The sequence below is a fragment of the Mucilaginibacter inviolabilis genome (assembly GCF_011089895.1).
Taxonomy (GTDB): Bacteria; Bacteroidota; Bacteroidia; order Sphingobacteriales; family Sphingobacteriaceae; genus Mucilaginibacter; species Mucilaginibacter inviolabilis.
Genome location: NZ_JAANAT010000001.1, coordinates 1,440,486 through 1,555,828 on the forward strand (window position 1 = coordinate 1,440,486; position 115,343 = coordinate 1,555,828).

At 44.6% G+C, this 115,343-nt stretch carries 101 protein-coding genes (2 of these 101 cut by a window edge); 36 read left to right on the forward strand and 65 right to left on the reverse strand.

Features of this window, described 5'->3' with window-relative positions; all coding sequences use genetic code 11:
• From G7092_RS05740 to G7092_RS05765, 6 genes are all read right to left on the reverse strand, one after another.
• Positions 1 to 881: the 5' portion of a RagB/SusD family nutrient uptake outer membrane protein gene (locus G7092_RS05740; protein WP_166087091.1), read on the reverse strand. 517 nt of this gene lie to the left of the window's left edge; the window shows 881 of its 1,398 coding nt (coding positions 1–881); its start codon is at positions 879 to 881; its stop codon lies off the left edge, out of view.
• A gap of 14 nt (positions 882 to 895) precedes the next feature.
• Positions 896 to 4,438, reverse strand: a complete 3,543-nt coding sequence (locus tag G7092_RS05745) for a SusC/RagA family TonB-linked outer membrane protein (protein WP_166087093.1) — start codon at positions 4,436 to 4,438, stop codon at positions 896 to 898.
• 162 nt (positions 4,439 to 4,600) lie between these two features.
• Positions 4,601 to 5,647: a FecR family protein gene (locus G7092_RS05750; protein ID WP_166087095.1), complete on the reverse strand. Its 1,047-nt coding sequence runs from the start codon at positions 5,645 to 5,647 to the stop codon at positions 4,601 to 4,603.
• A 97-nt stretch (positions 5,648 to 5,744) separates the two neighbouring features.
• Positions 5,745 to 6,353 (reverse strand): alpha-ketoglutarate-dependent dioxygenase AlkB family protein, encoded by a 609-nt coding sequence (locus G7092_RS05755; protein WP_166087097.1) that lies wholly within the window; start codon positions 6,351 to 6,353, stop codon positions 5,745 to 5,747.
• A 3-nt stretch (positions 6,354 to 6,356) separates the two neighbouring features.
• Positions 6,357 to 6,848 carry a helix-hairpin-helix domain-containing protein gene (locus G7092_RS05760; protein WP_235953784.1) on the reverse strand — a complete coding sequence of 164 codons (492 nt, stop codon included), beginning with the start codon at positions 6,846 to 6,848 and terminating at the stop codon, positions 6,357 to 6,359.
• On the reverse strand, positions 6,845 to 7,156 hold the full coding sequence (locus G7092_RS05765; protein ID WP_166087098.1) for a hypothetical protein: 312 nt from the start codon (positions 7,154 to 7,156) through the stop codon (positions 6,845 to 6,847). The genes G7092_RS05760 and G7092_RS05765 overlap by 4 nt, the downstream gene beginning before the upstream one ends.
• A gap of 44 nt (positions 7,157 to 7,200) precedes the next feature.
• Here G7092_RS05765 and G7092_RS05770 point away from each other — a divergent pair, with 44 nt between their 5' ends.
• The 7 genes from G7092_RS05770 (at position 7,201) to G7092_RS05800 (ending at position 20,568) form a co-directional block, all read left to right on the forward strand.
• Positions 7,201 to 7,923 (forward strand): ImuA family protein, encoded by a 723-nt coding sequence (locus G7092_RS05770; protein WP_166087100.1) that lies wholly within the window; start codon positions 7,201 to 7,203, stop codon positions 7,921 to 7,923.
• Positions 7,924 to 7,926: 3 nt separating this feature from the next.
• Positions 7,927 to 9,423, forward strand: a complete 1,497-nt coding sequence (locus G7092_RS05775) for a Y-family DNA polymerase (protein ID WP_166087101.1) — start codon at positions 7,927 to 7,929, stop codon at positions 9,421 to 9,423.
• An 11-nt stretch (positions 9,424 to 9,434) separates the two neighbouring features.
• Positions 9,435 to 12,641, forward strand: a complete 3,207-nt coding sequence (locus tag G7092_RS05780) for an error-prone DNA polymerase (RefSeq protein ID WP_166087103.1) — start codon at positions 9,435 to 9,437, stop codon at positions 12,639 to 12,641.
• Between the two features lie 189 nt (positions 12,642 to 12,830).
• Complete coding sequence (locus G7092_RS05785; RefSeq protein ID WP_166087105.1) at positions 12,831 to 17,582, forward strand: hypothetical protein; 4,752 nt, start codon at positions 12,831 to 12,833, stop codon at positions 17,580 to 17,582.
• Positions 17,572 to 18,927, forward strand: coding sequence for a 5'-methylthioadenosine/S-adenosylhomocysteine nucleosidase family protein (locus tag G7092_RS05790; RefSeq protein ID WP_166087107.1), 1,356 nt, complete (start codon positions 17,572 to 17,574; stop codon positions 18,925 to 18,927). Before G7092_RS05785 ends, G7092_RS05790 begins: the two co-directional genes overlap by 11 nt.
• Before the next feature lie 121 nt (positions 18,928 to 19,048).
• On the forward strand, positions 19,049 to 19,834 hold the full coding sequence (locus G7092_RS05795) for a hypothetical protein (RefSeq protein WP_166087109.1): 786 nt from the start codon (positions 19,049 to 19,051) through the stop codon (positions 19,832 to 19,834).
• Positions 19,835 to 19,836: 2 nt separating this feature from the next.
• The gene (locus G7092_RS05800; protein WP_166087111.1) at positions 19,837 to 20,568 is read left to right on the forward strand and encodes a caspase family protein; all 732 of its coding nucleotides are present in this window, start codon (positions 19,837 to 19,839) and stop codon (positions 20,566 to 20,568) included.
• A 107-nt stretch (positions 20,569 to 20,675) separates the two neighbouring features.
• Here G7092_RS05800 and G7092_RS05805 read toward each other — a convergent pair whose 3' ends face one another.
• Complete coding sequence (locus G7092_RS05805; protein ID WP_166087113.1) at positions 20,676 to 21,275, reverse strand: RNA polymerase sigma factor; 600 nt, start codon at positions 21,273 to 21,275, stop codon at positions 20,676 to 20,678.
• A gap of 444 nt (positions 21,276 to 21,719) precedes the next feature.
• On the opposite strand from G7092_RS05805, the gene G7092_RS05810 reads away from it, so the two are divergent.
• From G7092_RS05810 to G7092_RS05825, 4 genes are all read left to right on the forward strand, one after another.
• Positions 21,720 to 21,926, forward strand: coding sequence for a helix-turn-helix transcriptional regulator (locus tag G7092_RS05810; RefSeq protein WP_166087115.1), 207 nt, complete (start codon positions 21,720 to 21,722; stop codon positions 21,924 to 21,926).
• A 225-nt stretch (positions 21,927 to 22,151) separates the two neighbouring features.
• Positions 22,152 to 22,721, forward strand: coding sequence for a hypothetical protein (locus G7092_RS05815; RefSeq protein ID WP_166087117.1), 570 nt, complete (start codon positions 22,152 to 22,154; stop codon positions 22,719 to 22,721).
• A gap of 63 nt (positions 22,722 to 22,784) precedes the next feature.
• Positions 22,785 to 23,012 (forward strand): hypothetical protein, encoded by a 228-nt coding sequence (locus tag G7092_RS05820; RefSeq protein ID WP_166087119.1) that lies wholly within the window; start codon positions 22,785 to 22,787, stop codon positions 23,010 to 23,012.
• A 149-nt stretch (positions 23,013 to 23,161) separates the two neighbouring features.
• Positions 23,162 to 24,430 (forward strand): Hsp70 family protein, encoded by a 1,269-nt coding sequence (locus tag G7092_RS05825; protein ID WP_166087121.1) that lies wholly within the window; start codon positions 23,162 to 23,164, stop codon positions 24,428 to 24,430.
• A 119-nt stretch (positions 24,431 to 24,549) separates the two neighbouring features.
• Here the strand turns inward: G7092_RS05825 and G7092_RS05830 are convergent, their stop codons facing one another.
• Positions 24,550 to 27,438, reverse strand: coding sequence for a restriction endonuclease (locus G7092_RS05830; protein WP_166087124.1), 2,889 nt, complete (start codon positions 27,436 to 27,438; stop codon positions 24,550 to 24,552).
• Positions 27,439 to 27,717: 279 nt separating this feature from the next.
• Between G7092_RS05830 and G7092_RS05835 the strand changes: the two genes are divergently transcribed.
• Complete coding sequence (locus tag G7092_RS05835; protein WP_166087126.1) at positions 27,718 to 30,768, forward strand: lantibiotic dehydratase; 3,051 nt, start codon at positions 27,718 to 27,720, stop codon at positions 30,766 to 30,768.
• On the opposite strand, the gene G7092_RS05840 is transcribed toward G7092_RS05835, so the two are convergent.
• The gene (locus G7092_RS05840) at positions 30,765 to 31,496 is read right to left on the reverse strand and encodes a LytR/AlgR family response regulator transcription factor (RefSeq protein WP_166087128.1); all 732 of its coding nucleotides are present in this window, start codon (positions 31,494 to 31,496) and stop codon (positions 30,765 to 30,767) included. The genes G7092_RS05835 and G7092_RS05840 overlap by 4 nt on opposite strands.
• On the reverse strand, positions 31,493 to 32,590 hold the full coding sequence (locus tag G7092_RS05845) for a sensor histidine kinase (RefSeq protein ID WP_166087130.1): 1,098 nt from the start codon (positions 32,588 to 32,590) through the stop codon (positions 31,493 to 31,495). Before G7092_RS05845 ends, G7092_RS05840 begins: the two co-directional genes overlap by 4 nt.
• 92 nt (positions 32,591 to 32,682) lie before the next feature.
• Here G7092_RS05845 and G7092_RS05850 point away from each other — a divergent pair, with 92 nt between their 5' ends.
• From G7092_RS05850 to G7092_RS05860, 3 genes are all read left to right on the forward strand, one after another.
• Complete coding sequence (locus tag G7092_RS05850) at positions 32,683 to 32,874, forward strand: hypothetical protein (protein ID WP_166087132.1); 192 nt, start codon at positions 32,683 to 32,685, stop codon at positions 32,872 to 32,874.
• Positions 32,875 to 32,886: 12 nt separating this feature from the next.
• Positions 32,887 to 34,041 carry a hypothetical protein gene (locus G7092_RS05855; RefSeq protein ID WP_166087134.1) on the forward strand — a complete coding sequence of 385 codons (1,155 nt, stop codon included), beginning with the start codon at positions 32,887 to 32,889 and terminating at the stop codon, positions 34,039 to 34,041.
• Positions 34,042 to 34,221: 180 nt separating this feature from the next.
• Positions 34,222 to 35,403: a hypothetical protein gene (locus G7092_RS05860; RefSeq protein ID WP_166087136.1), complete on the forward strand. Its 1,182-nt coding sequence runs from the start codon at positions 34,222 to 34,224 to the stop codon at positions 35,401 to 35,403.
• Between the two features lie 7 nt (positions 35,404 to 35,410).
• Here the strand turns inward: G7092_RS05860 and G7092_RS05865 are convergent, their stop codons facing one another.
• On the reverse strand, positions 35,411 to 35,638 hold the full coding sequence (locus G7092_RS05865) for a hypothetical protein (protein ID WP_166087138.1): 228 nt from the start codon (positions 35,636 to 35,638) through the stop codon (positions 35,411 to 35,413).
• 296 nt (positions 35,639 to 35,934) lie between these two features.
• On the opposite strand from G7092_RS05865, the gene G7092_RS05870 reads away from it, so the two are divergent.
• The 3 genes from G7092_RS05870 (at position 35,935) to G7092_RS05880 (ending at position 41,616) form a co-directional block, all read left to right on the forward strand.
• The gene (locus G7092_RS05870; protein WP_166087140.1) at positions 35,935 to 37,275 is read left to right on the forward strand and encodes a toll/interleukin-1 receptor domain-containing protein; all 1,341 of its coding nucleotides are present in this window, start codon (positions 35,935 to 35,937) and stop codon (positions 37,273 to 37,275) included.
• Between the two features lie 35 nt (positions 37,276 to 37,310).
• Positions 37,311 to 38,981 (forward strand): hypothetical protein, encoded by a 1,671-nt coding sequence (locus G7092_RS05875; protein WP_166087142.1) that lies wholly within the window; start codon positions 37,311 to 37,313, stop codon positions 38,979 to 38,981.
• Positions 38,982 to 39,048: 67 nt separating this feature from the next.
• Positions 39,049 to 41,616: a KAP family P-loop NTPase fold protein gene (locus tag G7092_RS05880; protein WP_166087144.1), complete on the forward strand. Its 2,568-nt coding sequence runs from the start codon at positions 39,049 to 39,051 to the stop codon at positions 41,614 to 41,616.
• A gap of 198 nt (positions 41,617 to 41,814) precedes the next feature.
• On the opposite strand, the gene G7092_RS05885 is transcribed toward G7092_RS05880, so the two are convergent.
• The 9 genes from G7092_RS05885 to G7092_RS05925 all read right to left on the reverse strand — a co-directional run bounded on the left by G7092_RS05885 (position 41,815) and on the right by G7092_RS05925 (position 47,509).
• Complete coding sequence (locus G7092_RS05885) at positions 41,815 to 41,997, reverse strand: hypothetical protein (RefSeq protein ID WP_166087146.1); 183 nt, start codon at positions 41,995 to 41,997, stop codon at positions 41,815 to 41,817.
• 11 nt (positions 41,998 to 42,008) lie between these two features.
• Complete coding sequence (locus G7092_RS05890; RefSeq protein ID WP_166087148.1) at positions 42,009 to 42,812, reverse strand: PRTRC system ThiF family protein; 804 nt, start codon at positions 42,810 to 42,812, stop codon at positions 42,009 to 42,011.
• Positions 42,809 to 43,525 (reverse strand): PRTRC system protein B, encoded by a 717-nt coding sequence (locus G7092_RS05895; RefSeq protein ID WP_166087151.1) that lies wholly within the window; start codon positions 43,523 to 43,525, stop codon positions 42,809 to 42,811. The genes G7092_RS05890 and G7092_RS05895 overlap by 4 nt, the downstream gene beginning before the upstream one ends.
• Positions 43,522 to 44,604, reverse strand: a complete 1,083-nt coding sequence (locus G7092_RS05900) for a hypothetical protein (RefSeq protein ID WP_166087153.1) — start codon at positions 44,602 to 44,604, stop codon at positions 43,522 to 43,524. The genes G7092_RS05895 and G7092_RS05900 overlap by 4 nt, the downstream gene beginning before the upstream one ends.
• Before the next feature lie 55 nt (positions 44,605 to 44,659).
• Positions 44,660 to 44,875: a PRTRC system protein C gene (locus G7092_RS05905; RefSeq protein WP_166087155.1), complete on the reverse strand. Its 216-nt coding sequence runs from the start codon at positions 44,873 to 44,875 to the stop codon at positions 44,660 to 44,662.
• 18 nt (positions 44,876 to 44,893) lie between these two features.
• Positions 44,894 to 45,460 carry a PRTRC system protein E gene (locus G7092_RS05910; protein ID WP_166087157.1) on the reverse strand — a complete coding sequence of 189 codons (567 nt, stop codon included), beginning with the start codon at positions 45,458 to 45,460 and terminating at the stop codon, positions 44,894 to 44,896.
• A gap of 117 nt (positions 45,461 to 45,577) precedes the next feature.
• Entirely contained in the window at positions 45,578 to 45,955 is a 378-nt protein-coding gene (locus tag G7092_RS05915; RefSeq protein WP_166087159.1) for a hypothetical protein, read from the reverse strand.
• 49 nt (positions 45,956 to 46,004) lie between these two features.
• The gene (locus G7092_RS05920) at positions 46,005 to 47,075 is read right to left on the reverse strand and encodes a DUF932 domain-containing protein (protein WP_166087161.1); all 1,071 of its coding nucleotides are present in this window, start codon (positions 47,073 to 47,075) and stop codon (positions 46,005 to 46,007) included.
• A gap of 38 nt (positions 47,076 to 47,113) precedes the next feature.
• Entirely contained in the window at positions 47,114 to 47,509 is a 396-nt protein-coding gene (locus tag G7092_RS05925) for a single-stranded DNA-binding protein (RefSeq protein WP_166087163.1), read from the reverse strand.
• A gap of 656 nt (positions 47,510 to 48,165) precedes the next feature.
• Between G7092_RS05925 and G7092_RS05930 the strand changes: the two genes are divergently transcribed.
• A complete protein-coding gene (locus tag G7092_RS05930) occupies positions 48,166 to 49,269 on the forward strand; it encodes a S1/P1 nuclease (protein WP_166087165.1) in 1,104 nt (367 codons plus the stop codon).
• A 180-nt stretch (positions 49,270 to 49,449) separates the two neighbouring features.
• Positions 49,450 to 49,692, forward strand: coding sequence for a hypothetical protein (locus G7092_RS05935; protein WP_166087167.1), 243 nt, complete (start codon positions 49,450 to 49,452; stop codon positions 49,690 to 49,692).
• Positions 49,693 to 49,928: 236 nt separating this feature from the next.
• Here G7092_RS05935 and G7092_RS05940 read toward each other — a convergent pair whose 3' ends face one another.
• The 3 genes from G7092_RS05940 to G7092_RS05950 form a co-directional block, all read right to left on the reverse strand.
• Positions 49,929 to 50,687: a hypothetical protein gene (locus G7092_RS05940; protein ID WP_166087169.1), complete on the reverse strand. Its 759-nt coding sequence runs from the start codon at positions 50,685 to 50,687 to the stop codon at positions 49,929 to 49,931.
• A 150-nt stretch (positions 50,688 to 50,837) separates the two neighbouring features.
• A complete protein-coding gene (locus G7092_RS05945) occupies positions 50,838 to 52,088 on the reverse strand; it encodes a sensor histidine kinase (RefSeq protein WP_166087171.1) in 1,251 nt (416 codons plus the stop codon).
• Positions 52,088 to 52,762 carry a response regulator transcription factor gene (locus tag G7092_RS05950; RefSeq protein ID WP_166087173.1) on the reverse strand — a complete coding sequence of 225 codons (675 nt, stop codon included), beginning with the start codon at positions 52,760 to 52,762 and terminating at the stop codon, positions 52,088 to 52,090. The genes G7092_RS05945 and G7092_RS05950 overlap by 1 nt, the downstream gene beginning before the upstream one ends.
• A 206-nt stretch (positions 52,763 to 52,968) precedes the next feature.
• On the opposite strand from G7092_RS05950, the gene G7092_RS05955 reads away from it, so the two are divergent.
• Positions 52,969 to 53,643 (forward strand): cytochrome b/b6 domain-containing protein, encoded by a 675-nt coding sequence (locus tag G7092_RS05955; protein WP_166087175.1) that lies wholly within the window; start codon positions 52,969 to 52,971, stop codon positions 53,641 to 53,643.
• Positions 53,644 to 53,679: 36 nt separating this feature from the next.
• On the opposite strand, the gene G7092_RS05960 is transcribed toward G7092_RS05955, so the two are convergent.
• The 6 genes from G7092_RS05960 to G7092_RS05985 all read right to left on the reverse strand — a co-directional run bounded on the left by G7092_RS05960 (position 53,680) and on the right by G7092_RS05985 (position 59,994).
• A complete protein-coding gene (locus tag G7092_RS05960) occupies positions 53,680 to 56,148 on the reverse strand; it encodes a TonB-dependent receptor (protein WP_166087177.1) in 2,469 nt (822 codons plus the stop codon).
• Positions 56,149 to 56,228: 80 nt separating this feature from the next.
• Positions 56,229 to 57,047, reverse strand: coding sequence for a helix-turn-helix domain-containing protein (locus tag G7092_RS05965; RefSeq protein WP_166087179.1), 819 nt, complete (start codon positions 57,045 to 57,047; stop codon positions 56,229 to 56,231).
• Positions 57,048 to 57,143: 96 nt separating this feature from the next.
• Positions 57,144 to 58,367: a DUF3570 domain-containing protein gene (locus G7092_RS05970; protein WP_166087181.1), complete on the reverse strand. Its 1,224-nt coding sequence runs from the start codon at positions 58,365 to 58,367 to the stop codon at positions 57,144 to 57,146.
• Positions 58,368 to 58,382: 15 nt separating this feature from the next.
• Positions 58,383 to 58,610, reverse strand: a complete 228-nt coding sequence (locus tag G7092_RS05975) for a DUF4266 domain-containing protein (RefSeq protein WP_090471276.1) — start codon at positions 58,608 to 58,610, stop codon at positions 58,383 to 58,385.
• Between the two features lie 3 nt (positions 58,611 to 58,613).
• Positions 58,614 to 59,570 carry an FAD:protein FMN transferase gene (locus tag G7092_RS05980; RefSeq protein WP_166087183.1) on the reverse strand — a complete coding sequence of 319 codons (957 nt, stop codon included), beginning with the start codon at positions 59,568 to 59,570 and terminating at the stop codon, positions 58,614 to 58,616.
• Positions 59,557 to 59,994, reverse strand: a complete 438-nt coding sequence (locus G7092_RS05985) for a thioredoxin family protein (RefSeq protein ID WP_166087185.1) — start codon at positions 59,992 to 59,994, stop codon at positions 59,557 to 59,559. The genes G7092_RS05980 and G7092_RS05985 overlap by 14 nt, the downstream gene beginning before the upstream one ends.
• A gap of 340 nt (positions 59,995 to 60,334) precedes the next feature.
• On the opposite strand from G7092_RS05985, the gene G7092_RS05990 reads away from it, so the two are divergent.
• The gene (locus tag G7092_RS05990) at positions 60,335 to 60,607 is read left to right on the forward strand and encodes a hypothetical protein (protein WP_166087189.1); all 273 of its coding nucleotides are present in this window, start codon (positions 60,335 to 60,337) and stop codon (positions 60,605 to 60,607) included.
• Positions 60,608 to 60,637: 30 nt separating this feature from the next.
• On the opposite strand, the gene G7092_RS05995 is transcribed toward G7092_RS05990, so the two are convergent.
• The 9 genes from G7092_RS05995 to G7092_RS06035 all read right to left on the reverse strand — a co-directional run bounded on the left by G7092_RS05995 (position 60,638) and on the right by G7092_RS06035 (position 72,746).
• Positions 60,638 to 62,014 carry a L,D-transpeptidase scaffold domain-containing protein gene (locus G7092_RS05995; protein ID WP_166087191.1) on the reverse strand — a complete coding sequence of 459 codons (1,377 nt, stop codon included), beginning with the start codon at positions 62,012 to 62,014 and terminating at the stop codon, positions 60,638 to 60,640.
• Positions 62,015 to 62,277: 263 nt separating this feature from the next.
• Complete coding sequence (locus tag G7092_RS06000) at positions 62,278 to 62,712, reverse strand: response regulator (protein ID WP_166087193.1); 435 nt, start codon at positions 62,710 to 62,712, stop codon at positions 62,278 to 62,280.
• Positions 62,709 to 63,818: a sensor histidine kinase gene (locus G7092_RS06005; protein ID WP_166087195.1), complete on the reverse strand. Its 1,110-nt coding sequence runs from the start codon at positions 63,816 to 63,818 to the stop codon at positions 62,709 to 62,711. The genes G7092_RS06000 and G7092_RS06005 overlap by 4 nt, the downstream gene beginning before the upstream one ends.
• A gap of 143 nt (positions 63,819 to 63,961) precedes the next feature.
• The gene (locus tag G7092_RS06010) at positions 63,962 to 64,762 is read right to left on the reverse strand and encodes a sensor histidine kinase (protein WP_166087196.1); all 801 of its coding nucleotides are present in this window, start codon (positions 64,760 to 64,762) and stop codon (positions 63,962 to 63,964) included.
• 156 nt (positions 64,763 to 64,918) lie between these two features.
• Positions 64,919 to 65,638, reverse strand: a complete 720-nt coding sequence (locus tag G7092_RS06015; protein WP_166087198.1) for an LOG family protein — start codon at positions 65,636 to 65,638, stop codon at positions 64,919 to 64,921.
• A gap of 11 nt (positions 65,639 to 65,649) precedes the next feature.
• Complete coding sequence (mgtA, locus tag G7092_RS06020; protein WP_166087200.1) at positions 65,650 to 68,211, reverse strand: magnesium-translocating P-type ATPase; 2,562 nt, start codon at positions 68,209 to 68,211, stop codon at positions 65,650 to 65,652.
• A 7-nt stretch (positions 68,212 to 68,218) separates the two neighbouring features.
• On the reverse strand, positions 68,219 to 69,055 hold the full coding sequence (locus G7092_RS06025; protein WP_166087202.1) for a hypothetical protein: 837 nt from the start codon (positions 69,053 to 69,055) through the stop codon (positions 68,219 to 68,221).
• 127 nt (positions 69,056 to 69,182) lie between these two features.
• A complete protein-coding gene (locus tag G7092_RS06030) occupies positions 69,183 to 71,543 on the reverse strand; it encodes a phosphoketolase family protein (RefSeq protein ID WP_166087204.1) in 2,361 nt (786 codons plus the stop codon).
• Between the two features lie 18 nt (positions 71,544 to 71,561).
• A complete protein-coding gene (locus G7092_RS06035; protein ID WP_166087206.1) occupies positions 71,562 to 72,746 on the reverse strand; it encodes an acetate/propionate family kinase in 1,185 nt (394 codons plus the stop codon).
• Between the two features lie 241 nt (positions 72,747 to 72,987).
• On the opposite strand from G7092_RS06035, the gene G7092_RS06040 reads away from it, so the two are divergent.
• The 4 genes from G7092_RS06040 (at position 72,988) to hemN (ending at position 77,711) form a co-directional block, all read left to right on the forward strand.
• The gene (locus G7092_RS06040; protein ID WP_166087208.1) at positions 72,988 to 74,175 is read left to right on the forward strand and encodes a PAS domain-containing sensor histidine kinase; all 1,188 of its coding nucleotides are present in this window, start codon (positions 72,988 to 72,990) and stop codon (positions 74,173 to 74,175) included.
• Entirely contained in the window at positions 74,172 to 75,224 is a 1,053-nt protein-coding gene (locus G7092_RS06045; RefSeq protein ID WP_166087210.1) for a response regulator, read from the forward strand. Before G7092_RS06040 ends, G7092_RS06045 begins: the two co-directional genes overlap by 4 nt.
• Before the next feature lie 81 nt (positions 75,225 to 75,305).
• A complete protein-coding gene (locus G7092_RS06050) occupies positions 75,306 to 76,337 on the forward strand; it encodes a 2-hydroxyacid dehydrogenase (RefSeq protein WP_166087213.1) in 1,032 nt (343 codons plus the stop codon).
• Positions 76,338 to 76,340: 3 nt separating this feature from the next.
• On the forward strand, positions 76,341 to 77,711 hold the full coding sequence (hemN, locus tag G7092_RS06055) for an oxygen-independent coproporphyrinogen III oxidase (RefSeq protein WP_166087215.1): 1,371 nt from the start codon (positions 76,341 to 76,343) through the stop codon (positions 77,709 to 77,711).
• On the opposite strand, the gene hemH is transcribed toward hemN, so the two are convergent.
• From hemH to G7092_RS06115, 12 genes are all read right to left on the reverse strand, one after another.
• Entirely contained in the window at positions 77,708 to 78,742 is a 1,035-nt protein-coding gene (hemH, locus tag G7092_RS06060; protein WP_166087217.1) for a ferrochelatase, read from the reverse strand. The two genes, hemN and hemH, sit on opposite strands and share 4 nt — an antisense overlap.
• Before the next feature lie 20 nt (positions 78,743 to 78,762).
• Entirely contained in the window at positions 78,763 to 79,821 is a 1,059-nt protein-coding gene (gene adhP / locus G7092_RS06065; RefSeq protein ID WP_235953785.1) for an alcohol dehydrogenase AdhP, read from the reverse strand.
• A 3-nt stretch (positions 79,822 to 79,824) separates the two neighbouring features.
• Complete coding sequence (locus G7092_RS06070) at positions 79,825 to 80,169, reverse strand: hypothetical protein (RefSeq protein ID WP_166087219.1); 345 nt, start codon at positions 80,167 to 80,169, stop codon at positions 79,825 to 79,827.
• A gap of 209 nt (positions 80,170 to 80,378) precedes the next feature.
• Entirely contained in the window at positions 80,379 to 80,564 is a 186-nt protein-coding gene (locus tag G7092_RS06075; protein ID WP_166087221.1) for a hypothetical protein, read from the reverse strand.
• Positions 80,565 to 80,623: 59 nt separating this feature from the next.
• Positions 80,624 to 81,313, reverse strand: coding sequence for a sulfite exporter TauE/SafE family protein (locus tag G7092_RS06080; RefSeq protein ID WP_166087223.1), 690 nt, complete (start codon positions 81,311 to 81,313; stop codon positions 80,624 to 80,626).
• Positions 81,310 to 81,732 carry a FixH family protein gene (locus G7092_RS06085; RefSeq protein ID WP_166087225.1) on the reverse strand — a complete coding sequence of 141 codons (423 nt, stop codon included), beginning with the start codon at positions 81,730 to 81,732 and terminating at the stop codon, positions 81,310 to 81,312. The genes G7092_RS06080 and G7092_RS06085 overlap by 4 nt, the downstream gene beginning before the upstream one ends.
• Positions 81,733 to 81,736: 4 nt before the next feature.
• Complete coding sequence (ccoG, locus tag G7092_RS06090) at positions 81,737 to 83,116, reverse strand: cytochrome c oxidase accessory protein CcoG (protein WP_317169986.1); 1,380 nt, start codon at positions 83,114 to 83,116, stop codon at positions 81,737 to 81,739.
• Positions 83,117 to 84,025: a cbb3-type cytochrome c oxidase N-terminal domain-containing protein gene (locus G7092_RS06095; protein WP_166087227.1), complete on the reverse strand. Its 909-nt coding sequence runs from the start codon at positions 84,023 to 84,025 to the stop codon at positions 83,117 to 83,119.
• The gene (locus G7092_RS06100) at positions 84,022 to 84,213 is read right to left on the reverse strand and encodes a hypothetical protein (protein ID WP_166087229.1); all 192 of its coding nucleotides are present in this window, start codon (positions 84,211 to 84,213) and stop codon (positions 84,022 to 84,024) included. The genes G7092_RS06095 and G7092_RS06100 overlap by 4 nt, the downstream gene beginning before the upstream one ends.
• Before the next feature lie 11 nt (positions 84,214 to 84,224).
• Positions 84,225 to 86,354 carry a cytochrome-c oxidase, cbb3-type subunit I gene (gene ccoN, locus G7092_RS06105; protein ID WP_166087232.1) on the reverse strand — a complete coding sequence of 710 codons (2,130 nt, stop codon included), beginning with the start codon at positions 86,352 to 86,354 and terminating at the stop codon, positions 84,225 to 84,227.
• Positions 86,355 to 86,439: 85 nt separating this feature from the next.
• Positions 86,440 to 86,601, reverse strand: coding sequence for a cbb3-type cytochrome oxidase assembly protein CcoS (gene ccoS / locus G7092_RS06110; protein ID WP_166087235.1), 162 nt, complete (start codon positions 86,599 to 86,601; stop codon positions 86,440 to 86,442).
• Positions 86,598 to 88,988, reverse strand: coding sequence for a heavy metal translocating P-type ATPase (locus tag G7092_RS06115; RefSeq protein WP_166087237.1), 2,391 nt, complete (start codon positions 88,986 to 88,988; stop codon positions 86,598 to 86,600). Before G7092_RS06115 ends, ccoS begins: the two co-directional genes overlap by 4 nt.
• 344 nt (positions 88,989 to 89,332) lie before the next feature.
• On the opposite strand from G7092_RS06115, the gene G7092_RS06120 reads away from it, so the two are divergent.
• Both G7092_RS06120 and G7092_RS06125 read left to right on the forward strand, forming a co-directional pair.
• The gene (locus tag G7092_RS06120) at positions 89,333 to 90,292 is read left to right on the forward strand and encodes a DUF542 domain-containing protein (RefSeq protein WP_166087239.1); all 960 of its coding nucleotides are present in this window, start codon (positions 89,333 to 89,335) and stop codon (positions 90,290 to 90,292) included.
• 56 nt (positions 90,293 to 90,348) lie between these two features.
• Complete coding sequence (locus tag G7092_RS06125) at positions 90,349 to 92,130, forward strand: hypothetical protein (protein ID WP_166087241.1); 1,782 nt, start codon at positions 90,349 to 90,351, stop codon at positions 92,128 to 92,130.
• Between the two features lie 63 nt (positions 92,131 to 92,193).
• Here the strand turns inward: G7092_RS06125 and G7092_RS06130 are convergent, their stop codons facing one another.
• The 10 genes from G7092_RS06130 to G7092_RS06175 all read right to left on the reverse strand — a co-directional run bounded on the left by G7092_RS06130 (position 92,194) and on the right by G7092_RS06175 (position 101,209).
• Positions 92,194 to 93,042 (reverse strand): universal stress protein, encoded by an 849-nt coding sequence (locus G7092_RS06130; protein ID WP_166087244.1) that lies wholly within the window; start codon positions 93,040 to 93,042, stop codon positions 92,194 to 92,196.
• Between the two features lie 17 nt (positions 93,043 to 93,059).
• A complete protein-coding gene (locus tag G7092_RS06135) occupies positions 93,060 to 93,491 on the reverse strand; it encodes a hypothetical protein (RefSeq protein ID WP_166087246.1) in 432 nt (143 codons plus the stop codon).
• 19 nt (positions 93,492 to 93,510) lie between these two features.
• Positions 93,511 to 94,380, reverse strand: a complete 870-nt coding sequence (locus G7092_RS06140) for a universal stress protein (RefSeq protein ID WP_166087248.1) — start codon at positions 94,378 to 94,380, stop codon at positions 93,511 to 93,513.
• Between the two features lie 238 nt (positions 94,381 to 94,618).
• The gene (locus G7092_RS06145; protein ID WP_166087250.1) at positions 94,619 to 95,740 is read right to left on the reverse strand and encodes an ABC transporter permease; all 1,122 of its coding nucleotides are present in this window, start codon (positions 95,738 to 95,740) and stop codon (positions 94,619 to 94,621) included.
• Positions 95,737 to 96,843: an ABC transporter permease gene (locus G7092_RS06150; protein WP_166087253.1), complete on the reverse strand. Its 1,107-nt coding sequence runs from the start codon at positions 96,841 to 96,843 to the stop codon at positions 95,737 to 95,739. Before G7092_RS06150 ends, G7092_RS06145 begins: the two co-directional genes overlap by 4 nt.
• 10 nt (positions 96,844 to 96,853) lie before the next feature.
• A complete protein-coding gene (locus G7092_RS06155) occupies positions 96,854 to 97,603 on the reverse strand; it encodes an ABC transporter ATP-binding protein (protein WP_235953786.1) in 750 nt (249 codons plus the stop codon).
• The gene (locus G7092_RS06160; RefSeq protein ID WP_166087255.1) at positions 97,600 to 98,523 is read right to left on the reverse strand and encodes an ABC transporter ATP-binding protein; all 924 of its coding nucleotides are present in this window, start codon (positions 98,521 to 98,523) and stop codon (positions 97,600 to 97,602) included. Before G7092_RS06160 ends, G7092_RS06155 begins: the two co-directional genes overlap by 4 nt.
• Positions 98,524 to 98,526: 3 nt before the next feature.
• A complete protein-coding gene (locus G7092_RS06165; RefSeq protein ID WP_166087258.1) occupies positions 98,527 to 99,468 on the reverse strand; it encodes an HlyD family secretion protein in 942 nt (313 codons plus the stop codon).
• A complete protein-coding gene (locus G7092_RS06170; protein ID WP_166087260.1) occupies positions 99,468 to 100,799 on the reverse strand; it encodes a TolC family protein in 1,332 nt (443 codons plus the stop codon). Before G7092_RS06170 ends, G7092_RS06165 begins: the two co-directional genes overlap by 1 nt.
• A 194-nt stretch (positions 100,800 to 100,993) precedes the next feature.
• Positions 100,994 to 101,209, reverse strand: coding sequence for a hypothetical protein (locus tag G7092_RS06175; RefSeq protein ID WP_166087262.1), 216 nt, complete (start codon positions 101,207 to 101,209; stop codon positions 100,994 to 100,996).
• 12 nt (positions 101,210 to 101,221) lie between these two features.
• Here G7092_RS06175 and glgP point away from each other — a divergent pair, with 12 nt between their 5' ends.
• On the forward strand, positions 101,222 to 102,880 hold the full coding sequence (glgP, locus tag G7092_RS06180) for an alpha-glucan family phosphorylase (RefSeq protein WP_166087264.1): 1,659 nt from the start codon (positions 101,222 to 101,224) through the stop codon (positions 102,878 to 102,880).
• A gap of 75 nt (positions 102,881 to 102,955) precedes the next feature.
• Here glgP and G7092_RS06185 read toward each other — a convergent pair whose 3' ends face one another.
• The 3 genes from G7092_RS06185 to G7092_RS06195 form a co-directional block, all read right to left on the reverse strand.
• Positions 102,956 to 103,966, reverse strand: a complete 1,011-nt coding sequence (locus G7092_RS06185) for a lysylphosphatidylglycerol synthase transmembrane domain-containing protein (protein WP_166087267.1) — start codon at positions 103,964 to 103,966, stop codon at positions 102,956 to 102,958.
• 69 nt (positions 103,967 to 104,035) lie between these two features.
• Entirely contained in the window at positions 104,036 to 104,500 is a 465-nt protein-coding gene (locus G7092_RS06190) for a pyridoxamine 5'-phosphate oxidase family protein (RefSeq protein ID WP_235953787.1), read from the reverse strand.
• 15 nt (positions 104,501 to 104,515) lie between these two features.
• Positions 104,516 to 104,659 (reverse strand): hypothetical protein, encoded by a 144-nt coding sequence (locus G7092_RS06195; protein ID WP_166087269.1) that lies wholly within the window; start codon positions 104,657 to 104,659, stop codon positions 104,516 to 104,518.
• A gap of 171 nt (positions 104,660 to 104,830) precedes the next feature.
• Between G7092_RS06195 and G7092_RS06200 the strand changes: the two genes are divergently transcribed.
• On the forward strand, positions 104,831 to 105,592 hold the full coding sequence (locus G7092_RS06200) for a CHAD domain-containing protein (protein WP_166087271.1): 762 nt from the start codon (positions 104,831 to 104,833) through the stop codon (positions 105,590 to 105,592).
• A gap of 99 nt (positions 105,593 to 105,691) precedes the next feature.
• Here the strand turns inward: G7092_RS06200 and G7092_RS06205 are convergent, their stop codons facing one another.
• Positions 105,692 to 107,119, reverse strand: a complete 1,428-nt coding sequence (locus G7092_RS06205; protein ID WP_166087273.1) for an MBL fold metallo-hydrolase RNA specificity domain-containing protein — start codon at positions 107,117 to 107,119, stop codon at positions 105,692 to 105,694.
• 157 nt (positions 107,120 to 107,276) lie between these two features.
• On the opposite strand from G7092_RS06205, the gene G7092_RS06210 reads away from it, so the two are divergent.
• Both G7092_RS06210 and G7092_RS06215 read left to right on the forward strand, forming a co-directional pair.
• Positions 107,277 to 107,708: an Hsp20/alpha crystallin family protein gene (locus G7092_RS06210; protein WP_235953788.1), complete on the forward strand. Its 432-nt coding sequence runs from the start codon at positions 107,277 to 107,279 to the stop codon at positions 107,706 to 107,708.
• Between the two features lie 50 nt (positions 107,709 to 107,758).
• Positions 107,759 to 108,262 carry a hypothetical protein gene (locus tag G7092_RS06215; RefSeq protein ID WP_166087276.1) on the forward strand — a complete coding sequence of 168 codons (504 nt, stop codon included), beginning with the start codon at positions 107,759 to 107,761 and terminating at the stop codon, positions 108,260 to 108,262.
• Here the strand turns inward: G7092_RS06215 and G7092_RS06220 are convergent.
• Positions 108,246 to 108,902 (reverse strand): BON domain-containing protein, encoded by a 657-nt coding sequence (locus tag G7092_RS06220; RefSeq protein WP_166087278.1) that lies wholly within the window; start codon positions 108,900 to 108,902, stop codon positions 108,246 to 108,248. The two genes, G7092_RS06215 and G7092_RS06220, sit on opposite strands and share 17 nt — an antisense overlap.
• A gap of 228 nt (positions 108,903 to 109,130) precedes the next feature.
• On the opposite strand from G7092_RS06220, the gene G7092_RS06225 reads away from it, so the two are divergent.
• From G7092_RS06225 to G7092_RS06240, 4 genes are all read left to right on the forward strand, one after another.
• Positions 109,131 to 110,015: a universal stress protein gene (locus G7092_RS06225; protein ID WP_166087280.1), complete on the forward strand. Its 885-nt coding sequence runs from the start codon at positions 109,131 to 109,133 to the stop codon at positions 110,013 to 110,015.
• A 47-nt stretch (positions 110,016 to 110,062) separates the two neighbouring features.
• On the forward strand, positions 110,063 to 111,070 hold the full coding sequence (locus G7092_RS06230) for a zinc-dependent alcohol dehydrogenase family protein (RefSeq protein ID WP_202985223.1): 1,008 nt from the start codon (positions 110,063 to 110,065) through the stop codon (positions 111,068 to 111,070).
• 90 nt (positions 111,071 to 111,160) lie between these two features.
• Entirely contained in the window at positions 111,161 to 113,695 is a 2,535-nt protein-coding gene (locus G7092_RS06235) for a cation-translocating P-type ATPase (RefSeq protein WP_235953789.1), read from the forward strand.
• 421 nt (positions 113,696 to 114,116) lie between these two features.
• A protein-coding gene (locus tag G7092_RS06240; RefSeq protein ID WP_166087282.1) for a L,D-transpeptidase scaffold domain-containing protein crosses the window boundary here: on the forward strand, positions 114,117 to 115,343 show its 5' portion. Its footprint extends 255 nt past the window's final position; 1,227 of the gene's 1,482 nt are visible here — the first part of the coding sequence; its start codon is at positions 114,117 to 114,119; the stop codon falls past the right edge of the window.

Sequence of the window (115,343 nt, forward strand, 5' to 3'; positions counted from 1 at the left end):
CTATTATTGAAGGCGGAATAGCTTCCCAGTTGATGGTGATAGATGACCTCTGCGCTAAATCGGGGAATCGGGCTGTTGTTACTGGTTGCCAACTGGTTAAAATCCAATAATTTACTACTGAGCTGAAGGGATGAATCGGCGTATAATAACGCCTCGTTGTAATTTCTTTGGGATAAATACACCCTGCTTAACAGGCCATAAACCGCCGCTTTACAGGGCCTAGTGGGATACAAAGGAGAAACAGGCAGTAATGGCTTTCCCAGGTTCAAATCACTTAAAATCTGATCGTAAGTCGCCTGTATGGTCGCCCTAACAGATTTGACAGTGATATCCGCATTTGTCCTCAAAGGGATTCCCGGGTCCGTCTTGGCTGTAGCCGAATCATACGCTTTTGCAAACTCTTCAACCAGGCCTAAAAAGTCATAGGCCCGATAAAATAAGGCAGTGCCTTTTACATTATTCCAACTTGTCTTACTTGATGAATTGTAAGGTACTTTAGCAATTCCATCTAAAACGATGTCTTCGTTTAATATTCTTTGATAACCGTCAGTCCAGTCATAACTTTTCTGACCGGCAAATAAATCAGGGCTCCATATATAAGCATTTCTTTCCTGTGGTGTGCTCAATCCCTGCCAGGAGGTGTATGACAGGTAAAAGTCACCGGCACCCACTTCGTTTAAACTTGGCTGATTAAAGTTAAAGAGCGTACTTGCTGTATTGTTATCTAAAAGAGCCTGGTAATCCGTAATTGTGCTTGGCACAACCAAAGCTAAATTCGGTTTTGCATCCAGAAAGTCCTTTTTACATGAAAATTGAATTAAAATAATCGCTAAAAAAATAGCTTCTATGATCTTTTTTAAAGATTTGTTTGTTGATTTCATCGTGGAAGTTTTAATTAGAGATTGGCTTTTATACCTAATGAAATAGATCTGGGTGTAGGATACCCTGTTGGATAATCAGGATCGAGGTTTAGCTTGTTTGCCCTCCAGAGTATGCTGATATTATTGGCGTAAAGGTATACCTGGACATTAAAGGGAAGGTTTCGATATGTCCTCTTATCGAAGGTATAATTCAGGCTAATATCTTGCAGCCTGATATTATCTCCTTTTACAACCGTAGCATCTGAATATTGGTAGAAAACATCTCTGCTTGAAATTGCAGGATACACCATAGATGGTACATTGGTAACTTTTTCATCACCCGGCTTTTGCCATCGCTGTGTATATTCCTTGTTCCCTCCTAACCAGTTATTAAACAGATTGGTATAGCTGAGTGCGCTTCTTCTGAAAAAGTAGTCGAATTTATAACTGATATTAAAATTTAAAGAGAGGTTTTTATATACAAATCTATTGTTGATACTGCCAAAATACTGCGGACGGGCAGGTCCATTATATACCAAATCATTTTTTAAGGCCGGTTGGATCAGCCTGCCATAATCTTTACTTATTGTACCGTTGATATAGCCTTGCGGATCACCGTTAACAGGATCTAAACCTGCCCAACGGTAGCTCCAGACGCCATATACAGGATAACCAACAACGGGATAAATATTTCCGCTTGCACCATCAGCCGTAACTAATGAGGAAGCAATGCTTGGTGCATTATAAGTTGTCACTTTATCCCGGGCATGGCTGAACAATAGCGTAGTAAACCATTTGAAATTTCCATCAATATTCTTTGAAGTCACCTGAATATCAAAACCATTCCCCTTCATATTGGCAAAATTGCCTTGGATGGTCGTTAAACCGACACTTGGCGCAACGGATTCATTACCAATAATATCTTTGCCGTTCTTTACAAAATATTCCAGACTGCCGGAAAGCCAGTTGTCTTTAAGCCCAAAATCCAATCCAAAATTTGCTATTCCCGCTTTTTCCCATCTTAATTGTGGATCGCCAACATTCGCTATATAAGCTTGCGGCAAATGCGTTAACGAACTGTTTATCGGATAATATTGGAAGGTGGTAACCCCGGTTATATTCTGATTTAAATTACCGTTATAACCATAGGTAGCGCGTAGATGTAAGACTGGAAGCCATTCCGAATGATAAAATTGCTCTTTATCCACGTCCCATTTCCCTCCTACAGACCATAATGGAACGGATTTCAAGTTTGTTGAGACACCAAAATAATTAGAACCGTCAATTCTGGCGCTCGCCGAAAATGTATATTTCTTGGCGTAGGTATACGCAGCGTTGCCAAAATACGAACGTAAGCGGGTAAGGGATCCTGAAATTCCACCACCATTTGGTATTGGACTATAACTTAATCCTCCCGGATTTAAAGGAAAATAATCTACAAGGTCTACCGCGGTGCTGTTACCCGTTTTGGGATCGTATCCGTATACACTGGCGCTTGTATTGCCATCCGTTTTGGTTTGACTTTGTTCAATCCCCACAATCGCATTTACTTCGCTGTTGTTCCAGCTTCCGGAGTAATTTAGCTGGCCTCTTGCGTTGTAGGCAGTAACGGTCGTTAAGGATTGGGACAGCACCCCACCCAACGGGACATAATTATAATTAACAATACCTTTTGCATCTACACTTGCAAATTGATTGATAAAATTTCTTGTGGTATAGGTTTCCTGACTTTCGAAATCCCTAAAATTGCTGGTATACTGCTCATATTGGTATTTTATATCCAGACTAAGTCCTTTGATCACCGTATATTTTAAACTTGGGGATAAGCGGATATCTCCATATTTCGTAGTATTGTCGCTAAGGCCGAGATCGGTAAGCGGGGCATACGACCAATCCAGATACCCCATTGAAGGAGCTACTTTGACAAATGCAGGATTCAAATTTTTAGTAATCGTTAACGGATTCCCTGCGGCATCAGCCAATTGCGCATATTGATAGATATTACCCTGGAGTACATTGGAAATCGTATTATCGGTTTTAGTATTGGATTGAATATAGTTTAAGCCTACAGCTAATTGTAAATTTTTTATGGGGTTAAACGCAATATTACAATTTACGGTCAGCCTATTAAATTTGTTGTCTTTTTGTGTGGGAAGATTATTATCATAGCCCGCCGAAAAATAATAACTTGTTTTTTCATCACCACCCTTTATATTAACGGAGTACTGCTGATTTACGGCATGCTGATACAGGTATTTTGACATATCATTTAACAGATCATTCTTACCCAAGTCGCTGATCTGTGATGATGCTATCCCTGGAGAAATGGCTCCTCCCCTTTGCTGTGCTAAGATTTCGACAACTGGCGATATAAATGGATAGCTGGTCGTATTGGAGAGATCAGCGTCATATTTACCATTTTGGAAGAGGAATTTTTCCACGCCGATGTAATCGGCTGAACTCATGTATTGCGGGTTGTACTGAAGGTTTGGTTTCTGAAAAATGGTAACATTTGAATTAAAGGCCAGGTTAAGTGGTTGGTTGAGCTTCCCTTTTTTCGTTGTAATTACAATTACCCCGTTACCCGCTTTAACACCCCATATTGATGCCGCAGCTGCATCCTTTAATACGGTGATGCTTTCTACATCAGCGGGATTTATGTTATTGATATCACCACTATAAGGGAAATTATCTATGACAATGAGTGGTTGATCATTTGCGAAGATTGTAGAGCGTCCGCGGATACTTAAGTCCAGATGACCGTTTTGAGTATTGGTCGTATTCCTGTTAAAAAGCAAGCCACTGGTTATCCCGTCCAGTTTAGATATTACATCAGTAGCCACCCGGTTGTCGTACATTTCTTTCAATGGTTGTGCAAATGATCCGGTAACCCTTTCTTTAGGCAATGTCTGGTAACCTGTAGAAACAACGGTGACCACATCTAATTTAGAATCTTCAGTGTTCAAAGCAATTGTCAGGTAGTTCGAGTCATTGCCAACAATAATTTCCTTTGTTTTATATCCTATAAAAGAAACCTGTAAAATAGTGTTAGGTGTAACATCATCAATTGAAAACTCTCCGCTTTTATCAGTCACGGCAAGCTTGGGTTCACCTTTTACCCTGATCGTGGCCCCTTCCAAGACTTGTCCGTTGGCATCTGTAACCTTTCCTTTTACCCAGATCATTAATAGCCGTTTACTTTCAGCAGGTCGCGGTTGAGGCTTTGGCAAATCGCGCTTTATCACTATCTTTTCATCTATGACCTGGTAGGAGTATGAATACGGGGTAAGCAACTGGATCAAAACGTCACTGAGCGGTTTGTCTTTAACATGGATGCTCACAGATGTTGTCGTTAATTCTTTAGATACACTGTACATGATGCTCACAGAGGCTTTGTTGGCAATTTTATCCAAAGCTTGCTTTAGCGTGACCCTATCAAGGCTTATACTAATCCTTTTATCGAGCCCCTGCGCTCTTACATTGCCTGATGCAAGTGACGAAATACATAAGAGGCCGTTTACAAAGACGATCAGCAAAAGGAGCCTGAGAACTTTTAATGATGGTAAAATTTGAAGCATAGTTTTTCAATTAATGAGTTTATTGGTTATTTCACACGTAAGGTTTAGGCAATAGCATTCCCATGACGCAAGATTTAATCTTCTTGCATTTCGGGAGATATAGAATTCCAGGAAATCGGGATAATCTTTATTCCAGGCTGGGATATCGGAAGTTATGTTTTATCATTCCTCGCATCCCCCCTTCAAAACGTAGCTGCCATTTTGAAAAATAACCTTTGCGTTGATCGCGGCGGCTAACTGTTTCAAAACAATTTCGATTGGTCTTTTCGTGTCGAATTCCCCAGAAAATAAACAACTTTTAGACTTGCTTTCCAGATCAATTTGAAGGTTATAATATCTTGAAAGATCCGACACTATATCATTGACGGATGCGCTGTCATAATTCAAGATACCGTCCTTGCGCCTGAGCATTAATTGCGCATCTGGATATTCAATGCTTTTTAAAGTGCCGCTTTGCTTATCTAACTGGCTTTGTTGATTAGGATGCAGTGTTACGCCTTCATCCCTGCCCTTTGCAAAGTTCACACCTGAAACTTTTACAATTCCAGTCACGACAGTAACTTTGTAATGCGATTGTCCTTTATAGGATTGAACATCAAAGGAAGTACCTACCACCCGGGTATCCATGTGATCACTATGGATAATAAAGGGGTGGCTTTTGTCCTTAGCCACTTCAAAAAAAGCTTCGCCTTCCAGCTTTATCTCACGAAAATTACCTATTAACTGATCCGGAAATTCTAATGTGCTGGAAGGGCTAAGCCATATCTTAGTGCCATCGAAAAGGATAACTTTTTTCAGCTCCGCCTGTGAAGTCCTGATAGTGGATAATTTCACCTGTAAAATTCCTTTTTTAAGGTTATACATGTAGTTATTAAACAACACTATTGCCAAGACACTCATCAATAGCCAGAAAGCTACTATCTTTAACAATCTTGGTGTCAACGTTCGGATTTTACCAGGCTGTTGATCGTTAGCCTGCCTTATTTCAGCAATTAACGCTGATTTTATTTTCAATAAAACCGCGTCTTCTTTTGAATTGGTAATCGAGCCCTGGTTTTCAACATTCAGTTCAGCATTAATTAAGTGTCTTAAGGTTTCTTCGTCATTTTCCGTTTCAAAATACTTTAAAAGCTGTTTCACCTCGTCATGTGAACACCTGTTCTGAAGATATTTTACAAAGAGTTCAATGACTGCCGATTGATTTTCCAATGTTGTCCTTTTACTACAACACGACGTAAAACGGATCAATAACTATCGATAAGTAAAATATTTTTTTTCAGGTGTAAATAATTCCGGGTGCTGAAGGTTATAAAACGACCCGGAATGTCAGATTAACCCGGGCTTTCATAGGCTTGGGCGATTTAGCGATCCGATGCTCCCAATGCTCCTGCAACCCGGCTTTCATCAGCAAGAACGAACCATGTCCCAGCCGAACAGAATAATGTTCACTATGGTCTGCCTTGCTACGGATATCAAAGCTGCGTACCTGCCCGAAGCTCACGGATGCAATAACCGGGTTCTTACCCAGTACACTTTCCCGGTCACTATGCCAGGCAACGGAATCGTTCCCATCGCGATAATAATTAAGCAGGACGCTATTAAATCTGATACCTGCTGTACCTTCCACTTTTTCCTTCAGCATCAGTAATTCCGGGGTCCAGGGATTGGGATTAGATATTTTTCCGGATACGGAATAGTCGGTACCTATGTCACCATGCCAGGAAGTGAGACGTGGCGTTAAATATTCTTTATCCCACATCTTCTGTGTAGTCTGCTTCCAGGGTATTTGGCTGGCCAATTGATGCAATAGCCAGTCACTTTCCGCTGCGCTTATAAAGCCGGCATGATATTCCAGCAGTTCTTTTGGTAATCCTTTGCTCTGTCCTGCATCTGCAAAAAAACTTAACTGTTCCATGGTTTAATCTTGTTGATAGTTCTTCATTTTGGGGTACTGCTCACTTTTATACCAGGGCTTTTGTGGCCGGTTAACAGGAAAACCGTGTTGTTCCCGGTAGGCCTTACGTTCTGCAGTAAAATGCCAGCGTTTGCTATCATCACAGTTTTCAATATAATGCACTAGCAGCCGGTACGAATCTTCTACGCAAGGGTCTGCCCAAGTTCCGCAGTACTGTTCAAAAGCATCAAAAAGCTCTACAGCTGATTTCCCTTTAAGCTGCTCCAGTGTATAATAACCCTGGCTGATCAGTTCGGATGCGAAGTTGATACCCAGCGAGGGGATACTTTGAAATTCCGCCAGCGCGTTCAGCTCTCTGGCACGCTCAGACGAGGCCTCCAGCAAGGCGGCGATTTCGTCGGGGGCATAATCCTGCAACAATTTTTGACTTATCTTTTTGGCCTTAAGCAATTGCTTTTCCGCCATGGTCAACCGATAGTTAATCGTTTTTTTCATAACCTTTCCACATAATGGATGGTGAAATCAGCCACTTGCTCCTGTTCGGCGATAGACAATTCGCTGCCGTCATAGATCCAGTAGCCCTGTACATCAAACAAAATGCAACCGAGTTCATCCGGACTTTCCTCAAAAGCGGTGGACAGCCGATAACATTGCTCGGCGTTTGTATGGAAACGGTCGGGTATCACCCGAATCACTTCATCGGGGCCGTTCCGGCGCTTGACAAAGGCTTTGGCTTCCCGGGTTAAATAGCTGTTGGCAATCATTTTTGCTTGTTCCAAAAAATAATTTTCAAATATAAACAAAATGCTAATATTTTTAGTATTAGTTTTGTAATCCAGTTTTATTTATGGTCAGTACCCGAAAAGATATCGTCAGTGAGCTGCAGCAAAAGATCCTGCAATGGGAAGGCTATAAACCATCGGGTACGGGTCCTCGGTCATTAGTTGGCCTGGGGCCGCTGGAAGAGGCTTTCCCCAACGGGGTCTTCCCGGTAGCGGCAGTGCATGAGGTGGTTTGCAGTTCGGTAGAACAGGCAGCGGCAGGCGGCGGCGTGGTTACCGGTATCCTATCGGCTTTGCTCGGACAGGACGGTGTCTGCGTTTGGATCGGTCGTGCGCAGAGCTTGTTCGCCCCTGCGCTAACAGTATTTGGGGTAACGCCGCATAAGGTCATTTTTATCAGTTTACCAAAAGACAAAGAAGCGCTTTGGGTAATGGAAGAAGCGTTGAAATGCTCCGGGTTAACCGCAGTGGTATGTGAGCTTCAGGGATTGGATTTCAAACAGTCGCGGCGGCTGCAATTGGCAGTCGAGCAAAGCCGGGTAACAGGCTTTGTACTCCGAAATGCAAAAGATAAATTGGGTTCAACAGCCTGTGCCGCCCGGTGGCGGGTGAAACCCCTGCCAAGTGCAGACCTGAACGGGCTACCAGGTCTGGGTTTCCTGCGATGGCAGGTAGAATTGTTAAAGGTACGCAATGGCCAGCCTGGAAGTTGGCTGCTGGAATGGAACGAAGATCGTTTTATACCTGTTGAGCAATTGATTGCAGTAGAAGAAAGACAAGCGGGGTGAGTGATGCAGAAAAGATATATGGCCATATGGTTCCGGCATTTGCTGACGGACGGATTGTCGCTCCGTCGGCCTGCCTTAAAGGAGGTACCCTTTGTTTTGGTATTGCCGATCAAAAACCGCGTGATTATTTCGGCTTCCAGCCCCTTGGCCGAAAAGCAGGGCGCTTTTCCCGGAATGGCTGTGGCGGACGCGCGGGCCGCAGTACCCGAACTGCTGGCGATCGATGATACGCCAGGCAAAGCGGCGAAGCTGCTGAGGTTGTTGGGTTTGTGGTGTATCCGTTATACTCCCATTGTGACGCTTGACTTACCGGATGGCCTCATTCTGGACATTTCCGGCTGCGCTCATCTCTGGAGCGACGAACGGGGGTATCTTAAAGAGATCGTTTTAAAATTAAGGAATGCAGGGTTTGATGCACGGGCAGCTATTGCTGATACTCCGGGTGCTGCCTGGGCAGTATCGCGTTTTGCGATTTCCGGACCTATCATAAAACCAGGTGAGCAGGTGCGGGCATTCTCCGGCTTGCCACCCACAGCCTTAAGGCTGGATGCTGAAGTACTTGAAAAGCTGCAAAAGCTGGGGTTCCGAACCATCGGTAGTTTTCTGCAAATGCCCCCTTCAGTTTTGCGACGGCGTTTTGGTAAGGACTTGTTGATCCGCTTAGATCAGGCATCAGGACGGGTAAATGAAGTGTTGGCCCCTTTAATACCGCCTGTTCCCTATAGTGAGCGATTACCTTGCCTTGAACCTATACGAACAGCGCCTGGCATCGGAATAGCTATTGAAAAATTATTATCGGCTTTATGCCTTCGTCTGCAGGCGGAAGGCAAAGGACTACGTAAAGCTGTGCTTAAATGTATCCGCATAGACGGACGTATGGTTCAGGCAGGGATCACCACCAACCGGGGTTCACATAGCGTTTCGCATCTGTCAAAGCTTTTTGAATTGCAGATCGCAAAAATCGAACCTGCTTTAGGAATAGAGCTATTCATCCTCGAAGCGCCGAAGGTAGAGGATCTAGACACTGTGCAAGAACAGTTATGGGCAATAGATAAAGGTTTGGCGGATATGGCACTGGCGGAACTGCTGGACAGGGTTGCAGGAAAAGTCGGTGCAGAAGCGATCCAGCGCTATTTACCTGCGGAACATTACTGGCCGGAGCGTTCAATGAAATTAGCGGTCTCCCTTACAGAAGAACCAGCAACTGCCTGGCCCATGCAAATGCGCCCTTTCCGTTTACTGACCATACCTGAAGCTATCGAGGTGATGGCCCTGGTTCCGGATAATCCGCCCAAAACATTTATATACAAAGGCAAGCGGCACATGATCATCAAAGCCGACGGACCTGAACGGATTGAACGGGAATGGTGGCGTGACGGCGGCGAGCACCGGGATTATTATATAGTGGAAGACAGCGAGGGACAACGCTATTGGGTATTCCGCTCCGGGCACTATGACGGCGTCGGTGTACAATGGTATTTGCACGGGTATTTTGCTTAGGCGATTGAAGCATGACATACGCAGAGTTACAGGTAACCTCCAATTTCAGCTTCCTTCGCGGAGGCTCGCATCCCTATGAATTGGTGGAGCAGGCTGCTGCTTTGGGCTATTCCGCCATTGCAATCACTGACCGGAACTCTTTGGCAGGAATCGTCCGGGCACATATGGCCGCCAAAGCGACAAACATTCGTTTCATACCGGCCTGCCTGTTAGACCTAATGGATGGAGCCAGTTTACTGGCTTATCCCACGGACATCGCGGCTTATGGGCGGCTATCTGCTCTCCTAACGAAGGGCAATCTTCGAACGGAGAAGGGAAAATGTGAGCTGTATAAAGTTGACATATATGAACATATGGAAGGCATCCTGTTTGCTGCGGTACCGCCAGACAAGTTAAATAGCAGGTTAGAATTGGATGCTATTTTTTTGAAAGACCTGTCGGAGTACCGGCAGCATTTTGGTCAGTCACTTTATTTAGCTGCCTCTTTTAATTATCAGGGGCAGGATGCCAAACGCCTGTTCCGTCTGGCAGAAACGGGCGTTCCGTTGATAGCGACGGGCAATGTACATTACCATGATGCTGCCCGACGTGAATTACAGGATATACTCACCTGTATCCGGGAAAAGTGCACCATTCATACAGCAGGGTTCAAGCTTCATCCCAATGCCGAGCGGTTCTTAAAAGAACAACAGGAGATTTTTCGTCTGTTCCGCGGGTATCCCCAGGCACTTGAAAACTCATCCTACATTGCTAATGCCTGTCATTTTTCACTGGATGAACTTAAATACCTGGAACCAGAGGAACAGCTTATCGATGGGCTTACGCTCCAACAGCAGTTGACGAAATTAACCTGGGAGGGCGCGAAAATATGTTTTGGGGAGGATATCCCGGAGAAACACCGAAAGCAAATTGAATTTGAGCTGAATTTCATCGAAAAACGCAGGCTGGCCTGGTATTTTTTGCGGGTTTATCATTATACGCAAAAAGCCGAAGAGCTTGGTATCCTGCACCAGGGACGCGGCTCAGCAGCCAATTCCACGGTTTGTTTCTGCCTGGGCATTACAGCGGTTAACCCCGCTAAATCCCGTTTGCTGTTTTCTCGCTTTATGTCGGAGGCGCGTGACGAGTGGCCGGATATCGATGTGGACTTTGAACACGAGCGCCGAGAGGAAATCATCCAGTTTATTTACAATGATTATGGGCGTGACCGGGCGGCCATTGTGGCAACGGTTACACAGGAACGACATAAAGGAGCGATCCGGGATGTGGGGAAAGCCATGGGCTTGTCGGAAGATACGATCAAGCGCATTGGTGGGACGATCTGGGATTTCCAGGAAGAAGGTTTTGATGAAAATCGACTTCGTGATCAGGGTTTAAACCCCAAAGACCCGCTGATCCTGAAAGTGCTGCAGCTGACCTGCGAGCTGATCGGATTCCCGAGACAATTAGGCCAGCATACTGGTGGTTTTGTCATTACCGAAGGCAAGTTATCCGATCTTTGCCCGGTACTAAACGCACGGATGGAAAATCGCACGCAGGTGGAATGGAATAAAGATGACCTAGAAGATCTGAAGATATTAAAAGTGGATGTGCTCGGTTTGGGTATGCTGACAATGATCCGCAAAGCTTTTGACCTGGTGCTGAAACATTACGGCCGGGGATTAACACTAGCCAATGTACCTCAGGATGATCCCCTGGTATATGACATGATCTGCCGTGCGGATACGATCGGGGTGTTCCAGATTGAAAGCCGGGCCCAAATGTCGATGTTGCCCCGTTTAAAGCCTCGCGAGTTTTATGACCTGGTGATTGAGGTGGCTATTGTACGACCGGGTCCTATACAGGGAGATATGGTTCACCCCTATTTACGGAGGCGAAATGGTGAAGAATTGCCGGAATATCCCAAGCCGGAACTGGAAGAAATCCTGAAACGCACGTTGGGTGTTCCCCTGTTCCAGGAACAAGCCATGGAGATCGCTATCGTAGCCGCGGGCTTTACCCCGGCGGAAGCTGACCAATTACGGCGAAGTATGGCGTCCTTCAAAGCCAATGGGAAGCTGCACCTCTATGAAAAGAAAATGGTCGACGGTATGATGGCACGGGGTTATGAGGAAGATTTCTCAAAGCGGGTGTTTAAACAGTTGCAGGGTTTCGAAGGTTATGGATTCCCGGAAAGCCATGCAGCATCCTTTGCTTTGCTGGTCTACATCTCTTCATGGTTAAAATGCCATTATCCGGATGTATTTTGCGTGGCCCTGCTCAACAGCCAGCCAATGGGGTTTTATCAACCGGCTCAGATCGTGCGTGATGCACGGGATCATAGTGTACAGGTGTTGCCGGTGGATGTCAATTATTCCGAATGGGACAATACACTCGAACAAAAAGAAGGTAAATTTTATACAGTCCGCCTTGGTTTCCGGCAGGTTAAAGGGCTGAAAGAGGCCGATATGGAATTGCTTGTCGCCATGCGGAACGATGGATACCTGCATATCGACCAGTTGCGGGCTGCAGGAGTACCGGAGGCTGCCTTGGAAAAGCTTGCAGATGCGGACGCATTTCGTTCCCTGGGTACGAATCGCCGCATGGCCTTGTGGGAGGTTTCAGCACTGGCCGATCTGCCGATTGCGCTTTTTGACGGGCAATTATCCGAAACTTCCCTGGAAATACCTGTCGACTTGCCGCCAATGACCCGCGGAGAACATGTTGTACAGGATTATATATCGACTGGGCTGTCATTGAAAGATCACCCAATTGGGCTGGTTCGACTCAAGCTGACGCAAATGCGCAATGCCCGCGTGAGCGACCTGGCCAGAATGAAAGACGGCGACATGGTAAGTTTGGCTGGTCTCATAACTGTGAGGCAGCGGCCAGGAACAGCCAAAGGCGTGCTCTTTATGACGCTGGAAGATGAAACGGGTTCGGCGAACCTGGTTGTCTGGCAAAAGCTGTTTGACCAATACCGCAAAGAAATCGTCCAGTCGCGCCTCCTCATGGTATCCGGAAAATTGCAGATTGCCAATGGGGTAACGCATTTGGTAGTCCACCGCTGTTTTAACCTGACGGCTTTATTACGCAGCCTGACGGAAACAACAAACGATGACCTACCCCAAACGCTGGCTCGGGGTGATGAAACATCCAAACCGGTCAATTATGACGGACGTTCAGCATCTGCTGTTTCCACAGAAGGTGCCTTTCATAAAGGCCGGAATTTTCATTAAGATTACTTGGAGGATCAAAGTGAGCAAAAAACATATCCTGAAAATAATGGTCAATTAATGACAACAAAAAAATCGCACAATGAAATTTATATATAAATTAATTTATTAGTCTAAGTATTAATAAGATGAATTTTGTAAATATTAATTTGATTACTAAGTTTAGGAGATATTTAAACCTGTCACATTATAATGCAAATTAAATTCGATAAGAAAGTTTCCGATAAGAATATCGATCAAATCCTAGGCGAACTTTACACGTCACTACAACAGAAGAAAAAAACCTCTTATTTTTTTGATTTCAGTGATGTCGAATACATTGGCAATCAGGAATTATTAATTTTCACCGGCATTTTTCAGATATTTTACCAATCCGGCATTCCTTTTAAAATTAACTTTTTCAAAAGTGACGCAAACCCCTTTCAGGCACCTGAACGTAATCAAAAACAGGTAATTCAAATATGGGACGTTTGGCGAATTTATCAGATCGTCGACCAACACGACTATATTAAGATTTTCGGAGTCGATGGAAATATCATTCATAGATTGAAGAGACATTTAAACTATTATCCAAAAGCCGGAGAGATATACAGCAGAAATGAGATTACGCCATTTTTCACATTGCCCTTTTATAATAATTATCGACCAGAAGATATTCAAGATGTCATAGATAAAGTTTACAGATTAAATAAAGCTACAGAAGAGATATTAGGTACTGCCGGTTGTTCCCATCCTTTCACAAGTAAGTCGCTTAGTAATATAATTACTGAAGAGCTTTACACAAATTTTCTTGATCACTCTATCCGCTCTTCGATACCAGGAGCCGTAAATCTCGCGTTCATGAGCATATCGTTCCGACCTGCTCTGGCCAATGACATGGATTTTCCTAAACTCCAGAGAACAAAAAAATGGAATTTTGAAACAGAGGCGTTGCCGGAAATGAAGGATTTTTTTTTCAATAACAAGAAAGAAATTTTCAAAAATCAACCATACGTCGAGTTTTCATTTTTGGATTTTGGCGCTGGTATCGTTCATACCCTTAAAGATGAATTTGAAAAAAATATTCATACAGCAGAAGAGAAAGATATACTATTTTATGCTTTTCAACATGACAGCTCAAGACATCCATTAACGGAACGAATCATCCCAAGAGGGTTGTTTGATGCGCTGGTTATTGTCAAAAGGTATAATGGTATGATGATCGCCAGAAGTAACGATTCTTGTGTGATATTCGATTTTTCAAATACCAGCTCAATTAAATCGGCTTTTCGCAAAATTGATTACGGAACGCATTATTTCCCCGGGTCATTGATCAGTATCTATTTGCCAGCTGTAAAAAACCAGGCGTTGTTGGATGTATCATCGATTCGTCCGGAGTTTGAGTTCAAAAAAGTTTCATTTGGGCATAAACGCTATTTAAACCTATCCAAGATTACCGAGCAACTCACACTTAAAAAATTAGATCTATACGATAATGTACTGAAGGAGTTAAAGCGTTTAATTAAAAAGGAAACAGCAACAACACTATTCTTCTTTAATTTCTCTGGTTTTGAATTAATCCAACGTCGTGTAGTCAAAAAAATCATATATTTTTTGCTATCGGATTATGCAATCAATTACCAAATCAACTTTATAGTTCTAAACCCGCCCCCCCAAACTTTTATTGATGAGTTTAGCAATGAGCTGATGCAACTTAATGTCGCAGTTAAAAATTATAAAATTCACCCTTTGCCGCTGATAAAGATCGCTGAGAATGAAAAAGGATTGCACATCGATTGGCTTGGGGTCTATTCGCAAAATGACAAACAAAAGTTGAATGATCTTCTGTTCGATGATTTTATTTTAAAACGTGACGAGTTTGCAGATCCACATAATGCTACCGGTCACTTAAATTGTTTTGATAAACAGGGGAATTTACTTACCAATTTTCCCGGCCGTACAGAGTTATTAAAAATTTTCAAGGAAGCGGATTCAATTGGAGTAACATTTGAAATAGAACGTTTATTGGACAAATACAAGACAATTCGTTACGACGATAAAAAACTTTTATACCTCTGTAGTGGTAACTATTATCAAAAAGAATACGCCGAATTATCAAACTTGTTAAACGACAAGACCGACTGTAATCTGGTTTGCCACTTTCTATTTCAGCGCATTCAGATCGCAATTGGCGATCTCAAGGACTGTGTATTCATCGGCATCACCTCTGCTAGTGGTAAAATACTAAAAAGCCTGATCCGAATGAAACGGATAAAAGAAAGCGCCGTTCTTTTGATAGACAATTATGAGAATGTCGAAAGTGAGCTCGTTCCCGAATTGTTACATCCCGAAAATAAATATTTACTTATTTGCGATGTGCTCTCAACCGGTAAATTATGTCAACGAGTAGACACTATGTTAAAGGTTGCCGGAAGTAAACTTCATGGAATAGGTGTCATAGTTAATATACTCAGTGATGAATTTCCCGCTACTCAGCATTTTAAAAGTTTATTTTCAGGAAAAATCGCGAGTCTTTACGATTTTGAAATTAAAAAATATTATAAAGAAAAAATTGAAAACGAGATTGAGACTCGAGAGCTAATTAGAGTAAATCCACATACTTCTCTTCCTGTTATGATCAGTATCGAACAAACGAGGTATTTTGATACGGTACTATATCATTCAAAAAACGATTACAAAAAGTCTAATCAACAGATCATACTTAAAAATGAATTCCTTGATGGTATAAGCGAAGATGCAGTTACAATTGGATTTCGCAAATTTAATAATGTTATCCATCCTTACTTTTTTGAAACGCCGGCGATATTATCCGGTATGAAACTTCAGGATCTTGTTGATATCTTTAAAAAGATCAACTTGCCGCAATTGCAAACGGACAAAATACAGGTATTTTATCCACGAGGTTCTGGTATCGAAACATTTGATTTCAAATTATTAAAAGAAGCTCTGAAAAATCATGCCATCGAAGAAATTGAAATTGAACGATTTGGCACCAGTGAAGGTTGGAAATTTCCGCATAATGCAACTTACTTAAGCAATAAAATAGAAGATAATATCTGTATGGTGCTGGATGATGGGTCATGCTCAGGTGATTCTTTAATCCAAATGATTGATGAGATTGCTTTTTATCAAACACGGGAAATCGTATTGCTTTGTTTTATTGGGAGAGTTAACGACCATAAGCGCGAATTCTTTTCCAGATTGGCGGAGATTAAAGTTAAGGACGGCCATACCATTCCACTATCTGTATATTTCGTAAGTCATTGGCACATTCCAACCTACTACATGGATGACAACCCAAACTCAAAAGAATTGGGGTGGCTCGACGAGGTACTCGAACTTCAAAATGTTCCTCACCAAATTGCTGAATTAGCTGATAAGATCAGGAAAACAATCGTTCCGAAAAATGCTAAAACATTCACCGATTATAAATACTTGCCTAAAATAAAGCACAAAGAGAAGTCTGAACGCAAAGTACCCAAAAAAGCCATACTCTTAGTGCGTGAAGAGGTCGGCAAGATTATCGGCTACCGACTATACCGTGAAAGCTTTAGCTTTTTTAATAATTTCATAAAAAAATACCACAAAGTATATCCGTCCGAGGAAAGGTATAAGGAGATCGAATTGCTTTGTGCAACATTTGTTTATGAGCCATATCTTTATGATAAGATTGCCAATATTATGCCAGACGTGGCTGAGCGAATTGAAACGTTTGTCAAACTGGTGATCTCGGATATGCACCTGTTTTACGACCTCCTCACCTATACATGGAATAAAAAAGACATTATCCATTTGTTTTTCATCGCTTTCAAAGGGAAACGCTTGGTAGATGAACTGACAATCCCAATGTTTAAACAATTGTTAGATTTTTCTAATGATAAATCTCTTAGTTTAAATTATATTCTTTATAAGTTACTTTACTATTTTCCGTTGAAGGTATCCCAGGTAGAAGAAAAGCCTTTTGCTACCGACATCAAGGAACTGATGGAGCAGGCTATTGAGGCGAAAGTTGGCCAAACCAAGGAGTTGAAAAAATTCCTGAACTTCATTTCGACGCTCCCGGTTGGCCAAGATTTTCATTCCCAATTGAACGGTGTACGCTTGAATTATGAAAGGGATATCTCACCTGAATCACACACTGGGAAAGTTTCGTTCAATCATACGGTTTCGCTGATAATTGCAAAAATGCGAATTGGCATCAAAGTTATAGAGGATGGCAGCCAGCTACCAGATGTCTTGCTCAAAGAGATCCAAAACGCTTGGTTTGGCATCATTGAATTCGTTAAGCCCATTATGACTTTTTGTATAAGTTTTAATGGATTCCTTAAACCATACCCCTACCTTAATTTGTTGAACAACCTAGAAACCAGCGTAGAATCCTCGGTGCGTACAATGGTTGGATTTAATGAAAAAGTCATTATATCGCTGGATAGCAACTTCAGTGAAGTCAGCCTTCTAAGACAAGCCGTAACCAATATGATGAATATACAAAACCAAGTAGAAGTCGGCTCTATCTTTTCAAATCTGGTACGTCAGCCTTTTACAAATTTAAAGCAGCTTGTGGAGCATATGGCAGAACAAATAGGCCTATATCACTCTAATATTCAGATATTTGGATCGGATATCCTTAATGACAATCTGTCCATTGACATACCTCAAGGTTATTCAGAAATCTTAATTACCAAGGAGGTTCCGATGAATATTCGGAACCATGCCGATAAGACGTTACCAGTAAAATTTAATATAAGCCGTATAAATCAAGATTATTTGACCATACATATCGAAAATAAGATAACGCCTACTCCTTACAAGAACAGCAATGGTGAAGGCCTCAAATGTCTAGGATGGTTACGGGATTTTGAACCTTTTGGATTCGGCTATGAATCAAAAGAAGATCATACCACATTTTTTCAAACCCTAACCTTTAAAGTCAATGAACACTAAAAATATATATCTATTCGTTTTTGATACTCCGGAAAATTTCGAGAGCTCCAAACAATTTCTAGGACAGCCAGGTGTTAATTTTAAAGACATTATTTGTGTCGACACTTATACTACATTTAAACAAGAATTCGATAAACGTGATGATGATGATCATATCTTTCTCGCGGTTCATGTTTTTTTTACTGAAGGCATCAGTGGAATCCGAAGGTTCGCCGCATCTAGCGTGCTAAAAAACTACAAAATAGGCTATGCTTATATCTCTGATGGCGATGCGAATACTATTAAAAAAGAAATGACCGATCGAGGGTTTGATTTTGCTCATATCTATAAATACCATGAGGTTGAAGCAAATCTGGATGAGGACAAATTCACCGCTTATACGAAACAGGAAATTTTACAACTTGCCCAAAAGAATACTATTGCCAATCTGCCCCTTAATGGTCATCCGCAATTTCAATATGCAATTATCACCGCACTTTATAAAGATGAATTTCAAGAACTTGAAAAGATATTCGACTTCCCTGCCGATGAGACAATCAAAACGGATACAAAGCATTACCACGTAGGGTATCTTAAGTCAAACCGCCAGAAGAAAGTAATTGCTTCATTTGCGACAGCTGCAGGTATGATTGACAGCGCCATCATTGCTACCCAAATGTTAGAGTTTTTTAGGCCTGAGTTTCTGGTCATGACGGGAGTTTGTGGAGGTTCGGTTGATTACAATTTTGGAGATGTCATTATCGCTAGTCCTATTTTTGCTTATCAAAAAGGTAAAGTTTCTGATATTTTAACCGTGAATGCAGATAAGAAAAAGATCAAAATAAATCTTTACGACCAAAATCAGCAGATAGTAGACTATGAGCACCTTTATGATCAAGAAGGTAACCAAGTTGTTATTAGTGTCGAACGGTTTACACCAGACAATGATGCAGCATGTGAACTTGCAATAGGGATAATAGATGTGCTAAATCCCAAACTGGAAAGCATTAGACAAAAAATGAATGCAAATATTAACTCAACTTTCGTATTCGCTCAAGAAAAGCACATTAAAGTTGAAATTGCACCTATGGCCTGCAGTACCATGGTAATTAATAAAGAAGGCTATTTCGAGGACACTATTAAAACAATTAATCGTAAAACGGCAGCAGTGGAGATGGAAAGCTTTGGCGTAGCTCGTGCGTGTAAATTCGCCAACGGCGGAAAAACTAAGTTTCTAATTTTCAAATCCGTTATGGACCATACATTCAATAAATCGGATAATGTAGATGGTGTTAATTGGAAGAAGTTCGCTGCCTATACTAGTGCTCAGTTTCTATATCATCTGTTAAATGATAACATTATTTAACAGACGATATATTTCCTTTCTTTAATTAAAAAAACATTACACTAAGTAGAAAATGAAGAATATTGGATGGGTTACAAATAATATTTAAATATCTACCTTTACAGTCTAAACCTCAATTCAAATGCAAGTAGACGGAAGGGCTTATGAAAAAGATTGGCCCAACTTACCCATCAAACATCTCATATTAGCCGATAAGGATTTCATTGTTTTTCTGGACGAACAATTTGATGTGGATTGGTCGACAACAGATGATTTCGATCAAAGATCACAAACGGAGGAAGAAAAGAAACAACTGAATTTTATTCTTAATGAAATGGCTAACGTTGAGAGTTATCCTTGTCACGATATTTCCAACCACATCATTATTAGCTTTAAGCGACAAATAGGCGAATCACTGGTTCGCGCTTTCGAAAAAGACTTTGATAACGCAAGGTTGATGATAAAGCAAGCAAAAAGGTATATTATCGATAGAAATATGGAGCAATCCAGATATATGTATCTATATGCATGCGGAATTGCGACTTTAATTTCAGGCATTTCAGGTGTATTACTATGGCTATTAAGAAACCCAATAATTGGTTTAACAGGGGAAACGATGTTTTTTGCCTTACTTTCCTGCCTTGTCGGTGCATTTGGTGCGTTCTTGTCCGTAATTTTAAGAATAGGAAAAACCAATCTCGATTTTAATGCAAGTAAAAAACTTCATTATATGGAAGCTATTAGCAGGATAATTGCCGGAATGATTTGCGGTTTCCTAATAGCATTGTGTATTAAAGCTGGAATTATATTACCGATTTTCAATAAGATTGAATCTACACATTTAGCGATGGTGCTTGGAGGCCTAATAGCAGGATCGAGCGAGCGATTAGCACCATCAATTATTAAAAAATTTGACAGTTCTAAATAAACATGATCAGGAGAGCTCTAATTATTTATTGCGATAATACGCAAAGTGGTGAATTGACTGGTGCAATAGCTGACAACAAAAATTACCAGGAATTTTTACAAACAAAACTAGGTGGAGAATGGCATGACAATGAGATCGAATCTCTTAGGAATCCCACCGCAATAAGGATTAAGCAAAAAATTAATAATTTCCTTAATGGAGCAGATTATACCTTCATCATTTTTAGTGGGCATGGTTTTACAGCGATAGAAAATGATGCACAATATTTGGAAGTTTCAGGCGGAGATATAGTATTATATGATCTGAAAACAAATGCGAGGAGGCAAACTGTAATTTTAGATGCCTGTCGTGGATTTGACTCAGTCAATAATGAATTGTTGAAAAGCCTTGATGAGACAGCATTTATTGGTACTATATCATCAACCAGACAGTTATTTGATCGGGCAGTTTTGAGTGCTGAAGCTGGTTGGAGTATATTATTTTCGGCTGATGTTGATGAATCCGCCGTAGATACCCCAGAGGGTGGCGGTTATCTTTTTTCACTAATAAAAGCGGCTGAAATTTGGTCAGAAACTGATTCTCGTCAGTTGATCTTGCCTTTAAATTCTGTCCATTTGTATGCAACGACTTATTTAAATACACATTTTTACACGACCCAAAATCCAGTCATGTTAAAGGAAAGGCGACGGAATTACTTCCCATTTGCAGTAAAATTTGTGAATATTACTGGCTGATTTAGATGGTGAATAAAATACTCCGATAATACGTTGGTTTAATAAGTTACTGTTGTTATTAACTTCCTAATAGACATTTTTTTCAAAAGAATCGAAGAATTTAAACACTAAGTCAAGTGCTTAATTAATTCTGAAGCTACCACAAAAATCACAAACTCTCGATTTAAGTTGAAGTATTCTTTAACAGTTTTATTTGCTTTAACAATCTGATTGTTGATTGTAGATGTGGAGATACCTAGCAAATTGCTAACTTCTTCATGAGACTTACCTTGCAGTTTGCATAGTATATAAACCTGTTGCCTTTGGGTTGGCAAGCATTCAATGGCCTTTTGCAGCATGGCATTGGTTTCCTTGGCTATGATTAGCTCTTCCGCATTAGAATCATAATCTACATAATCCGATATTAACTTGTCAATTAGTCGAGCGTCTTTAGCTACTGTTCGGAAATATGAATAAACAATATTCTCTGCAACTTTATAGAGAAATGATTTAAAGGAGCCTTCTAAACTGATCTTTTCCTTTCTCTCCCATATTTTCATAAAGAGATCCTGCAATAACTCCTCGGCAATCTCCTCATCTTTTACCAGTCGAAGGATGTTTCTATATAAAGGCTTACTAAACTTATCGTATAAAATAGTAAACGCCTCTTCGCTTCCTTGTTGAAGCCGCTGAAGTAAAAGATTAAGATTTTCTTTGTCCGCTATCATAGCTTTACCCTCTTGAATTTATATCAATGGCAAGCCTTTTAGAATTATTGGACGGATATTGAATAAACAATAGGGCCGGTAACCCGCAAAGTCTATTGTAGCTAGGCTCTGGTAAGCCAACCATATCTTTTCGAAATGGTCCTCAACAATAGACATAAGCGAGCACCAGCCCTATCACTTGTATAGGGTAGTGATGCTACACTTACGCTCGCTGAGATTAAATTTACCAGATTTAGCTGCGAGGCTCGTATGCAATACTTATCTGTTTAGATTAGATTGCAAAAGTATGTTATTTAAATTTGTTTAAAACTTACTCAAATTTAATAAAAACAATGTAATAAGACAATTTAATTAGTTTTTACATTTTTATATTAACCTTTTACATTAATTTCTAAAAAAAGTCAGTTAATTTCTGCTTGTTATATTTGTTTTACGTCAATAAAAATGAGTAAAACAACCTATAATCGAATTAAATCTGTCTTGGCCGAGAAAGGAAAAAGTAACAAGGATTTAGCCGATTCTTTAAACATTGCTCCAGAAACTGTTTCCAGTTGGTGCACAAACTCTGCACAGCCATCCATTAAGCGATTGTTTGAAATTGCTAATATATTAGATGTTGAGGTTAGGTTACTATTAATCTCAACTAAGTAATAACTCGGCTCATTAATAAATTATTTATTTAGCGGTTTCAGACCGACATTGTCCAAGTAAATAACAATACTCACCTGAAAATTAAAAGCTTACAGAGATAGAATTGTAACTTGAGGGTGTGTTTTTTAATTTTAAGCTTAAAATGTCTGCGTATCAATTAATTTATGAAACCAAACGTGAAAAAATCTTAATTTTACGTAGCCCCTATCACTAAAATACGTTTCAATGAAAAAATTCAGCCTCTCTATAATCGTTTTATTTATTCTCCTATTATCTTTTGCTGCAAGTGCTCAACTTAAAACCAAAGTCGTCATTGGCAAGATATATATTGATGACGGTTCGATGGTGTTTAGGGCCGATAAGTATAAGCCCCTGGCTGACAGCCTGGATAAGAACATAAAAGTCAATCCGAATGATACCACCAGTCTGTTTTTCAGAGCCTTGATTTACTTGTGGTCCAACGATATTATGGCCAAGCCTGCACAAAGAACGAAAGGCGCACTGGAAGATCTGACTATTGCAAAGAATATGGCGGAGAAGGCAAACGATCTAAAAATGAAAGATCTAAGATTAAAGATACTTAGGGCTAGTTTATATAAAGAATTAGTGTATCGCTTTACAGGAGACGAGTCCTGGATGTTTAACAGCAAACAGATAGCCGAAAGGAAAAACCTATTCAACAACTATAAATTATTAGCCAATAAATACTACGACGAATTGGTGCAACTGGATCCCAATAATGCATATGACTATCAAAAACTAAAGGTGCAAGATAATTATCCTTTGAACAACTAGCTATTACCATCGCCAACCCCAATGTTATAAAGACGATAAAAATCTACTCCAATACACCGGTTCATGATTAGTTTTGAAGACTACAATATACTTCCTGCCGATGAAAAGGCTGCGATAGCTATGACACAAGGAGATTTTGTCGACTTTCGTTATGAAAATGAATTCCGGGTTGCCTTATACCGTTTGAGACACTTTTATGCTGAAGTTTATTATAACAGTGCCCGAAACACGATCGACCATACCCAGGCGTTTACCTCAATCAGCCGGCTCGCGCCTTACATTAATTTGTGATGCAATAGATCACGATTTTAATATCTGATGATCCACTGTTGAATTTTTAATCAGGAATTTGTTTTTAAATAAATATCACCTCCGTAGTCAGCATTTTTTTTAATAATTTCGCCGCCCTTTCAAATTTTTATTGTCTTATGTCTCCTGGTATGAAGAAATTTTTATATGGAATTGATTTTGGAACAACCAACTCGGCACTGGCTATATACGACGAGGAAACCAAAGAAATACATAGTACCATTATTATCCCTTCGCTCATTTATTTCTATGATCAACCGGGTGCAGTAAATAGTATAAATTATGTCGTGGGCGAAGAAGCGATTACAGCCTACCTTGCAGATAATATGAAGGGGCGATTTATCAAGTCCATTAAACAGATCTTGTCAAGGAGCAGTTTTTCAGAAACCCGTATTCAAAACAAGAAGTATAATGCATCCGATCTGGTGGCGATCATTTTAAAGGAGCTGAAAGACCGCGCAGACCAATTGACCGGGCAGGATTGCCGGAAAGCAGTAATCGGCCGACCTGTATTTTTTGACGACGATGATGTACAAAAAGACACATTAGCGCAGACCAGGTTGAATAAAGCAGCGGAGATCGCCGGTTTTACGGACGTCCGTTTTCAATTCGAGCCCATCGGGGCGGCTTTTGCCTATGAAAAAAGTCTCGTCAAAAAGGAAAATGTATTGGTAGCAGATCTAGGCGGAGGCACCACAGATTTTACATACCTAGTGCTTGATCCGGAAAAAGTGGGGAGTAAAGACAGGAAGAACGACATGATGGCCAATGGTGGGATCTATGTAGGTGGTGATAGCTTCGATTCCGCTTTTATGTGGGAGAAAGGCACGCCATATTTCGGTAAGAACACCCGATATGAGGCTACTCCTGGTAAGGTATTAACCGTACCCAAATCACTTTTTGCGAACATCTGTTCCTGGGAACAAATGAATTTCTTTAATGGCTTGCGCATAAAGAAAGATATAGAAGATTACTATTATTTCTCGGGCAACGACCCACTGTTTAAGAACCTGATCACGCTTATTGAAAATAATTTAGGCTATTCGGTATTTCAATCCATTGAAAGAACGAAGATCACGCTTACCAGTACGGAATCTGCGAGATTTAGCTATAACAATATGGATATCCATATTGATGAGGAAATTCCATTGTCTGACTACCAACAGATCATTGCCAGGGACGTGGACCGGATCGCGAACTACCTGGATGACTTTATGAAGCAAAATAGTATCGATCCCGAAAACATAGATAGTCTTTTTTTAACGGGAGGGACTTCCATGGTAGCCAGTATTCAAACGTTCTTTAAAAACAGGTTTCCCCATGTTAACCTGAATTCGGGAGATAACTTCAAAAGTGTGGCTAAAGGTTTGGCCTACAGTGGTTATTTATTTGAAAATTAGTCGAAATTTTATTTTGGCAATTACTCAAAGTAAAAGATTTTAACAAGCACCCGCCTGCGAAACTCACTAAAAATCCCGTTATCAAAATATTGTCGAAATTTGATATTTAGGGAGCCTGTTTATTGATGGTCCCACTTCGTAATATAATCGCGATTAATCGATTTGCCAACGGTAAACGAGCGTATATTATTTCTAAATTCATCGATCAATAGTTTTGAAGCTTTTGATAGGTCAACAAGCGTAAGTTCCCCTATCGTCATTATGCCCAAATTATTAAATTGTTTACCTGGTATTTGATTTTTTAAACTGTTGATGAAAATCACCCCGTGACATTCGTAAAATGTATTTTTCAAAAACTCCTTTAAATTCCCGGCGACTACGGCTATTCCGAAAAAGGTGCACTCATTAAATTCATTTCCGCCGAAATAGCACACCGTATCTGTCAAATGATTATCAAATGTTACACTTTCAAATGTATTCGCTGTTAAAGACACCGATCCACTCAACCTGCAACTACATGACTTCCATTCACTTTCCGACACATCAACTTTTTTCGATAATATCATATCAACATTAGTGAGGCTGCCACCATTAATATTTACCCCTAATGCATCAATTGTTAGTAGTGAATTTGTGATCTTCGCGTCTCTAAGAGTGGTTGAAATCCCGCCGGTGACCAAATACTCTACCTTATCAAAGCTCGGTTTTTGCAAAACCTGATAACCGGAGTCTTCAAACTTTAAAATGGAATTGTAGAAATCAGCATTTTCAATATTTATCGACCCGGCCCCATGCAATTTTGAATTGTCTAATTTAAATTCCTTCACTTGAAAGTTGTCCCCGGAAATAAGGAGATCTTCACACCCGTCAAAAGACAATTTGATCGCGGTGACCTCATTTGCAGTTAAATGAACTGGGCAATTGATGAACTCTAAATTCTCAATTGATGAATTTATCAGCAGAATGCTACTTTTTTTTCCATCTTTAAAAGCGATATCGGAGAGTTTAACGTTTGAGAGCCTTACGTTCGTAAAACCACATTCTTTATAGGCCTGGCCTGCAAATTTTGTTTCATTTAATATAACATCACGAATCTCTACAGCGGAATTTTCATTGGTAGATAATAGTAAGGCAGTTGTTAGATTCCGTTTTAAAATCTCTTTTTTCTTAGGATTACCTACTATGGTGCTTTCCTTAATTAGTAAATCCTTAACCTTTTTTTCAGTTGTTGCATAACAGCCAAAGAAGTAGAGAATTTCCTGAGAGATAAATTGTCGTCTAAGCACTGACAAATCATTTTTGAGTATTTGTCCCTTTAACCTCCGCGCGACAAAAAACTCCATAAATGATTTATGGATAAATTTAAAGCCAGAGCTCTCGGTTTTTTTTATAAAGGTGCATAACACGATATCTGAGGCAACGTGTTCCAGTTCCCTTTCATCTGCAATATTGGCTTTATGTAAAATTATAGAATGTTCATTGATAAGGCTATATAGTTCAGTTAATGTAATTTCAACTGTGTTGTTTGTAAACATTAAAAAGGCAATCACCTCGGCAAATTCCTGGCGTTGACCTTGCGTTAAAAATTGTCTTGATGCGCCTTTGGTAAAATCCCTTTGAAGATTGGCGCCTGTATACATTTCATAAAGTGAGGATGGGTCATATACCTTGTTCTCATCCCTAAAGTCAGATCCCATGTGTAGGATGGTATCTTTAACCATAGAGATGAGAATGGGCTTCTTCAGCAAATCTTTGATATCATAGATTTTGTAGCAAAAGTCCCGCACCTCTTTCCACGTAGCGTTGCAGCGGCTACGGAACAAACCATCAAATTTTTTCAAATATGAATCTATCTGATCTTTTTTTAGTTCACTAATCTCCATTATTACAGCACGTGCGTTTACCTTCTCGCTTTGTGTTTTTAGCTGATTATCCTCTGCATAATTATCGACCAGAATTTTGTAAAGCTGATTTACTTTTTTCTGTTTTGCTAAGATCTCGTCATCCCGCTGTTTTAACGGGAAGATCGCCGTCGGTTGATAAAATTCATTTAATTGTTCGATGGAATGCAGTAATTCGTCATCGGTTATAAAATAAGAAGACCTGCACGAAATGATAGAATTTGATTTTGATAAAAGAAGTTTAGATAACAATTGCAAATTCTGCACACGGATTTGCCGGTCAACCTGAGGTGACATTTCATCAAAACCGTCTAAAAGCAACAGAAACTCACCGTTGGCAACCCCTTTCCAAAACAGTTCTATTGGAATGTCTTTTTGAAATAATTTCCGGTATGTGTTGACCATAAAGAGATTGAGATCCTGATACTGCATGAAATATTTAAGCTCAAAATAAATCGGCTTTAACGGACTGCCTTCAAGATATCGTTTTGCATACTGATAATTCAACCGTTGCATCAATGTGGTTTTGCCTGATCCAAAATCAGCTAAAACAGCAAGAAATTTGGTTCCGCCCCAGTTATCATAATCCATATTTATAATTGTCTCACCAATATTATCTATTGATCTAAAACTATTTCCATTCATGTACCTCCCATCTAAAGGAAGGTAAGCTTCATAGATTGCCGAACCTTCATAATCCATTACCATTTTCACATAAGCCTCTTTTAACTGATATATCTCAGATTCCAGTTGGGTTTCAGTCATAAGGGTGATATTTACTGACTCAGCTGCAAGCCGAGCTTCCTTGCTGAACCCCTGATTACTGACGATTACGCCGTATATGTTATTATTAGTTTTGGGTATAGTATTGATAAAGGCCGCCCAATCGTAAATAACCTGATTTGCGATTGACCCCGAGGATAAAAATTTACATTCAACAAGAGTCTGTGTTTTGCCGATACCCGGAATTATTTTTTCAGCGACAACATCTACCTGTTGACCTCTGATGTTGGCGTTGGGTGTCACATGAAAATTCAAGGCTTCGTACAGGGAAATAATATATTTTTCAAATATTTCTCCCTTTTTGTGGTTGTCGCTAGTAGGCATCGGTTTAAAATATGTTCAAATTTAGGTTTCACCTAATTTATAGATATTTTTGATTCACGCTACTGATTTAAGTATTATTCTAGTAATTATAAATATCCGGCTTTTCTACTGACGCTGGTTTTCCCCAACTACTTGTGTTCTTACTACCCTATCAAATAGAAGATTTCGCTTTTGATAAAATAGTACTGATAAAAAATAGTTATTCGTTAAGTGCGAATATTAATTATTAATTAATCAGAATTTGCGTATAAGGAATTATAACCTTAATACTTTCGCGTAATGAATTATAATTTCTTAAACCGACTTGTTCTCAGGAATCCATACTACAGCTATCAACATTATTCTTTAAATGCTATTTCCGATGTAATTAAAACAGCTTCATTTCAAACCGCTTTATTTCTGGCGAGTCCAGATCTGCATACGTTACTGGAAAGCAAGCATTTTGATTATCAGGCATTATCTGAACGTGAACGGCTCTCCTTGCTCCGGTATTACAATCGTATGTGTTTCCGTCCTACTCCCTTTGGCAGCTTTTCATCCTTTTCCGCAGTGCCCTGGGGTGAAGGTGGTACAATTCAGTTGGATAACCAATCCCCGAACCTGCATTTAAATATTGATCAGGAAGTAGTCAATCGCTTAGCGGGCACCCTTACAAAAATTGATATAACGCAGGACTATTATTATTGTAATCCGACACTTTACCAGTCCGGAAAAGATTTCCGGTTTATTACCACCACCTATTCAGCAGACAGAAGTAAAGTTTATTTCGACCTGGAATCAATGGAAATTAACGCATTGGCTGCTGAGCTTTTAACGATTTACGGCCCCAAGTATGTACAGGGAATGCAAATACTGTCGGACATGGTACGAATCTCCAATTGTGATTCTGACACCGCACATGATTATCTGCTGTTCTTAACCGGATCTCAAATATTTGTATCCATAACGGCCAATAATATCATAGGCGATGATTATTTGGAAAGGCTATGTAGTTTTACAGGCGAATCTCTGGTTAACAAATCACTGCTCAGCAATATAATGCAAGAGTTAAACGCCCCGCCAGTTCATAACGTTGAGTATCTAAAGGCCATCAAAACAAATGCTAACACGCTCCTGAATACTTTCGGCCACGAAAAGGTTACTCAGATATTTTATTCCGGGCTCGGGCTAAACGCGTTTTCCGGCAGTCTTGACTACAGGTACCAGGAACGGGTCTCAGACGGAATGCGTGCACTGTCCATATTAGTTACACAATCGCGGCCGCCGATGCTTGAACAATTCATTCGGGATTTTTCTCAAAAGTATGACAAGCGAAAAGTCCCTTTACTACAAGCACTTGATCCGGATACCGGTATCGGTTATGGACCTATATTAAATTCCGCCACGATAACAGACCTCCTCCGGGACGTTAACTTTAAAAAACAACAGGTGACCAAAATTTCATTGGAATGGTCAAAGGTCCATCAGTTGCTGTTAAAGAAATGGAACGAAAACTCATTTCAAACAGATCCAATTCAGTTAAATGATACGGACCTGCAGACATTGTCGCCAGGCGAAACGCAGACAACTCCCCCATCCTTTTCAGCCTTATTCCGTATTATCCAAGATGGCTTGTTCCTGGAAACCGCGGGAGGCGCCACTGCGACTGCCTTATTGGGCCGGTTTACGGTATGGAGCGAAGAAATCCACCGGATGGCCCGGGAACTGGCTGCCAGCGAACAATTGGCCAATCCAAATGTAATCTTTGCCGATATCGGGCAGCTATCCGATCCTCATGCAGATAACATCAACAGGAGAAAGCACATTTACGCGCATGAAATCGCGATCAATGTGGTATCTACCCTGGAACCCGATCGACGGATTGCACTCACAGATCTCTTAGTTTCCGTGAAGGACGGAAAGTTGATACTCGAATCCAAAAGACACCAGTCAGTTATTGTTCCCAGGCTGACTACCGCTTTTAATTACAGTAGAAACAGCCTGGCATTGTTCAGAATGCTATGTGACCTCCAGTTTCAGGGGATCCAGGGCTCTTTTAATTTTTCTTTGGAACAGTATTTTCCCGGAATGCTTTTCTATCCTAAAGTGATTTACAAGGAAACTGTTTTAAGCCCGGGTACCTGGCACCTGCTGGCTGCTGATATCAGGGAGATCATTCATGCGTCCCCCGCAAACGCGACAATAAAATTGACCCGATTGCGGGAACGGCTTAAATTTCCGCCGATGGTAGCCATCAGCAAATTTGACCAGCAACTGGTGTTCAACCTGGACAAGGAAGACGAAATGTTATTTATGATCGAATGTATGAAAGGCGCGGATCAGATTTCAGTACAGGAATATTATTTGCCAGACGAAGACATCGTTAAAAACCGGGAGGGGCACCCGCTGGTGAACCAGTTCGTTGCCTCCATACGACACAACCAGGCGGTTTACCAGGGCAGCGAAGTTCCCGACGCTCCTACCCTTCACTATAAAAACCAATCAGATTATATCATTGGAAGCCAATGGCTCTATTTAAAGCTGTATTGCAGTCCGGCCATTGCCAACCATATACTTATAAAAAAGATCCTTCCATTTTTGACGCAGCTTGAAGAAAAAGACCTGCGATCCTGGTTCTTTATCCGTTACCGCGATTCCGGCTACCATATCCGCCTGCGTCTTAATATCACGGAAACCGCCGTTGGGCCGGTCTTGCTTAAACTCAAAAAACGGCTGACAAAAGGAGTCCATTATCACCTGATCAAGGAATACCAGGCAGATACCTATCGCAGGGAGATGGAAAGATACGGTACAGACATGATTGTTTTCATTGAGGGTTTCTTTCATGGCAGCAGTGAGCTCGTTCTGCGATATATCAGAATTTCGGTTCTAAAGTCATTCACGTATAGCTACCACAGCATGGCGTTTATATCCATCAATCATTTATTGACCAGCTTTATCCTGGAAATGACCGAACGAATTATCTTCCTGGAGCAGATGGTAAACCTGTTCTATGCGGAGTTTGCAACTGACAAATCGCTGAAGGTAGACCTGGATCAAAAGTACAGGCAATTGAAAACGGAGATAGCCTCCCTTCTCAGCGATGAGCAATATTATGAAAAACTAAAACTGGCGCCATGGGCTGCCCTTTTTTACGAAAAGACACATGCAATTTTAAGACGGACAACTCATTTCCACACCAAAAGAAGGAACCAGTTATTGGCGGATATGATCCATATGCACCTTAACCGATTTTTCGTGGACCGGCAGCGGAACCAGGAACTGATCATCTATTACTGTTTGTTGAAATACTGGGTCACTTTAAACGCGATCAGCAAGAAACAGGCTTAAAGTTTTCTGCGGGATTTTAGCAACAACTCGTTCATTTTTTCCAGGAAGGCCTCTTTATAAAATCTGCCGAGGTTCAAGGCGGAGCCATCTTCCAAGGTCACACGCGTTTGCTCGACCGCCTTGATCCTGTCGGTATTGATGACAAATGATTGATGGATCCTGGAGAATTGCTCTGCCGGCAGGTATTGTTCAATTTCGCTTATGGTTAGATAAGGCATAACGTCACCCGATAATAAATGAATTTTAATATAATTCTGGGCGCCCTCCACATAGAGAATATCATTAATGGTTACTTTAACCATTTTCCCTTTAGTTTCCGTTTTAACAAAGAAAAAGTTTCTTTTTTCCTCAGGTGCGGGTTTGGCTGTCAAGGCCATGCGCTGGATCCGCTGGACGCTTCTTCTGAATCGTGCATAGCTTATCGGCTTCAGCAGGAAATCGAAAGCTTCCTTTTCAAACGCTTCCAGGGCAAATTCATGAAATGAGGTGGTAAAGATAATTTTGGTGTACAGGTTGGCCATTCCGGCGAACTCCATGCCCGAGAGTTCCGGCATCTCTACGTCGAGAAAGGTAATATCAGGCGGATCTATCCCTGTTACCTCATTCAGGGCGGTAAGTGGGTTCGTCGAGAAACCCTTTAATTCAAGGCCTTCCGTTTTAGCAATATAATCTATCAATATTTCGACGGAATGGTATTCATCATCGATTACATAACATTTTAAACTCATAGTTGAATGGTTAATTCCACACCAAAGCCATCGTCCTCATCTTTAATATCAAGCCGATAGCGATGTTGATAGTTATACTCTAAACGCTTAATCACATTTTTAATTCCGATAGACCTCAACCGTTTGTTTTCCGGCTGATGCTTTTTAAGGTTCCAGCTATAGAACCTCAATTCGTTTTGATCGTTCATAGCAATGTGCAATTTTGCTTCCGCATGTTTCACCTTCAGATTACCATGCTTAAAAATATTTTCGGTAAGCGTTAGCAGGATCAGCGGAATGACCTGCCGTTCTTCCATGTCTCCATCGGTATTGAAGTCGATATACAGTTCATAATCGAACCTAAGCTGGTTAAGCTCAATGAAGTTCTGTATTTGTTCGATCTCCTTATCAAGCGCCGTTTTACCCCCGATATCTACATCCTCCAGGGAAAAGCGCATAATGTCAACCAGTAACAATACACATTGCGAGGCTTCTTCGGAATATTTATAATAAGTATTATGAATAAAAGTAAGCGTATTGAAAAGAAAGTGCGGGTTGATCTGTTGTTGAAGATAGGCATTCATTGCCTCTGCTAAGTTCCGTTCCAGTTCGGCTTTTTCCTTCAGAATAATCAACTGATTGTTTTCAGTTTGGTAGACCCGTTTGGTGAATACAACCAGCCTGACAACGGACCAGTAAAGCGTGCTCACCCCGGCCATATAAATACCGCGAAAAAGATTGGGAACCAATAACTTCTTGATATACACCTCCCTGCCAGGAAAGTGTCCGTGCGGATAAGCCAGGAAATCATCCAGGCCATATTTCAGGACCAAATAGGCCGACAGTTCCAACACGATAAACACGGGTATAACCAGGTAAGACCGCTTGTACTTTATTCCTTCAGCTAATAGTACATGCGCGTGGAAATAGAACAACACTATATTCAAGCCGTAATAACAGACATAATCTTTTAAAGGCGAAAATACGCCTGCGCTGAAACCAATAAAACTTACTTCATAAGTGATAAAAATCGCCCATCCCAGTACATGTTTAAACAACAGTTTACCTTTTAGTTTCCCGGGTACGCTGCCTTTGAATTGCAATCCGTTTGTCATAGGCGGTTATCTTTCTACAGCATCCTGTCGTGCGTGTAACAGAGTTGCCACAAGGTTGCTTGTACTCCTAATTTGAGTAAAAAATTACCGAAATGAAAAATTTAAAGGAAAAAACATTCAAGAAAAAAATCAACAAGCTTTATAGCTTTAATGTTTTAGAAAACACGGGATCGTCCGAGACAACTGTTGGGGATCCAACAAATACGGTTATCACTGTTTTGACAACAGTTAGCCGTCAGGTACAATTTGGACATGCGCAGGATCAGGCGCCGCCCCGTTTTTAAACCTACCCCCCTATGTTAAAAGATGAACTAAAATTGCTGGCAGAATGGGCCGCCCGCTTTTCGTCGGCGTATCTCCCGGTAGATCCGCTGGCGAAAACTTTTTTAACAGAACAAGTATCCCTTTATCAAGCGGAATGCATGCGGATCAAAAAAGTATGGACCGATTTGCTGTTTAGCCAGGCCAAGGATCACGTCATCAAAAGATACATCTCTTTTCAGCAGCAGGTAATCCAGGAACTGGCCGACAACATCTACGAGCTATCAGCAACAAGTAAAGACAGGCTCCGGGCTGAACCGGCTGAAGCCTTGCTGGCCTGCCTGCTTGATCTCCGAAATTTTCAAATCCAATATTTCAATACCTTTATCAATGAAAACGGGCGATTACCCAGGGCAGTGTTACCTGCCCTGAGCGGGAAGATCACTGAATCCGCTAAGCGGTTGATTGAAGTGCTGCCAACGACAGAGATGGATGTATATCTCCGGACGTGTATTTTGGATTACCTCAGCGGGGTTATCGGCACCGGCCACCTCCTCTCGGGGACCTACCGCGAAGTTGAGTACATCTCTTCCTTCTTAAAAAATCTGACGGTTATCCTGGCTGTCCGTGACGGTCAAAATCTGACCGAACATGTAACAGAAATGCTTTTTCATATCAACTTCAACCATAACGTCTTTATAAAATGGTACCAGGAAGACGTGGAAAGAAAAATGGAATCATTTGGCACAGCTGAGCAGGACGGCTTACTGATGAAACAACTCTTGCTGCTAAAATCTATACCGGTATCCATAACGACCAGTTACGATCCCAGCCTTCCACCGGTAAGCATTTCGCTGGAAATATGGTTAAAGGAGTATATTAAGCAAGTCGACCTTCAGGGTGAATTTTCTGATTCGGAGAAAACCGGCAAGCTGGAATTAAAATTGACGGTCGCGCAGATGGCATTACTTATCCGGTTATTCTATGAAGAAGGCGTGTTCGCGCTGAAAAACATAACCGAGCTGATGAAATTTTTCGCTGTTCATTTTACGAGTAAAAAGCAGGGACATATATCTTACGGCAGCATGAATAAATTGTATTATAGTGCCGATCAGTTTACAGGGTATGCTGTACGGGAGTTGCTGTTGAAGATGACGGCAAAAGTCAACAAAATGTATTTCCCGACCTGAACCTTGGCTATTAACAACCAACCTATTTTTATTTTACCCAAAAACTACCTCAAACTTGAAAACACACCAACTATCTTTTACCTGTACATTAATTGTCCGGGTATTTTTTTCGCGATTTGATTTAGTACATATGGTGCTAAGATCAGCCATTGCCGATGAACAATTTATTTGGAGTTGCTTATGAAGCTGATATCTACCCAACTTCAGCTTTTCCTGCGCGACTCTATCCACCCGCAAAGCCTCGCCGGCCAACAGATTCCAGCGCAGGAGTTTTTAAGATGGAAGTTTTTCCTCAGGGAGGAAATAGCAAATATCCTTCTCGGGATACAAAACCCGCCGTTAACCAGTTATGGTAAAGAAGCAAAAGAGATCAGGTCTGTTGTGTCTATGATATACCATTTCAGTAATACGGTCAACAGATATCTTACCCGTTACCTACCTGTCAGGAAGAAACATCCCCAGGAGCAGGAGATCAAAATGCATTATAAGTATACGATTACATCGTTGAATAGCCTATTATCCGCGATTTATGAATGGTATCCTTCCCTGGAATCAACATCAAGGCTAACCAGCTTCGACCTGCCTCAAATAAAAATGGAATTAAGGCAGCAGGTTGACCTGCTGGAGCACAAACTCATTAAATACGCAATTCAACCGGAAGCGCTGAACCTGGTTGCGTCCGGCTTCGCCCAACTCATTAACAAGAAGAATCTAACTATCGGACAGGTAAAATATATCAGGGAACTGCTTTCAGAAATTTCAGGAGAACAGGTATTAACCCTGCAGACACTGACGGGTATATTGATTGTCCGTGATTTTAACCTGCCCGAGTTTTTTCTGTACTGTGTGAACAACATCCAAAATAAGCTGGATGATATTCCAGGTCTGCATGAACAAAAGGAATTGATATTGCAAGAAAAAAACAACCTTTATGACCTTGCTTTACGAAGTGCTAAAACTGCCAATATTAAGTCCTCAGTTATTTATCGGGAGTTAAACAGTTTTTTAGATGAAAAGTACACTTTTCTCAAGCAACTGGTCAAACTTAGAAAAGAAGCCGTGCGGGACGCTCAGCGAGCGATTTCGGGCGCCCGGTTTAAAATCAACCTGTCTGTCCCGCAATTCGGACTGTTCATCAGGATGCAAATGGAGCGGGATATTTTGTCAAAAGACAAAGTTGGAGAACTTTTTGGCTTCTTCGCCAATCATTTTTATACGACCAACGCAGCATTCATATCACCCGAAAGCTTACAAAAAAAGTCAACCGACGTGGAATTTACAACCGCCCAGAAGGTTAAGGGACATTTGATCGGTATGCTTAACTGGTTAAATGTAAACTACAATTTGTCGAACTATAATTAGGATGTTTTTACAGGTTATTTTCCTGAAACCGTCTGAGCAGGTCCTGCTCTTTTAAAAGATTGAGCATTTGCGCATACCAGGTAAAGCTGAAATCACGGTGCTGTTTCAACTTGGCTAAATTTACCTTCATCACGTCCTCCAAATTATACAATCCCAGCTTTTCCGCTTGCTTAATAAAAAGGCTGTTCATACCTAATTTTGAAAAAGAAATCAACAGGTTAGCTTCCTCTACCATAAAATTGCGGGATTAAATTATCAAAGTGTCAAATTACCTTTTTTAATATGAAATTGGAAAAGCAATTGTTAAATTTTTCCATTTTTACATCCTTCTGTAATTGCCCTGAGGCTATCCTAATATCAAATTCCGTCGCAGTTTACAAAGGAAAAACAAGTTCTTGTAATCAGCTTTTTTTTGTTAATTTTCAGTTTGCTATACATAGGGAAATTAAGTATGATCCGACCCTGTACCTTTGTGGCGCAGCGGATTAAAGACCTTTGCACATTACCTGAAACCTTTAACAATTTAAATCAATGAACCCGGAATTTCCAGCACCTAAAGTTTTTATTTCCTATGCCTGGGAAAGCGATGCTGTCAAGGATTGGGTTAAGAAACTTGGAACGGAGCTGCGAAATGTTGGAATCGACGTGCAGTTGGATCAATGGCACGTCCAACCGGGAGACCGTATGGCGCTGTTTATGGAAATGGCTGTGCGAACGAACAATTACGTGCTGGTCATTTGCACGCCCAAGTATAAGTATAAATCAGAAAATCGTTTAGGGGGTGTCGGCTATGAAGGAGATATCATGACCGCGGAAGTTTTACAGAATTCCGATTATAGAAAGTTCATCCCTATTCTGCAATCCGGCGACAGCCGATCGGCGATCCCATCCTGGCTCGCCACTCATTTTTTTTTAGATTTTTCAAATCCGCTTGAATATCAAAAAACATTTGACGAACTCATCGAGACATTACTTGATTTGCGGGAAAAGGCGCCACCTTTAGGCGAAATTCCGGCTAAATATCAAAAAGCGATTCGAGAGGCCGTTCAAAAGCAGACTGAAACTAATGAAGAAAACGTCCCATTAGAAAGTTCCGTCGTTAATGAGGCCTTTACCAAAGAGGAAATGCAAAATGAACGTGTTCCATTGCTGGAGGTCGATCTGGTTTGGCATGGCAGTTCCAGGTCACCAAGAGGCTACAGTGATAAGAACCCGACGGAAATAGACGAAAATGGAAGATTAGTTACCATCATAGGCGCTGGTGTAAAACCCATCATTTATTGGGATCTGCACTGGCGGTTTGATTTCGTTATTCAAAACAGCTCCAGTTTTCCCGCTTTCAATGTTCAACTCGAATCCCTGGGCGATGTCCATTTTGCTACAATTGAAAAAATAGCCAATGTTAACCACATCAAGCCTTTTGACAAAATGGAGCTCAAAGCCGATTACAGACAATCCCTGGAAGGAATACACACAGCCGCAGATGATATTCTAAAATACAAAATCCCTGAAAAGCTGGAAGGATTGCTGTTAAAATTGACCTATCTTGATGAGCAGCGGAATAAACATTTCACATTGGTGAAAATTGAAGAAAACAAAATAGTTAATATTATGAAACGTTTCTGGGAAGTGATTTATGACGATGAACATCATAAAATGGAGGTTATTGGCGAAAGTGTTGACGATACCTTATTGACCGAAAATATTGTTCTAATGCAGCATGCCGGCATGAAGGTACGTTGCAATACAGCCGATATCTCCACCCCGAAAGACAACATCAATCTACCAAACTACCAGATTGAAAATGGGCTCTATCAACGATTAATTAAGGAATATGAAAGTAAAACTGGTCAGCGATTAAAATTGTGGTAAAATCGTTTTCATACAGCAGTACTTAAAGATAAGTTATGAAAGACGTTGAATTCCGAAGGCAATTTATGATTGCTTATCATGATGTTTTTGGGTCGCCAAATGATATAGACCCAACGGCATTGGCAGCGGACCTGCCTAAAAGAGCAGCTCTGGAAACTATTGCATACCTGTTGTTAAGGGTAACCAATATAAAGGAGAGTGATAGTGAATTTCATCGTTCAAATTTATCCGGCTGGATGATGCAGCTGGAGGAAACTGAAAAAAAGCTAGTTTTTGAATTCATCAATACCGAGGATATTTTCAATACAACTGATTTTATCTTTACAGACAGAAGGGCCTGCCTTCGGTTAATGCAGTATATCCTGATTGGTGGCAGGAACGATGATAACGAATTAACAAAGCAAGACTGGGGAACGCTTTTAAAAAGCTTACTTTATTGTAATCATCTCGAATTACTGAGGCAAAAGCAAGTATTTTATTGGGATGGAAAAGGTGGCACAGCAGGTTATTTAAATCGAATCCTACCGTTTAAAATAAGCAGTATTGAACTGGAAAGGCGTAAAAACTACCAGATTCAATTGATGAAAGTTTACTACTTCTTTAAATTCTGTGAGCGCGACACCGAATACCAGACTTATCTCGAGACTTTTCTAAAGAGTAAAGGACTAGCTCATTATGGTCAATATTTGTTAAGTGTCATTGAACCTTACCTAACCATGATGACACATCAGGAGATCTCGTGTATTATGCAGGTTGAGCCAGGCAACAAGAACACGATTGACTTTTTCGATTCATTTTTGATAAATGGTGAAAAAATCGACAGCAGTAATGATTTCCTGGGTATGCGGGAATTCCCTCTTTTCAAAGGAGCACCCGGCCGTTACGCTTTTTTATACAACAATTTTTTTATCGACAAGCTTTATCAGGGCTTACTTTTTGACTTCGTTAAGGCCCTTCAATCCGTAGGTGTTACTGCTATGGATTATCGAAAGCTCAAAACGGATATGGGAAATCGGTTTTCTGAGAAAGTATTATTTTATACCATTATGGAGAAATGTTTCTCCAGGTTTATCTACAAAAAATTAAATGGAACCGAGCTAAAGGCACATTTAAAGTCAGGTGAGCCGGACTATTATATACGTTCCGGCGCCAAAATATTCCTATTCGAGTTTAAAGACTATACGATCAGCGGCGACATTAAGCACACCGTTGACGGAGAAGAAGTACAAAAGAAAATAATGGAGCGGATTGGGGGCGCTGTAAATCAGTTGAGCCAAAGCCTTTTGATATTGTTTGAGGGGACCTATCACAACTTAGCTATCGATAATTTTGACCTCAGAAACGTCATGCTGTACCCCATATTGGTGCACACGGATATAAGCCTGGAGGCCGACGGCATAAATTATCTATTGAACAAAAGCCTTAACAAACTGATCGAAGAGAAAAAACTACCTAAGCATCGAATAAAGGAGCTGGTCGTGATCAATCTGGATACCTTTATCGCCTTTCAAGATTTATTCAGTGGAGATCGTATTAAACTGGCTACCTGTATCAACAATTACCTGGAGTATACAGCAAAGGGTGGTGAAAGAAACCGTTTATATCCATTTGACGAATTTTTTAAACACTATGTAGTTACCAAAAAACACAATTTATTAGCCGCCCCGGAAGACTTTAAGCGAATTTTGCAATCAGTCAGTGTTTAACAAACCGGAATGGGACCTGAATAGCTTCCTAAAAAACCTATCTTTAGCAACCTAAAATCTATTACGTTTGGAAAATTCTCAGGAGCCCTATTTAATTAAGTTAAGAAAGTTTTTAACCCATAAATATTTTTTATCCTACTGTTTGCCTGTAGTCCTATACCTGATATTTCACAAGCAACTCGAGGGTTTTCTTTCTATCGTTTTAGTCAGGCCTTTTCTTTCCGAAATCGGACCATCGGCTACAGATGACTGGATTTTCCTGGCAGTCGCGGTTTATATATTCTTATTATTCATTACAAGGACATGGAGCTTTGTTCCCTCTGTGAAAGCCTGGTTTATCCAACTGATTTTCGCTTTAGCTTATATTTATTATAGGTTCCATCCGGCAGTATGGGTATTCCACCATCTGCATTATACTGAAAAGCTTTTCTACGCGGACATTTTACTGGAGATTACGTTTCTAAATGGCTTGTTAATCCTGCTGAGATTATTTAAGTTAAAACCTGTTAATGGTAAATCAGGATTTTATGACGATTCTCCTTTAGGGGAAACCAAAAAAGACGATCTGGGTTATGAAACCTATGTTAAATCGTTAGTCACCAAGATCTCCAATACCCAGTCTGATTCTGCTATCGCCATTGGGATTAACGGGAAATGGGGAAGCGGCAAGACTTCTTTCTTTGATCTCATGAAGAGAAATATGAAAAGCGACCGGGTTGTTGTCATTAATTTTGATCCATGGAACTCCCATAGTCCGAAAGCTATCATCAAAGATTTCTTTGATACCATTCAAAAAGCGATCCGGCCTTACCATACCCAATTGCCGGGTCTGATCAATACCTATACTGATAAACTGATCAGTTTACATTCCGAGGGCTGGGGTAAATTTTCAAAAGAATTAAAAAGCATTCTTATTCCGGATGAATCCTTAAACGCCCTGTATGAAGAGATCAACAGCTCACTAAAAGCAATCGATAAGAAAATTATAATTTACATAGATGACCTTGACCGCCTGGACAAGGACGAAATTGCGGAAGTGATCCGCTTGGTACGAAATACAGCCAATTTCAATAATACATTTTTTATCGTGGCATACGACCGGAATTATGTGCTTTCGGCAATTAAGGCACTAAATGCCCATAACCACACTCACTTTTTGGAGAAGATCTTCCAGATTGAGGTTAACCTGCCCTATTTTGATTCCGCTAAAATTCAAAGAAAACTGGCAGATACACTTAAGAGTTATTATGCTGCTGACTATCATAACGCGATTGAAAACGAAATAATGGGAACCGGATCCTCCCAACCCAATTACTTTGAGGGCTGGATAGAAACTTTAAGAGACGTCACCCGCCTTTCCAATGGGTTAATACTGAACCTGGACAACCTGGTAAATGAGGTCGTATTTTCCGAGTTCCTCCGTTTAGAAATTCTCCGGTTGAAATTTCCAGCAGTTTATGAGGTACTATACAAGCAGTCCGGAACTTTCCTGACGACTGAAGGTAAAAATGTGGAGGGGTATGGCCTGAAGACCATTGCCGATGAAAGAGGCAGCGCAGTCGGATTGACAAAGGATGACTTTGAGCTTGAACTTTATTTAAAAAACAACAGCGACAATCTGGCCGTTGAAGCCCAGGAGATCAGGAAAATTATCGAACTCATCGATGGCATATTTGGGACAAGCCCGTTAACAGCAAGATTCAGGAGCCATTTGTCTATCGTATTCCCCAGCCGGTTCGACCTGTATTTTTCCTATCGCTTACTGGACGGGGCATTATCTGAAATGGAGTTTTCGACAGCCAGGAAAGCAGGCTTAACTAGTTTTAAACTACAAATTGACAAATGGAATGAAGCCGGGTTAACTATTAAAGTATTGAGTAGATTTATACAGGTCAGGGTATTCGATAATCGGCAGGATTTCGAAACCATAGTGGAAGCAATATTTTATTTTTCACGCCAGGTCATCGATGGTAAACCTTTTGGATTTGAAGAAATGCCATTATCGAATCTGCTAAGTGATGATAGTGGCCATATCTCGAAGAAATTCTATGATGACAACCAGGACGATTACGCTAATTTCCTGAGAAGACTATTTAAGGAAGCTGTATCACCATACAGGTTTGAGGCCAAATTTTTAGAACACCTGAACAAATCATACGAGGATTCATTCCCCATCAAAAAAGAAGAAAGATTGTCAATGGTGCTGGATTATTTCAGAAACTATGTAGCTCAATTAAAAAAATGGGACAGCGGTGTGTGGGAACTTTTCTATTCCTGCGCATATAAAGACTGGACACCAGTTGGAGCCAATACCTTTAATGGAACAACAGTATATTCCGAGGAGTCTAAAGAAATCATCATTTCAGCCATGGAGCAACACTTGAAATCTTTCTTAAATTTCATCATTGTTGATGCCCCATATGGAAGAGGCGGTCATTATATCAGTGAAATTATCGTCACTATTTTTGGAAGCTATGAACGTTTCGGGGAGTTTCTAAACACAACAGATGATAAAACTGACGGAGTTTTGGCTGAATTCAAAGAATTTTACGGTCAGCTGGCAGCCGGAGAATTTAAAAAAGCGGTTCCTTTTAAATTCAAAAAAATCAAACCCATAACCCGGTCTGGAAACTAATATTCTGCACAAATAGCAAATAAATGCCAGAACTGTCCATCAGTTGACTTTTTAGAGGCTCCTATCCGTGATTTACTGATGTCTGTATTGCCATCAATCAGGGAGGCGCGCCGTGCTGATTGGTGGCAAGTCAGGTATGCCAAATGGCCAAACCGCCTGTTGCGGATGTAAGGAGCAAGTGGCGGTTTGGCGCGATTTTCAGCCCTCCCTCAACAACATCAGCTTTTGGTAGACATCCTCCCAATAAGCCCTTAATTCCTCATCCAGCAGGCTGAATGTGGGGTCGGTGTGCCGGTAATGGCGGTAGTCATCCGCCTGTAAGATTGCAAGATTTAGGTCAGTTACAGTAATTTCCTTACCATGCAAATCAATTATTTTCATAGCAATTAAGTTCAGTCCACTTTCAAGGCAGCAGTTTTAAAATTTTTGATATCCAGGAACAGGCCACGATGGGCTATCATGCCATCGCTCAGCAGCTGCCATAGCAGTTCCGCACCAAACACCGCCAAAGCGGTATTGATATACAAGTCCTGCTTCCGGAGTGCTTCCGCCTGTGAGCAGCTCGGTTCGTCGTCATCATCCACAGCCTCTAAAAGCGCTTTGAACTCATCCGTCACTTTAGGCAGGGCTGCAACCGTCCTGAAACGTTCCGATTCCGGCTGCCTGATCTCCGTAAGGGTCGCTAAGAGCAACTGCCCGGTAAAACGGCTGTTGCCGAAATCCATCCAGTAAAAAGGCTTTGCCCGGTCATTCCGGCAATGGTTACACACCTTTCGGAGAGCGGCGGCGATATCAAACCGGGCGCTCACGGTATCCACGCAGGTAATAAAGATGTTGGCCTTCCCGAGGGCGGGCAGCAGGTGCAGCGTTTTGGAGCTGTAACGTTCAGGAACCGCTTTCCAGTTCGTACCGTTAAAGCGATTGATACGGTTAATGAGGATAACCGACTTAAAATGACCAATTTCAGCCGGCGCAAAAAGCTGCCGCCCGAGGTTCGCCCCGGTGATGACGTCATCATCAAAGAGATTGACCTGTAAGCCGGGCTTGCCGAGGGCGATCAGGGAAACATGCATACGGACGAGTTCTGCGAGCACACGGTGACCCGTTCCCCCCGCCCCGATGAGGTTGACGGTTATGGGATTCGTTGGATTCAGCAGCGCATCATCGGTAAAATGGATAGCGGGTAAAGATTTCATTTGATCAGGTTTTTAAGCGTTAATTTGGTGGGGATCAATTTGTCAGCGGGAAAAGGCTCAGCGGTATCCACGAGGCTTTGCCATAGCTGGACGATATTGCCCTTTACGGGGCTTCCCCCGCCAAGCGTATGACTGAAAAAGCTGTTAAAGAAGTAAGTTTCCCAGAGGCGGATAAATTCCTCGAGGCCGCAATCTTTAGGGATTTGGATGCTGACTGTTCCGAGGCAAACCCGGCCATCTTCATATATATTAAAATAAGGGGCTTTGTATAAAGCGGTATTCAATTCAGCAGACACATCGGCATATAAGGCATACACCTGTAGCGTCCCCCGCTGCGCTTTCCAGATCATGGGCGGGATATGGGCCTCCCCGTTGGGAATAGGCAGGCTGTCTTTAAACAAGAGCCTCACCTTTTGGGCGGGCGTTTGCCACAGGGCAAAAGCATTGCGCCCCCGGTTGATGTACAGTACATTTTTGGGCAGCAGACCGACGGGGTCTAAAAAGCCCGTCTGCAAATCCTCGGAGGTATCCAAAGCCCGGGCAAGGGCCATGCTTTCCTGCAGGGACAAAGGATGGGCGTTGATGGGTTTTCCGGCAACATCAAAATCAAAGGACTGTACATAAATATCCCTTTTTACAGGATTCCGGCAGATCAGGAGGGCTTTAAACGGTTCGTATAAATGCCCGAATTGTTGGGTGATATCTTTGCTCATAGCAGGTCGTATAAAATATGACAAAGGTTTTCGATGAGTTCAAAAAGGCGGTATTCAAATTTCAGGTCTTTGATTCCGGAAGCCGTGCCGTCAAACACCTGTAGCGATTTGGGAACGGCGATTTCCGCAAAGTTCCCTAAATAGTCGTTGATCTGCCGTTGAACAGCATCAAATACCCATCCCCGGCTATCCCCGGTAAAGGACACAAAAGCCTCGGGTGTGGCGACCTCGTCCTGATCAAAGGAAGAATCGATGTTTTGGAAAACGTGGTTATGGGGGAAGTCAATGGATAATTGCAGGGCATCTTTGGCGACAGCCAGGCATTCCTCGTCGATTTCATTTCGCGGACTAAAGCTTTCGATGTTTTCTGCAAAGTGTTCCAAATGATAGCTGTTATAAAATTTACGGTGCATAATATCCCCGCAAATTTCATTGCAGATGATGTCCGACAAATCCTCCCCGTATTCCCCGGGTTCGTCCTTAAAAGATTCGAGAAAGAACTCCTTGTTCATTTCGTATTCGTCAAACAGGTAACTGCCTTCGTCCCGGTAATAGGGAATCCCGGCCTCCCTGTAGAGGTAACACATGACAGCAAGGAGTAAATTGCCACAGACTTTATTTTCCCTGACCCGCAAAAAGCGGTAAAGGGGGATCACGGGGATATAAAATAGCGCCCCGCCAAACTCATAGGCCTGTTGGGTGACCAAAACCACCCGCCTGTCCCCTTTTGCCCGGGTGATCAGGAGTTCCGTTTCTTCGGGCTGCCTGTTCAATTTCCGGCTGATATCCCGGTAGCACAGCAGGATATTATAAGGATACGGCATATGCGTTGTATCCACGGGCTTTAGCCCGTGCAGGTCGCAAAGCAATCTTGCCGATTCATAAAAGCCCTGCTCCGTTTCCGCCTGCGGGGGCAGCTTCCCGGTTACATGACAGGGAGGCAGAAAGCTATGGTTCAGAAAACCATCGGCACCTGGTGGAGTGGTGCAGACCGGGCTTTGTCTTTGAAGACCTCCTGCGCATCGGGCAGCCGGTCGAGATTTTGGGCGAATGTCCCCAATTGCTGATAGAGTTTGCATATACGTTTTGATTGAGGCGGGCAGATGAAGCCCGCCGGGGTATTGGTTTTCATGGTTATCCTTTTGTTCCTAAAGTGGTGATAAAGCGGTATTCCGCTTTATCGTTCTTAAATTCCGGCCCGACGATCTTGGCGGTGGTCAGAATGGCGTAGAGGGTGCTGTAGAAATCGCACACCTCTTTGGGGCTGAGGTTATGATCAGGGTCAGTTAAGGTGATCTCCTGCCCGTTTTCCTCATGGATAAAAACCCGTGGTAATAAGTCGCTGAACATATCGTGTCTTTTTAAATTTTACAAGAGTTTGATTTGAGCCAGTTGCTCCTTTTTGCGGTTGAGGTCAGTCCGCAGGTTTTTGAGTTCCGTCGCCTTTTCGGGATATTCCTCCACAGCGGGGATCAGTAGGATCGCCTCCTCGTACCTACAGTCCGCATTCAGTTCGGCAATGGCTTTCATGGCGATTTCATAGGCCTTTTTCTTTTCCGTTTTGGGAACAGGTATTTCCTGATCGGCTGCCTTGTCAACCGCAGATGCCGTTGTTTTGGCGGCATTCTCGCCACCAGAGGCTTTGGAGAGGTTCTTCGCCTTGTCCAGTCCTTTGCGGTAATCCTCCATGTTATGAAAAATGCCTGCGGTTTCCTTTACGGGATTGGCTATCGTATCAAAAAAGGTGTTGTCCATCTCTTCGGGCGTACCGCCCAAAATAAATGGCGGGACGACTTTGGCGGCCTGTGTGCCGTTGTTATGGATATTGAATAAACCCATGATCTTGATATTGCCCTGTTCGTCGGTGGTGATGCCTATTTTCCAGATTCCTGGAACGTTGAGGCTTGCTATATTTTGAAAAAAGTTAGTGGTCATGTCTTTTAATTTTGATGAATATTACCCTGTTTCAGGCTGCTTGTCCTGCCTGATATACTTAAAGTTTACCTTTCGGTTATCTATTATAACACACTCATTTACTGAATTAATAAAAGGTTAAGGATTAAAAAAAAGGTCGACAGCGGTCTTAAACTTGGGATCGGTGTGTTTGCCCTGCCCTGTGTAGGTCGTCAGGCAATGGTGCAGGAATAAAGCGCCATAACCGTCGAATAGCTGGTCGGCAAAAAGATTGCTGCTCTTTTCCAGTTGTTTCCCATACTTCCTTATTTTACGGTCGGTATCTTCGGACAGCTGAAACCAAAAATCCAGCCCGAACAACTGGTTTTTCCAAACCTTGCGGACTTGGTCAGGGTTATCCCTGATATAGGCGGACAGCTGCTGCGTATAGACTAAGAACCCGGGTATCTCGGCAATAAGCAAAGCATGTAAGAGCTTTGCTTTCTGTACATTGTTCAATTTATCTAAAGTTTGCATAGTGATTAAAAAAAGGATAAAAGCGGGGGATTGCTCCCCCTTGAACAGGTTAATTAAAGTTTAAGAATTGGGTATTCAGATGCTGCCCGAAATCCCGGCAGAGGTCGAAGGCGACCTGCGCACGTTGCTTACCCGTACCCTCGATGATGGATTTGAATTTGGCTTCATCGTCTTTGTAATTGCGGATATTCTGAAAGTAGCCGGTAACAGAATTGTACGCGCCAAACAAAGTCCCTGCGGTGGTTTCCATTTGCTGTGTCGGGCTGCTCATGGCATATTCAAATACCCGGTCCACCATATTGGTATAAGTACCCGAAAGTTCATCTTCCCTGCCAGCCAAAAGGTTATTCAATACCTCCCTGTTCGGAACCATAGCGACCTGTATCAGTTTCTTCAGTTCCTTATCGGTGATACGCACTTTCGACCAACGGTTAAAAACCTCCTGTAATTCATCCGCCAAAGTATTACTGATCCCCATGAGTTTGTGCGCTTCATTGAGACGGTCGTTCGCCGATGCGGTGTGCCGTATCTTAATCGCCCCGGTATGGTTGCGCATGGCAGCGTTAAGGGTGTTGTTACATACGATCCTGACAGGCGTAAAGGCGGCGGTGATACTGCCAAAGCCATCGTGCGAAGTCGTCAGGAACAAGTATTTGTCTATAAAATCGTCCTTACCGACACGGATATAACCGGGTAGTTTGGCGGTAATAAAAATGCGTTCGCCCTTTCCCAAAGCCCCCGCCGTTTCGTATAAAACCCCATCTCCCCCGCCAACGATGGCATCAAAGAACCCGAATGCGTTAACATTCTGTACGATCTCATAGTCCTTGCCCACTACGCCCAAGACCTGTTCCGTGTCTGTGCGGATGGTGGCGAAGTAATTCGGCACTTCTATTTCCGGGATCAGTAAATCCCTGTCAGGGTCGCCCTGATGGTTTTCAGTGTCATACGTAAATAAAGGCCTTTTTTCAACAGTATAATCCAGTCCAGCATGTTTGATGGCTTCTGCGCTTGTGGGGTACTGGTCAACGGTTTTACCAAGGCCATGCCATGCCCGTTCGTTCACGCTAAAAAAGCTGTATTCATTGGTTGCAGCGTTATAATTCAAATTATGTCCCATGATTTGGTATTTTGTTTGAAATGAATGGATCGTGTGAATTAAAATGGCAGGTCGTCGTCAGCCCCTGTCCCCTTGCCTGCGCCTGCTGCTTTCTTTCCTTTGGCATCTGCTGCGGGCTCCGCTTTGGCAGCTGATGAAAACAGTTTAATCGTATCGCAGGTGCAGGTTAACCCTGCCTTTAAACCATCCTTTTGGCTTTCGTAGGCTTGCGCTTCCATCCATCCCGAAATTTCCACCACTGTGCCTTTGGCGAGGTATTCGGCTACGCCGGAGTTGCGCCAGTAGGCGCAATCAACGAATGCGGTCTTTTCCTTTTTTTCGCCCGCTTTGTTTTTCCATCTTTGATTAATGGCTACGGTAAAATTGATTACCTGTTTGTCCCCTTTAACCGCATTGACTTTAGCATTTGCGGTTAACCTTCCCGTGAATAGCATAATTTTTAATTTAAAAATGAGTTTTTCGCTCTCGGGTCCATTTCGGCATACGCCTCAATTGGCCTTTGATAGAGGCAAAAAACTTGCGCGTGGGGCGGGCAGGGCAAGACTGACGCAAAAAAATACTACCCGAAGCGTAGCGCAGGTGTGGAGATTTTTTTAAGCGGCACCCGCATGGTCTTGACTGCCGAAGAGGGGTAAATTTGCCTCAAGCAAAGGTCAAATGAAATATAATTAACAAAAAAAGGCCACTGAAAAAAAGCGCGTGGGATCCGGAGTTTTCTTTCTTTTCCGGGAAGCTGTAAAAATTGAACTGCCAACCCGGCTACCGTTGCCGGACGGGGCACCCGAAGGGCCCGGTTCAATTTTTACAGGTGGGGATGGCCCCGTTATGGGATAGCAGCGGCATCCTGCGAAGCAGATACAGCGGAAAGCCCGGGCCGGAGGCAACGGACGAAAAACAAGGATGCAGACGTTCCGGAATAACACGTTCAGACCATAGTGCAACCAAAGACGCCCAGGCACCTGGAAATGTGATCCCCCCCTCCAAAAATATTCCCACGTAAGCAAATCATATTACCCTAAGCACCACCCTCCTAAAGCAGTGTTTATATTTTCCCATTGCCTTTTTATCCGCTATTAGCTATGTTAGCGGCATGAGAAAGATTATTGTGCCGGGGATCGCTCTGGCTATGACACTGGCCCTTGTATCCTGGGGATTTAAGGGGCACCGGGCCATCGCGACCATTGCAGAAAAGCATTTAACCGCTAATACCGCGAAAGCAGTGAACATCTACCTGAAAGGCGTAAAAATGCCGGAGGTCAGTACCTGGGCGGATGAGAACAAAGATAAGACCACGGCACCCTGGCATTACCTGAACCTGCCTTTAGGATTAAGCCATGAACAATTCACAGACGCGGTCAGCAAACAGGGAAGCGATAATATATATTCCGCTATCCTCAAAGAAGAAGCGATATTAAAAGATCAGGCCTCAAGCCCGGAGCAAAAGAACGAAGCGCTGAAATACCTGATCCACCTGGTGGGCGATGCCCACCAGCCGATGCACGTCAGCCGGAAGGAAGATAAAGGCGGGAATACCATACAATTGCAATTTGACGGGCAGGGCAGCAATCTCCACAGCCTCTGGGACAGCAAGCTGATCGATCACGAAGGCCTGAGCGAGGCGGAGATCGCTGTCAAATATGACTGGGCAAACGCTGCCCAGATCAAAAAATGGCAGGCGGACAGCCCAATGGAATGGCTTTGGGAAAGCTACCGGATCAGCACAGAGCTTTATGCCGATATCAAACCGGGACAACGCGTGGACGACAGCTATTATCAAAAATACATCCCAACGGTCCACCTGCGGATTGAGCAGGCAGGCATCCGTTTGGCAGGAGAGCTGAACAGGCTTTTGAACGACAATCCGGTCAAGACGGCTCCCTTTCAGGCAGTATCCGCCCCTGCGAACCCGCAGGCTAACGAAGTCAAACTCGAAGAGATCAATGACTATGTTGGTAAGGCCGTGAAGGTAAGAGGCAAAGTATATAGCAGCAAAGACATCGGCAGCATGACGCTCGTTAACCTGGGAGCTGCTTATCCCAATCAATTGCTTACCGTTGTGCTGAAACAGGGCGCCAAAGCCCTGACAGATAAAGTCAAAGACCAGACCATCAGCGTACAAGGAACAGTGATCACGTTCAAGGGCAAACCCGAAATTGTCGTTACCGACAGCACACAGCTGCAGTTCGATAAATAAAACAGTATCAACCCTCCAGGGCCTTTCAGCTATCCCGACAGGCATATCAACGCCTGTCGGGATAGCTTTGAAGAAGTTAAAGACAGGCAGCGGCACCAGGCCGTCCTGAAGGCTTGATCTCCAGGTACAGGTATTTGAATGATCATTCCATCCAAACGAAGCTTTTATTAATTTCGCCGCATGACCACCAACTTTAAGATTGATTTTAACGACGCAGAATTTGAATTTATCAGCATGAACAGGGTGAAGCTGCAGCTTTTCCAGGTGTATGTGCTTCATGAAGGAAAAAAACAGCGATTTCATATGCAGGTCAATGAGCAGGGCACATTTTATATAACAGACATGCCCGTATGCCCACCCATTTACCGGTCGCTGGAAAGTACCTTTAACGATGCTATACTTAAATTGGGAGAAGTTAAATAGCCTGCTGTATTCAGGTTAATATTGTTAACAAACACGGCACAATGCAAGGTATTAAATCTGAAGGCGAGTCAGAATATAACATTAGTAAAAGAAAAATATACAACCGGGTAGTCCAACAATAATCTATAGCCTCACAAAATCTAACCACAGCGATGTATCTCTTATTTTAAAATCACAAATGAGATTAAAAGCCCATTATCTCATGACTAAACTGGCATGAACTATAAACATTGCTCTTAAAATCTCCTTCCCACGATAATTTTAATGATGGCCTTATCTGCGTTTTGTGTAAAACCGTAGCCCACACCACCATTAAATTCCCACCTAGGGTCAAAATTCAAATCTGTTGCAGCAAATAACTGATGGTCCTGCTGTTTTAAAGCGTCATAGTGAAAAAATGGGCCGGTACTCCCGTAATATTCCAATCCAAGCGCAACAACTTTAGTTATATCATAACTTCCTTTAACATTAGGCGAAAAGGTAAATCCCCGGTTTTCATCCGGGCCTTTGAAGCTTTTCTCCAGTGTTGGGTTAATGGAAATATATAATTTATTCCACTTTTTATCTACGATAGGTCTTATCTCCAATGTGCTTGTATTTGCTGAAAATTCACTTTTCTGAAACCCGAATTCGGTTGAAATACTCACACCCACTGGCCAGTTCCAGCTCTGCGGTGCCGCAACCCTTGGCCTAATATGAGAACCTACATAGGCCGTACGACCGGCATCGCCTATCGAATTAAAAAAATAGAAACCGGTTTCGAACCAGGTAGTCCAGCCATGAGTTATCTCAATGGTTTCATGTTCTGCATGATTTGTAGGAAGCTCACCATTAGTGATAGTTTTACTGCCATTTAGGGTAAAGTTACTGTGCAGCTCCAGCATTGTTCTACCCTTTTCAACTGTTTCAGAACCATAAACCTGGATCTCATAATTGTCCTGTGCTTTAAGTTTCAGGATAGAAAACATAAGGATTAGCAAGCATAGATATTTCATTAGTATTCAGCTTTAAAACGCATGTAAAATCACATTCGTCCTAAAACTATCCTTGCAATCTGAAGCAAAATTGTAGTTGGATGGTAGATCTTAATTGTATAAAAAAAGTGACAAAACAAGGACTTTTAATCTTGAATTATCTACGCTTTCTTAGAACTTGAGGATAAAAGTGTGCTGCCCTGAATCATAGGTGTAGTGAATATCATAACCATAATGCTGACAGATATTTTTAACCAGCGTTAATCCAAGACCGGTACCCTGCGATTCTTTCCCTTTTTGAAAACGTTCGAAGATCAAATCCTCATTTAATGAATGATTTGCCCCGGTATTCTTAATGGATAATTGTTCTCCGTTCAATTCAATAATAATTACTCCGCCAGAGTTATTATGCCTGATCGCATTACTAAAGAGGTTATTTAGTAAGATATCGATCAGATATTTACTGGCTAGCACCTGTTTTGGTTGTAAGTTATGCTCAAACGAAAGGTCTTTAGTTTGCATCAGCTCCTGAAATTGCAGCATTTTTTCAGGCAGCACAGTCTCCAGATTAATTGACTCGTTATCGGTAATCAATTTATTCTCCAGTTTGGCCAGCAATAATAACGATTGATTAAGTCGGCTGGATTTATTGATTGAGCTGTAAATGTCCGTGATCTGCTCCAATTGCCCGGCACTTAAGGTTTCGTCCTGGATTAACGTATCCAACTTTGTGGTCACTACAGCCAAAGGCGTCATCATTTCGTGGGAGGCATTCTCCGTAAATTGCTTTAGGTTCAGGTAATCATAGGTTACCCTTAACGACATTTCTCTAATAGCCTCGTTGAGTTCAGCAAATTCATCCACCTTACTTGGTTTTCCTTTAAACTGGTCAACATCTGCGATATTGAACTGCTTGATCTCTTTCAAAGTCAACTGAAATGGCTTCCAAAGCCCATTGAGCATATACTTATTGATGATAAATAACACCAATAACAGGCCAGCAAGCAGCACCAATGTAATGATGGTAATAACTTCTATGAGATATTTTTGCCCCGCTCTGGAAATGGTGATAACAACTTTGTAATTCGTATCTTTTAATTCGACCAGGTCTTCAACGGCACGTCCTGCTTCTTTCCTCTGCTCTTTTGGGTTAAAATATGTAGTATCAAAAAAACGTTTCTGCAATTTCTGCTCATTGGTTCTGGTAAATACGGCATGGTCTCGGTCGAGGTCATATTGTTGCGGATTCAGGTTGCTGCTCCTCACATACTCCTCTGCTTCTATCAATTGCTGCTGAAGTCCCTGATCCAATTGTTGCTGGGCAATGTAATTAATAGCAAAATAATAGATGACGGCCCCGGCCAGTAAGACGGTCAAGGTAATATAAATACTCGTCCTGGTATAATGTGCCGATAATTTCATTAACCTACAAATTTATAACCAATCCCATAAATAGAAGTTAAATAGTCCTTACCACCTGCATCCAATAACTTCCTGCGCAGATTTTTGACATGTGTATAAATAAAATCAAAGTTATCATGCATATCCATCTCATCGCCCCATAAGTGTTCAGCAATAGCATTTTTAGAGATAACTTTTCCTTTATTAGCAATAAAATACAATAACATGTCATACTCCTTCCTGGTGAGGACGATAGCGGTTTCGTTAACCTCAACCGTCCGGCCCTGTACATCGATGGCAATCTCATTAAATATTAACTTATTGTTGGTATTTAAAGCCTTTCGGCGATAAACTGCCATCAGGCGGGCCTTGAGCTCTGCTAAATGAAAGGGTTTGGTCAGGTAGTCGTCAGCTCCAACATCCAGTCCCTTTAATTTATCCTCCAGGGAGTTTCTGGCAGATATTATTAATACCCCTTCGTTCTTCTGGTTGCTCCGAAGGTATTGCAGTACACCGAACCCTTCTCCGTCAGGCAGCCCGATATCCAGCAAAACACAATCATAATCATAGTCTGATAGTTTCTGCAGGGCCGGATTTAGCGCGCTACAGCTCTCGCAGATATTGCCATCTACATTCAAATAGTTTGTGATATTCTCACGTAAACTTTGCTCGTCTTCTATTACCAGGATTTTCAAAGTTGCTTTTATTCAAATGTAAAACCCAAAATTGAAGAGAACCTGAAGTATATGCGTCCTGTCAATTTATTAATAAGCTAACCATAATGCAACTACAGATTTACTTCATATTCATTCAGTAATTTACAAACAATTGATCATGATCAACGGATCAAATCTGATTAACATCAAAATAACCTTAGAAGCCATTACTAATTAAGACCACTATGACAATTATAATACCTGTTCGTAAAGATGTCCTGCATCATGGGCGTATTAAAAAATATTCGACCTCACTGCGTCTATGGCATTGGGCAAATACCATCGTCATCAGCGGTTCACTACTTACAGTATTGATCAATTCGACCATTATCAATGAAAGGCCTGTATCTGCTTTAGTCAAAGCTGAATTAAAGAATGCCGGTGCCACGGTTAGCGATGAGCAGGCTGGTTCAGTTGCACACGCGCTTGGCGATAGCGTCTGGAAAATACACATCTATTTTGGGTATATATTAGTTGGTCTGCTTTTATTTCGCTTAGCTCTTGAGTTTTTTCAACTGGCCGATCAAAAGTTCATCCGTAAAATGAAAAGCGCTTACCGGCAATTTCAAACCACAAAAAAGAACAGAGAGCTGGTTAAACATGAGCTTACTGTAAAAGCTATTTATGCTTTGTTTTATATTTTGCTCCTGGTTATGGCCGTGACAGGTTTATTTTTGGCGTTTGAAGATCTATTAGCACCCTTCAAATCTATCAGACACAGCGTTAAAGAAGTGCATGGCTTTTGTATGTACCTGATTCTTGCTTTTATCTTTGTTCATCTTACCGGTGTTTTTTTAGCAGAACGTAAGGATAATAAGGGAATTGTTTCTGATATGATCAATGGCGGAGGTGAGGCATAATTTATATCAGCCTGTTACGATACAAACTTTTCTTTATTAAAACTCTTTATCGCCTGTTTCGCTGGTTGGTAATTTCAATTTACTGGTAAACCTGTTTAAGTTAAAACTAAGATTGATCAGGAGTACGTCCGTTTCAGAGATATAATTTGTGGTTGTATAAAAATTAGAACCGGCAGTCGTAATACGTTGCTTGTTGGCGCCCAATATTCCCATGTTCATGTTTTGCCAAAGCAGTGAGGCAGATAAGCGTCCTTTCATGAATGTTTTTTTCACGGCGGTATTCGGCACAAAAAACTGTCCATCTTCTCCCTGGGCTGTGGGTCTTTTAGAAAGATAGTTCACGTTGGCTTGCAGACTAACTGTTTCGCTGAGCTGAAAGCTGGTATTACCATTAACCGAATAAGCCCATTTGGTATTGGAGATGATAAAAGGCTCATTTAAAATAGCGATGTTCCCGTGAATTTTGTAATTATACAGGTTGCCGCCCAAATAAATACTCCACCATTTAAAAGGTGATAAATTCATCCCCGCTTCCAGCCCGAATAACCTGGCACTTCCGGCATTGGTATATACACGGTTCAGGATGGTATCAGCATATACACTGTTAAGCCGTTGTATGGGGTTTTTAATATGCTGATAATACAAGGTGGTAAAAAAGGATCCTTTGGTAAAACTTCGGTTCATCCCCAATTCTGCAAGGTCAATAAATTCCGGCAGCAGATCAGGATCACCCTGTTCCAGTGTTTCAGAGTGCTCACGCTCGGGTATGGGATTTAACTCCAGGTTGCTGTTGCGCTGTACCCGTCGGCTGTAAGCTGCTTTCAGGTTCCAGCCCTCATTGATATGATACAGCAAACTGGCCGAAGGAAATAAATTAGACAGGTTCAAGATATGCGGGCTAGGATCATATGACAGGTTAACCATACGCGCAGCATACTCATAACGCAAACCGCCTACGTATTCAAGCTTTTGTATTTTACCGGAGTATTGGCTGTAAAACGAATTGATATTATTTTGGGCATGAATACTCCCGCTAAACTTGTCCAGATCAGGTTGAGAAGTAGCCGGTGTTACAAAATAATCAAAGATGCCGTCCTGGATATCATGCCTGAATTGGTAACCGCTCTCCAGTTTTCCCTTGCCAATGTTCACACTGTAATCCAGTTTCAACCGGTAAGCGCTTATTGGTCTTTTGTAGGGGTTGTTCACATATTGTATGGTATCTGCCGTATTTGGGTACCTTAAATTACGGTTTTGGGTTGCCCCATACAGGTTATCATGTTCATAAAGCAAGCCCGCCGTCAGGGTCGACTTATCGGTAAAGGTGTGTGTATAGTCAACATTACCCAAATTAAAGGCACCCTCCTTTGTTTGCAGGTTTGAGTTATAATAGGTTGTGCTTTTGATAAGGGCATTGGTGTTTAGGTTTGAGGTGGTATTGTTATATAGCAAGTCGGCCAGACGCGCCTGGTATCTTTTGCCACTATAAAGTCCTACTGAAATCACATTGTTTAGGTCGGCAGTATAACTTATAGATGCTCTTCCTGCATAACTATATCTGTCAAAACTTCTTTCCCCGTTAGATGGAAAACGGGTGATCGTGTTATTGCTGAAGTTTTTAGTATAAACATAGCCTTCCCTGTAGCCCTCATTATCATTCCGGGTATAATTGCCCCCTATCGAAATATCCCACTTATTTTTTCTGTAATTAATGGTAGCGTCGCCTCCAAATCGTTTCGGCTTTTCCAGGTTACCATAGTCGGTGGTACTGGGCAGCCCGCCCTGCGCATTGGCCGTCAGGGTTAGACCATCGGCGGTACCCTTTTTTGTAACGATATTGATGATGCCGCCCCGGCCGTCCGGATCATATTTGGCAGATGGAGCGGTAATCAGTTCTATGTTATCAATGGCATTGGCTGGTAATTGCGTTAGTACGGTTTGGGCATCGACCAGAACGGGTTTGCCGTTGATCAATACCATAAACCCCGCCGATCCCCGTACGCTAATGTCGCCTTCAGAATTGACAGTCACCGATGGCAGATTTTTTAATACATCAATAGCTGAGCCGCCTTTGGCTGATTCAAACTGCCCCGCTTTATAGCTTTGCTTATCAATTTTATTTAATGCTGTTATTTTTTGACCTGAAATAGCAACCTCATTAAGCATCTTACCCGAAGGACTTATCGGAACCTGGCCTAAATCTAATTGCTGGCCATCCTCTATAGTAATTCCTTTGATAAATCTGGTTTCATAACCGATGAAGATAATTTTTATACGGTAGTTGCCTCTCGGTATTTTTGTAAAATGGAACTCTCCATTGGTGCCGGTGACTTGTCCGGAAACCAGTGTGGAGTCGGCGGATTTGAATAAAGTAACACTCGCATATTCTACCGAAGATTTGCTTTTGGCATCCGTTACCTTACCTTTAATATTAGCATTTTGGGCGGATGAACTTATATAAGAAAAGATAAAAATAAGACAGCCAAGAGGTAAACATATTTTCATGATAGCATACAGATTGCAATTGTAAAAATAGAATTTACAGTATGCTGGTCACGGTATAAATCCTACCATTTGCGGTATAATTAAACACTCTTTTTGGCTGATGCGAATGCCAATTCACGATATAGGCCAGGCGTTAAGTTGGTGTTAATCTTGAAAAATTTAACAAAGTGTGAGGTATCGGAAAAGTCAAGGGTGGCCGCAATTTCTTTAATAGATAGCGGAGTGTTGGATAACAGCGTTTTGGATTCTAACAGGATGCGCTCATTTAATAACATGGAGGGGGTTTTGCCTGAAGCGTTCCTACAGATTAAATTTAGGCGCGACGCTGGCATTTTTAACAGATCGGCATAATCCTGTATCTTTTTTATCCGCTGATAGTTTTCATTGACCAGGCTTTTAAATTGATAGTAAACAGCGTTAAAAGTTACATCCCTTTGGATAAAAGCACCTGACTGTTCCAGGATTTTTAACAGGATCAGTTGCAAATAGGTCTTCAATATGGTTAGTGAGGTATTGGATTGATAATCCTGGTAAAACCGTTTCACTAATTCAAAAAGAATCCCGCCGTCTGCCAGGCTAATATGGGCAGGTAACTGATAGACCACCTCTAAGCCTTCGCTATTTAATAATTCTTCTCTGAACAGGATCACAAAACCTTTGGGTATCCTTGAAAAATCCCAGCAATGTGTTTGCCCCGGCTTTAAAAAATAAATATCCGGCGGAGTAACGTCAAATGTGTAGTCATCAATAGTATGAAAACCCGCGCCCTGACTTAAAACGATCAGTTCAAAATAGTCCGCGTGTTTATGAGGCACCGTCGGTTTGATCACCTCCTTAAACGGACTGATTTTTAAAACCTGATCTGATGCTATTTTTGATTTAACAGGAATGGCATTCATATTTATGCTAAGTTAGTTTATTAAACCATCAGACCTACCAATGATGATTACTCTGATGGTTTCTTAACTTGTTATGTGGTGTTCATAGCGAATATACTATTTGAACTTCATGGCCAGGGTTACAATATTCGAATTCAGGCCGGTAGAGCGCATATAGTGGCCGGCCCTGATCTCCAATGAATTGAAATGCTGCCAGCCAAACACCCCCGTTGGAGGTGATAGCCTGATATTGGCCCCAACAAAATTGCTGTGTAAGGTAGAAAGATCATAATCACTGGTGTAATAGGTATCCGTAGGCTTATGTTGTCCGTAAGGAGCGAAATAGCGCGTGCCTTGCTGGGTATTATACCGGTAATAAGGGCTCACCGATACAAATGAAGTCAGCTTAATTGGTATTTCCACTTCTGCGGTGTGTGCACGGATGCCCCAGTTATCCATATAATACCGGTAAAATGTCCTGATCACAAAATGATCATCCAGGAAGTAATTAAACCGCACCGCTATAGGGAGCTTGTACCGGCTGCCCGGCAGATTTTCTACCCGTTCAGATCCATCGGTAAAATAATCACGCTGGTATTTGGTGGCCAGCAAGCCATGCTGATAAGATGGTTCAATGATCAGTAAGGCCTGCAGCCGCGATGTCAGCACCTGTGACAGGGAGAACGAAGTACTGAATGAATTGCGCGGACTATGATCGACCGGTCCTTTATCTTCACGATCTGATCCTGAACCATAGCCCGGCGGTCGCAGCTCAACCGGTAATATCACTTTCCAGGTATCCAGGAAAACCATGCCCTTAAAATCAAACTGGGTATTCTTATCTTTAGACACCCTTGTAAGATTTATTCCACCGCCGAAAGACTGATAATCGAACTCATGCGAATAAGATCCCGTCAGCCCGAAAGCATTACCGGTTTTGTCGTTTGAAACCGTCCAGTTCAAAGATGGGTATACACGGGTATCCTGCCTGGAGGCGGAGGAGATACTGTTCGGGTCAATCTTGTCAGAAGATGCCGAAGTATAATGATCCACACCCAGTTCAAATGTAAAAGTGTGCTTTTTACCGCTGGCACCATATTTTGATAATTGCAGATCAAAGGTATTGGCAAAGTCAGTCAGTTTTTCTGTACCAATACCGCCGGTAACCGCGGAATTATTGCCATCCTGGTGATAGTAAGCCGAAATGATATTGATCTCTTCAATTTTAAGTTTGCGGGCTTCATAGTTACTGGTATCTTTAACAGGTAATGTTTTGGTTTGCGCATGTGAAGCAACTATCCCTAAATATAGGGCGGCAACACACAGGTATATTTTTCTCATATCAGCAACCAGCCTTTAGTTACATCCACAGCCGCCGCCGCTTTTTCCGCCATTAGCCCCCGAACCGCCTTCACGATACAGTTGAAAACTTTGCTCAAACTTCTGCGATTTACGAGCAGATAACTCCATTTCCGCGTCGTTTAACCTGTTCTTTTGATACGCTTTTACTGATGAGCAGGAACTTAATCCAAGAGCCGGTATACTACCAACCAGCAATAATTTAATGAGGGGTAACTTTTTCATGTGCTAATTTTTGACGTTAATATTTCTGGAGGTGTAAAGCCGGTTCTCGTCATCAATAATGACGCAGGCGAGTTGTTGTAGTTGGTTTACCAGATCGAGCCCCACGTGGATACCCATAACTGTTACAGGCGTGGCCATGGCATCAGCAAACTCGGCGCTGGGACAAATGATACTCACGCTTTTGATGCCACTTACCGGCAGTCCGGTTTTAGGATCAATGGTATGGGAATATTTTTTACCGTTGATAATGGCGTATTTCTCGTAGTTACCGGATGTAGCAATGGCCATATTGCTGATATTAAGTGTAGAAAAGGGTGTCATTTCCTTATCGGGGTCGGCAATAGCTATCGTCCAGGTATGGCCGTTGGGTTGTGTACCCCAGGTGATTAAATCTCCAGCTGCATTCACGATCCCGCTGACTACACCATTTTGTTGCAAAATAATTTTAGCGCGATCAGCTGCATAACCTTTTCCGATACCCCCAAAACCAATGCGCATACCTTTTTCTTTTAGGAAAACTGTTACGTTAGCAGGATCAAGAATGACATTCCTGTAATTAATCAGTCCAACGGATCGGCGCGCGGTTTCAGCATCTGGCAATGCTTTCATGTTGACGTCGAAGTTCCAGAGACTTTTATCTATCGAACCGTACGTGATATCGAATGCACCCTGGGTCAACTCTGATATTTTAAGGGAACGCTCTATCAACTGGTAGACTTCGAGATCTACTCTTACTGGTTCGATACCTGCGGCTGCATTGATCTGGTTGGTCTGACTATCATCACTGAAAGTAGTTAGCAATTTTTCAATCCGGCTGATCTCGGCGACAGCCATATCAATACGGCTATCTGCCCAATCCACATCATCGCTAACCACGCTGATCTCGAACCTGTTTCCCATTAGCTTCAGGATTCGCTTATGCACGGTTTGTGCCTTTTCTATCGTTTCAATGACTGGCATTTGCAAAAGGTTTGATTTGATTAATAAACTGATCCACGGTTTCATCAGGAAATCCATCCCATTCTTTTAATACCTTACCACGCTCATCAACCAACAATGTAAAAGGGAACTTACCATCGGGGTTATATTTGTCGGCCAGGATTTCGTTCAGCTTTACCTGCTCTTTGCTCAGTTGATTTTTCTTTTGCCGGGGAAAATCGGCACGTACTAAAACCAGGTGATCTGAGGCAAAATCATTGAATTTTTCTGATTCCAGGATTTCCTTCCTCAACCTTATGCATGGGCCACACCAATCGGATCCGGAGAAATTCACGAGGATTAGTTTATGTGCTGCTGCCGCTTCAATTTGAGCTTTGTTAAAATCGCCAAGCCATTTAGGGAGATTGCTTGTAAATAGGAAAAGAAAGACAGTTAATAGTTTCATTTTTATCTGTTTTTAAGAGAGACCCCTCAGCGATGTTCAAGTAGTTTGATACGCTGGAAGCCTCTATATCACTTCAGGAACAATAATATCAGGAGATTCTGTAGTTGGCATGAAAATGGCCTCATTTAACGGACTTTAACAAAATTCATCCGTCATTTAGATTATAAAACATGACTTACTGGCCAAAATCAGGCAAGGAATGATCTTTAGTTGATTTGGAATTGAAAATGAAACATATTGGCGAGACACAACTTCAGATTTCCTCCAAATTTGTAAACTAAATTGGCGAGAGACCTGATTATTTCATCAAATAATCGTAGAACATAGAGCTTAACATACGATGATCAACCCTCAATACAGATCTTCTAAATCACGAATTACCAAACAACGGGAAAACCAGGACCGTATAAATATTCAAATACTTGAATATATAAAGAGTGTTAACGAGGCAAAAGACGCGGAAACACTTTGGTTTGGGATGAGGGGTCAAGGGAGCAACATGAGCATCAGTTCATTTAATACCAGGCTGAAAAAGTTAGTGGAAGCTGGTTTGGTTGAAAAAATATCTCAGCGCTATAATAAGCATTTTTACCGGATCACTCCTAAAGCTTAGTCTTATCTTATCATCCCATAATCAATTTCATTATCGCATACTCAAAGGCTGATCCACACCATACAATGCCATTTCCAGGCTTTTATCCAGGTTATAAATATCGTTGTAAGTGATGTACTCCCCTTCTTTTACCTCACAAGTCAGGTAAGTGACTTTGATGGTAACCGGTTTTCTTAAATGAATATCCTGCCTGATGTATTTGACCATGCCGTTATGTAAGACCGCGATCTTTGCCGCTGAGCCATCATTTTTCAATAAAAGGGCGGCCAGCTTCTCCGCCTGCTCCACCCGGATACAGCCATGACTCAGCGCCCTTTCTTCTTTTTTAAAAAGCGCTTGTTCGGGTGTATCATGGAGGTATATGTCATACACATTCGGGAACCGGAAAACAAGCAAGCCCAGCGCATTGTCGCATCCGGCGGATTGCCTGGCAACATACAGATCCGGGTTGCGTTTGACATTTGCCAGATTGGCTTTAAGCGGTTCTACATAATTCCCCTTTTGGTCATAGATCGCGAAGTGACTATTTTCAAGATATACCTTATCGGCAAGCGCCTTAGGCAGCACTTCCTGTCTGAATATTTTGGCGGGGATCCTCCATTCCGGAGCCGTAGTGAAGTAAGCGATTTTACTTAACAAGGTAGGTGTAGGATTTTCCGGTTTGCCTACGATAACCTTAAACTGATAAGTGGAATCAGGCAAATTTAATTTTAAGCTGTAAGACGGTATATTGACCTGTACATAAACACTATCCCCGGTATTGGCCCAGCGTAAACGTTCCATATTAATGGCGACCTTTCTTACCTTCTCTTCCGGTATTTCATAACAGTCCCCCTGGTAAAGCCCTTCCATCAGGTGCATCTGGTATTGCATAGCCCTGTATTCTTTTGCTTTGGGCTGGACATTGGCCATAGCGGCCATAACATCTTTTTCCTGCAGCGCCCCGCTTAAATAGGCAGCGGCTTCAAATTCGATACTTCCCCCTTTATCGATCCGGCTTGCGGGGAGCTCAGGGTTCAGTTTGCCGTAATGCAGGTGGTTCATGAACGTGATCGCCGCATCCGTAAGCATGATATCAAAACGAGCCTGTATATCCGGTCTTACCTTCCCGGGGGTATCCAATATATCGTGCAAACGGCTGTACTGTAATTCCTGCGGGTGATAATCCGCATGTGAAAGCCCGAACTGCAGCACACAATCCAGCATCAGCATGGTTTGCCAGGCTGGCCCTGTCCCGCTTTGCGGTTTGATCCAGGCGGGTTTAAAACCGTTTTGCCGGTAAAAGCGCTGTACGGATTTTGGATAATACAGCTGTACATCCAGGCGCCCGCCCTGTACCTGCTTTTCGATCTCGCGGTTCAACCCGGTATCAGCCGCCGGGACATCGCCCTTTTGCACAATTCTCATCTGGGCCTGACAATTTTGTAAATTGAATACACTTAACATCATTATCCCAAGGGATAATAAATATTGGCTGGATCTGGTTTTCATAACATTGAATTATGACATAAAGGTCGACGCAGAAGGCTTCTTAAATAATGACGGAACGCACCTTATTTTTTGATCATCGGCACATCTGTTGACCAGGGACTTTAAACAGGAAAGCGCCGGTAATTACCGGCGCTTTCCTGTTATACGAATCCCCAATTCAGGCTAAAAAAACCACTTTCTTACACAATTTCCTTAAAATAATGATCTAACAGGGCGGTTACCATTTCAGGCCTCAGCGGTTTGTTCAGGAAAGTTACGACCTCCTTATCGATCAGGGCCATTGATTTGTCTTCCGGATTAAGCGAGGTCGACAGCATAATGATGACCAACCTCGCTTTAAAACGCAGGTCCAGTCTGTTATAAGCCTCCATAAAATCCCATCCGTCTAAACCAGGCATATTGATGTCCAGGAAGATCAGGCCCGGCCTTGGGATTTCGGCTGTGTGCTCATAAATACCGGAATGGGTAATAAAGTCCAAAGCTTCCTGTACATTAGTGATCGATTTTACAGCGGTATCCACCGCAGCCCTTTCAATCACTTTTTTATGTATAAAATTAGTCGGAAGATCATCATCAATCAACAGGATACCTTCCAGGCCCTCATATCTTTTCATGCTGTAATCAAATAAGGTTTAAACGGAATGGTAAAGACAAAGGAACTTCCTTTGTCCTTATTCGGCTCCACGGAAATTTTGCCCCCGTGTAACTCGACTATTTTCTTACAATGGGCCAGGCCGATGCCATTACCTTCGTATTCGTTGCGGCCGTGCAACCGTTGAAAGATCAAAAAGATCTTTTCCTGGAACCTGGGGTCTACACCGATGCCATTATCTTTTATGGTAAAGCGCCAGCAAGCCGGTTCCTTTACCGCTGATATCTCAATTTCCGGAATTTCTTTTTTGTCCCTGAATTTGATGGCATTGCTGATCAGGTTCTGGAATAACTGGCCCAATTCTGTCGGATAACCTTTGATGACCGGCAGATCTTTATATACTACTTTCGCTCCTGAATTTTTAATCTGGCTGGCCAGATCGGCCGTCAGGGTATTCAGAAGCTGGTTACAGTCGATGTTCGCCAAGATTTTTTCGGCGCCCAAATGGGAGTAATCCAACAGGTTCTTGATGAGGTTTTTCATCCGGTCAGTTGCCTGGACAATAAAATTCAAATAGGCTTTAGCATTTTCATCAAACAAATGCTGGTATTCGGTCTGAAAGAATTCGACAAAGCTATTGACGGTGAATAAAGGTTCCTGAAGATCATGGGAAGCGATATAGACGAATTGTTCGATCTCCTTATTTTTGATTTCCAGGTTCTCAGCATGTCGGCGGATTGTCGTTTCGGAAAGCATTCTCTCGGTCAGGTCGCGCGTTATTTTGGCGAAGCCGGTTATGTTACCCTCATCGTCATGCAGCGCGGTAATGGTGACGGAGCCCCAGAAGGTTGTATTATCCTTCCTTACCCGCCAGCTTTCATTATAAACGGTCCCCTTCAAACTTGCTTCGGCAAGGAGCTTTTCTGGCAGACCGATCAGGAGATCGACAGCTGTATAAAAAATTCGGATATGCTGACCAATGATCTCTTCCGCCTTGTAGCCCTTGATTTTTTCGGCGCCCTTATTCCAGGTCTCAACATTTCCCTTCCTGTCCAAAACTAAAATAGCATACCCCTCAATTTCCTCTACTAATTTTAATAACTGCAATTGTTTAATATGGGGTTCCATGAGGTCGATTTTTACCAGTTTTATCCTGATTTCAAGTATTTTAGCAGAACTTAAATGTACCGTTAAAATACCCGGCATTTGCACAATCAATAGGATATATATACAAATATCCTATGCCATGAGCGCATTAATTATGATAAAGATCACTCCATGAAATGATCCGGGTCAGCCGACAGCCGCGGAAATCTCAGCATAAACACAGTCCCTTCATTTTCCCTGCTGCTGAAACTGAGATCACCACGCATGAGTTCTACATATCGTTTCACAATACTCAGACCCAGACCCGTCCCCTGAATATCTTTCGCATTCGCCGCCCTGAAAAACGTTTCAAACAAGCGGTGCTGTTCTTTTTCCGGAATTCCGATACCCTGATCTCTTACCTGGACCTCCACCAACTGCCCGGTTATAGCCGTGATCAGTTCAATAACCCCGCCCTCGGGCGAATATTTGATCGCATTGGAGATCAGGTTGGAAAAACAATGCCGGACCAGATGCTGATCCAGATAAACCTCCGTATCCTCCCCATGGTGACGGTAAAGCAATTGCTGCCCCCCTTTGGTCATGGCCTGCATGTCCTCCAGGATATCCCGGCCCAGGGAAGGCAGGTCAAAACATTTCATACTCAGGGAAATTTTGCCGGACTCTATCTTTTCCAGTGAGAGGACGTCATCGAGTATGGATGTCATTTGCTGTACGGCTATGTTGATCTTCTTCAGGTGCTGAAAGATCCTGGCCCGGTCAAGCCGGTCAAAATAATGTTCGATCGTGGAGGCGGATAACTGGATGCTGCTTAAAGGCGTTCGGAATTCATGGGAAGCTATAGAAACCATCTCGCCCTTCAGGCGGCTAACCTCCTTTTCCCGGGCTAATAAAATCTCCAGTTCTTCATTTACCTCCGGCAGCGACCGCGTATTGCGTTTCAAGGGGCGGTTACTTTTTTTCATAATCATCTGTGATATGTTGGGTTTAGGGAGCATGTTCGTAAGGTCTGTCATTTTTAAAATATTCTCCATATGGGGATGCGAATGATGCGTGCCGGTTCCAAAAGATCCCGGTCGTAAAGGAATCATCAACCGGGCAACGATTTCCGCCAGAGGTTATCAATCACGCTCAAACAGCCATTTGCGTGGTTTCTGCCGGCGTTTAGGTTTCAATCCGTACTGCCGGATACTTTTTTCACGGATCAGGTTTACGGCTTCTTCGATATCATCAGTAACCAGGTAAAGGAGGGTATCTGCATCGCCGATAGTCGCGTCTTTTTTCATTGCAGCGATATGCTCAAGCAATTCCCGGTGATACGTTTTTCCAAAAATGATGACCGGGAAATTATGTATCTTATGGGTCTGGATCAGCGTCAGGGCCTCAAAGAACTCGTCCAGTGTCCCGTATCCCCCGGGCATCACCACAAAAGCAAAGGAATATTTTACGAGCAATACTTTGCGCAGGAAAAAATGCTTCATATACACCCATTTATCCAGGTAGGCGTTCGGCAGCTGCTCCACGGGCAGCTGTATATTACAACCAACGGAGCGGCCACCCACATCTTTTGCGCCCCTGTTGGCGGCCTCCATTAAGCCGGGCCCACCGCCGGTTAAAATAGTAAAACCTAAACCGGCAAATGCCGCACCCGCACGCCTCGCCAGCTCATAATACGGGTGATCCTCTTTGAACCTTGCGGAACCAAATACGGTAATACAGGGGCCAATAAAATGTAAAGCCCGCAAACCATGGATCAGGTCAATCATGGTTTGTAAGGTAAACTTCAACTCCTGCAGGCGCGAATGTGGTCCTTGCAGGAAACGGATCTCAGTTTGATTCATCACAAAAAAAATTAAAATAAGTTTAAGCGGCGCTTTTTCAAAAGGCGCTCTGTCCCCCGGTAGAACCCATATTTAGCGAGTTCAGCGCTGAACATATAGCAGGTAATGATCAATAACATCCAGCCATAAAAGCCAATGGACAACCGGACAAAACCAAACCAGGCCGCGAAGGGGGTTAAAGGCAGGGCCAATACCGTCAACAAGATCATGATCGTTGCCATAAAAAGGTATTTTCCCGGCAGGCTTTTAAAAAAAGGAAGGCGGGTACGGACGATCAGCACGATCAGGATCGCCGAGATCACGGATTCCGTGAACCAACCTGTTTGAAATACTTTCTCATTGGCATGAATAACCAATAACAAAACGCCAAAGGTGAGGTAATCATAAACCGAGCTTAGCAAACCAAATATGACCATGAAACGGCGGATAAACCGCATATCCCAGCGTTGCGGCGTACGGATATTGATATCGTCCACCCGGTCCGTTGCGATCGCCATTTCGGGAAAATCCGTCAATAGGTTGGTGAGGAGTACCTGCTTGGGCAATAGCGGCAAAAAAGGCAAAAACAGGGAAGCGCCAGCCATGCTGAACATATTCCCGAAATTCGCGCTGGTGGCCATAAAAATATACTTCATGGTATTGGCAAAGGTTTTTCGCCCCTCCAGGATCCCTTCGAGCAAGACATTAAGATCCTGGCTGAGCAGTACAATATCAGCCGCCTCTTTGGCTACATCCACCGCGGTATTCACAGAAATCCCCACGTCTGCCGCGTGCAAAGCCGGTGCGTCATTGATGCCATCCCCCATAAAACCGACTACGTGCCCGGCTTTCTTTAAGACCATGATGATCCGTTCTTTCTGATTTGGCTCCACTTCCGCAAATATGTCTGTCAGGGGCGCCTGGTGGGCCAGTGCCGCATTGCTCATTTTTTGTATCGCCGGTCCGGAGAGAAGCCGGGGCTGCCCGATACCAATGCGCAGTGCGAGGCTTTTCGCAACCAGGGCGTTATCGCCGGTAATCATTTTCAACCGGACCCCGAGCCCGTTCAGGTTTTTAATCGTGTCGTAAATCCCGGCTTTCGGCGGGTCGAATAAGGTAATAAAGCCTAAAAAGATCATATCACACTCCTCTTCCCGGGTGATGATATGCCCATTGTCCATGGGTTTGTAAGCCAGGCCCAGGGTCCTGAAACCGGCTTCACTCAATTTGGTATACTGTTCATGGAGTACCGTCTCCATTTCGCGGATGCCCACACATTTCCCCTCAGCGGTCTCCGCCTGGCTGCATAGCGCCAAAATGCACTGTAGGGCCCCCTTCGTCACCGCCATATTACCGGTATCATTTTTAACCTGTACCGTCAGTCTTTTCCGGATGAAATCATACGGGATCTCTGCCAGCAGGTGATAATCGTTTGCCGTTTCCGCATGCGCGGCACAGATGGCCTCATCAATGGGATTATGAAAACCCTGTTGCATGACCGCGTTTAGCCAGGCATATTGCAATACCTTTTCGCTGTGCGCGCCATGGCAATCGAGGCTCTCCCCAAGCGTGACCTTGCCTTCGGTGATCGTTCCGGTCTTATCGGTACATAAGATATTCATGCTCCCAAAATTCTCGATCGAAGACAGCCGTTTGACGATCACCTGATGACCGGCCATTCTCCTGGCTCCCGCGGCTAAATTCACACTGATGATGGCGGGCAATAACTGGGGTGTCAAGCCAACCGCCAGCGCCAGGGAAAACAGAAAAGAGTCCAGTACCGGTTTATGCAGCAGGACATTCGCGGCGAATATGATGATCACGAGCAGCAAGGTTATTTCCATTAACATATAGCCGAATTTCCTGATACCCTTTTCAAAATCAGTTTCCGGTATCCGGCTCATTAATTCCGCTGATATTTTACCGAATTCCGTCCGGGCACCTGTCTGGATGACCAAGGCTTTAGCCCTGCCGCTGATCACATGGGATCCCATAAACAACGCATTGCTCCGTTTGGCCATGGGTGCGCTCGCGGCCACCGCTCCGCTGTGTTTTTCAACGGGAAAGGTTTCGCCAGTAAAAGCCGCTTCATCGACAAATAACTCCTGCGACTCCAGCAGTAAACTGTCACCCGGAATAAAATCCCCGGCGGTTAAACTGACGATATCACCAGGGACAACTTCCTCCACCGGGATGGCTTTAAGAAGCCCTTCCCGCTGCACATCACAATGCAAAGTGACCAGTTTCAGCAGTTCTTTAACCGCATCTGCTGCTCCTTTTTCCTGCCAGAAACCCAAAAAACCGCTGATCAGGACGATGGCCAGGATGATTACCGTATCCGCTACATCCCCCAGGCCCGCGGAAAGTAAAGCCGCGGCGATCAGCAACAGGGTGACCGGGCTTTTAAACTGTGCCAGGAACAACAGGAGAACCGATGTTTTGGGATGGTTCCTGATCGTGTTGGGGCCATACTGCCGCATCCTGGCAGCGGCTTCCAGATCAGATAAACCTTTGGGCTCAGCGGACAACCGGCGACAGGCGGTTTCCATATCCAGCTGCCAGAATTTTATTTCGGAATCAGTGGTGCTTTCCATGGTTTGATCAATAGGGAAAAATGAGCAGGGGAACTGCCATGTGTACAGGCAGGGAATGCCCGACATAATCACCTATGATCTGCTCAAAATGAAAGCGATGGTTAACCAGGGCGATCAGGTCATTATGCATACCATTGGTCATCACGTCGACGGCCTTGATCAGGTCAGATTCCCTGATGTTATTGAAAAACACCTGGTCATAATCGATATGTGCACCTATTTCCGCTGTGAATAAAGTTTGCGCATAAGGCTCCATGATGGGAGGCAATCCTTTGGCAGACAAATGAGCGATCGTCAGGCTCGCGCGAATGGATTTGGCCAGTTCCGCCAGGTATTTCACAAAGGCCAAACGGCAATAACGCAGGTCCGCAATATAAACCAGGCGCTCCAGCTCTTTCAGGGGCCAGCTCTCCGGGATCAGCAGGAGCGGGCAGCGTACCCGGTTCAATACCAGGTAAGCATCGAGTTTTTCGACAGAACCGTCCTTTTCTGATTGATGTGACAGCCCCTTAATGATCATATAAACCTGATCCTTGTTGACCATCTCCGCGAAACTGGGAATATGGAAATCCGAAATCACCATTTCCTCGATGACCGGGTTATCGCCGCTCTCCGTACCATTGGGCGCAGTGTTTTCAGCCGGATATTTGTTTACCCAGCGTTCATCTTGTTCGGCCGGAAAATTTGTTCCGACCCTTACTTTTTCGCGTTCCAGTTCCCGCACTTTTGAAGTATGGCAAATCACAATTTTTGCGGGTATCTTCCTGGCCAGCATGGTGGCGAAAGCAATTGCATGAAGATCTGCCGGAGTGTTGTCATTAAGGACGATAATCGTTTTCATCATGTATCCGGTTGAATATCCGGTCTCTGTAAATTTTGCAATAATGCCCCGGCAATTAAATGACCAGGATCACCTAAAGAATTGTTTGAGGTCAGGATATCAGCAGGTAAGCCCCCTTTTTATCTCTATGTCAGTGCCGGTCCAGTTTCCAGTTTTTAATTTCCGGCATATCATCCAGATGAGCACAGATATAGCTGTGATGCTCCTTTAATCTGGATTCACAGAAGCTGATAAAATCATCTGCCTGCTGATGCATCCGCGGAACCCTTTTTACGGCTTCCATAGCCAGGTGATAACGGCTCATCTGATTGAGTACCACCATGTCAAATGGTGTCGTCGTTGTCCCCTCTTCCATAAAACCGCATACATGAAAACGGGCAGGATCCGGGCGCCCGTGCACCAGGTCATGGATGATGCGTACATAACCATGAAATGCAAAAATAACCGGAGCAGTGTTTGTAAACAGCTCGCTGAACAATTCTTCACTCATGCCATGCGGGTGATAAGCTACCGGTGACAAAGCCATCAGATCTACTACATTTACTAGTCTGACTCTTAAATCCGGAAAGTGATCCGTTAATAATTGTGCCGCGGCAACCGATTCCAGTGTCGGTACATCGCCTGCACAACCCAATACCACATCAGGCATTTGCCCACGATCATTACCGGCCCATTTCCAGGCCGAGGCCCCTCTGGAGCAATGCTCCACAGCTTCGTCCATAGACAACCACTGTAATTCCGGCTGTTTACCCGCTACCACCACATTGACGTAATCCTTGCTGCGCAGGCAATGGTCCATCACCGATAAAAGCGTATTGGCATCAGGCGGCAGATAGATCCGGATCACCGAACTTTTTTTATTGACCACGGTATCTATAAAACCCGGTCCCTGGTGGCTATAACCATTGTTGTCCTGCCGCCAGGTATGAGAGGTGAGTAAATAGTTCAATGATGCTACGGGCTTGCGCCAGGGCAGTTCACGCGATGTCTTTATCCATTTGGCATACTGACTCACCATGGAATCCACGATAGTGACAAAAGCTTCATAGCAAGGGAATAGGCCATGTCTTCCGGTCAGTAAATAACCTTCCAGCCAGCCCTCACATAAATGCTCGCTTAATACTTCCATTACCCGTCCGTCCGTAGCCAGCTTATCATCCTTCGGCAGTATTTGTTCCTGGGTGCACCTGTTGGTCACTTCAAAAACAGCTTCCAGCCGGTTCGAGGTCGTTTCGTCCGGGCAAAACAGCCTGAAGTTCCCGGCACCTACATTCAGGGTAAAAACATCCCGGAGATATTTGCCAAAATTACGGGTACTCTCCGCTTCCGTTTCACCGGGGCTTGTTATTTCCAGTTGATATGACCTAAAATCGGGCAGCAGGAGCTCTTTGAGCAATATTCCCCCATTGGCCTCAGGCAATGCGCTCATGCGCTGATCACCTTCCGGTGCCATCGCAGCCAGTTCGGGAACCAGCTTTCCTGCTTCATCGAACAGGTCTTCAGGCCGGTAACTGCGCATCCAGGATTCGAGTAATTTTAATTTATCAGGATCTTCCTTCACTCCGGTCAATGGCACCTGGTGCGCCCGGAAGGTGCCTTCTATGGGAACACCTTTCCATTCTTTTGGTCCGGTCCAGCCCTTTGGCGTCCTTAAAATGATCACCGGCCACTGAACAGGTTTTGTGTTATGACCGGCCCGGGCTTTTTCCTGGATCAGTTTGATCCTTCGGTAAGCCTCCTCCAGCGTCCCGGCCATCTGCTGATGAACCGCGGCAGGGATATCACCCTCCACAAAGAGCACATCATAACCGTAACCGGAGAACAACTCTGTCAATTGCAGATCGCTCATCCGGGCCAGCACCGTTGGGCCTGATATCTTATAGCCATTCAGGTGAATGATAGGCAAAACTGCGCCATCCGTTGCGGGGTTCAGGAATGCTATCGATTTCCAGCTCCCTTCCAGGGGACAGGTTTCCGCTTCACCGTCGCCTACCACGCAGGCTACCAACAGGTCCGGATTATCAAAGGCCGCTCCAAAGGCGTGGCTTAATGCATACCCTAATTCACCGCCTTCATGCACAGAGCCCGGTACATGGGCGCCTACATGGCTGGGCACGCCCCCAGGTGTTGAAAACTGGCGGAACAACTGCCGCATGCCTTGTTCGTTTTGCGCGACCTCCGGGTAAATTTCGGAATAAGTACCTTCTAAATACGTATTCGCCACAATGGCCGGAGCGCCGTGGCCAGGGCCGCAAACATAAAGTACATGGGCGCCGGTATTTTTGATCAGCCTGTTCAAATGAACATAGATCAGGTTTAACCCGGGTGAGGTCCCCCAATGGCCAAGCAGGCGGGGTTTAATATGCTCCGGCTTCAGGGGTTCCTTTAATAAGGCGTTCTCCTGTAAATAAATCTGTCCTGCGGCCAGGTAATTGGCAGCCTGCCAGTAAGCCTGTATATGGGTCAGTTCTTTTAAAGATAATGTGCTCATGATATGGATGCTTGATTATTAATTCTCTATAAATGGATAGGTATGTTGGGCGATCATGGCCTCTTCGTCCGCAGGGATCACCTGGACCTTCACGCGGCAGGCCGGTGTGGAGATCAACAGGCGGTTTCGTTGATTTAGCTGCTTGTTGATGAAAATCCCTAAAAAACCGAGATCGTTGCAGCAGTATTCCCGTATAAGCGGGCAGTTCTCCCCTATTCCGCCGGTAAATACCAGCAGGTCCAGGCCACCCATCGCGGCGGCCATGGCCCCGATGGTCTTTTTAACCTGGTAGCAGAAAAGCGTAATGGCTTCCTGTGCTTTTATATCCTCTTCCCTGCGCTGCAATAGGATCTGCATATCACTTGTTCCGGCAATTGCCAGTAAGCCTCCCTTTTTGCTCAGCAAATCGTCGAGCTGGTCAGCGGTTAAATGCTCCCGTTTTAATAAATATAACACTACACCGGGGTCGAGGTCACCGGAACGGGTACCCATCACCAGGCCGCCAACTGGGCTCAGCCCCATGGTGGTGTCTATACTGATCCCATTTTTTACCGCTGTGATACTGGCGCCATTACCCAAATGGGCGATAATGATCTTTTTTTTTGTCCATGACATATCCTTTTCGGCCAGGCTGGCCGTAATGTATTCATAAGAAAGCCCATGAAAACCATACCTGATCAGCCCCTGCTTTTTGTAAACCTCCGGCAGTGGGTAATATTTGGCACAGTCGGGCAGGTCCCGGTGAAAAAAGGTATCGAAGCAGGCAATCTGCCTGATACCCGGGAAAGCGGTTTGAAAAATCCTGATCACCCGAATTTCGTCCGGCAGGTGGTTGGGCGCCAGGTAAACAAGCTGATGTAAAGTTTTCAGTAATCCCTCCGTAATGATCTCCGGGGCGCGGTGGTCGGGACCGCCTTGTACGATCCGGTGACCTATCGCGATCAGGGGATACCGCCGCTTATTATTGAGCAGCCAAACTGAGAGCTCGAGGACAGCCGATCTTATGTTAGCATGGCTTACGGGATGGCTTTGCAGTATTTGCCCGTCTTTATCCTGAATATGGAAACGCCGTTCTTCCGGCCCGGAAAGCGCGACCGACCCCGACAATTCGATGATGGGGGCGCGGGATTGCCACAAGCTGAACTTGAGGCTTGAAGAGCCGCAATTGATCGTTAATATATAGGCGCCGGGCGGAGTTGTCATTTTTACTTTAATTAAACACACTTTAAACTGGGACTAAGTTACGGTCAACCGGCGGCCGGATAAATGATGACCGTTCATCACAAAGGTGATCACGGTCACCTTTGTGATCATGATAGCTGGTATAAAAGGCCTCGGGTCAAAAAATGACGACAGTCACTATTTTGCGTGAAAAGAATTATATTTTATCCGGTTCCGATTACCAATATTTGTGATCACAATCAGTATTTGATAAAATCAGTATATGGAAAACACCGCCCTGTTAAAAGCGATCATCGAAAATGCCATTGACGGTATCATTACGATAGACGGAAGAGGTATCGTAGAGAGCATCAACCCGGCCGCCTGCAAACTATTCCTCTGCAGCCCGGAGGAGGTGATCGGTCAAAATATCTCTACGTTAATGCCGCCGCCATATAAGGAGCAGCATGATGAGTATATCAACAGGTACCAGCGAACCAGCGAACCGCATATCATCGGCATCGGCCGGGTGGTAACCGGCTTACGCAAAGATGGCAGCACCTTCCCGTTCAAACTGGGGGTGAGCGATGTCCCCTTTTCGGGCAGAAAGATCTATGCCGGCTTTATCCATGACCTCAGCCGCGAAATGGAAGCAGAAGAACAGTTAAAGGAATATGCCGCCCACCTGGAAGAACTGGTTGAAGAACGAACACTGTCCCTAAAAAAAACAGTACAAGCCTTACAGGAAGCCAAAGAGGAAGTAAGCCTTTCCCTGGAAAAAGAAAAGGAATTGGGCCAGTTAAAAAGCAGGTTCGTATCTATGGCATCCCATGAGTTCCGTACACCACTGAGCGCCATACAGTTGTCATCCTCTTTAATAGAAAAATACGCGCAGCCCTTTGATAACCCCAATATCAGTAAGCATGTCGCGAAGATCAAAACCGCGATCGGTAACCTTACAGCTATCCTGAATGATTTTTTATCGCTGGAAAAACTGGAGGCGGGTAAAGTAACCCCCGCTTTCGAGGCCTTCGACCTGGTCAAACTTTCGGAGGAAATTACCGAAGAAATGCAGATGATAGCCAAACAAAACCAAAGCATTATTTACCAGCATACCGGAATCAGCAGTGTCGTGATCCTCGACCAGAACCTGGTCAGGAACTGCGTAATCAACCTCATCGGCAATGCCATCAAATATTCGGGGGAAAATACGTTCATAGAATTCAACACAGAGATCAATGAACAATTTTGCCTGATTGGGGTCAAAGATAATGGGATAGGTATCCCTGACACTGATCAGAAACACCTGTTTGAGGCATTCTTCCGCGCACATAACACCGGCAATATCCCGGGAACGGGGCTGGGTCTCAATATCGTGGCACGTTACAGTAACCTGATGAACGGCCAGATCGAATTTAAAAGTGACATCAACACAGGCACCCTATTCACCATTAAATTTCCCATATCATGAGCAAAAAAGTCTTGATCATTGAAGATAACAATGACATCCGTGAAAATGTTGTTGAAATACTGGAACTGGCAGGTTACGAGGTAACCAGTGCCGGTAATGGTAAAACCGGTGTGGAGCTCGCAGTTAAGAACCCGCCCGATATTATTTTATGCGATATCATGATGCCCGAACTGGACGGTTACGGGGTTTTATATATGCTGAATAAGAATCCTGAAGTCAGCGCCATTCCCTTCATATTCCTGACCGCGAAAGCCGAACGGGTAGATCTGCGAAAAGGCATGGAAATGGGCGCGGATGATTACCTGACCAAGCCCTTTGATGATATGGACCTCTTGAACGCCATTGAAAGCCGGCTGAAGAAACAGGAATTGCAGAAAACCTTTTACAGTAAATCGCTGGATCGTTTGAACAACCTGATCGGGAAAAACGATGGATTGGCGGAACTCAAAAAGATCATCCAGGATCGTAAGATCAGGTCATTTAAAAAGAACCAGGTGATATACTATGACGGCGATAAGGGTAACGGCCTTTACCTAGTCACCGGAGGAAAGATCAAAACGATCAAACTGGCCGAAGACGGCCGCGAACTCATGACCGGGATATATGGAACGGATGAATACCTGGGTGTCAACGCGATGCTGGCCAACGAAGCGTATACGGACACCGCAACAGCTTTGGAAGACAGTACGCTTTGTCTGATCCCTAAAGACCAGCTGGAGCAATTACTGCATTTATATCCTGAAGTGGCACGTGAATTTATTAAACTGCTGGCCAATGATATCCGGGATAAAGAAGATCAACTGATGCAGCTGGCCTATCATTCCGTCCGGAAACGGATGGCCGAAGCGCTGTCGCGCTTACAGCGGCAGCAAAGCAGTGCAACGGACGGTTTTAAAATTACGCGCGAAGACCTGGCCGCCATGGCGGGAATGGCAACGGAAACCGTGAGCCGCACGCTGTCTGATTTTAAAGAAGAAGGCCTGATCGAGAAGAAGGGCAGCCTGATCCAGGTCCTCCATCCGGAGAAACTGGCTAAAATGAAAAACTGACACAGATCACTATAATAGCTGATACCGCTCATCAAATGCAACTCACCTTTAGGGTAGCTTTGTATTCATAAACGACAACAGATGAAAGCGGTAGCCTATAGTATCAAGCCATTTGAAAAGGAATATCTGGCAAAAGCCAATCAGAAAAAACATGACATTACGCTCATTTCAAACCCCTTAAGCCCGGAAACGGCAGCTTACGCGGAGGGAAAGGACGCGGTGATCGTGTTTATCAATGATGATGTTTCCGGTCCGGTTATCGACATGCTCGCGATGCTGGGTGTCAAATATATTATTACCCGCTCCGCGGGTACAGATCATATCGATAAAGCGGCAGCCGCGAGGCATGGCATCAAGATAGCCAGCGTACCCGCCTATTCCCCGCAGGCGATTGCCGAGCACTCGGTTGCGCTGGCCCTCGCGCTCAGCCGCCATTTGATTAAAGCCGATCTGCTCGGTCATGAATTCAATTTTTCCAGCGACGAACTGATCGGTTTCAATTTCTCGGGCAAAACCGTTGGTATCATCGGCATGGGCCAGACCGGTCAGGCCGCGGCAGCAATCTATCATGGGATGGGCTGTCACGTTATTGGCTATGATGTTAACAACGCTCACCGTAGCCGTTTTGTAAAAACTGTTTCCCTGGAAGCCCTGTTAAACAGCGCAGATATTATTTCCCTTCATATACCACTTACGCCTTTAAGCAAACACCTGATCCAGGAGAAAACACTTGAGCAGATGAAAAATGGGGTGATGTTAATCAACACCGCCAGGGGGGAGCTGTTAAATACAATGGATATCCTCCCGGCCCTGAACAACGGAAAGCTGGGTTACCTCGGACTGGACGTTTATGAATTTGAAAAGGGGCTATTCTTCGGGGATCATCAAAAGGACCCGGTAAAAGATTCCCAATTAGAAAAACTGATGAGTTATCCTAATGTGCTGATCACGCCGCATCAGGCTTATTTAACGAAAGAAGCATTGCAGGAGATCGCCGATCAAACGATCAGAAGTCTGGATCTATGGCAGCAAAATAAATGTGAGGGCAAAGCTTGTGCCTGTTCCCATGAATGTAACAAAACACCCAAACCCAAAGACTCCGTTCAATCCTGAATTATGGAAAACCGACTAAAAGAGCTCGCCGATAAATATAATGTCGCCGTGCCGCGCTATACCAGTTATCCGACCATACCCTATTGGGACAATCACACGTTTAACACCGATTCCTGGAAAGAAACCGTTAAGGTTTCGTTTGATGAAAGCAATGAATCGTCCGGTATCAGCCTGTATATCCACCTGCCTTTCTGCGAACATTTATGTACCTATTGCGGATGCAATACCCGCATCACCAAAAATCACCGGGTCGAGGAGCCTTATATAGCCGCGGTATTAAAAGAATGGCAGTTATACCGCAACATATTTAAAGAAACACCCACTATTAGAGAAATACACCTGGGGGGCGGTACCCCAACTTTTTTTAGCGCAAATAACCTGCATAAACTGATCGATGGATTACTGGAGGGCGTGCATATTCACGAAAATGCAGATTTTAGTTTTGAAGCGCATCCGGCGAACACTACGGTAGATCACCTGCAGACCTTATTTGACCTGGGTTTCCGCAGGCTCAGTCTCGGTATCCAGGACTTTGACCCTCAGGTACAATTGATCATCAACCGGCGGCAGAGCTTTGAACAAGTGCTGACGGTTACGCTGCAAGCCAGGAGAATTGGCTACACTTCGGTCAATTACGACCTGATCTACGGCCTGCCACTGCAGACGATGGAAGGATTGCTCAAAACCATGGGTATCGTAGCTGAACTAAAACCTGACCGGATCGCCTTTTACAGCTATGCGCATGTGCCCTGGATCAAACCGGGCCAGCGTAAATTTACGGAAGACGATCTTCCCGATCCGGAGATGAAAGGTATACTGCAGGAGATAAGCAGGTCTTTGCTTACCAGCTACGGCTACCGCGAGATCGGTATGGACCACTTTGCGTTGCCGGAGGACGAATTGTTCCTTGCCGAAAAACAGGGCACCCTGCACCGGAATTTTATGGGCTATACCCCACAGCATACCCAATTGCTCATCGGCCTGGGTGTTTCCGCTATCAGCGATTCCTGGTACGGGTTTGCCCAAAATGCAAAAACAGTGGAAGAATACCTGGAACTTATCCGCAGGGGTGATCTGCCGGTTATTAAAGGTCACCTGCTCAGCGAAACAGACTTGGCTGTCCGCCAGCAGATCTTAAATATCATGTGCAGCGGACATACCTCCTGGGAACAATTACATGAAGATAAGGGTGGGTTTTCGGAAGCATTGATCCGGCTGCGCCCGCTGGCAGCTGACGGCCTGGTGATCCTCAATCCTTCTGGCCTAACGGTAACGCAGGCTGGCAAACGCTTCCTGCGCAATATCTGCATGTGTTTTGATGCCAGGCTTTGGGCAGACAAACCCTCCTCCACCATATTTAGTATGGCTATTTAAACAAGCGGGTGGACAGCTATTCCTGTTGCCATTTCCTGCAGCGCCCGGATAAATAAGGGTGACTCATTCAGGCTTTCCACCAGTAACAGTTCTTCGCCGCCGGCTGCTATAAATTCCTGCCGGTATTCTACGGCGATCTCCTGCAGGGTTTCCAGGCAATCGGAGACAAAAGCAGGACATACCACCAATAATCTTCTTTTACCGGATGCCGCCAATTGCCGGATAGTGGTGGAAGTGTGGGGTTTTATCCATTCCTGTTTTCCGAGCCGCGATTGAAAGCACACGCAGTAATCCGCACGTGTGAGTTTCAGCTCCGCGGCGATCAGCCTGGCGGTTTCGTGGCATTGGGCCGCGTAGCAGTTCCGGTTTATTTCAGTTAATACGGCACAGCAATTTTTCTGCGCCAGACAATACGTTCCGGAGGGATCACAGGCTCTTAACTGCCTTTCCGGCAAGCCATGAAAGCTGAACAGTATATGATCATAGGAACCGCGGTTGTAACGTTGTATCTTTTCTGTAAAGGCATCGATGAACAGGGGATGATCGTAGAACGCCCCCCTGACCGCAAGCGGCAAAATAGTCGGCCAGCGCCGCATCACCCGCATCACTTCAGCGATCACAGAACCCGTTGTAGCCGAGGCATATTGCGGAAAAAGCGGAATGACGACGATGCTTTGAACACCGGCGGATTTCAGTTTATGCAATGCCAGTTCGATAGAGGGGTATTGGTATCGCATGCCCAGTTCGATGACGTAATCATCGCCCAGTTCCAGTTTGAGCAATTGCAGCTGCAGATTACTGAAATGCAGCAAGGGAGAGCCGGTCCGGTCATTCCAGATCCCGCGGTAGAGCCTGGCTGATTTTGGCGCGCGAAAAGGTATAATAAGCCCGCGCACAAGTAGAAAACGCAAAAAAGGGTGAATATCGATCACCCTTTTATCCATTAAAAACTCCGCCAGGTATTTCCTGACATCGCCCACCGCCTGACTGTCCGGCGTACCTAAATTGACCAGTAAAATCCCTTTGCGCATGAGTAAAAAATGAAGACAGTTCAGGGTTTGGCGATTTCCAGCACGACGCGTCCGTCGATCTGGCCTTTTTTCATCTTATCGAAGACTTGATTGATATCTTCCAGCTTTGCGGCATGCACCGTTGCTTTCACCTTGCCTTCAACGGCAAAGGCAATAGCTTCCTGCATATCCTTACGGGTTCCGACGATGGACCCGCGGACCGTATAGCGGTTCAATACCGTTTCGAATATCGAAAGGTCGAAATTCCCTTTGGGCAAGCCGTTCAGGGCGATGGTTCCCTTACGGCGCAAGGCCGAAATACCCTGCTGAAACGCTATCGGGGAAACAGCCGTAACCAAGACGCCGTGCATCCCTCCTGTTTCTTTTTGAAGAAAGGCTCCGGGATCCTCTTCTCCCGCATTCACGACGAGATCGGCGCCCAGTTTTTTGGCCAGGCTCAGCTTATCATCGGCGATATCTATAGCGGCGACATGCATGCCCATGGCTTTCGCATACTGAACGGCCAGGTGTCCCAGCCCCCCAACACCGGAAATGGCTACCCATTCTCCCGGTTTCACCTCGGTTTCCTTCAGTCCCTTATAAACCGTTACACCGGCACAGATGATCGGCGCCATTTCTGTAAAATTAATGCCTTTTGGAAAGCGTGCTACATACCTGGGATCAGCCAGGACATATTCCGCGAAACCGCCGTCGACACTATAACCGCCATTCTGCTGGGTCCCGCATAGCGTTTCCCAGCCGGTGATGCAAAATTCACAGCAACCGCAGGCGCTGTACAACCAGGGCACACCAACAATATCACCTTCCCGGATATCTTTTACCTCCGCTCCCATCGCCACGACATAACCAATGGCTTCATGCCCCGGTATCAGCGGAAGTTTGGGTTTTACCGGCCAATCACCATTACAGGCATGCAGGTCGGTATGGCAAACGCCACAGGCGATCACTTTTACTAATATCTGATTAGCATGTGGTGTTTTAACTTCCACCTGCTCGATCTGCAAGGGTTTACCAAATTCGCGGATCACTGCCGCTTTCATTTTTTGAGGTATCATATCGGATTTATTAAAAAAGTTCATAATTTATAAGACACAGACCAGTACCATCAGCGTATGAATAATGATACTCGCGGCGAACAAGCGGAGCAATGTCTTGATTCCGGCTCCGCCCATCCCTGCGATAATATTGGCGAAGAAAAGGGTCAGCGTAAGCACCAGTACCAGCACAGGAGCGTCATAATAATAAATGAGCACTGCCGGTATGGGGAGAAAAAAGACACCCTGAACAACCAGGGAAACGAGGAACCACAATGTTTTACTTTCAGACTGGCTTTCCATGAAGACGGTCCATTTGCGGAGCAGGGTATTGGAATTAGATTTTGCTGCCGCTTTGGTGCTCCATCGGGCAGATGCTGTTAAAGATGCCATAATTGATATTTTTAATAGTACAAATATCCGTTGCAGCTATAGACCATTCCCTGATGACGGTCTTGTATAAATATGATATGGATCACTTTTCATCCGGTTTACCGGCAAGCGGTCGTTCTAAAAAAACACCTGGAAGCAGGACCCGAAAATGACATCGGATCTATCGCCGGCCTGCTGCCGGGCTGCTTATCTTAATAGAGAGGAAAGCGTTAGTAACGAATCCCCTGTTTCTTCATTTCCCTGAGCAATTTTTCCGGAATAGGCCTGCATGAACAGTTCTTCTGGTGTTCCAGGTGCCAGTTCACTCTTTGTGCAAATGTTGCATTTTTGGGCATCGGGTTGGCCAGGTGCCATTCCTTATTAAATTTCCGGTCTTCTTTACTTAAGGTTCTCATATTAAGTCATATTAGTTCTTAAATGATCCGGCATTGTCATTTTCAGCCGCCGGATAGCCTTAGTGACAACTAGCAACACCGGAGGCTTGTTTTGCAGGGCTCAGGTAAGGGATATCCATACCCAGGCCGCGCAGTACAAACCAGCAGCCCAGGCAAACCATCAGGTAAGGCATTGCGCTATTGATGCGCCGGCGGAACAAGGGACCTATAAATCCGGAACCGGCCGTGGCGAGCAGCATTAACGGGAAAGTACCGAGCCCAAACCAGAACATATAGCCGGCTGATGCATAAGGAGATGAGGTATTGACCGCGCCGATCAATGCCAGGTAAACAAAACCACAGGGCAGGAACCCGTTCAACATACCGACGGCGAGATGCCCAGCTTTATGTTTTAAGGCATAACCGATCAGCCGGTTTACCGGCGACAGGAATCCGGACATCAGCCGGCTTTTGGAAAATTCAACTTTGATCACCCTGGAAAAGCCGGCACCAATAATGAGCACGCCGCTGATCACGCTGACACCCTGTTGCAGCCCGGCCAGCCAAAGCTGGCGCCCCAGCAAACCGATCAGCAAACCCAAAAACGAGTAGGTCATCACACGTCCGGCGTTATAAGTAATTTTGTCGATGATGATCCGCCACCAGCGGGTATCAAAGGAGGGAATTGCGAAAGCCAGCGGTCCGCACATACCGATGCAGTGCAAGCTGCCGAACAGGCCAATAAAAAAAGCGATCTGGTTACTGCTCATCGGAGATCCACCTCCTGTTCGTATAAATAATCCTTTTGGCCGCTGTTCCATTCCAAAACCAGCCGCCAGCGCCCTTTGACGAGCGCGGCAACAGCAAACGCAGCCGTTTTCCCCTCAGCGGTATTCAGGGAAAATACTTTATCAAGCGCCTCGCTAGAAGGTCTGATAAACCGGACATTACCCTTCGCGGCTTTCCTAAAAACAATACGGACAGAATCCCCGTCGATCCGGATTTGCGGCCTGGCCTGATCGGTGACAACCTGTTTTTCCTTATTATAGTCCTGATCGAAATTCAGGCCCTTTTCATAATAATGATGATCGTATTCATCGGCGGACATCCTAAACATGTGCACACACATGCCGAGGATGAACAGTATAAACAGGGCCATGCCCAAAATAATTCCTTTTCCCCAGTTCATTTCGTTAATCGTTTGATGGCCCCACAAAAGTGGTGCTGACCGTTTGTATAATTCTGTTGTCAAACACCAGGTTAATTTTCACATCCGTTTTTTCAGCTTTAATGTTCTTGTCCTGAATCATCAGGAAAAAGACCGTTTTTACTGATCCGCCCGCATTGACCTCCCCCGGTGCCTGGATATATTTTACTTTAACCGCGGGGTCAGCCGGAACTATGGCCACCCTTCTGTTCTTGCTGGATTTATTGATAATTTCCGCGTTGTAGATATTACTGATATAATGACCCGGCTGTTCCTGGTAAAGCAATCCCGCGCTCCGTAAGATGCTCAGGTCCATATCGCCCCTGCTGAAAATGAAGTAACAGAGTACCGTCATCATCATGACGATAACCCCGCCATATCCCATCATTCTCCCGGTGAGGGATGGCTTTGCCTTTTCCCGGATCATATTTTCAGAATAGAAGCCAATCAGGTTTGGTTGCCTGTTTATTTTAGTCATCACCTCGTTACACACATCGATACAGGCGGTGCAGTTGATACATTCCAGCTGCGTGCCCTTCCGGATGTCGATGCCTGTCGGGCAAACATCCACGCACAGGCCGCAATCCACACAATCCCCTTTATGCTGATGGAGCGGATCATCCTTTTTGTTTAGTTTCCCCCGGGGCTCGCCCCGGACATCATCATAGGCCACAACGAGGGTATGCTCATCGATCATCACACCCTGTAAACGCCCATAGGGACAGAACAGCGTACATACCTGTTCCCGTACCCTGCTGTATATCAGATAAAAGACCAGTGTAAATACCCAGATGCTGATCAATCCTACCCAATGAGCCCTTACCGGTTCCGTAATGATCCTGATCAGACTTCCGCTGCCAACGATATAGGCGAGGAAGGTATTGGATATCAAAAAAGAAATCAACATAAACAGGGTATGCTTTGAACCTTTTTTGAAAACCTTCTCCTTTGTCCAGGGACCGGCGTCCAGTTTTTTAGCTTTCGTGGGGCTTCCCTCGATCCAGACCTCTATTTTCCGGAATACCAACTCCATGAAAATGGTTTGCGGGCAGATCCATCCGCAAAAAATGCGGCCGAACGCGATGGTAAATAAGACAATGCACACGAAAAAAACCAGCGAAGCGAGTACAAACAGGAAAATATCCTGGGGCCAGAAAACCTGGCCCAGGATAACAAACTGCCGGTCCATAAAATCCAGCAGTAAAAGCGGCTGTCCGTTGATGCGCAAAAACGGCCCGGCAAAAAATACAGCCAGGTAAACATAGCTGATCCTGGAACGCCAGCGATACAGCTTACCTTTCCGGATCAGCGGATAGAGCCAGGGGCGTTTTTGTGTTTCTTTTGCTACCAACAGTCCGTCCATCATTTATTTATTGGCAACGAGTTTTTGATTTGTGTCCGCTTCTTTGGTTCCTTGTGGCGCCTTGGCACCTGCAGGGTTGGAACCATGCAGCGATTCGATAAAATTGGCCACATCGGAAATCTGTTTGGGCGAGAGTTGTTTTTCCCAGGTTGGCATACCTTTCGATAAAACCCCGTACTTGATGGTTTTAAAAAGGTCATTGATCTTTCCGCCGTGCAGCCAGTAATCGTCGGTCAGGTTGGGACCTACGTTTCCCTGGGCATGCTCACCATGACAGGGGGCGCAGGTACTTTTGAATATAGCCTGTCCAGAGGCGATCACCGCAGGATCGTGTACCAGCTTCACGGTATTTTCATCCACGCGGTTCGCCGCTTTACTTAAAAAGGCCTTCTTTTCGATATCCGCCTGCGCCATTTCCGTCCGGTATTCCGCATATTGCAGCTGCCCGGTTTTAAATACGTGGTAATTCAGCAGGTAACCCACCGCGAAAGTGATCGTACCATAAAACAGGTACATAAACCATGCGGGGATCGGGTTGTCGAGCTCCTGGATGCCATCATAATCATGGGCAATCAGCAGTTCCTGCTCTTCGGCCAGGGGTTTAAGGGATAATAATTTTTCCCATACCGCTGCTTTCGGTTTCTTTTCTTTTTTAGGTTTTACCGGGTTCATTTCGGCGTCTATTTCTGCCGGCGTCAAACCCTGCTCCCTTAATACGACCCTGGTCAGTATCTTAAAAGTCTTTAACAGCACCAGCATGACGATCACGAAGAGCAGTAACATGCTTACAATGGCGCCAAAGCCGATATAGTTCATGACATCCCCGGGTATCAGGCTGTCATCGCTGGCCATGGCCGGCTGTATAGCAAACAGCAACGAGGCTGTCATCAGGAGTATCCGGTGGTATTTCATGATTGTAAAGGTTGTGTTGAATCTGTTAAACTGTCTTGCAGGGGAAGATCACGCATGTGATCCACATGCTGTTTCCGGATACGGATCAGCATGATCGTTACAACGATAAAGAACACAAAGAATATCCCTAAGGAGAAAAGCAGGTAGGCCTGGTTTGCGTTGATATTTTCGGTAAATTGCTTAAACATGATCTTTCTTATTAAGGGTTACTGGCTGTTTTATTGGCTTTGATATCCGTTCCCAGGCGTTGCAGGTAGGCGATGAGCGCTATGATCTCCCGGTTATTTTTAACCTTGATCTTGTCCAGGTACAGATTATCGCTGATCTGTTTCGCCTGTTTATCCAGGTCCCGGTTGGCCATATTTTCATAACCCAAAGGATAGGGAACGCCTAATATGCGCATGGCGTGTATTTTGGCACGTGTCGTGGTCGTGTCCAATTTCTGCGAGATCAGCCAGTCATACTCCGGCATAATACTGCCGGGCGACATCAGGCGCGGGTCCATCAGGTGATTATAGTGCCAGGCATTACCATATTTCTGCCCTTCCCTGGCCAGGTCGGGTCCTGTACGTTTGGAACCCCATAAAAACGGGTGATCGTAAACAAATTCGCCGGCTTTACTGTACTCACCGTAGCGTTCCGTTTCCGAGCGGAACGGCCTGACGGTCTGCGAGTGGCAGTTGGAACAGCCTTCCCGGATATAGAGGTCCCTGCCCTGTAGTTCCAATGGTGTATAAGGCTTAACCGCCGCGATAGTTGGGATATTAGATGAAATTGTTAAAGTAGGCATCAACTCCACAAAGGTTCCGACAAGAATGACCAATAACGCGGCGATCAGCATCTGGATCGGCCGGCGCTCCAGCCTGCGGTGCCAGCTGCTTTCCGGGGCGATTTCGTGAGCTGGCACCAGCGGCATAGCTTGCGCCGCTTCATTAGCCACCAGCTTGCCCTGTAAGGCGGTACGTGTAAGGTTATATCCCATGACGATAACCCCAAGCAGGTACATGGCTCCCCCTGCGGCACGCATCATATGCATGGGGAGGATCTGGAGGGTCGTTTCTAAAAAGTTAGGGTATTTTAACATACCTTCGGGCGTAAATTCCTTCAGCATGAGGCTTTGCGTAAAACCGGCCCAATACATCGGAATGGCATAAAAAAGGATACCAAGCGTCCCGATCCAGAAATGAAAGGAAGCCATCTTTTTAGAAAACAATTCCGTTTTATAGATACGGGGTATCAGCCAGTACAGGATAGCAAAAGTTAAGAAACCGTTCCAACCCAATGCGCCGACATGCACGTGGGCAATGATCCAGTCGCTGAAATGCGCGATACCGTTCACCTGTTTGAGGGAAAGCATGGGGCCTTCGAAAGTGGCCATGCCATAAGCGGTAAGTCCGACAACCATAAATTTCAGGATCACATCATCCCTTACCTTATCCCAGGCCCCGCGAAGGGTCAATAAACCGTTGATCATACCGCCCCAGCTCGGAGCGATCAGCATAATGGAAAAGGCTACACCCAGTGATTGCGCCCAGCCCGGCAGCGTGGTATACAACAGGTGGTGAGGGCCTGCCCAGATATAGATAAAGATCAGCGCCCAAAAATGCAGGATACTTAATTTATAGGAATAGATCGGGCGGTTAGCCATTTTCGGCAGGAAATAATACATCATGCCCAAATAAGGTGTGGTCAGGAAAAATGCGACAGCATTATGGCCGTACCACCATTGTACCAGCGCGTCCTGCACACCGGCGTAACCCATATAACTTTTAAAGGGGGATACCGGCAGTTCAAAGGAGTTGACAATATGCAGCACGGCAATGGTAACAAACGTCGCGATGTAAAACCAGATCGCTACGTAAAGATGTCTTTCGCGGCGTTTAAAAATGGTACCGAACATATTCCAGCCGAACACCACCCAAATGATGGTGATGGCGATATCTATCGGCCATTCCAGTTCCGCGTATTCATGTGAGGTGGTAAAACCGAGTGGCAGTGTAATAACTGCGGAAACGATGATCAGTTGCCAGCCCCAGAAATGGACCTGGCTAAGCATATCGCTAAACATTCTTGCCTTCAGCAGTCGCTGCAGAGAGTAATATACCCCCATAAAAATAGCATTGCCCACAAAGGCGAAAATTACCGCATTGGTGTGGAGTGGCCGGATGCGCCCAAAGGTGGTGTACTGGTTGTGCATATTGGCGCCCGGGAGGAATAACTGGATGGCGGCGATCAGGCCGACGGTCATGCCAATGATCCCCCAGACTACGGTAGCAATACCAAAATTCCGGACGATCTTGTTGTCATAGTAAAATTTTTCGGGTTGCATAAATTGTTCTCTGTTTATGATGGTAAAATTATTCAGGCTTGTTGGCTAACCACATGACGGTGATGGGTTTTAAAAATGATCGTCATCATTTTTCTTCGGCATCCGGGTCGTCATCATCCAGCAGGATCCGCATGGATGGGGTATAGAGATCTTCGTGTTGCCCGGTACGCTGGGCCCAGAAAAATGCGCCCAGGAAGATCAGGGCAAGCAAAACGCTGCAGCCGATCAGGAAATAGATGATCGTCATATCAGGTTCCTCCTTTTCGCGGCAAAATGAGTAGCGAGTGTGGTAAATGAGATGATGGTCACCGTGCTTAGGGGCATCAGTACGGCTGCCACCAGGGGTGACAGGCGGCCTGTAACCGCGTAACTCAGACCGACCAGGTTATAGGTGAGGGAGATCAGGAAAGAAGCATGGATGATTTTCACCGTGTCTTTTGAAAAACGCAGGAATGCCGGCAAGTTATGAAAAGAGCGACCGTCGAGGATCGCGTCACTGCCCGGCGAAAAATTATTCACATCATCCGTGACCGCTACACCCAGGTCGCTTTGTTTCAAAGCCCCGGAGTCATTCAAGCCGTCGCCCAGCATCATGACCCTATGGCCCTGCAGCTGGAGCGCTTCGATACGGTCGAGTTTCTGTTGCGGGCTTTGGCTGAAGTGCAGGTGGCCCCTATCAGGAAAGAACCGGAGAAGTTCATCCCGTTCATGGTCCTGATCACCGGATAGCAGGTAAAGGGAATAGGCGGACTTTAACGCCCCTATCCGTTCCATGCCCTCACGATATTCCTGTAAAAAGGTAAAATAGCCGAGATAGCTGCCATCGATCATGATATGAACGCGGGTTACCAGTTTAGTTTCCGTAAAATAACCGAATAAAAACTTACCGCTGCCGATGCGCAGCAGGTGCCCGTTGATGGTGGCCGTAATCCCTTTACCGGGCAATTCCTGATAGTACGCGACGGGGAGTTTTTCCAAAGCCCCGAAGTATTGACAGATCATGCGGCTCAGGGGATGGATCGAATTAACACAGGCGCTGTAGATCAATTGTTGCTGGTCCCCCGTCAACTCCCCGCTTAAATCGATACGCTTGCCGCGGCCGGTAGTGATCGTGCCTGTCTTATCCATAACCAGCGTGTTTACGCGGGCCATCTGCTCCACTACCGCAGTGTTTTTGAGGTAAAAGAAATTACGGTCAAAAATGCTTAAAGCGGCCGACATGGTAAAAGGCGTACTTAATGCCAGCGCACAGGGGCAGGCCACAATGAGCACGGCGGTAAAGGCGTCGATGCCACGCCTGTAGTTAAAAGGCAACCAGGCCAGCAGCGAGCCTACGGCGATGGCGATCAGAACGATTGTAAAATATTTACTGACGGTTTCATTAAAGGTTTTCATGCGGTTATCCTGTTTGCGGGTAAACGCCTCATTATTCCATAGCTGGGTCAGGTAGCTTTGAGATACCGGCTTGATCACTTCCAGTTCAATGGCTTCCCCGGTCTGCCGCCCCCCTGCATAAATGATCTCACCTAATGTTTTATTAACAGGCACCGATTCCCCGGTTACGAAGCTGAAATCGATCAGGGCCTGTCCCTTCAACAGAATCGCATCAGCAGGAATGATCTCATTGTGACGAATCACCATGCGATGACCGGTCACCAGGCCGGAAAGCGGCACCGGTTTTTCCTTCCCTTCCGCCACGATCTGAACCGCAACCGGAAAAAAAGAACGGTAATCCCGTTCAAAGGAAATATGATGATAGGTTTTCTGCTGGACAAATCTTCCTATCAACAAGAAAAATACCAGCCCACATAGCGTGTCTGCAAAGCCCGCCCCGGTATGGGTGATCACTTCCGCCGCAGTCCGGAGAAACAGCACCGCGATACCCAGCGCCAGCGGAAAGTCGATATTCAGTATCCCTTTTTTTAAGTTATGCCAGGCAGAAATAAAGTAACCGCGACCGCTAAAAAATACCACCGGCAAGGTAAACAAGATGTTCAGGTAACCAAAAAAGTGTCTGAATGTCTGTTCATAACCCGAAAGCCCGAAATATTCCGGAAAGCTGAGCAACATCACGTTGCCGAAACAAAAACCCGCCACAGCGATCTTTTGCACGAGGTTGCCTTTTTCCGCTTTGTTCTGCTTCTGGATAATGTCCTGCAGGCTGATCAGCGGCTCATATCCTACGTCATACAGGAGTTCCGCCAGTTGCCGCAGGCTGAAGGTCTTCGGGTCGAACCGCACGATCAGCTGTTTCTTTAGAAAATCCACCCTGGAATAATAGATGGCCGGGTTAAAACGATTCAGTTGTTCCAGTAACCACAGACAGGAACTGCAATGGATCTGCGGGATATACAGGGTAATCACCGACAAGCGTTCGTCCGTGTAATCCAACAGTCCGGCCAGGATCACCGGATCATTCAGGTAATCAAACCGCTTATCCGTTCTTGCGCGCGTGGTACCCGGGTGATCATTATAATGATAATAGCTGCAAAGCCCGGCGCCGGACAATATTTCATAGACGCTCCGGCAACCCTGGCAGCAGAATTGTTTTTCTTCTATTTGATAAGACGTGGTCAGGCATTCGTCACCGCAGTGATAGCAGCTGGGTTTGACATGAGTTATGGTTTCCGGCATTTTAATTCATTTTCTTGCTCCAAAAATGAAGGATATGCCCCCTCCCCGGAATGATCCCGGGGACTTAAAAAAGTGATACCCGTCATTTTTAGTTCCTGAAATATTTTAATTTAAAAAAAGCCAGCCCCTCTTTCATTTCCATCACCGGGCATGCCGGTCCTGTTTTATGGCCGAAAAGTCCTCTTTTTGCAGTCCGCGGTCCCATTTTAACGACAGGGCTCCTTTTCAGCAGTCCTATTCCGATTGACCATGCTGAAAAAAAAACAATGTCAAATCCGGGGGATATGATCATGGTCATTTATTGAACGACCTTCACAAAATAGCTTTGCAGACAAATTCCTGCAATGAACACACACGAGATAATAGATGTAAGGGCGATTGAACCAGGTTTAAAGCATGTAGCCATCTTTGAAAAAATTGACGCCTTAGATCCGGGAGGCGTATTAGTTATCCGCGACAACCAGGGCCCGGGTCCGCTTTATGATGAGCTACAGGCCAAACGCGGGCCCGGCTTTCAATGGGAAACACTGAAAAGCGGGCCTCTGGTCTGGCAGATCAAGGTGATCAAAAAAAACCTGGATGAAGATCAGGAAACCATTGGCAGCATCGTCTCCCTGGATTACCGGAAGGCCCGGGTGTTGAAAGAACTAGATATCGATTTCATCTGCAACGGCACTCAAACGCTTCAACAAGTCTGCGCCGAAAAGAGACTTATGTATAATGATATCAGACAGTTATTGTTAAAAACAGGTTCGGCGGAACCTGACAAGGGAGCAAATTATTCCAACTGGGACCTGGCTTTCCTGACCAAATATATCATTGAGTTTCATCACCGTTTTGTTAGCATGCAAACCAGGTTTATTACCTCACTGGCGTATAAAGTCGCAGAATCCGACCGGGTACGCCACCCGGAGATCAAGCAGGTCGCAGATTTATTTGCGGACACAGGAAGCACACTCGAATTAAAAGGGATCAAAGAGGAAAAAACATGGTTCCCCTATATCAGCGCGTTATGTACAGCGCATAAAATCGGAATAGCCTTAAAGGAAGCAGACTTTGGGCCTGTTTCCGGGCTACTGTCTTTGACGCAGGCTGAAGGCAGGGTGCTGCTGGAGGATTTCCGGCTGATCAGGCAACTGACCAATGGCTATGTAGCTCCCGCCTATACCTCCAATACCTGCGCTATACTCTACAAGCTGCTTGCGGCTTACGAGGAGGACATTCACTTACATCTCCACCTGGAAAATAACATCCTTTTTCCCAAAGCGATTGTCTTGGAAAACCTCATGCGATCAAAACAATAGATCTCCTGATGTACCTATTTATTAAAATTTAATTGAATCAAATAAAAAATATCCATATGAGCCATACATTTCATATCCCCGTATTGGGACTGGGTTATTCCATTGACACGCCTTTAAAGGTCGGCCGTTACGGCATATCGTCCACCGTGTCTATTGTAGATGACGAACTGACAGAGCGGATGCGGCAATACCATGCACAGCTTAGCGGCGAAGCCTATATTCCCATTTTGAAAAAGGAGGAGGATGCAAGAGCCAGAAGGATCACCGCCTACCTGGACCTGATTGACCGCCTGGTTGAGCGGCAATTTGAGGCGATGAAAGCTTTGCCATTCGAAGCCGGGAATGACCTATGCCGTTATTTTGAACTGCTTCCTGAAAGCACGCGTTTAAAACAGGGATATGACCTGATGCAGGAGCTGAGCGACGAATGGCAAAAATCACACTTCCAGGAATTGCTCAAACGGGAAATGAAGCGGGGGGCCGTTGATGTCAACATCATGTCTAAAGTAGATAAGATGAATTATACAGCAAACGGAGATTCCAGTGGTGAGCTGAATACAGATGCACTGGCGGCACTCCGTGGTTTCGCCCGGAGCAGCCTACAGTCTTCCGTGATCCTGTCCGCGGGCATGAATCCCCGGCTTTACAGTTACTTAGAAACATTCGCGGATTTCTATCCCGACGAAAACGGCCTGATCCGTAAAAAAGTCACCCTGAAAGTGAGTGATTTCCGATCCGCCTTTATCCAGGCGAAGTTCCTCGTAAAAAAGGGGATCTGGGTATCCGAGTTCCGGGTGGAATCCGGGCTCAACTGCGGCGGCCATGCATTCGCGACGGAGGGGTACCTGCTTGGACCGATCCTGGAGGAATTCAGGGAGAAGCGCCGGGAAATGACAGCAGAACTTTTCCAGGGCTATCAAAATGCTTTACTGGAAAAGGGCATTACCTGCAGGGTTGCCCCCGGGCAGCGGCTGAGCGTTCAGGGCGGGATCGGTACGGCTTCGGAAAACGATTTTTTGCTGGATCACTACCAGATGGACGCTACCGGCTGGGGCAGTCCCTTTTTACTGGTTCCGGAAGTCACGAACGTAGATCAGGAAACCCTGGAACAACTGGAACACGCGGGGGAAGACGACTATTATGTAAGCGGGGCTTCTCCCCTTGGTATTTTGTTCAATAACTTTAAAAAGAGCACATCAGAAACACTACGCCTTGAACGGCTGGATAATAACCGGCCCGGCAGTCCCTGTACCAAAAAGTACTTATGCACGAATACGGAATTTACAGCAAAACCGATCTGTACCGCTTCCAGGGAGTACCAGCAGCTAAAACTGGAGCAATTGAATACACTGTATCTTCCCGGGCAGGTATATGAGCAACAATATCAATCCGTCGTTGAAAAAACATGCCTTTGTGAAGGCCTTTGCGCCTCCGCCTATATCAAGTACGATATGCTGAAACCCAGGGAAAACAAAGCGGTTGCTATCTGCCCCGGGCCAAACCTGGCTTATTTTTCCCGGATCTATACCCTGGACGAAATGATCAAACATATCTATGGCGCGGTTGATCTATTGGATAAGATCAGGAGACCGCATATGTTTATCAAAGAGCTGAACCTGTATATCGATTACCTGCAGCGTGACCTCCAATCCCAATTGAAGGATCTGAGCGATAAAAAGAAGAAACAACTGACGAAGTTCAAGTTACAGTTACAGGATGGTATCAGCTATTATAAAACACTTTTCACGGAAGCTACAGGCCAGAAGCAATTTGTTTTCCAGGATTGGATCAGGGAACTGACCAGCTCGGAAGCTAAATTAAGCGAAATAGAAATATAGGAACAAAAAGGAGCGGTATTTGCCATCGGTAAGAGCCGCTCCTTCTTATCCTTTTTTAAGGTTTCAGGGTCTTTGCGGAAGAATCAGGACCGGAATAGTGATATGATAAGTCACCAGGCTATGCTGTCCCCTTTTAAAGAACCTGGCCATTTGTTCCCTTGGCCCCTGGACGACAGCAAGCAGGTCCGTTTTTTTATTGGCGCTCAGCCAGCTCCAATCCTTCTGTATGTCCGTATCGGGAATACTACGAAAATAAAACCCGCCGCAATCCAGCTTTTGATATAAATCACGGTTAAGTTGCTTTTCGGCCGCTTGTATGCGGACGTCCGACGGATCTTCGTTCAGGTGGGCAACCATCAGCTCCGCGGCGAAATTTTCCATCAGGCCACCCAATTCAGCGATAGAATGGATATCCTCTTCATGAAGTTGCGAAGCAAAAGCGATCTTTTCAAAGTTCCTGACCGCAGCGCTTTCCGGTACGACAAGTACCGGAACAGTGGCCCAGTCAATGATCCGGTTGCAGGCATCACTGAGCAGATAAGTAGCGAGGTCATCACTACCGGGGGGAAAAGTAACGATCATATTTATTTCATTGTTTTGCATGATGGCTGTCATGATATCCACCATTTCCGGTCCTTCGCCATGAAACGCCAATCCGGGGACACAGGCGCCCGGAAATGATCTGTTTTGCAGTTCCAGTCCCATACGAAAGGTAAAATCTGCCAGCTCACTGACTGAGTCCGACGAATACGATAGCTCACCGGCCGCTACCAGATGCTGTAGATTTGCAGGAACGGTGCTCATGCTAAACAACAATACTTTTGACTTCATTTTCCTGGCCATATGCATCGCAAAACGGGTGGCATGGACAGATCTTTCTGAAAAATCGGTTAATACAGCGATGGTATTCATAACAACAGGCTCGATGTTTATGGTGTTTGCACTGCTTTTTCCACGGTCATGATCGCTTCCGTATAACTGAACAGTTCTTGCTTAGTCGCCTTAATGGCGGCAAATAAGGTTCTTAACGCTGTTTCCAGTTTATTGTATTTTTCGAGGAAGCCCAAATCCATTTCTTTTCTCTGGCCGCCAATGAAGGGCTCAAGAAAACGGAGAAACTCCGGTACCATTATTTTAAGGGACTCGAGATGCAGTTCCTGCTCCCGGATTTTTGCTGTAAGGTCCTGCGCTTTTGACGGAACCTCATTCAGCGTGCCCGTTTCCTGGTATTTACGCAGGATATTTTTAAAAAAATGCATTTCATCTTCTAAAAAAGAGAGGTCCTGCAGCCAATGCTGGCTTAAAATATACAGTTCCTGCAGTTCGTACTCCAGTTGACTGTCGGTTGATATTGTGCTCATAATTTTAATATTGATGAATCTAAACGGAGGATTTATCCGGAAAAATCAGCATGGGGATGTGGCTATGACCGGCTATTTTCTGGGTATGGCTGCCTTTTAGCAGGCCGGTAAAAAAACCGTGTGTATGATGCAACATCGCCAGCATGTCTACGTGTCCGTCTTCTATCAGCCAATCCAGGCCGGCTACTGCCCGGCTGCCCTTAATCAGTTCATAATCGATTTTCGGATAATCTGCTTTTTTCACCAGTTCTTTTAATGTTTCGCCCAGGTAATGTTGCAGCTGTGGAGTATTATGTTTTTCGTTGTTGACATGTACGAGCAAAATACCCGCATTCAGCGGTTCAGCGATCGCGGCCAGTTTATGGATACAGTTCAAATCTTCCTCCATGTCGCTAAAGTCAGTCGCAAAAGCTATTTTCTTTATTTTTCTGAAATGAGTTCCGGCCGGTACGAGCAACAGGGGAATACGGCTACTGTCAATCAGTCTCCGGACATGATTACCAATCATCCATTGACCCAAACCTTCATTTTGATGGGAACCAATCACCGTTAAACCAGAGTCCTGAAGATCAACAGCCTGGTTAACAATGTCACATACGGTACCAGACTCCAGGAAACAGGTAATTACCGGTTCAAAAGCATCTTGGGTGACATGACCGGAAAGTAAAGTATCTTTGAGCTGATTTAATTCTTTTGTACTGTCTTCCATTAAGCTATCATAAACATCCATGGGCCAGGCGACAATCCCAGCCTGAGGGATCTCCGCCGGAATGATCATGGCATTGCACAGCGTCACATCAGTTCTTAATTGTTTGGCAAGTTCAAACCCATAGCGGGCAACTTGTTTTGAACCGTCTGAAAAATCGGTAGTAATGACTATTGTTTTCATGAGTTACACATCTAATTTGTTATGTAAAGCTGGTGAAATGTAGGCGGCTAAAAACTGACGATGGTCACTTTTTATCGTGACCCTGCATCGTATTAAACGGAGCTATTGTTCAGCAATGCCTTCGTTAAAAAAGCGGGATGGAACACTTTGCTGGCCGGCAGACCGGCTGTCGTTTTATCCGCAGCGATCCGGAAACTCAGCAAAAGCTGCCGCGCGGGATGTGAAAGCCCGGACGGTCTTATCCTGACCGCTTCCTGTAATTCAAAATCGCCCAGCCGTTGAAAACAACAGCAAATCCCAAAAGGGCAAAAATCTGGTATTTAATGTCTGCCAGCCCGCTGCCTTTCAGCATAACCATACGCATTACTTCTATAAAATAAGACACCGGGTTGAATCTCGTGATCATTTGAGCCCAGGCAGGCATACTTTCAATGGGCGTATACAGCCCGCTTAATAAATTAAAGATCATCGTGACGAAAAAGGATACCAGCATGGATTGCTGCTGGGTTTGTGCATAGGTCGATAACAGTAAACCCAGGCCCAATATGGCCAGCAAATAAATAGTTGCAAAAATGTAAATGGTGACGTAGTGGCCAAGCGGAACAATCCCATAAACAAAGCGGGCGATCAGCAGGCCTATCGTCAGGACGGTTAAGGCCAGCATCCAGAACGGGATCAGTTTACCTAAAATAAATTGCGCCTTCCCGATTGGGCTCACATTGATCTGTTCAATTGTCCCCATTTCTTTTTCGCGAACAATATTATTTGAAGCAAAAGAAGATCCGATCATGGTCACCAGCATGACTAATATCCCGGGCACCATGAACACCCTGTAATTCATATGGGGATTATACCAGTCGGCTGTAGTAACCTCAATAACCGGTCTGGGATTGAAGTGCTGTTCGGGTATCCATTGAGCACGGATGTCCTGATTATCATCCTGTATAATACCCTGAATATAAGCGCCGCCAAGCCCGGCTTTAACTCCGTTTACGGCATCCACAGCAACCAGCAGGGGTGCCTTGTTTTCGTTGACCATATCCCTTTCAAAATGGGGTGGTATTTCCAAGATAAGGTCTGTTTTATCTGATTCAATGGCATTTAACCCCTGTTGAAAAGTCGCACTGTAATCTTTCAGCCGGAAATAACCGGAGGATACAATCTTGCTCACTAATTTCCGCGAGTATTCCGTATGGTCATGATCCACCACACCAAGATTGATGTTTTTAATCTCATAATCGGCCGCAAGAGGCAGTATGAGTAACTGGATCATCGGCATGATAAATAATATCCTGATGATCGCCGGGTCACGGTAGATCTGGATCAATTCTTTCCACAGCAAAATTTTCAGCATCCTCATCCCAGCCTGATTTTAAATTTATAAATACTTATGCCCAGCAGCGCGGTGGTCATTATAACCAGGATCAGGGTCTCCTTCCATACAGCGGTAAATCCTAAGCCTTTTATCATGACTTCTTTTACAATAATAAAATACCATTTAGCCGGAACTATATTGGAAATGACCTGTAGCGGAACAGGCATATTTTCGATAGGAAACATAAAGCCGCTGAATAGCAATGTTGGCAAAAACAGGCTCATCATGGAAGTGAACATCGCTGTTTGCTGCGTTTTCGCCGTATTGGAAATTAATATCCCGACGGAAAGCGAGGTGATGGTAAATAAAATACTTTCGGCTATTAATAATCCTAAATTGCCCGCTACGGGAACATCAAGCGCATAAACACTCAGCAAGAGAATACTGGCGATATTCAGCATCGATATCAACAGGTAGGGAATCGTTTTGGCTATAATAATGCGGAAGGGCTTTAATGGCGATACCAGGATGACCTCCATCGTCCCCATTTCCTTTTCCTTGACAATAGCGATAGAAGTCATCATCGCGCAAACGAGCATCAATACCAGCGCCATCACCCCCGGAACGAAATTGTAAGCGCCCTTTAATTCCGGATTGTACAGCATGCGTACCTCTGTTTTGATGGTATAGGGCAGCCTTTGATCCGGGTCTAAGGTTTGCTGGTAATCATTGATGACGGCTGTGGCATAATTGGTCAGGGTATTGGCTGTATTGGGATCGGAGGCATCGGCAATCAGCTGTATTTGTGCGTGATTGCTGTGTAAAAGATCATACCTGAAGGCAGGAGGGAATACGATGGCCATCCGGATCTCTCCTTTGCGGAACGTCGCTTCCATATCCTTGTAGGTGTAAACATTTTTGACGAGGTTGAAATACCGGCTTGCCGCAATTTCATCAGAAATCATGACCGTAGCCTCGTCTTTAGATTGATCAAAAATGGCGATCTTCGAATTCTTCACCTCGTTGGTCAGCGCGAAGCCATACAATATGATCTGTATAATTGGCATAAACAGCAGGATGAACAGCGTTCGCCGGTCCCGCCAGATATGGAGCCATTCCTTTTTAACAAAAATCAAAAACTGTTTCATTTTCTTTTGTTTAATCTCCTGTCCGTACCGCTTTTCTTGCCAACTGCAAAAACACACCGTCCATTGACGTTGCTGAATATTGCTCCATCAGATGAGCAGGTGTGTCTAAGGCGTCAATCCTTCCGTCAACCATAATGGAAACACGGTTGCAATATTCCGCTTCATCCATATAATGCGTAGTAACAAAAATGGTAATGCCCTTTGCAGATGCTTCATAGATCAGGCTCCAAAACTCCCGCCTGGTGATGGGATCAACGCCGCCGGTCGGTTCATCTAAAAAAACGATAGCAGGGTCATGGACGATGGCAATGGAAAAAGCGAGCTTTTGCTTCCATCCCAGGGGCAAAGCACGAACCAGGGTACGGTCCTGCCCTTCCATCTGCAGTTGCCTGAGCAACGTCGCTGTTTTTTCTTTTATTTGCGCTTCATTCAGGCCATATATCCCCGCGTAAAACCGGATATTTTCGCGTATGGTCAGGTCTTCATAAAGGGAAAACTTTTGGCTCATGTAGCCGATATGTTTTTTGATCTGTTCGTTTTGTTTGTATACATCAAACCCGGCAACGGTAGCCAGGCCCGAAGTTGGTAAGGACAGTCCGCATAACATCCGCATGGCCGTCGTTTTACCGGCCCCATTGGCGCCTATAAAGCCAAAGATCTCGCCTTTTTTAACGTCGAAGGTAATTTGATCCACGGCTGTAAAGTCGCCAAAACGCTTGGTCAATTCCCTGGCGGTGATCACTTTTTCTGTTTCCATCATGATACTTGCATCAGTGCCATAAAACAATCCTCAATATTGGGCTCGATCAATTTTATCTCTACCTCGCTGTAGTTCCCTGTATGTACTATGCGTTCCAGTTCTTCCCTGCTGTTTTCCTGTGATTTGAAAACCACGTGATGTACCTGGCCAAAGGGGTAACATCTTTCTATGGAGTCATCCTTTTTGATGTCATTCATCAACCTGAACATATCATTTGCTTTTACAGACCATAGCGGTTTTTTAAACTGGGCGGCAACGCCTTTGGGGGTATTGACCGATAATAATTCCCCTTTTTGTATGAGCGCAACGCGGTCGCAGCGGCTGGCTTCGTCCATATAAGGCGTAGATACCAGCATGGTGATGCCCTGAACCTTCAGCCGGTACAGCATCTCCCAGAACTCTTTACGTGAAACGGCATCAACCCCGGTTGTTGGTTCGTCCAGAAACAAAACCGATGGTTTATGGATGAGTGCACAGCAAAGTGCCAGTTTCTGTTTCATGCCCCCGGACAACTGTCCGGCCTTGCGTGTTTTAAACGGCTCAATTTGCTGGTATATCTCTTTGATCAGGTCATAATTTTCTTTAATGGTAGTATTGAAAATTGTCGCAAAGAATTCGAGGTTTTCCTGCACGGACAAATCCTGGTATAAGGAGAATTTTCCCGGCATGTAACCCACGCGGCTGCGTATTTGTTTAAAATCCTTTATCACATCAAAACCATCTACAGCAGCGCTGCCGCTATCCGCCAGCAACAGCGTGGTCAGGATACGGAACAGCGAGGTTTTACCCGCACCGTCCGGCCCGATCAGGCCAAATATTTCACCTTGATCTACGTCAAAGGAAACCCCTTTTAAGGCATTGACCACCGCGTTTTTAGCGGGATAGGTTTTTACAATATTTTCAACGATTATCGGCTTCATCACTCATTTAAATTTAACTTCCCCGTACATGCCGATCTTCAGATAGCCGTCATTCTTCACGTGAATTTTCATGGCGTATACCAAATTTGCCCGTTCATCTTTGGTCTGGATAGTTTTCGGTGTAAATTCAGCTTTGTCCGATATCCAGGTAATAATGCCTGTATAGTTCCTGTAAGTTGAAGAAGTACTGTCGATCAGTACCTTTACCCGTTGGTTCAGCCTGACCTGCCCGATTTGTTTTCCGGTGATATAAGCACGTAAGGTGATCATGGATAAATCCCCTATTTTATATAGCGCCTTTCCGGGGGAGGTAACCTCACCGGCCATGGCGTATTTGGTCAGTACTGTTCCGTTGACCGGATTGGTAATATGAGTCCGTTTTAACTGGTCGTCAATTTGCGCCACCGATTTGCGCAAAGGCTTATCCTCGCTTAACACCGTACTGTTTTGCGTGCCTGTTGTTGTTTCCTGCACTTTGATCTGTTGCTCGTTAACAGTAATTTGTTTTCGGAGAACATCAACCTGGATATTCCAGTCATCCAGTTGTTTGGTTGTAGCAGCATCCGCTTTGATCAGCCTTTCCGTCCTGCTCCTTTCCTGTATGGCATTAGCCAACTGTGTTTTCAATATGGCTATCTGGTCCCTGAGCATCTGTACCTGGGGTCTTACATCCATTGTTTTCTGATGTAATGAATGAATAGTTGCCTCAACCTGCGCCTTCTGTAACTCTAACGGAACTGGGTCTATAAACCCGACGACGCTGTTTTTTTTAAGGACCATTCCTTCCTCAAGGTCCAGGGATATGATTTTTCCGGATACTTCTGAAGATACAATGACTTCATCCACCTCAAACGTCCCGGAAGCATCTGATAAATGATCATTTAAGTTGCAGCCGCTGATCCCAATGGTCAGCAGGACGGCGTATAAGTATAGCTTTGTTTTCATTATTGGTTCGCTTGTTCTTGAAGATTTCCGGTCGTGTTCTGATAGCTGTACTGTTCCTGTAAAAGTTGAATTTCGTGTAAGATTCGGTTTTGCCGGGCTTCGTTTTCAGCGTTTACTTCTGTGATGTAATCATGCGCGCTGAGCACGCCGTTTTCCAGTTGCGCGCCTGCTGCTTTTTTTACCGATCCGCGCAATGCGATTATCGCATCGTCTTTCGTGAACAGTTCCCTATATTTTTCGATACCTGCCAGCTGCTGCTTTTGCGTAATCCTTGTATTAAACAGGAATATTTCCTTTTGCACGTCCCATGTCTCCCTGTTTAAGTTCAGCAGCTTCTTTTGGTTTTTCAAGGTATACAAACCACCCAGGCTCCAGGTTAATTTGAATCCACCTATATAGTACCATGTAAAGTTATTGCTGAGCTGGTTTAAGCCGGGACGACCATACCCCTCTTGTGCAAAAAATCCAAGTTTTGGCCGGAGCTGTACTTTTAGGAGCTCCTCCTGCAGATCATCTATTTTTTTCTGTCCTTCATACAGCAATAATTCAGGCCTGCTGATCACGTCTGACAAGAACAGGATAGCCGGTCTCTCCAGGACCGATCCTTCGCTGAGCGGCCTGTTAATCAATAAGCTTAACATGGCCAGGTAGGCTTTCTTTGCCGCATTTAACTCGATCCGTGCTTGTTCCGACTGTAGAAACTGTGCTGACAACTCATCGACGCTGCTTCGGTAAGCAACGCCGTTTGCGACCAGGGCGTTCGCCTTATCGATCCCATTTTGAATATCCTGTTTTAACAAACTGTTTTGTTTTAACTCTTCGTCGATCAGTACCGTCCCGAAAAACAACTGATCAACGCGGTCGTATAAGGCGTATAATTCAACCTCCAGGTTTTGCTGCTGAACGGCCCCGTTTGCTTCGGCAGTTTGTTTTTGATTCTTTATAAGGCCGCCGTCATAGATCACCTGGTCTATTTGACCATATATCTTATACTGGTCCCTGCTGTATTTCGGCAATGAAAAGCCGGGAACCGGGACACTAAAGGGGAAGCTGGTTACGGTTGACTGGTAAGTGGCCTGTCCGTTGACGGATAACGCAGGCAGGTATCCTTTGGCCGCATTCGAGATGGTATAGGCCTCCGATCGCACGATGAGGTCCCGCTGTTTGATGAGCGGGTAGCTTTCCCTCGCCAGTCGGTAAGCTGTTGTGATGGTCAGCACTTGCGGCTCCTGCGCACAGGCGCCGAATACGTTCAATGTCATGATCGTTCCGGTCAGTACCGACGTTATTATTGCAATAATCCGGTTTATGCAAAGCATTGATTTGATCATAATTCCACATTTATAATAGGATATCCTCACTTTCCGTAACCTGAAACTGGCAACGCGTAAACGCATTGGTTTTATCCGGAGGAATACTTCATTTTTTTTACCGTAAAGGTGCGGGCAATGAAAGGGCGGCAAAATGACCATAGTCACTTAATAATTTGATTCAGGGGGATAGTACACAGGATATATCATCTATTTTAATGACCGGGATCATTCTTTAAATGATCTTTCACACTGATGTTTGTCCTGATTAAATTAAAGCGGGCTGAATCTCCTGGCGCAGGGCCGGTAACAGGATCGGGAACCGGCAGCCATTGCAGCGTTCTTTTGGGAGCCCTGTTATCGCAGCCCGGCTGACATGCATCAGCCGGAGGATCGAAGTACCGTCCGCTGAATTCACAGTAAAAGACCATATAAACAGCATAATGATGACCCGACAGGAAATTTTTGGCTTTACGCCAAGCAGTCAATACAGCACCAGTGTCGCTTATTTCTCCATGGAATTCGCCATCGATCAGGCCTTAAAAATTTATAGCGGGGGCCTGGGTTTCTTATCCGGTTCCCACTTGCGCAGCGCATATGAGCTGAAGCAGAACCTCCTGGGTGTCGGTATTTTATGGAAATACGGGTATTATGACCAGGTCAGGGATGGTAAGGCTTTGATGAAAACGGAACTGATCGAAAAAAGCTATGCTTTTTTGCAGGATACCGGTATTATTTTTACCGTCGCCGTTCACGATTCTCCGGTACATGTAAAGGTATACCTCCTGAAGCCGGAGGTCTTTGGAACCTCACCGTTGTTCTTACTGAGCACCGATATTGCGGAGAATGATGAACTTTCACGTTCCATAACGCATTGCCTGTACGACCCCAACGAAGCGACAAGAATAGCACAGACTATTGTCTTAGGAATCGGAGGAGCTATGTTACTGGACGTTTTAGGACTTACGCCTGATATTTATCACATGAACGAGGGTCATTCCGTATCACTCAACTTTTATCTTTATGCTAAATACAAAAGCCTGGAAGAAGTAAAAAAACGGGTGGTATTCACCACGCATACGCCTGAGATGGCCGGCAATGAATCTCACAGCTATAACCTGCTTCAGGAGATGTCCTTCTTTTATCATTTGCAGGAGCATGAAGTAAAAATACTGCTGGGTATGGATGGCGAAGAATTCAATTATACCCTCGCTGCACTTCGTTTTTCAGGAAAGGCCAACGGTGTTTCCAAACTTCATGGTGAGGTGAGCCGGCAAATGTGGGGAAGCAATCCGAACATTTGTGAAATTACCGCTATTACCAACGCCCAAAACAAAGCATACTGGAAAGATGCCGTGCTGGATAATGCCATTACCGCCAATGATGACGAGGCTATCATCCTCAGAAAAAAAGAATTGAAAAGCGTGTTATTCAAAATAGTAGCCGATCAATGCGGTAAGCTTTTCAATGAAAATGTACTAACGATTGTCTGGGCAAGGCGATTTGCTGGCTACAAAAGGGCCGATCTGATCATGGATGACTGGGGCAGGTTTGTTACCCTGCTCAATCGTACCGACTACCCGGTACAGTTAATCTGGGCGGGCAAGCCTTATCCGGAAGACGAGGGCTCCATAGGGCTGTTTAACCAGATCGCCACCCGTGCCAAACCCTTTGCCAGGTGTGCCGTACTGACCGGCCATGAACTGCATCTGTCGTCCGTTTTAAAAAAAGGATCGGATGTCTGGCTCAACAATCCGAGGCTGTATCATGAAGCTTCAGGAACAAGCGGTATGACCGCTGCCATGAACGGCTCCGTTAACCTCTCCATGCCGGATGGCTGGGTACCCGAATTTGCCAGGGACAAAGACAATTGTTTCCTGATTGAGCCGGCGGCCGATGCGCTATCCGTTGTTGAAAAAGACCTGCAGGAAAATAAAAACCTGATGGATGTATTGGAAAACGCGGTATTGCCGATGTATTACAATAACCAGGCACAATGGTTGACGCTTCTTAAGAAAGCAGCCACTGACATCGTACCAGCTTTTGAATCCGGGCGCATGGCTAATGAGTACTATGATCGGATGTATAGCAGAAAGCAATAATCATTTCGCCTCCGGGTCGACGATAATATTCTTACAATGACCTTGATCTTTCCATTTCAGGTTTGCGCCTGCTTTTCAGGCTTTTTGCCGGCGGAGGTTCTGGTATAGTAACAAACCGATGGGAATAGGCAACCAGAAGGTAAAAAAACGGAAGAGCAGCGTGATAATCAGCGCTGCATGTACGGGCACACCTAAAAGGGTATAAAAATAGGTCATTGCGCTTTCATAAGCGATCAGCGATCCGGGCGAAACCGGCAATGAGCCAACTACCAGCGTCAGCAGCAGGCCAAACATGATCCGGCTGACCGCCAGCCGTATATGAAATCCCTGCATAATCGCCAAGATGGTTATCAAATCACAGGTAAGGATACAAAGCTGGAAGATCACGGCGAGGATGACGGGCTTTTTGTTTTTAAACAGCGCTTTCCAGCTATCAGCATGTCCCTGCTGAACAGGCAGCAGCCCGGCTTTGGCGATATAACGCTTCATAAAACCAAAATGGCTTAACTTACGCAGCACAAAGGATACAGCCTGTTTGTCAGCGATCAGTAAAACAGCGATTCCCAGGATGATAAAAAAAACAAAACCGGTGATCACCGTATATCGGATAACGGGAGACACAACGGGTACATGATCCAAATACCAACCGTAAAAAATGCTCAATAAGGTTAAAAAGGCTATATAATAACAGACAGATTCCAATATCAGCGCGTTAAAAACCCGCGGCGGCGGGACTTTTCTTTTGACCAGTTGACGGAAAATATAACCGTTGCCGCTGATGCCCCCGGTTGGTAAAGCCTGGTTGATAAACATAATGACCACTGACAGCTTGAAAAGGGTGAAGAAGCCAGCCGTTCCTGTTTCTCCCATCAGTAATATACGCAGCATCAGCATGTTGAATAGGTAGGTACTGAGCTGGGCGGCAACAGCCAATAAAAGCCAGGCTATGCTCATTTGGAAAAGCAACTGCCTGATATTATTCCATTTCCCGATATACCGCGCGGCAAAATAAAAAACGATAACGGACAGTGTGTAAAACACCATACGTGCAGGGCTGAATATAGATGTTGTTTTTGGGGAAGACATGATCTGTATGTTTATTATTGCTTACCCGCCGCAAGAAGACTTAAAGACCACCGGGTTAATGTGACTGATTTAATACTCATATCGCCCGGTCTTTTCAGCCAGGGCAATTTTATAAACAATGAGTTCTACCTTACTACCCACATCACTTTCCTTCTCCGTGATACCATGGGACGGATGATCAGGCGCGTTTTCAGCCAGGGGCATGATCCGGTGGATAATAGCCTGCATCGCCTGCTGCTTTTCATCCATATCCGTTATTTCTTCAAACCGGCCCCACGCGATTACACTTTTCCAATGGAATATACTTTGGATATCATCCACCTCGAAGCACACTTCCGGGTTCTTGCGCATCATGTCAATTTTCTTTCCCCGGGTGGAATGTCCGAATAGATACACGCCGTTATACGCATAGTTAATCGGAACGATATAAATACGACCATCCGCATAGCACGCGATGCGACCGGTGACCTGTTGCCTTAACAAGTCCTCTATTTCGTTTGTTGTCAATTCACCTAACATATTTTGCCTCCTCATGATTATAGTTAGAAACTATCGGGTTGAAAAAATTGGAAGATCATCAAAAGAATAAGCAGCAATAATTCCACCGATAGAAAAAGCACATAAGGATTTATCCTGCCCTTCCCCTTCTTCCCTGTTTTTTCTGCATGGTTCATCTGGCTGTACTTCTATCATTCGTTAAACGATCTGTACAAAAGTTCAAAAAGATACGCCGGTATAAAATGATGACCATCACTTAAATAGGTGACCTGCGCGGTGTACCGACATGACCATACGCATAGGACGGCACCTATCTTCCTGGTAGCTTTATCAAAACAATCTGGTGTAAAAGATTATTTTGATCATATGAAAAGGAAGAAAGGTGTTCAATATTTTGAGAACGAATGGAAGCGCATGAAGACCTATCTTAAATCTTATGTAAAGAAGGGGCACCACGAAGACCTGCACCAATTCCGCATCCAGATTAAAAAACTAAGCGCTTTTTTTATCTTGTCTGATAGCCTGTCAGCCCATCCCAAGGGGAGCAAAAATTTCAAACCGGTAAAAAGAATCTTTAAACAAGCCGGAAAGCTGCGAAATGCATTTATTCAACTGAAATTAACTGGCAGATTCAATACCAATAAACGACGATCTCCGGATCCGCAGACAGCAAAGACCGACAGAAAATTCAGGGCGAATAGCGGCAAAAATCTTAAAAAGATCAAAAACGTCCACCGGAAACTAAAAAGAAATATAAAATCTTTCAAAGGAACGGCTGTCCTTCAATTTTATCAAAACCAACTCCGGCATATTGCGGGGTTATTGTCGCCGCTTCAGTTTAACGAAAAATTACATGAGTGCCGAAAACTGATTAAAGTGCTGCTATACGATTATCAGTTGGTTCGGGCTACTTCGGGTATCGTGTTGAATGAAGATTACCTGGACCGGTTACAGGACGCGATCGGCAACTGGCATGATTACCAACTATCCACAGCCCTTCTGACTGGAGATCATACAACAGCCGATATTACAGCGGACGTTATGAGCGAGCCACAGCTGAAACTAGAAGAAAACATCGCCGGCCTAAGCCATGATTTTTATCGCCGGGCAGCTATTACCGCAGTCTGATCATACACATTGATCAGATCCGGAGGATAAACCTGTTTCCTTTAATTTAGCCATTCCGCAGGTATCGGGTTCAAAGCCTGTCCGCGCCCTTCCATTGACTTACTGAGCGTTCAATTGGTGCTGATTTATCGAAAACAGCAATTTGGAAATACCCTCCTTCATGATTGTAACGGGAACCTGAAGTTCATCTTTAATTTTGATACGGAGCGCCTCTTGTGCGCTGGGTTCACCATGCACGAGAAAAACCTCTCCAGGTGCCGGTACAAACCCTTTTATCCATGTTAGCAGTTCGCCCTGATCAGCATGCGCTGACAAACCACCGATCTCCACTACCCGCGCTTTGACGGGATAATATTGTCCATGGATCTTGATTTCCGGAGCCTGGTTAAGCAGTGCCCTCCCGCGGGTGCCTTCGGCCTGGTAACCGATCATCAGGAGGGTATTTTTCTTATCACCCAGATAATGTTTAAGATATTCCAGGACCCTGCCACCCGTAAGCATTCCGCTGGCGGCAAGTACGATCTTGCTTCCCCGCTGACGGATGATCTTTTCCGTATGATGATAATCCGGATTGACGGTCACTCCGCTGAACATGCGGGCAGCTTCAGCAGGCGGAAGGGTTAGCCAGTCCGGGTATTTTAACAGGGACCGGCCAGCCGAAGCGGCCATCGGGCTATCCAGGAAAACCGGGATATCCTGTGGTATAGTTTTGCTGTTTTTCAGTCGGTACAGAATATGCATCACATCCTGCGCCCGGCCTACCGCAAAACATGGAATCAGCAAATTACCGCGCTGAAAAATCGTATTCTTGATGGCCAGGGCGAATGCTTCCGCCGGATCAGCTTCCCCATGCAGGCGATCCCCGTAAGTGGATTCCATGATCACATAATCAGCTTTAACAGGATGAACCGGCGGAGGTAGTAATTCTGAATGATACCGGCCGATGTCACCGGAAAAAACAATAGTTTTCCCGTAGCAATTGATTTCCACGGAACAGGCGCCCAAAATATGTCCGGCGGAAAAAAAGCGAAACCCGATTTCCTCATTCAGATGAAATGTATGCCCCGGTTCCTGCGTGACAAACTGTTGCAGGGCATGCTCTACATCCGTTGTCGTATATAACGGTTCAGCAGGTTGGTGCTTACTATAACCATGCCTGTTGGCTTTATCGGCATCCTCTTCCTGTAATTTTGCACTGTCCCTCAGGATCAGCTCTGTCAGGTCACGAGTGGGCGGACTCATGTAAATCTTACCCCGGTACCCGTTTTTGACGAATAAAGGGATATACCCGCAATGGTCAAGATGGGCATGGGTAAGGATCATCACGTCAACGGTTGAAAGCTCAGCCGACGGCTTTTCCCAGTTTCTTTCCCGGAGAGATTTAATACCCTGAAATAAACCACAATCCACCAGGATGTTCAGGTCTGGTGTTTGCAGCAAATGTTTTGAACCGGTAACTGTTTCTGCGGCCCCAAAAGACTGTAAATAAACAGCCTCGTTAGGAAAGGCTTCATTTTCATTATTCATGATGAATGGTTTTAATGGTCAGTTTATATTATGCTATAAAATTAGTTTATAGTCAAGGCCTAAATACTGATGCAGATCACCTCAGGAACTGATCTGGGTCATAGCGGTTCTTCAGAAATACCGGGAAATTTGGGCCATAAACATTAAATAAATCATTATGTCAACTTTAGAAAAAACTAACAGTTCCCCTTCATTAAAATCAATGATGGAAGATTTTTGGAACGCCGGCGGATCCTTTGACAAACATTTCCTTTCCGACGAGCATTTGCCTGCGGTTAATATCAGGGAAAAAGAAGATACTTTTGAACTGGAAGTAGCCGCACCGGGCTTTAAAAAAGACGATTTTAAGATTTCCACCGAAAACGGTCTGATGACCATCAGTGCGGAAACCAGCAGGGAAGAAAAAGAGGAAAAAGAAAACTATACCCGCAGGGAGTTTTCCAAAAGGGCTTTTACGCGCACCTTTAAACTGCCGGAAAATGTCCAGGAAGAAAAGATCAAAGCTTCATACAAACATGGTTTACTGGCTATAGATCTTAAAAAGACAAATCATGTTCCAGCAGCCAAAAAAGAAGTAAAAATTGACTGATCCGAAATCTCCGGACAATTGTTCAAAGCCATTTCAATCTTAATAATACCATGACGTCAGACCTTATCAAGCAATATCTTGACACCAAACGCAGGATTGCTGACCTGGAATTTTATAAAATTGAGACCGCTTTCCTGCTGCGTTTACTGGATGACTATTTCATCCGCCTGTCAGCCCCTCTGTACCTGGCAAAACTCAAACGGGCAGGAAAGCAATTTTACCAATTGGAAACGGACCTGCAGCAAACGGGAAGGCACCTCAACCAGCAGCTCAAACAACTTGAAATGATCTTCAAAGGAGCCTCCCCAAAAGCGCGGGTCCCGTTTGCTACTACCGCCCAATTTGAAGAACGCAGCGGCAGGTTAACCAAAGATTACGGCGCCGCAAAAACAAACCTTTTCCTGATGATCGCAAAAATAAAGCACACGATTATCCATATACCGGTCAATGGCGCTGTGGAGAACAATATTCCATCAAACGAAGTTATTGCACCGATTAATTTAAAAGTTACAGCGAGTGATAATAGTTGTCCCCCGTTCAATCGTAATCTATGAGGATCTGATCGTCCACGCTGGATACTCCCGGTGCAGACCAGGCAGCATGGGCCGCTTCTGTTCGCTCGTTCCAGGAATGGACCCGGCCTTTCAATATGACCTGACCACCCCGTATTTCGACCTGAATTCCTGAAGCTTCCAGGATCGCCCTGCGTTGCAGCGCCTTAGCGATATCCCCTTTGATGAGTAACGCGTCAGGCTGAGGTTTTACAGAGATCCTGTCAGTTACCTGCTTAATACCTTTCTGGCAGCAAATGGCATTACAAACCTCTTCTTTTTGATAGGCCCAGTCCACATGCCCTTCCAGGCAAACCCCGCCATTTTCCACTTTCACCTGTATCCGGTCATTAGGAATGGTGGTGTGCCATTTCAGGGCATTTAATACATTCCGGGTGATCAAGCCATCGGGTAATTGATTGTCGGGGGACAGGACCACCTCCAAATTTGTATTAACACCCTTTACACCTTTGATCCTGCGGGCCACTTTCCCGGCAATCATTTTCCCGGCAAAGGAACATACGTGACCACTGAGTGTAACCACTCCCTGATCAACATTCACCTTGATTCCGGTTGAATTAACCATTGGCTCCCATTGCAGTTCGTCGATGACGTCTTGCTGAATTTCTTTATCTGTATTCATAATCGTATTGATTTAATGATCGGTCTGACAAAATTGCGCAGGTCCATGCCCTGAAAAAATGATCCTGCTCAATACATTACCTGATGCCGATCAAATCCGCATCAGCAATGGTATAAACCACCGTCAGGCTTTTGTGTGCGATGTCATTTATTCAGGTGACCGGGAGCATTTATCCGGAGCGGAAAAAGACCAAACTTTGTATAGGATAAAACTTTAAAACCACCCCATATGAAAACGATATTAGTTCCCACCGATTTCTCCGCACCAGCAAATAATGCAGCACGTTACGCCCTGCACCTGGCCAAAAACATGAGAACAGGTATCCGGTTATGCAGTGCAATTTCAGTCCCTGCTGAGGCTCCGATGGCGCCACAAATCGCGTGGCCGCTGGAAGATTATACCTCTATTAAAAGCTTCGTGACAGAACAACTGGAGCTATCTGTAGAAAAGCTGGAAGAAAAACTGGAGGAACAGGCGGAAAGCCTTCCACCCGTTTACCAGCCCCCTATTGGTTACAGCAGCGAAGTTGGTTCCGTAACAGAAGTGATCAGAAACACAATGGACGAACAGAAAATGTCCCTGGTCGTGATGGGTATGTCCGGTGCGGGCGGCCTCAGCCGTTATTTTCTGGGCAGCAACAGCCGTGACCTGATCGAAAAAGCCAGTTTCCCGGTCTTGCTTATTCCGGGAGATTTTACCTACCAGCCTATTAAAAAGATCGCCTTTGCCACCGATTTAAGCAAGGGAGATATTGAAGTAATTCATTCCCTGGCAGGCATGGCGCGCTATTTTAACGCGGAGATCCTCGTTAGTCATATTACTGATGAAAAGCATGAAAATCACACGGAACAACGGGAGATCGATGATTTCCTGACTGAAGTATCGGATAAAGTCAATTATCCCAAGATCTATTACCGCCATGTCAAAAGCATCGATGTGGATCGCGGCCTGACCTGGCTTTATGAGCACAGCCAGATCGATATGCTGGCCATGGTCCACCGCCCCCATCAGTTCCTTTCGAAACTAATCCAGGGCAGCCATACACAGCGGCTGGCTAGACATATTACTATTCCATTGCTGGTATTTCCCCCAGACTGTTGCGCAGCTATTTAACGCCCATGAACTGTAAACATCATTTAAGATCAATTAACTGACGTAAAATGAAAACTCCCGGCTACATGCAGGCTATGGTATTTGAAAGAACAGGCCAGCCACTTATTCTTAAACGGGTACCGGTTCCAAAGCCCGGTGAGGGCCAGGTGTTACTGAAGATCCTCGCCTGCGGTATTTGCAGGACGGACCTGCATATTCTGGATGGTGAACTTGACCAGCCTAAACTTCCGCTGATCCCTGGTCACGAGATTATCGCGGTGGTAGCCGGATGGGGACAAGGGCTGAAACATCCCGCATTAAAAACTATCGTGGGTGTTCCCTGGCTGGGTTATACCTGCGGAGTTTGCCGGTATTGCAAACAGGGCAAGGAAAATCTATGTGATCATGCGTTGTTCACCGGTTATACCATTGATGGCGGTTATGCCGAATATGCTGTAGCCGATGCGCGATATTGTTTCCCCATTGACGTTCATTATCACAACGCATCAGCTGCGCCCCTGCTCTGTGCCGGGCTGATCGGATTTCGTTCCTACCGGATGATCAATCCGGCCGCGATAAATATTGGGATTTACGGCTTTGGCGCCGCGGCGCATATCATCATCCAAATTGCCCGGGCGCAGGGAAAAAGAGTTTTTGCCTTCACCCGTGACGGCGATGCAGCCGCGCAGCAATTTGCCAGGCAATCGGGAGCCGTTTGGGCGGGCAGCAGCACGGAAGCGGCTCCTGAGTTATTGGATGCCGCTATGATATTTGCATCTGTTGGTGAACTGATCCCTATGGCTTTAAAACAACTGGTAAAGGCCGGCCAGGTTATTTGCGGAGGTATCCATATGTCGGAGATCCCTGCCTTTTCCTATGACCTCCTATGGGGGGAGAGGATAATCCAATCGGTCGCTAACCTGACCCGTCAGGATGGCCTGGACTTCTTCGATATATTAAGAACGATCCCTGTTCAAACGCAGACGACCATGTTCCCGCTTGCACAAGCCAATGAAGCTATTGAAAAATTAAGGAACGGGCAAATCAACGGGGCGGCCGTTTTGACCATGACCTGAAACTATTTTACCTGAAGCCGGGGACCAAGTAATCGAAGGGTTTTGTCGTTCCAGCTTTTACCCACTTTTCAACTCATGTTTAAAAATTAAATGATGGTAATCACACCTGTAACTGTTCCTCCCGGATCTCCAACAGCAAAAACAAACGCCATAAGCGGCTTGACTGATGCGCAGGTAACCGAGGCCCGAAAAAAATTCGGTTTTAACGAACTGGTTTATAAAAATGATAATCGTTTTCTTGACGCGGTCAAAAGCCTGTCCAAAGAGCCTATGGTCCTGCTGCTGCTGGCGACTTCCGGGATTTATTTTGTCAGCGGTAATACCGGCGATGGATTTTTTTTGGCTGCTGCGATCGTACTGGTTTCCGCTATCTCCCTGTATCAGGACACCAGGAGCCGAAACGCCCTGGAACAGCTCAGGAAGTATACACAAGTCGGCTGCAGCGTTATCCGGAACGGCCAAACGGTAAGTATAAAGGCCGAGGAATTAGTTGTCGGCGACAGCCTGGTCGTTGAAGAAGGCGCAGCCATTATGGCCGATGCCACTATCATTCAGTCGAATGATTTCTTCGTGAATGAATCCATTCTCACCGGGGAATCACTACCCGTTTATAAAGATCCCGAACAAAGTGATCATTTTATTTACCGGGGCACAACGGTGACCGGTGGATTGGCGATTGCTAGGGTAACAGCCATTGCCCGGGAAACAAGGCTGGGAAAAATCGGCAAAAGTTTGGAAACCATACCCGAAGAGCAGACACCACTCGAATTGCAGATCGGTAATTTCGTCAAGAAGATGGTCATTGCCGGCGTTGTCATATTCTTCGTTGTCTGGGCCATCAATTATTACCGTTCGGCCCTTATTCTGGATAGTCTGCTGAAGGGGCTTACACTGGCGATGAGTATTTTGCCTGAAGAGATACCCGTGGCTTTTGCCACGTTTATGGCGATAGGCGCCTGGCGCCTGATGAAAATGGGGATCGTGGTCAAACAAATGAAAACGGTGGAAACACTTGGCAGCGCTACCGTGATCTGCACAGACAAAACGGGGACGATCACCGAGAACAGGATGAGCCTGGCCGGTGTCTTCACTTTGGGATCAAACCGCATTGCTGATGATGTAGCCTTGTTCGATCCAAATGAAAGGGAGCTTATCAGGACGGCCATGTGGGCCAGTGAGCCTGTGCCTTTTGACCCCATGGAGATCGCTCTGCATCGTACCTATACACAACTATTCGCAGCTGATGAAAGGCCGTTTTATCATATGATCCATGAATACCCCCTGGGCGGCAAACCGTCTATGATGACCCATATTTTCGCCGATGGCTCGGGCCACCGGATCATTGCCGCCAAAGGGGCTTCGGAGGCTATCATGCGTTTATGTGTGCTGAGCGAAGAGGAACATCAGCATACGATGGCTGCCATATCCACACTAGCGGAGAATGGTTACCGGGTTTTAGGCGTTGGAGAAGCCATATTGGGAGCCCATAAGTTTCCAGCCAGCCAGCAGGAATTTAGCTTTATATTTAAAGGGATCGTAGCTTTCTATGATCCTCCAAAAGCAAATATTAAGGATGTGTTGAAGACGTTCTATCAGGCAGGCCTGGCAGTTAAGATCATTACCGGCGATAACGCGGCGACAACAGCTTCCATTGCCAGGCAGATCGAATTCAGGGGATATGATCAATGTATTGACGGCGCGGCATTAATGACACAAAGCGATGAAGAGCTGCAGGAAACCGCTCTCCGGATCAATGTATTTACGCGGATGTTCCCGGAGGCGAAGCTGCGCATAGTACAAGCCCTTAAAACTGCTAACCAGATTGTAGCCATGACCGGGGATGGCGTAAATGACGGGCCCGCATTAAAAGCGGCACATATAGGTATCGCGATGGGTAAAAAAGGAACGGAGATCGCTAAACAGGCCGCCTCCCTCGTCGTAGCGGACGATGACCTGTCAAAAATGACGGATGCGATAGCTATGGGTCGAAGAATATACGCCAATCTTAAAAAGGCCATTCAGTATATCATTTCCATCCATATCCCTATTATCCTCACCGTTTTTATTCCGCTGGCCCTTGGCTGGATCTATCCCAATATTTTTTCACCGGTACATATCATTTTTCTCGAACTGATCATGGGACCCACCTGTTCTATCGTCTATGAAAATGAACCTATGGAAAAGAATACCATGATACAGCAACCCAGGGCTTTTACCAAAACCTTTTTTAACGGGAAGGAACTTATAACAAGTGTCATTCAGGGGCTGGTCATCACGGTCGGTACGCTAAGTACCTACCAGTTTGCGGTATCCCGCCATTTCAATGAAAACACTACGCGTACCATGGTATTCAGCACGCTGATCACTGCCAATATCCTGCTCACCCTGGTAAATCGGTCGTTTTATTATTCTCTGTTCACCACCATTAGATACAAAAATAACCTGGTGCCCGTTGTGCTCGGTATCACGATAATTCTTTCCGGATCATTATTTTATATCCATCCCCTGTCAACGTTTTTTGGATTTGAACCGTTGAGCCCTGCCCAGTTGTCCATCAGTTCGGTGGTGGGTATACTTTCCGTTGTCTGGGTTGAGCTTTGGAAGCCGGGGAAAAGATCTGCCTAGCATCGAAGGCAACTTAGCGGAATAATAAATAGATTTGACGGACATTGATGTCTATGCTGTTCAGCATAACTCCAGCCCGGAAAAATCGAAAAAAATATTCGTTAATAAAATGACGAAGATCAATGCGATATATGACCCCTTACCGGTTTCCGGAACAGTCCTTTACCGATATTTGTACTACCCGATGGATGGAATTTATTCCTGTTTCGGTAAATGAAGCAGCGTGCTTTGTCCTTAACGGCTAAAGTTCCAGTGCTGCCCCATTACGGAACCGGAGATCCCGGTTCCGTTTCTTTTCCATTCCAGGTCTTCAGAAGGTTACAGCGATTAAAAGGATGCTGACCATCAACTTTGGTAATGATGATCATCATTATTTAAAGAAGTGCAAAGCGGGATATTTACAATAATAAATATAATCGTTATGGAAACTCAGGGCACCAAACACATCCGTTCAGGAAACAGATTTTATGAAAAACTAAGACTGTCGGCTTACCTGATTATTTTGATTTTGCCGTCAGGCCTGCGCGCGGCAACCGCTATCGTATGCAACCCACGCCCTTTGGCTCCCGCGGATACCCCTATTGGCGAATCCATAAAAAATCAGATAAGAAACCATAAAGATGTTTTATATTATCCCAATTTGGTTGCACGCTGTTACCAGCAGAATGGCTACCGGCTTTTGTGGGTAGCTCCCGACACCGTACGGACACCGGCTACTGAAGCGATGCTGATGCTGGATTGTGCCTTGCAATACGGCCTTGCTTATGATGACTATCACCCCGGCGGGTTGTTGACCGATAAACTGCATTATCTCCGGGTCCATTTCGGACAAACAGGGAATAACCAGAAATCCCGGTTTGATATCCTGCTGACAGATGCATTGTTGTATATGATTAACAATATGCATTATGGTAAGCTGAATCCCGATTTTCCGTCCCATTACCTGGATACCGCGACAACAAACGACTTTAATGCGCCGCAGTTGTTGATGAATGCGCTACGTAGTAAAGAGTTTAAACGGACTTTGGAAACAGCACAACCCTCTGGCGCCTATCAGGATTTAAAGCACCAGCTTCGACTCCTCATAGACCCCTATCAAAATGGCTGCTATCAAAAACCAAAGGGAGAGATACTCAAAATTGTCATTAACATGGAACGGTTACGTTGGATAACGCCCGAAAAAGACAGCTATATCCAGGTTAACATTCCTTCCTATAGTCTGAAGTTTTTTCACTCGGGGGTTCTGGATGAATTTAAAGTGATCGTAGGAAAACCATCCACACCGACCCCTACCCTGCAAAGCAAAATCGCTTACTTTATCACCTGCCCGGAATGGAAGGTGCCTTCAAAGATGTTTGTAGAAGAACTATTGCCTCAGGCCATTAAGAATATACAATATTTGGAAGACAATCAGTATGTCATCTACGACCTGCAGGGAAACTATGTCGCACCAACAATGGCCAGGTTACTGGAAATTCAGCAACACCCGGAGTCGTTTTACGCACGGCAGTCAGTAGGTTGCGATAGCGCGCTGGGCTTATTGGTTTTCCGTTTTTCGAATGTGTATGATATTTATCTGCACGATACCCCTTTCCGGGAATTATTTCAACAAACAGAACGGGACCTTGGGGATCAGTGTATCCGGATT

Bases quoted from the DNA above. Each gene is read 5' to 3' on its own strand.
- G7092_RS05825 (WP_166087121.1), top strand. From the start codon at position 23,162: ATGAAGAAATTTTTATATGGAATTGATTTTGGAACAACCAACTCGGCA.
- adhP (WP_235953785.1), bottom strand. From the start codon at position 79,821: ATGAACTTTTTTAATAAATCCGATATGATACCTCAAAAAATGAAAGCG.
- ccoG (WP_317169986.1), bottom strand. From the start codon at position 83,116: ATGATGGACGGACTGTTGGTAGCAAAAGAAACACAAAAACGCCCCTGG.
- G7092_RS05795 (WP_166087109.1), top strand. From the start codon at position 19,049: ATGCAAGTAGACGGAAGGGCTTATGAAAAAGATTGGCCCAACTTACCC.
- G7092_RS05935 (WP_166087167.1), top strand. From the start codon at position 49,450: ATGACCACCAACTTTAAGATTGATTTTAACGACGCAGAATTTGAATTT.
- G7092_RS06080 (WP_166087223.1), bottom strand. From the start codon at position 81,313: ATGAGCAGTAACCAGATCGCTTTTTTTATTGGCCTGTTCGGCAGCTTG.
- ccoS (WP_166087235.1), bottom strand. From the start codon at position 86,601: ATGACGATCATCTATTTCCTGATCGGCTGCAGCGTTTTGCTTGCCCTG.
- G7092_RS05780 (WP_166087103.1), top strand. From the start codon at position 9,435: ATGACATACGCAGAGTTACAGGTAACCTCCAATTTCAGCTTCCTTCGC.
- G7092_RS05845 (WP_166087130.1), bottom strand. From the start codon at position 32,590: ATGACAAACGGATTGCAATTCAAAGGCAGCGTACCCGGGAAACTAAAA.
- G7092_RS05910 (WP_166087157.1), bottom strand. From the start codon at position 45,460: ATGACCACTAACTTTTTTCAAAATATAGCAAGCCTCAACGTTCCAGGA.
- G7092_RS05820 (WP_166087119.1), top strand. From the start codon at position 22,785: ATGATTAGTTTTGAAGACTACAATATACTTCCTGCCGATGAAAAGGCT.
- G7092_RS05965 (WP_166087179.1), bottom strand. From the start codon at position 57,047: ATGAATGCCATTCCTGTTAAATCAAAAATAGCATCAGATCAGGTTTTA.
- G7092_RS05775 (WP_166087101.1), top strand. From the start codon at position 7,927: ATGCAGAAAAGATATATGGCCATATGGTTCCGGCATTTGCTGACGGAC.
- G7092_RS05865 (WP_166087138.1), bottom strand. From the start codon at position 35,638: ATGGTAGAGGAAGCTAACCTGTTGATTTCTTTTTCAAAATTAGGTATG.
- G7092_RS06135 (WP_166087246.1), bottom strand. From the start codon at position 93,491: ATGAGCACAATATCAACCGACAGTCAACTGGAGTACGAACTGCAGGAA.
- G7092_RS05915 (WP_166087159.1), bottom strand. From the start codon at position 45,955: ATGCAAACTTTAGATAAATTGAACAATGTACAGAAAGCAAAGCTCTTA.
- G7092_RS05890 (WP_166087148.1), bottom strand. From the start codon at position 42,812: ATGAAATCTTTACCCGCTATCCATTTTACCGATGATGCGCTGCTGAAT.
- G7092_RS06200 (WP_166087271.1), top strand. From the start codon at position 104,831: ATGAAAAGGAAGAAAGGTGTTCAATATTTTGAGAACGAATGGAAGCGC.
- glgP (WP_166087264.1), top strand. From the start codon at position 101,222: ATGATGACCCGACAGGAAATTTTTGGCTTTACGCCAAGCAGTCAATAC.
- G7092_RS05970 (WP_166087181.1), bottom strand. From the start codon at position 58,367: ATGAGAAAAATATACCTGTGTGTTGCCGCCCTATATTTAGGGATAGTT.
- G7092_RS05800 (WP_166087111.1), top strand. From the start codon at position 19,837: ATGATCAGGAGAGCTCTAATTATTTATTGCGATAATACGCAAAGTGGT.
- G7092_RS06115 (WP_166087237.1), bottom strand. From the start codon at position 88,988: ATGCCGGAAACCATAACTCATGTCAAACCCAGCTGCTATCACTGCGGT.
- G7092_RS05960 (WP_166087177.1), bottom strand. From the start codon at position 56,148: ATGAAAATATGTTTACCTCTTGGCTGTCTTATTTTTATCTTTTCTTAT.
- G7092_RS06190 (WP_235953787.1), bottom strand. From the start codon at position 104,500: ATGAGGAGGCAAAATATGTTAGGTGAATTGACAACAAACGAAATAGAG.
- G7092_RS06025 (WP_166087202.1), bottom strand. From the start codon at position 69,055: ATGATGAAAACGATTATCGTCCTTAATGACAACACTCCGGCAGATCTT.
- G7092_RS05835 (WP_166087126.1), top strand. From the start codon at position 27,718: ATGAATTATAATTTCTTAAACCGACTTGTTCTCAGGAATCCATACTAC.
- G7092_RS05770 (WP_166087100.1), top strand. From the start codon at position 7,201: ATGGTCAGTACCCGAAAAGATATCGTCAGTGAGCTGCAGCAAAAGATC.
- G7092_RS06235 (WP_235953789.1), top strand. From the start codon at position 111,161: ATGATGGTAATCACACCTGTAACTGTTCCTCCCGGATCTCCAACAGCA.
- G7092_RS06040 (WP_166087208.1), top strand. From the start codon at position 72,988: ATGGAAAACACCGCCCTGTTAAAAGCGATCATCGAAAATGCCATTGAC.
- G7092_RS05885 (WP_166087146.1), bottom strand. From the start codon at position 41,997: ATGAAAATAATTGATTTGCATGGTAAGGAAATTACTGTAACTGACCTA.
- G7092_RS05790 (WP_166087107.1), top strand. From the start codon at position 17,572: ATGAACACTAAAAATATATATCTATTCGTTTTTGATACTCCGGAAAAT.
- G7092_RS06035 (WP_166087206.1), bottom strand. From the start codon at position 72,746: ATGACAACTCCGCCCGGCGCCTATATATTAACGATCAATTGCGGCTCT.
- G7092_RS05955 (WP_166087175.1), top strand. From the start codon at position 52,969: ATGACAATTATAATACCTGTTCGTAAAGATGTCCTGCATCATGGGCGT.
- G7092_RS05930 (WP_166087165.1), top strand. From the start codon at position 48,166: ATGAGAAAGATTATTGTGCCGGGGATCGCTCTGGCTATGACACTGGCC.
- G7092_RS06215 (WP_166087276.1), top strand. From the start codon at position 107,759: ATGACGTCAGACCTTATCAAGCAATATCTTGACACCAAACGCAGGATT.
- G7092_RS06140 (WP_166087248.1), bottom strand. From the start codon at position 94,380: ATGAAAACAATAGTCATTACTACCGATTTTTCAGACGGTTCAAAACAA.
- G7092_RS06160 (WP_166087255.1), bottom strand. From the start codon at position 98,523: ATGAAGCCGATAATCGTTGAAAATATTGTAAAAACCTATCCCGCTAAA.
- G7092_RS05940 (WP_166087169.1), bottom strand. From the start codon at position 50,687: ATGAAATATCTATGCTTGCTAATCCTTATGTTTTCTATCCTGAAACTT.
- G7092_RS06145 (WP_166087250.1), bottom strand. From the start codon at position 95,740: ATGAGGATGCTGAAAATTTTGCTGTGGAAAGAATTGATCCAGATCTAC.
- G7092_RS06010 (WP_166087196.1), bottom strand. From the start codon at position 64,762: ATGAAAAAAAGTAACCGCCCCTTGAAACGCAATACGCGGTCGCTGCCG.
- G7092_RS05860 (WP_166087136.1), top strand. From the start codon at position 34,222: ATGAAGCTGATATCTACCCAACTTCAGCTTTTCCTGCGCGACTCTATC.
- G7092_RS06165 (WP_166087258.1), bottom strand. From the start codon at position 99,468: ATGAAAACAAAGCTATACTTATACGCCGTCCTGCTGACCATTGGGATC.
- G7092_RS06185 (WP_166087267.1), bottom strand. From the start codon at position 103,966: ATGTCTTCCCCAAAAACAACATCTATATTCAGCCCTGCACGTATGGTG.
- mgtA (WP_166087200.1), bottom strand. From the start codon at position 68,211: ATGGAAAGCACCACTGATTCCGAAATAAAATTCTGGCAGCTGGATATG.
- ccoN (WP_166087232.1), bottom strand. From the start codon at position 86,354: ATGCAACCCGAAAAATTTTACTATGACAACAAGATCGTCCGGAATTTT.
- G7092_RS05785 (WP_166087105.1), top strand. From the start codon at position 12,831: ATGCAAATTAAATTCGATAAGAAAGTTTCCGATAAGAATATCGATCAA.
- G7092_RS06005 (WP_166087195.1), bottom strand. From the start codon at position 63,818: ATGGAACCCCATATTAAACAATTGCAGTTATTAAAATTAGTAGAGGAA.
- G7092_RS05980 (WP_166087183.1), bottom strand. From the start codon at position 59,570: ATGCCAGTCATTGAAACGATAGAAAAGGCACAAACCGTGCATAAGCGA.
- G7092_RS06085 (WP_166087225.1), bottom strand. From the start codon at position 81,732: ATGAACTGGGGAAAAGGAATTATTTTGGGCATGGCCCTGTTTATACTG.
- G7092_RS05815 (WP_166087117.1), top strand. From the start codon at position 22,152: ATGAAAAAATTCAGCCTCTCTATAATCGTTTTATTTATTCTCCTATTA.
- G7092_RS05995 (WP_166087191.1), bottom strand. From the start codon at position 62,014: ATGAGAATTGTGCAAAAGGGCGATGTCCCGGCGGCTGATACCGGGTTG.
- G7092_RS05945 (WP_166087171.1), bottom strand. From the start codon at position 52,088: ATGAAATTATCGGCACATTATACCAGGACGAGTATTTATATTACCTTG.
- G7092_RS06095 (WP_166087227.1), bottom strand. From the start codon at position 84,025: ATGAAATACCACCGGATACTCCTGATGACAGCCTCGTTGCTGTTTGCT.
- G7092_RS05985 (WP_166087185.1), bottom strand. From the start codon at position 59,994: ATGAAACTATTAACTGTCTTTCTTTTCCTATTTACAAGCAATCTCCCT.
- G7092_RS06225 (WP_166087280.1), top strand. From the start codon at position 109,131: ATGAAAACGATATTAGTTCCCACCGATTTCTCCGCACCAGCAAATAAT.
- G7092_RS06155 (WP_235953786.1), bottom strand. From the start codon at position 97,603: ATGATGGAAACAGAAAAAGTGATCACCGCCAGGGAATTGACCAAGCGT.
- G7092_RS06220 (WP_166087278.1), bottom strand. From the start codon at position 108,902: ATGAATACAGATAAAGAAATTCAGCAAGACGTCATCGACGAACTGCAA.
- G7092_RS05870 (WP_166087140.1), top strand. From the start codon at position 35,935: ATGAACCCGGAATTTCCAGCACCTAAAGTTTTTATTTCCTATGCCTGG.
- G7092_RS05920 (WP_166087161.1), bottom strand. From the start codon at position 47,075: ATGGGACATAATTTGAATTATAACGCTGCAACCAATGAATACAGCTTT.
- G7092_RS05755 (WP_166087097.1), bottom strand. From the start codon at position 6,353: ATGGAACAGTTAAGTTTTTTTGCAGATGCAGGACAGAGCAAAGGATTA.
- G7092_RS05990 (WP_166087189.1), top strand. From the start codon at position 60,335: ATGATCAACCCTCAATACAGATCTTCTAAATCACGAATTACCAAACAA.
- G7092_RS05745 (WP_166087093.1), bottom strand. From the start codon at position 4,438: ATGCTTCAAATTTTACCATCATTAAAAGTTCTCAGGCTCCTTTTGCTG.
- G7092_RS06205 (WP_166087273.1), bottom strand. From the start codon at position 107,119: ATGAATAATGAAAATGAAGCCTTTCCTAACGAGGCTGTTTATTTACAG.
- G7092_RS06100 (WP_166087229.1), bottom strand. From the start codon at position 84,213: ATGTTTAAGCAATTTACCGAAAATATCAACGCAAACCAGGCCTACCTG.
- G7092_RS06075 (WP_166087221.1), bottom strand. From the start codon at position 80,564: ATGAGAACCTTAAGTAAAGAAGACCGGAAATTTAATAAGGAATGGCAC.
- G7092_RS06230 (WP_202985223.1), top strand. From the start codon at position 110,063: ATGAAAACTCCCGGCTACATGCAGGCTATGGTATTTGAAAGAACAGGC.
- G7092_RS06030 (WP_166087204.1), bottom strand. From the start codon at position 71,543: ATGAGCACATTATCTTTAAAAGAACTGACCCATATACAGGCTTACTGG.
- G7092_RS05875 (WP_166087142.1), top strand. From the start codon at position 37,311: ATGAAAGACGTTGAATTCCGAAGGCAATTTATGATTGCTTATCATGAT.
- G7092_RS05760 (WP_235953784.1), bottom strand. From the start codon at position 6,848: ATGAAAAAAACGATTAACTATCGGTTGACCATGGCGGAAAAGCAATTG.
- G7092_RS06000 (WP_166087193.1), bottom strand. From the start codon at position 62,712: ATGAAAAGATATGAGGGCCTGGAAGGTATCCTGTTGATTGATGATGAT.
- G7092_RS05830 (WP_166087124.1), bottom strand. From the start codon at position 27,438: ATGCCTACTAGCGACAACCACAAAAAGGGAGAAATATTTGAAAAATAT.
- G7092_RS06170 (WP_166087260.1), bottom strand. From the start codon at position 100,799: ATGATCAAATCAATGCTTTGCATAAACCGGATTATTGCAATAATAACG.
- G7092_RS05925 (WP_166087163.1), bottom strand. From the start codon at position 47,509: ATGCTATTCACGGGAAGGTTAACCGCAAATGCTAAAGTCAATGCGGTT.
- G7092_RS05895 (WP_166087151.1), bottom strand. From the start codon at position 43,525: ATGAGCAAAGATATCACCCAACAATTCGGGCATTTATACGAACCGTTT.
- G7092_RS05850 (WP_166087132.1), top strand. From the start codon at position 32,683: ATGAAAAATTTAAAGGAAAAAACATTCAAGAAAAAAATCAACAAGCTT.
- hemN (WP_166087215.1), top strand. From the start codon at position 76,341: ATGGAAAACCGACTAAAAGAGCTCGCCGATAAATATAATGTCGCCGTG.
- G7092_RS06175 (WP_166087262.1), bottom strand. From the start codon at position 101,209: ATGGTCTTTTACTGTGAATTCAGCGGACGGTACTTCGATCCTCCGGCT.
- hemH (WP_166087217.1), bottom strand. From the start codon at position 78,742: ATGCGCAAAGGGATTTTACTGGTCAATTTAGGTACGCCGGACAGTCAG.
- G7092_RS06015 (WP_166087198.1), bottom strand. From the start codon at position 65,638: ATGAATCAAACTGAGATCCGTTTCCTGCAAGGACCACATTCGCGCCTG.
- G7092_RS05805 (WP_166087113.1), bottom strand. From the start codon at position 21,275: ATGATAGCGGACAAAGAAAATCTTAATCTTTTACTTCAGCGGCTTCAA.
- G7092_RS05840 (WP_166087128.1), bottom strand. From the start codon at position 31,496: ATGAGTTTAAAATGTTATGTAATCGATGATGAATACCATTCCGTCGAA.
- G7092_RS06050 (WP_166087213.1), top strand. From the start codon at position 75,306: ATGAAAGCGGTAGCCTATAGTATCAAGCCATTTGAAAAGGAATATCTG.
- G7092_RS06210 (WP_235953788.1), top strand. From the start codon at position 107,277: ATGTCAACTTTAGAAAAAACTAACAGTTCCCCTTCATTAAAATCAATG.
- G7092_RS06195 (WP_166087269.1), bottom strand. From the start codon at position 104,659: ATGATAGAAGTACAGCCAGATGAACCATGCAGAAAAAACAGGGAAGAA.
- G7092_RS06130 (WP_166087244.1), bottom strand. From the start codon at position 93,042: ATGAATACCATCGCTGTATTAACCGATTTTTCAGAAAGATCTGTCCAT.
- G7092_RS06150 (WP_166087253.1), bottom strand. From the start codon at position 96,843: ATGAAACAGTTTTTGATTTTTGTTAAAAAGGAATGGCTCCATATCTGG.
- G7092_RS05975 (WP_090471276.1), bottom strand. From the start codon at position 58,610: ATGAAAAAGTTACCCCTCATTAAATTATTGCTGGTTGGTAGTATACCG.
- G7092_RS06070 (WP_166087219.1), bottom strand. From the start codon at position 80,169: ATGGCATCTTTAACAGCATCTGCCCGATGGAGCACCAAAGCGGCAGCA.
- G7092_RS06125 (WP_166087241.1), top strand. From the start codon at position 90,349: ATGAGCCATACATTTCATATCCCCGTATTGGGACTGGGTTATTCCATT.
- G7092_RS05810 (WP_166087115.1), top strand. From the start codon at position 21,720: ATGAGTAAAACAACCTATAATCGAATTAAATCTGTCTTGGCCGAGAAA.
- G7092_RS05855 (WP_166087134.1), top strand. From the start codon at position 32,887: ATGTTAAAAGATGAACTAAAATTGCTGGCAGAATGGGCCGCCCGCTTT.
- G7092_RS05905 (WP_166087155.1), bottom strand. From the start codon at position 44,875: ATGTTCAGCGACTTATTACCACGGGTTTTTATCCATGAGGAAAACGGG.
- G7092_RS05900 (WP_166087153.1), bottom strand. From the start codon at position 44,604: ATGCAAACTCTATCAGCAATTGGGGACATTCGCCCAAAATCTCGACCG.
- G7092_RS06120 (WP_166087239.1), top strand. From the start codon at position 89,333: ATGAACACACACGAGATAATAGATGTAAGGGCGATTGAACCAGGTTTA.
- G7092_RS06045 (WP_166087210.1), top strand. From the start codon at position 74,172: ATGAGCAAAAAAGTCTTGATCATTGAAGATAACAATGACATCCGTGAA.